The sequence below is a fragment of the Pseudobacteriovorax antillogorgiicola genome (genome assembly GCF_900177345.1).
Lineage (GTDB): Bacteria > Bdellovibrionota_B > Oligoflexia > Oligoflexales > Oligoflexaceae > Pseudobacteriovorax > Pseudobacteriovorax antillogorgiicola.
The window spans coordinates 1-83,199 of the sequence record NZ_FWZT01000031.1 but is presented as its reverse complement, the minus strand read 5'-3'; the positions used below and the strand labels follow the sequence as shown (position 1 = coordinate 83,199).

Below are 83,199 nucleotides of genomic sequence, written 5' to 3'. Positions count from 1 at the left end.
CACTCAAATACCATCGCTACTTCAAAGCTTGGTATGAGAGCCCAGAAGATGCTAGTGAATGCTTGCAAAAGTTTTTTGGTTGGTACAACACTGAGCATCGACACATAAATCTTGGCTTGATGACGCCTGAAACTGTTCATCAAGGTAAAGATAAGTCTGTAGCTAAGAAGAGAGCTGCGGTTCTCAAGCAAGCTTTTGAAGCCTATCCAGAAAGGTTTCCAAAGTCCGGACCTAGACTGCCAGTACCCGCTGATTCTGTGGGTATAAATGTACCGGTGGTAAGGAAGTCTATACCCGTTTTGGGGTGATTGTTATACTAAACTTTCACCCTAATTGTCTCAAACACCCTGACATATTCCGACCAAAGCTTTTTTCACAGGATTTTTTCTGAAATTTTATAGGGCCAATGCCTCTTGTGCACCTATGATAATAAGAATCTATAGTAGTACTTGCCCCAGCAGAAATATTATCCTTAAAGACATCTGGGTAGTAGTCATTTCGCCAATAATCTGCTGCTACTTGAATCAATCGACGTTTGTAGGTTTTTCTTTCGGATTCTGTACACAGATCTAAGGTATATAAATTTTTCTCAAGCATTAAATTATGATATTCGCGAGCTACGTTTCTAACATCTTCTTTAACGCTCAGATAATCTTCTTTAAGTTCTTCAACATCTTCTATCCACTGATCAATAGTTATTTCTGCAAAGGCAGATTGGCTCGATGTTAGACTAAATGCCGCAATCGCGGTGATTAAAGATCTTACTTTCATCTTTGCCTCCAGAGCTAGCTTGTAATTAGTTTTCTACAGTAACCTAATATTTTAGGCCCTAAAGTAGACCTATAGAATATTGCAATATTGCAGGTTAAACTCAAAATCTCATAAAAAATAAGGGTCGCCTTGTGTATCTATTTCAGGAAGTTGGCAATTCAATCACAGATTCACCAATTGGATTTCAAAAACCACCCCCTCCCCCAGCCTGATCTACAAATTCACATGAGCCTATAAAAAAGGTAGTTACCCGCCATAAATCCTATAGGCCAAGAGAGTTTCAATGGAACCATCGGTCTGCCTATTCCCAATACTGATGTGTGTATCAAAGATGCCGACAATAAACGGCTAGCTTTCGGGGAGCCGGGAGAGCTTTGTGTCAAGGGACCTCAGGTCATGGAAGGTTATTGGCCAAGAGACGAGGAAACGGCTAAGGTCATGGACAGCGATGGTTGGTTCCATACTGGTGATATTGCGACTATGGCCGAAAGTGGCTTTGTCACGATCGTAGACCGAAAAAAAGATATGATCATCGTTTCTGGCTTCAACGTATATCCCAACGAGATAGAGGAGCTTGTCGTTGGTTTGGACGGTGTGGTGGAGGCCGCAGCCATAGGCATTCCTGATTAAAAATCTGGTGAGGCTGTGAAATTATTTGTAGTTAAAAAGGATGATTCGGTCTCGGAAGAGATGATCATGGACTACTGTCAAGAAAACCTGGTTAATTACAAGAGGCCCAAGGTCATAGAGTTTGCGGATGAGCTACCGAAAACCCCAGTTGGCAAGATCCTCAGGAGGATGCTGAAGGTGGGTTAGCTCACAAGAGGGTAAGCCCCTACTAGATCGCCTCGCATGAGGCTCTTCTCCACCATTGTCACCGCTAGGTCTCGCGAACGTCTCAGCCCCAGAGCCCTTACGGCCATATTGACATAAATTATAACTATTTATAATCACCCTCTGTAGACCTGTTTAGCTATTGGGTCAGGCATCAGGCCCCGAAAACCAGAAAAACTCTAGAATTTCTACGAATTTCTTGCAATCTCCGCCCACAAAACTAGTCTCTTATTTGTTCTAGCTTGGACTAGGTCTATCCACACAATAAGCCAAATAGGGAGTGCCAGAAATGCCTTCAGCGATCAGGATCTGTTTGATTTCCTTCATTGTGACGATGACAGGATGCGGAGGTGGCGGTGGTAACAAGAGCGCTCCCCCCACCGATCAATCAGACGGGACTACCGGTATCGGCGCTCCTAATCCGGCAGACCCAAGTGACTCTAGTGGCGACGGCCAACCAGTCATCAACTATCAAGCTAGCGACTCCGATCGGGTTAATTCTGCCTTCACTCCCTCAATTGAAGTTAGTGGCTTCGAAACAGTCTTATGGGAGAAACTTTCAGGTCCAGGGGACGTCTCTTTTAGTAACAGCTCTATTGTATCACCTTCCATAAGTGCAAGCGCTGACGGTAACTATGATGTGGCAATTACAGCATGGAATAAGGCGGGACAGTCTAAAACGCAAACCATAAGCTTCCAGTGGGATACCCAGGTCGCGCTCGAATTTCTGGGGGAAAATCTCGATCAAGGTTTTTGGAATAACCGAGCCACTAACAGTGCAATCACACTAGAGTATACGACACAAGAGGAAGTCGCTTTCACCTGGAGTCAAGAGCGAGGTGACGAAACTGTTGAGCTTAATCAACAGGACCAAACGATTATCATCAGTGGGCCCGTCGATGGAGAGTATGCTGTAGCCCTCACTTTCACAGATGAGTTAGGTAACGAAACCAAGCGGACTCTTGAATTTGTCAGAGATACCATCATCCCAAACTTAAATTCCTTACCCGACTTGAAGGTAAATCAACCTTCTATGGTCGAGGCTACTTGCATCTCGGACTGCGATGGAGCCAAGATTGACTGGACCAGTGCTTCGCCATTCGTGACCATCGAAAAAGACGAGGGCAATCCTTTTTTGGCGCAAATTAGTGCCAGTGAGAATGGTAAGTTTGACATTGAAGTCACCATTAGCGACGATGCTGGTAACCTGAGTTCTAAGACATTTGTCTACGAATATTCGAAGACGGATCTATTGTTCACGATATCAGCGAACAATATCATCACTAATAAATCTATGAGGCTTGAGACGTCTCTTCAGGATTCCTGGCAGCTCGACTGGAAAAAGTTGACTGGCGAAGGCCAGATCACGTTACAACGACAAGAATCTGACTTGATAGTTAGCACCGATAAAGATGACACTTACACCGTGGATCTTTTGGTTCGTGACGAGTTTGGTAACCTTGCAAAGAAAACTCTAGAGTTCACCTGGGATACTGTGGCGCCCACGATCGATGACCTTGCGGACCAGAGAACTAATAAACCTTTTACCATAAAACCAGTTATATCCGGAGCGGTCAGATACCAGTGGCAAGCTTCCAGCTCCCACGTGACCTTTGATTCTCAGGACCAAAGAGAGACGCGAGCTACGGTTCAGCGAGATGGAACCTACGAGCTAAGCATCACGGCTACCGATCTAGCAGGAAACTCTGCCACAGAAACGTTTCAGCTTGTATACGATACTATCGCACCGAAGATTTCAGTGACTAGCCCCGAGATTCGTTATGAAGATGGTAAAATATACACTCGCAAGCCATTTCAGGTCAGCTTTGCGGCAGATGATCCTAGTAGTCCACTGGTTTGGAAGAGTCCTGATAACGTCACTTTAAAGATGCAGAGCAGCTCTCAGGCGATGATCGAAGCAAGTGCGGAAGGGGATTATGAGGTTGTTGTTTCATCCACCGATGGTTTAAATTCTAGCCAGGAAATCATTCGTTTTGTATGGGATCAAACCAAACCACGCGTTGAGAATCTTGCGGATCGTATCGATACAAATGCTGAGCTTCTGCTACCAGAGATTACGGTGAATGAGCCACTGTCCCTTGTTAACTGGAAATCGATAGACGATAACGAAAATCTTAAGATATCATACCCGAATACCAAGAATAGGCTCCAGCCTATGCTAAGTGCCACGACAGATGGCTCTTATAGGGTAGAGATTCAGCTCACTGATAGAGCCGGAAACCTTGGCGAGCAGACTCTTGAGTTTGTCTGGGATACCGTTGCCCCTGGTCTAGCGGACTTCAAGGATCTTATCACCAACAAGCCAGTCCTAGTCGAAGGCGAGCTTGGGGAAGACAATGAGGATTATAGCTACAACTGGGTTTCAGTTCCAACATTGAAGTTTTCCGCGCCCCAATCCCGGCAGACTATGATTTCCGCGCCCAGTGACCAGGATTATATTGTGGCCTTGACCGTCACTGATAGGGCTAGCAACAAGACGACCAAATTCTTCACCTTGACGTGGGATACGAAGCCCCCGACCCTCAACGTTGTCGATGGGAATACTGGTCTCAAGGTATCTCCGGGGGATCGGCTTTCTTCTAAGAAGGAAATTAGTTTAAATATCCAAAAAAACTACAGCTCATTAGAATTCGAATCAATTCCCGCTGATCAGCCCGGCTTGAATTTAGAATTTGATGAAGCCAGCAGTATCTTAACGGTCTCTGCCGATGAGGATGGTGAATTCCCCATTAAACTCACAATAACAAATGAAAGAGATAACACAAACGAACTATTATTCTTCTACGTTAGTGATACCAAGGCTCCTGAGATACCAGCCATCAGCTATAAATTTAGCAGCGAAATTTTGGATTATATGGATCAAGACATTTACACAAACGCAAGCAATATCACCTTTATGGTCTCCAATGATGAAGATCTCAGCTATGAGTGGAGCGCGGAATTCAACGGAACTGAGCGCGGATCTCCAATATCTGGCGAAGAATCTAGTTGGGCGCTTCAAAACGGGGTTACTGAAGTCTATTTAAAGGTATCTGATAAAGCCGGTAATGTGTCTCAAAAGACGATGACAGTGAGGCGAAAGTCGGTCTGGTTACACAGACTTTTGACCTGGGAGTATAAGAGTGGAGATAAATGGCGTACGGCTATAAGTTCGACACAGACTAGCAATGTTCACATTAACGAAGATGCCAGATTTCGAATTTTGGCCTTTGAAGACGACTTAAGTGATATTGATGTTAAATTCATATACAACGGCGTAGGCGTCGCGTCCCTTATCACAGATCCGAGTTCTCCTCATCCTGTAGTTCTTGTTCCAATGAATGGTAGCTCTGCCAACAACTCCTTAGTTTTAATCGCTCAAGATCGGTATGGTAACAGGTTAACCCGTAGGATTCTGATCCATTTTGATGGAGAAAAACCCATTGTCCCAAGTCCGGGCACGCTATCTCTTAAGCTGGTGGAAAAGGGTGATTTGTTTGAGTTTCAGGTATCAGGCAAAAGAGTCGAGGAGAGTAATGTTAGGTACACGCTTTATGTCTCTGACAAGCCACCCTCTTCCATGACCAGTCTCGATCAGATTCTAGAAAACGGCAGACAGGTGGCTGGAGTAGGTGGGAGCTGGCGGGATTTCAATCTAAGTCACCAAGTTTCAGATCCCTATCAACCACGAACCTACAATGTTGTGGTGACCGATAAGGCAGGTAACAGGGGAGTCTATCAACCAGTTCAGTCGACCTTCTTAAATATCAACTATCCCGTCGGGTCGTACACGGAAAGAGCGCAAATCGAACTCGCCGGACGCTGCTTCCAACCTGAAGAAAGGGTAAGTATCTTTATTGGAGGAGAGCTGCAGGATAGCACGAGCTGTGACGAGTACAATTGGAGTAAGCTACTGGAGATACCTTCGGCTGCAGGGCGAGAAATCGAGGTTAAAATCACACATCAAGGAATCGAGTACAAACGCACCTTTGTAAGGTCAAATCAGTTTAGATTTGTGAGAAAGAGCCTTGGAGAGTTCGAAGTTGAGACCTTGCTTAAGTATGATAACTTTGGCGATTCGATGGTATTGAGCCAAGATGAAAAAACACTATTCATAAGCGCTAGCGGCCACGGCAACCCTATCGATCGAAAAGACACTTATCTGGGTGGTTCGGGTTCGATTTTTATCTACCGAAAGTCATTTGATGGCTCTTGGAGTTTTGATCAGCTGCTTAAGGCACCCAAGCCAACGGAGAATGCAGGTTTTGGAGCCAGTCTGGCGACTGATGGCGATATCCTTGCGGTATCTGCAAGCAATGAAGACCGAGTCGATGCCTCAGGTAAAGAGATGCTCAGCGCTGGTTCCGTCTACATCTATAGGTTGACCCAAGGAAGCTGGCGGCTTGAACAGAGTCTATTCGAGCCACCTCAAGAAGAAGGTTCGCTTTTTAATCGTTTCGGTAAGAAACTAGCGATTCGAGGTGATACGCTGGTCGTTGCAAGCGATAGAGGCTTTACAGGGGATAATGCGAGCGGTGAAGGTCAGCTTTACGTCTACCAAAGAGATGGTGGGCCATTCACTTTAAGCCAAGTTATAAGCCCGTTAGAGTTCTTGCGACATCCCAGCCCCTCATATGTGCTTAGAGCCGCAGAAGACCGTAGTATTTCTGTAACTTATGGGGGGCCTTTGGATGAGTCTGAGTTTGCCGATATTTCAAGCTTTGTTTCCGGAGAAATCAAGATCGGTGACGGCTTTATGGCCTTTACAGGTTCATTTGGCATGACAGTTCTAGAGTATTCGTCGTCAAATAATAGCTGGCGCCCTTATGGAGTCATAAGGCAAGATTCTGAATCAATCGACTCCTATGTGGCAAGAGATATAGGATTGCGTCACGATGAACTGGTAGTGGCTTATCCTCGCTTCGATCAGGAAAGAGGTTTAGCGCTCAAGTTAGGCCTAGCAAGTGAAGGCCCCAAGATTATCTACCAAGCCGTCGGTTCCACCATCTACGATCGCTTGGGTTCATGCCTTGACTGGCGGGATAACCGTCTAGCCTTTTGTACCTCAAGGAAGAAGATAAGCCTATTTGAGGAAACGGACCAAGGCTTAACTCTTAAGCGGGTTGAGACTGTTTCAGATACCCGAAGCACGCTTGTATCAGTTGCCGTAGGTGAAGAGTCGATGATCGCCGGTGGCTTGCAGTTATCTAGTATTGAAGAATATGTCGCGGGAGAGGCCTTTGCCTTCTCGACCAATAATCCAGACGAAGCAGTCCAAAGGCTGCCAGGATTTTCAAATCTGACACCACCAGCGTTAGCCGAAATGGGTAAACGGCTAAAGATCTCTCCTGACGGGCTTACAATGGTAGCTCTCTCTAAGAATCGACCGGTGATTTATACGAGGGGAAGTCTGACTAGCAGTTGGCAGCAACAGCAGGTGATAGATGGGTTTGAGTCTAATAGCCTGTGTCGAGAGTTTACGCTCAACTTTGAATCTACTTTTCTAATCATTGGAACCCCCTCCCGTTGTGATATAGGTTCTGTGCGTCTGTATCGAAAGTCCATGGGAGAGTGGGTCCATCACCAAACACTTAAAGTCTCAGAGTTCTTACCAGAGGCGACGGAAGAGTCTGCAAAAGGACGCAACTTTGGTAGTGCTATTCAGTTGAGTCCTGATCATCGATATCTCTTTGTTGGTGCAAAATCTGACCCATACGATGTCGACGAGTTTGCCGAACTGAGTGGTTCCGGGGCCGTTTTTGTGTTTGAAACCAACCTGTTTGGAGAATTTATCTATAAGCAAAAGATAACAGCACCAGAGTCCTTGCGGAAGGAAGCGATGAATTTTGGTGCTGCCATCGTTGCAAATAGCGAGTCCCTTTTTGTTGGAAGTCCTCGTTATGAAGAGAAAGTCCCCGAATTCTTGTTTGAGCAAGACATCGGCATGGTGAGTCGGTTTACTAAAACAGAGAACGGCTGGGTTTTCGTTGATAGTGTTAAGGGTTTTGTCCAGAATCAGGATCTTTCAGGGAGAGATCCTGATATTGTGACTGAATTAGGAACTGCCCTAGCACTTAAAAATAATCTCCTTTACGTCGGAGCTCCCAGTTCTCGATGGGAAAACAAAAGGAAGGGCGGGGTTCTTGTCTACGAGATTCAAGACACGACGCTGGAACTGAAAAATATCTATAGACCAGATTTCAACGCGAAGGATCAAAATATTGGCGCTTCATACGGGTCTTCTCTGGCTATTTTGGATGAGTTTATGTTCGTAGGTGCAATAAGAGACGGTTACTCTGTGAAAGAAGGGCGAGAGGTCCCTCGGAACGGGGCAGTCTACAGTTATAGGATGGAAGGAGATCAACTAAATTACTTCCAAAAAATCACCCTTCCAGCCGGCTATACCAATGGTAAGAGTGATAGCTTTGGATTTAGTTTGGACGCCGCTAAAGACACTCTGATTATTGGAGCGCCTTGGCAGCACTCTCTTCTTAATGGTGATTTCGGCTCTTATAGAACAGGGGCCGTTTATACCCTTAGACTCAAGCCGTAAGAGATCGAGGGGCTCTTAAGGCCCCTTCCACGATAGTATGATTGAACTGAGCTTTGCCACGCTGCCTAAAAGATTTCATGCCTCATAGACTTTCCTGCTGAGGTCTTGCGATCCTTCTTTAAGGAAGACAAGATGGTTGCCAAATTTTTTGTCGATGAGGGTCTGCTCAAATTTGGCTATTAGTTCCAATAGTGAATACTTCACCTGCCGACCGACTAACACCATCGCTTAGCCGGATCTCTCTTGAGATGGTTATCTAGTTTCCCGCGACACGGTAGTTGCTATTGCCGTCCGGTAAACACACTAAGGCTCTAGCTAGAACCCAATTAGGCTTCATAGTTGCCCCGGTGCAAAGCCAGGGCTTCTTTACCAATTAGCTATCTTTCGGCCATAAATAATCAAATCTCATTTCTTTGCAAGAGAGGGCTTTGAAGCCGATCCTAGATTGGGTGGAACGAAATAGTTGTTTCAACAGTACTCTTAAAACATAACTTAATTGATTGGATCGAGTAGCTACGCACTAGTATCCACCCTTGGGACAAACACTGAAAGCATCTGGCTTAAAAGTGAGCAAAAAATCTTCAACAAGCTGCTATTCAAAAGTACCGATCAAGGTTAGCCACAGCCTTCGGAATAGATTTTTTCAAAGTGAAGAAGCCTTTCTTGGCTTTCGGAAAAAAGAAATCGTCCCAGGCTCGCCTCAGCTCCCTCGTGCGATGTCCATCGAACAGTGGCTGGAGCTGGTCTAGAAGGTCTCGACCTTCACCCACAAAGGGCTTCATCCAACTTATCTGTTGGGCCTCATTTACAGTAAGGTAGGATTGCAGGTCATTCCCGTTTTGAATGATGCTACAGTTCCAGCCGAGATTCTGAAAACGCCGCAGCGTTGCATAAAAGGCCGCCTCACGATAGTCTTTCACATGCTGCTGGCGTTTCGGGCTTTCCCAATGGGGATGGATCATGGCTACTGACTGTGGCTTGAAGTCTTTAAAATAGACATCAATGCTCCAATCATCGGGCCAAACGATCAAATGATCTCCAGACTCAGGCTGAGTGGGTAGAGGCAAAATTTCATAGCAAACGTTGTTTTCTGCACTATCATCAGGAACCCAACTGGTTCCAGATAAATCTTCCGGCGAAAACCGACCCTCTGTGTAGGTTTCAATATTCGATTGCCTAGCTTGGTAGGTCTTACCTTTGGTGTGAAGTCCAACGACCCAGCGCCAGCTCAGGGTGTTAGCCGCAGGATCGCCGTCGAGCAGATTTTCATAGAAGAATTGCGCGCCACGATACCAAGGCAGCTTTAATGTAAAACACCAGATACTGGCAAACCACATCCTGGCGTGGTTATGGAGATAACCAGTATTTACAAGTTCCTCTACCCAGGTGTCGAAGGCAATGATACCTGTTGTTCCCTGAAGGGCATTTTCAAGGTTTTTAAGCTCCTCGCCAGTGGGGTGATACTTTTGCTCCAAACCTGCGGTCGATGCTCCAACCATCCTTTCCAGTAAGTATGCCAACAAACTTCTTGGGAAACTTTTCGGATTCTTGGTAGCTGTGCTCGTGGAGAACTGCGCGCACCACTTCCGGCTCTGAGATAATTCGATGCCTAAGGAATGGCGAGATGTGGGAGACATAGATATTTTGATCGACACCCAGATCATAATTGCGCTTATCTCGATAGGTTTGGCCAGCCTTTGGCACAAATGCCTCGACGGCGTCCAAGGCAGTTTGCCGGGACATTAACTTATCAAGCCATTGTGCCATTGGTGAATCCCCATCAGTCAACGCCATCCTTGCCTCCAAATGACTTGTCGGTATTCAAGCTTCAGTTTCGACGACTCAATTGGGAAGCCTATGGAAAAATAAGAGAGTTTGTCTAGCACACGGTGAGTGGCGCCACGATCAGCATAACTGCGTCAAAGAAAAGATAAAGGTTTGGCACTTAACTTGCTCTAAGGAAAGCGAATCGAAGTCTGTGCAGGAATTATTGGGATTTTCCATGAAGCTTTTGATGAAATTTAGGAAAACTTCCCAAAAAATAGGATTCTCCTATGTAGTTTCGGACACAGGCGTTAAGAATGTTTCGCGGTCTGTCTCGCATCAATCACTAAGGAATAAAGCCATGTCTACCGTTCCAAGCAGTCATTCAGATCTTCAACCCTGTCCGTTTGCTGAGAGTCTTCGCAGCCCCTTCCAGGTTGACCGGGATATCCTGAAGGCTGTTGTTTCAGCTCAGAGTAACTTGATGCGCCGAACCATTGCCGAGCGCTTCTTTTTAAAACAAGAGTCCATTGCATTTATTGCAGAGGGTTTGAAGCTCAGCCCGCAGCAGGTGACGGATCACCTACGTCGGTTTCAATTGTTATTGTCAAAGGCCTTGCTACGTTTTCTCCAAGACAATAGAGCTTGAGAACTAGCTTTTCGAACTGCCTCTAAAACTGAAGGCCCATAGCAATTTCAGTTAGGCCATCGTCTTCTTTCTGGTAGTTAAGAAGCTTGAAGCCCATGGCCTTATAGAATCCAATGGCCGCAAGGTTTCTCTCAAGTACCCAGCACATGACGGCCTTGAAGCCAAGTGCCTTTAATTGGGCTGCTGCTGCATTCCATAGAACTCTACCAAAGCCATTGCCCTGGTAATTTTGAGGTAGATAAAGTGCGAGCAGCTCCCCATCCCAGCCGGGCTTTTCGAAGCGACTGGGGCCAATCGATGCAAAACCCATCAGGTGCTCCCCCGAAAATAGCCCAAGGTATCGCGATCGATCGCTGGCAGCTGCTAACAGTTTGAACCAAAATGACTCTTTGTCAGAGTAGCTCTGCTGCTCAAATACTTCTATTGGCATGATGCTCCAATAAGCGTCTCGCCAGCTATCAATGTGGACGTGAGCAGTCTGCCTAGCATGGACTTGGCTAAGAGGCCTTACAGTAATTGATTTGGGATCTTCAATTTCTGGATACTTGGTTAAGGCATAGATGACCTCACCGCGCCAACGGCCGCGGTGATCTTTGCTCGTCCCGTGAAGGCGACCTTCCTCCTTCATCCCGCATTTTTCAGCGACCCGTGCGCTGCCATGGTTTTCTGGATCGCAACGCCACTCCAGCCGTCGCCAAGGCCATTCGCGAAACCCCCACTCGATCATGGCTTGCAAAACCTCGGTTCCTAAGCCTTGACCCGCCTGATCGGCACTTATCCACATACCGATTTCTCCATGAAAGCTCCTTAGCGACCTGTTTCGTAGATGAAACCCAGTACCACCGAGAAATACAGAGCCGTCAGGGCTAAAAATACCTAGAGCAAAGTCTTCACAACGAAGGTAGCTTGCATAGTTCTGCCGGATTCTTTTTCGTTGGTTCCACGGGTCATTGCTTGGTTGGGCCCAAGGCATAAACTCTTTAAGGTGGTCGTATGATGCTGTGATCGCCTGTGCTACCAGTTCGGCATCGCCGTCTTTCAGTGGTCGCAGGGTAAAGCGGGTGTGAGTCAGTAATTCTGGAGCAACAATCTGCATGATATGCCCTTTTAGCATTTGTAAAACACCAAGAAAAGTGTACGGTGAAAAGAACTAAGTTTTAAGAAAATATTGCCTCTGACCCGTTAAAAACTGTTCTTGAGGGAAAAAATGGATCGAAGACGATTTTTACACCAGTCTCTAAATTTTAGCATGGGGCTTGGAGCTGTTGGGATTGGATTGCCGTATTACGATGTCTTTGCAGGAAAAGACAAGCTGCTTAGCAAGGCGATCCCTAAGTCTGGGGAAAGGCTACCTGTCATTGGGATGGGAACTTGGATAACCTTCAACGTCGGCGCGATTCAGAGCTTACGAGATCAAAGGACTCAAGTTCTAAAAAAGTTCCTTACTGCCGGCGGAACTGTGATCGATTCATCACCCATGTATGGTTCGGCTGAGGAGGTTCTGGGTTATGCCATTAATAAATTGGGAGTTCAGAACAAAATCTTTGCTGCAACCAAAGTTTGGACAAGTAGCGGCTCCGAAGGACGACAGCAGGTAGAAGACTCTTTTAAGCTTTGGGGGTTGAATAAGATGGAGCTTCAGCAGGTTCATAACCTTGTGAACTGGCGAGAGCATCTGGATTATCTGCTAGATCTTAAGAAAAAGAAGCAGATTCGCTATGTGGGAATCACAACATCTCACGGTCGCCGTCATCGTGATTTTGAATCTGTTATGAAATCCCACGATATCGACTTTGTGCAGTTGACATACAATATCGATAACCGTGTGGTCGAATCGCGACTCTTACCCCTTGCGAAAGAAAAAAAGATAGCTGTGATCGTCAACCGACCTTTTGGTGGTGGGACCGTGATCGATAGGGTCAAGGCTAAACCTCTCCCTCCGTGGAGTCGTGATATGGGTTGCAAAAACTGGGCGGATATCCTGCTCAAGTACATCGTTTCCCATCCGGCGGTTACGGTAGCTATACCTGCCACGTCTAAGGTGGAGCACATGACCGAGAACATGCAAGCTCTACAAGGCCGATTCCTAACGACAAAAGAACGAAAGCAAGTTGAGGCCTACGTAGCGGCGATGTGATTCGGAATTCGATAGATTCTTTGCTGCGGTATGCTGCCAGATGTATTTCCACACCCGAGGCGATATTTTGAATTGGGCGACGATCGCTGACTACCAACTTAAAGACTTCATGATGGTTTCAGTGGAAGTCTACGAAGCTTTGCATCAGGCCTATCTTAATGAGAACTGGCCTTTTCAGCTGATCTTTCTGATAGTCTTAGCTATACAGATGGCAATGATACCCCGTTATCGCATCCCGACCTTGATCGTCTTGAGTTTGGTCTGGATATTCTTAGCTTGGGTATACATGGCTCAGACTCTGGGGCAAGTTATTTGGCTTGGTGAGACTCTTGCCTGGCTCTGTACGGCTCAGGCTCTGTTGATTCTCGGTTCAAGTATCTTAACGAAGGTTGATGAAAGTGATGGAACCAGACCATCAATGCATCTAAAGGCACTTGTATTTTTGATAGTATCGGTTCCCTGGGAAGCTCTGATCAGTGGCCAATGGTCCTTGTCCCAAAGCTATGGTCTAGGTGTTTTGAGTAGCGTTTCCGCAAGCATTGCCATCACATGGCTAACGTTGAAAAGTGGCAAGACTCGGCTGATCTTACTCATAATCCCCTTCGCACTCCTTCTTTTTCAATGTTTTCTCCTCTATGGGTTGTACTTCAATTCTGTCTCTTGACATCAAAGGTGCCCTACCAGCCAGATATGATTGCTGGAATTTACCACATTTGATCTTACAGAAACGTAAAGACTTGTAAAATCATTGATACGATGCAGTTTACCGAATCTTTATTGAAACCACGCTTCGAAGAAAGGTAGCCCCTGATTTGACCCTGACTAATTCCATTTGGCTACTACTATGCTCGATGCTTGTTTTTGGCATGCAGATAGGTTTTCTTGCTATCGAATCAGGCCTTACACGACCCAAGAATAGCATCTCGGTTGCAGCCAAAAACATCATCGATGGAATGTTGTCCTTCCTACTTTTTTGGATTCTTGGCTGGGGAATTATGGAAGGCTCTGATTATGGTGGATTGATCGGGTTCTCAGAGTTTTGGGGGCCAGCAAATTTAGATAATGAAACCATCGCGAAGTTTGTGTTCTTCGCCCTGTTTTGCTGTACATCTACTACCATCGTTTCTGGCGCTATAGCGGAGCGAGTCAACATAAAATCTTACCTCTACATCACAATTCTCGTGTCGGGTCTGATCTTTCCTATCATTGCTCACTGGGTTTGGCATCCACAAGGCTTACTTAGCTCGTTGGGGTTTGTAGACTATGCAGGCTCCACAGTTGTTCATGGCACGGGGGGATTCATCGCTCTCGTTGCTGCCTACATGGTAGGGCCAAGGACGGGCCGCTTCTCAGCAGATGGCAAAGCATGGAAGGGAAGCCAACTTCCTATGTCAGCAGCGGGATGTCTACTTCTTTGTCTGGGCTTTCTCGGTTTTAATGGAGGGTCTGGTCTGGCGCTAAACCAGGATACATGGCGCGTGATCCTGATCACTTTATTGTGTATCAGTGGTGGTCTGCTTGGTGGGGTTATCCAGAGTGTTGCCAGACACGGTTTGGTAAGCTTCAATGCTTTGATCGTGGGCCCACTTTCTGGAGCAGTTGCAAGCTGCGCCTTTTGCCCATGGCTTGATCCCACCGGTGCTATTGCACTCGGGGGCATCGCAGGTGTACTGGCTGGGGAAACGGGGTTGATCTTAGAAAAACGAAAGATTGATGACGTTGTTGGAGCCGTTCCAGTTCATCTTGTAGGGGGCTTGGTAGGGAGTATCCTTGGAGCTTTGTTTGTAGACTCAGAATTATTCAGCCAGTCTCGATGGCAAACTTTAGGAATTCAAGCTATAGGAAGTGTGGTTCACGGCACTGCCGTTGTCGGCGTTGCGTGGCTTACATTAAAGTTCATAGATCGCTGGCAGCCTCTTCGGGTTCCTATTCAAGAAGAACTTGAAGGCTTGAATTATAGGGAGCATGGAAAGGCCACACGTTGGGGCGACCTAGTTCAATTTATCAACTGGCAGCGAGAGCACGATCTCACCTTAGAAGCTCGGGCGCGAGTCGACGAGTTTAGCGAAGAAGGTCAGGTGGCAGCTCAGCTTAACTTGCTCCTTGATGATATCAACAAGCGGGAACAGGCATTGGAACTAGCCAAGAATCTTGCGGAACAGGCCAACCGGGCCAAGTCGAAGTTCCTATCAACCACTAGCCATGAACTCCGTACCCCGCTGAATGCGATTATTGGCTATAGCGAGATGCTTGCTGAAGATCTTCAAAACTCCAGCTATCACGAGGATATCGATCGCATCAAGCAATCGGGTACTTATCTCCTTTCTTTAATCAATGACATGCTTGATATCTCACGATTGGACTCCGGTCGTTTCAAGATGCAAGCTAACTGGGTTATTCTTGAGGACTTTGCAGCTGAAATTGAATCATTAACGCTACCATTGACGAAGAAACAAATGAACTCACTTTCTGTAGAAGTTAAAGCTGATGCGAAACAGCTATACTTTGACCCTGTTCGGCTCAAGCAGGTTCTAATGAATCTGCTCGGCAATGCCTGCAAATTTACGGAAAAAGGGACTGTCAAGCTACTGCTTGAAGAATCCAGAGGCAGTCTTCGCTGCCAGGTTGAAGACTCCGGTCGTGGTCTAACTCCATCTGAAATTAAGCGTATCTTCAAGCCCTTCGAGCAGGCTCTTCGGATTGACTCTCTATCAGGCACTGGACTGGGCCTGACGATCTCTCAAGGCATCGTCAAGGAAATGGGAGGAACAATAGCGGTCGAGTCTAAAGTAGGGCACGGTAGTTGTTTCTCGTTCAAAATCGATGTTAAGAAAGAGTTGGAACTAGCGGATGATCGACTCATGGTCCTTCTAGTCGACGATGATCCTGGGACACGACTACTTGTTCGAGAGTACCTTAACGAGCTTGGCTTTCAAGTGGACCAAGCGGCCTCTGTTGTAGAAGCATGTGCAAAGTTAGAAACTGGTAGTTATCGGATGGTGATCACGGACTACATTTTTCCTGATGACAACGGTGGTGCTATCGTTCAGAGGGTTCGTGATCAAGGGCTTCTCTATCCAGTTCTTATTATTACTGGCTTCGCTGATAAGATTGTGTGCGGTGAGAATGTTTCAATTCTAGCTAAGCCATTCGATCTTGAGCAGCTTTGTAGAGCTTTGACCAATCTTAATGTTGAAGTCAACGAGAAGGCTTCTCGATCTGCCTGATCTTGCCGGATATCGCTAAAGTGTGCCAGCTTCAAAAGAAGCTAGCACAAAACCTCTAAAATACTAAGGTTTCCTCTTAGCCTTCACCACTACAACACCCAGAGGCTCTTCACTAAAGTGTCGCGCGATCTGCACAAGGTTCATGCCTTTGTGCTGCTGAGCAATCTGATACAGGCGATCAAAGTCGAACGCTAAGTTTTCAAAAGCTACGGAACACCGCGCCTCTGTCCATTTGCCAAAGCAAGTCAAAGTTCCAAACTTACTCTTCAGGATGCGCACCTTGCCCTTAGAGCTGTTTTTGGTGTCAATCAAGGAAAAATGAACCTTGTTCTTTTTGCCAAGTAGCATTTCAGGCAGCGTAAATGTGATATTCACATTCTCATCAGATTCAAGCCAAATGGTGTAATCTTCGACAGCATAGTGCATATTTCCCGAAATCTGCCGATTCACTGGCGTATACTCAGCACTCGTCTTGATCTTTTTTAAGGCTAACCCTGTTTGACTCAAGCCAAGTAGTAGGGCTGCGCAAGCGATGTTTTTCTTCATGTCGTGTCCTCTAGGTTCGAATGTAAGCTGTAGCACGACCGCGGCCCATGCGTTTGAGTTTGGCTTTATCCACCAAATCGCGCAGGTCTCGGGTTGCCGTAACCTTAGTCGTTTTTGTGAGTTCCATATAGTCCCGCACGGTGAGGTGCGTTGCTAACTTCAATGATTCCAGTGCCATAAGTTGCCGAATGTTTAGTGAGTTGTCTGCTTGGTCAAGCCATTCTCGTTTTGGTTCTTGATCGTGATGAAAATTAAGAGCATTGATCTGTAAGGTGACCTTCGGATCTAATTGGTAGCCATCTTCATCAGAGCGAATCCAGTGGGCCAATTGGCCGAGAAAGCGTCGAGCTTTGGCGACCAGATTATAGACAAGGTGATCGTGACGCATGGGGTCGTAGCGATAGCCCCAAATCGATTCGATAATCGTGCTCTTGTCAATTTTCTCATCCGCGCAGAGCTTGAAAAACGAAACCAATTTTTTGGATAATGGTTCCTTTGAGAAGATAATATCTCCCTGTGTGATAAATGTATGTTGGCCAGGAAGAATATTGAGGCAGAGATTGTCGCTGCCGTATCGAACCCCCAAGACTTGATAGAGGCTAAGAAATAGATTTCTGTCAATAATCTGCTGCATCACTCCTATCTGGGATGGATTCACGGATACTTGATCCAAAAGGTCCGCGATATGATCATCGCTGTGCTGCAACTTTAATTCAGAAGACTGTCGCTTCAAGATCCGATCACTGACTGCGACGCCAGTAATTTTTTGCAACTTGTATAGTTGAGCCTTGATGGCCTCAGTCTGTTTTAGAATTCCCTGAAAGTTTAAGACCTTTAGTTTAAGTCCTAGACGCTCTGATTCGAATACCGGGTCCTGAGATCCATCCTGATCAACTGCGGCACCTTCAATATACTTAATAGCCAGTTCGCCGTTACCTTGAATTAGGTAGTTGTGAGCCATGCGGAGTTTGATCTTGGCAGCCTGCTTGTGATTGTTGCGAGCAAAGACTTCCTGAGTCGCCTGACTCAAGACATTTAAAGATTTTGAAATGCGACCCTGTAGGGTAAGTTGTCTTGCAAGCTCGATGAGAAGCATTGTTTTGGAATAGCTATCGCCTTCAGCTAGATCGATCTTTTGGTAGATCTGCTTGACCACATTAGGACTTAATCCGAATTTAGCCTGGTAGAAAAAGAGCGATGACTCTACTGAGTTTTGCACTGCCTGGTTGCCCAACTTGCGGGCGAGATCTTGTGCAGCCTTAAGGTCACGTAAACCAGATGAGATACTACCAGTGAAAACTAGGGAGTGGCCTCTTAGATCTGAGGCGAAGATCCGGCCAAAGATAAAGTTCTCTAAGGTGGCAAATTTCAGAGCTTTGGTGGCATGGCCTGAAGCGCGGCTATAGCGCGATGTTTGGAACCTGAAGAAAGCTAAGCCTTGGTAGGCGAAGAACGCAATTCTAGGGTCCTTGTTGCGACGCATAGTACGAACATTTTCAATGAGCGAGGCGATAGCTTGCTGAGATTGACCAAATCTGGCTAGCGCAATTGCTGTAAAGAATCGGCACATGACCAGATCACCATCGGACAGGGAGCTTTCCCATCGGCTGAGCTGCCACTGGGCTTCTTCTAGTCGACCCAGCCAAGCGAGAGAGGCAATGACCCATGGAGCCTCGGACTCCGTGCAGACGAAGCCTAGGGAATCTATGGTTTCTTCCAAGATTTCACGGGCTAAGCCTTGGTAGAAGCGTTTTTCTAACATGTCCTGATTCACAGGATCTCCCCCTCGTAAAATAGAGTATGTCAATATCACTTAATACAAAGAATGTAAACGATTAAATGCGTCAAAATGATCTATAGACCGGCAATCGAGCTACCCAAGTGCTTCAGCGGGTTCACGGCTGCCATGCCCCTCTGGATTTCAAAGTGCAGGTGGGGCCCGGTGGAGCGACCGCTTGACCCCACAAGGGCTATGAGTTTACCGGTGGCAACACGCTGGCCGCGGCGCACGAGTAGACGATGGCAATGAGCATAGAGGGTGCGATAACCCTTGTGCTGAATGATGACTGTGCGACCATAACCCCTTAACCAGCCTGAGAAAACTACGGTGCCTTGGGCAGAAGCTCGGATATTTGTACCGGTGGGAGCTGCGATATCAATGCCCTGATGGATTCGTCCTCCGCGAGGGCCGTATACAGAAGTGAGGCGACCCCGTACTGGCCAGCTAAATAGATTACGATGATCGTGAGAACTCTGGAAATCATGGTGTTGGTATCCTTTTTTTGGTGTTTTTGGTGAACTATGATTTTCGTGACATTGTAAGGGACTTTTGATCCAGCTCGATAACAGGCTCTGGTTTCGTACTGGAACGATGATCTGCTGACCGGCTTGGATATGTCCGTCTCGCCCAAGATCGTTCACCTGGGCCAGCTCCCGCCAGCTGACATCGTAGTCTTCAGCGATTTCTGATAAGGTTTCTCCTGGCTTAACCTTGTGTACATCGCCCAACTCGTCTTTGTATTGGGTGGAGCCAGTATGGGAGCAAGCCACTGAAACGGTGGCGAGTAAGTATATAAGAATGAGTTTCATGTTGTTTCCTCTCGACAGTCTGTTTGTTTCCGACGAAGAGAGAAATAACCCAGGATAACGCGTCATTACACCATGATCATCTATCGAATTGTGATCCGATTAGATCCGCAAATAGCCGACTAGCGACGGATCGGGCTGCAATGCTTTGAAACTGCTGAGGTGCTGAGAGCCGATTATGGTGAGGGAAGGCTCTGGATCCAATCGGCAATGATTGCTAAACCTCGCTCGTCCACCTCGTAGCTGGATATGTAAGGCATACGATATCGATCGGTACGGCTCATCCGTAACCACAACAAGGATTGCTCAGGGATTCCTGGGGCTACAATTTTTGCATCGGCTATTCCGAGATCGTCATAGAAGAAAGAAGCGTCTTGAAGTGATTGAAGGTTTGCGCTCCAACTGAGGTTGAGGTTACGTTCGAATCCTTCTGGCTGATGACAGAAGCCGCAATTGACTTCCAAATAAGCTCTGGCCAAGGCTTCTGCGTTAGTATTAGCGTCTTGTCTGCTTGGGTAGGGCTTGGCTTCGTCATTGGACCAGTTTCCTTGTAGCCAGCCTTTGTCTTGCCATAGTTCCAGTTGATTGCCCTCACCGCTAGGGTTCGGGCGATTGAGCTGCCGTGGCCGAACCCCAAGAATAACACCTGCTTTTTCGTTGTGGCATGAAAAGCATTGACCTTCGCTGGGAACGGTCCAGTTGATTACTTTATCAGGACCAGTGCCTCTTTGGATTGACAACTCGATCGTTTCACCGCCCTTGGCAAGGGTTGCCTCGGTTTGAGCTTCATTCCAAATATAGCTGCTAGCGATCCACCCGCTGGCGCTCTTCACAAGGACTCTAGTTTCGACAGAGCGGATCTGACTGAGATCTACTTGGCTTGTAGGCATTTCAAAATGCTTGATGAAAGTGCTACCCACCGGAATTTGCCAGTTGGCATTCTCTTGGCGAATTCCTGGGGCACCGGTTAAGGCCCAACGCTTCTTGGTGCCAAAATCCGACCAAAATTCATGATTGATCTCGTAGGCGAGAAAACTACTATGAGGCTGAAGCGTTGCTAGGTCTAGGAAGATTCCAGCCTTGGATAGATATTCAGGGCGGTGGTCGGGGCTGATGGGCAAGGGCACGGCGGTTTGCTCATCAGCTGAGCTCGCTTCGCCTTTGTTCTCGGAATTTTTACAACTTATAACAGTTATCACGATTAAAAGAGCGGCGAAAGGCTTCATGGTGCGATCTCATTTGGTCCCCGGAACGCAGTCCCCATCGGCGTGAAATGGCCTATTGTTTAGATGGGAGCGAAAACCAATGATTACCTTTTGATCATGTTTTTTTGAAACGGGCTTGCCATTAAAAGGGAATTACGGTCAACTTGCGGACTTGTAACGCTACGTGAAAGGCTGTAACTATGACTGATCAATCCCGGATGTCTCCTCCTATTTTTGATGCTGACGAACTCGCTGAGCAAGGGCGAAAAATCATCTCCCTGTTAGAAAATTTGCAACGAAGAATTTCTCAAAATCCTGTGAAGCCTAATTGTCATCCGGGGGATTTAGCGAAATTATTTAGTTCAGAGCCGCCGGAACAAGGCATTGGCTGGCAGCGATTGATCCAAGACCTGGAGGGTAAAATCACCGAAGGAGCAACTCTGTGGCAGCATCCGCGATTTTTTGCCTACTATCCTGCCAACACATCGCTCCCAGCAGTTCTAGCAGAAACCATGATCGCTGGCCTGGCCTCTGTGGGATTGCAATGGAGTGCCAATCCTATTGCCACTGAGCTTGAATGTGTCGTGATGGATTGGATTTTGAAGATGCTCCATGCACCTCAAGACTCACCTTTCTACCATCACTCTTGTCGGGGCGGTGGGGTGATCCAAAACACTGCTGGCGATGCTCTGGTGAATATTATGGTTGCTGCTCGTGTTGCCTGTCACCAAAAAGCGGCTGGTATTCCTTGGGACAAGCCTCTTGATGAGGATCAGCGAGAATCACTATTTTATCAAGACTCATCTCGCCTTGTGGTTTATATGTCTGATCAGACCCACTTCTCAGGGCCCAAGGCGGTGCGTGTCGCAGGGATGCGAGTTAACATCATCAAGAGCAAGCTTTTATCGGATGGTAATTATGGGATTGATCGTGTGATGGTCGCTGAAGCCATGGCCTCAGATCGACGCCAAGGGCTAAGGCCGTGCGCGCTGCAACTCAATTATGGTTCTACCAACACCTGTGGCATGGATGATATGAAGTCATTTCTTGGGTTTGCACAGGCAGAGGGGGTTTGGCTTCACGTGGATGCTGCTTATGCCGGTGCCTCGCTGATATTGCCGGAATTTCAGGGTGCCTCTCGCGTGATTCAAGAGATCGCAGATTCGTTCAATTTTAACGGTTCGAAGTGGTTTTTGTGCGGCTTTGACTCGGCCTTTCTCTATGTCCGTGATCGACGATTGATGAAGCAGGTTTACGCAGCAGGTGGAGACTATCTGGCTACGGTAGATGAGGAAGGGGCTTACAACCCTGAGTTCAAGGATTGGGCAGTGCCTCTCGGCCGCAGGTTTCGATCGTTACGAATCTGGATGGTACTATCTTACTTCGGAGTCACCGGGATGCAGGCTTTTTTGCGAAAAGGTATCGAGCAAGCCAATCGTCTGCGCTCCTTGGTGGACCAGTCTTCAGACTTCGAAACGATCGTGGCTTGCCAATTGGGCCTCGTTTGCGTTGGTTTGAAAGATGGATTGCAGGAGCGTTGGGTTTTATTCTGGGAAGCTTTGGAAAGACGAAGCGAAAATGGACGCAATTTTCTTGTTTACCCATCAAAGATTGAGGGCCGCTTCTTTCTACGCATTGCCTTAGGGGGCGTGAATACTGAAGATCAAGACGTTGATTACTTGTGGAGTCAGCTAAACGGTGCTGTAAAAGAGATCAAAGTGCATATTGCCAAAATATAAACTCTCTCCAGTTTGTATGCGTTCCGGGTTTATTCTGTCCTTGCGCAAGGCTAAGGTGAGTGACCCGGTATTTTACTGTGTTGTGCTATAGCATGGTTGCAAGAGGATATCTGATCCAGTTGCGTAAAAGCATTGGCCAGTTACTGGAGTGGCGCTCATGCTGAAAAAGCCGTTCCGCTCTGTGAATCGGAACATCTGATTGCTATCTTCATGGCACGACCTAAATGTATTTACGGATAGGACTTCAAGGCCGTCATCAATGGGAATATCCATACACTCCTCCTCTCCAGCCTTCTGAATATTAAATGAGGTTCCATCGGCGGCTGTGGAAAACACGAACTGCTGAAAAGGGTTGCTAGCAACGCAAGGCTGAACCTGAACCTTTTGTCCCCCTGAAAAATTGATTTCGGTACTTGTAATACATCGTCCGTCAATTAGCACGATAGGACCCTCAGCACCATTCTCAGGCCACGATCGTACGAGCAATATGTTTGCTGCGAAACCTGATAGTACTTGGGTAGAAGGCAATCCTTCGATACTGCCAATATCGAGCTTTACAGCTAAAGTTCGGGCTGGCAGATTGAGGGTAGCTTCGATAAAAGCGGTTCTTGTATCTAGCTGAATTGACGTTAGAGTGAGCTTGTACGGTAGTGGTCCCAAGCGAATGATTGAAGGAATCGAAGCCTCTCGATTCCAGGTAAAGCTCACATCACCAAGGTCAGAAAGCGAACGTTGGTCTTGGTTGCGAATATCGCAGCCTACGGTGTGAATCCCTTGGCTCTCGCTGCCTTCGTATTGGCACATGAGAAAAGCCCCAGCGACACTTACTGGTTCGTTCGCAAGGCTGGTATCTTCGGTAATATCAGCTGTTTCTGCTTCTGATTTGGGCGCATCGGCATTACCGCTTTTTAGGTCGGTCTGAGAGCACGATACGATTAACGTCGTGCCAATGATAAGCTGAAGAGCTTCGCGTAGTTTCATGTATTCCTCAAAATGCATGGATATCTCTACAATTCGTTTCGGTTAGTTCTCCCAGCAGATCAAGAGTAAGAATTTTGATTCAATTATACTAATATTATCTTTGTATTAGAGGCTTTCTCTAGCAACTATTACGGGCCGAACGCCCAAGGTGTAGAGACAGTTCTCAATAAGATTTGATTTTGCATGGGGTGAGGAATGGAATCTAAAAGCTTGCCGAGATACAATGATTCTATAGCTTTCGAGAATTTTTGTTTTAGGTAGTCGAACAGATACTAATAGGAAGATATCGTATGATGCGTTTATACTTGTTTTTGCTAGCCTTTGCGTTTTCAAACATCGGTTTTGCCAAGACGATAACGGTTGCAGTAGGCATGTCCCTGGCTCCCTATGTGATTAAGGATACGAAGTCAGGCCTTGAGCTTGAAACTGCTATCGAAGCACTCAAATCCCAAGGGATAAAACTGGTTCCTGAATTCGTGTCGATGAAGCGCTTGAGAATGATGGTAAAGAAGAAAAAGGTTGATGGTGCACTTACGGTTTTGGAAAATATCGGCTTGCCTTTATATTTTACCGACACTTATGTGACTTATCAAAACTTTGCCATCACTACAAAAAAAGATATCAAGATCGATAGCGTCAGTGATCTTACCAAAGGTCGAATCCTGGCTTTCCAAGATGCAAAGGTCTACCTTGGAGCGAAGTATAAGGACTTTGTGAGTCAGAACACGAAATACAAAGAAACTCCAATACAGATTCGGCAAAACGAGTATTTATACAAAGACAAGATCGATATTGTAATCGCCGACAAACTAATATTTATGCACAATAACCAATCGATTCCCATGGAAGTTCGTAGGAGTAAGAATCTCCACTTTCACGAAATTTTTAAGCCGAATCACTACGTCGCTGGTTTCATCGATGAGGAGGTGCGAAACGCTTTTAATCGCGGCTTGAAGCAGATTAAGGCCAACGGCACCTACAATAAAATTAAGGCCAAGTATTCCTACGATATCTAGGTCAAGATAGGGTGATAGCATGTGGCCTGTGAATGAATTGGAGGTTCTGCTAACCACGGCCCAAGTTTTGCTGAAAGACTTGGAATCAGTTTTAAAAAAACAAGATCCAGCCTCACCTAAAAATTTAAGGACTGGTGCTTTACAAACAGGCTCTAGGCAGTAATCTTCAAGCCTTGTTCATAGCCAATATCAAACTCATCAATCAGATCACTGGTCCGCGCGCGGGTCAGTGATTTTATCTTAGTGTCCAATCGAATCACCCGGTCGAATTCTTTGCTATGATTGCGGAAGATATAGAGATCACCCAGCGTAAAGAGCCATCGCTCTTTCGGCTCTTCGGGTGATGCGAAAAATAGTCGTCGAAAACTACCGTCGATGGCTCCCTCAAAGTGAGGGGCATAGTGAGTGACAAATGGTACAAGAGACGACTTCATCACCTTTTCGTAGGCTTGGTGCTTGCAATAATTGTCTAGTATGTCGACAGATTCGAATTTAAAGCGAGGTAGAGTCGTATAGCCAACGTAGAATTTTCTGATACCGTAGCGATCAAAGTCCGCCCGCTCTACCAGATAGGGACGACTCATCTTCTTAACATATTCCCCTTGAACATCGTAGGGAGGCAGGTACCAAGACAACGAGCGTTTATAGAAGTGATTTCGGCTCAATGCAAACCACTTTAAAATCTTCTGCCGATTCATGCCGCTATAGGTCATATAACCTGCGTAAGCGCCAGCTGAAATTCCAGTGACGATATCGGGAATGATCTTGCGGTCTCGTAGGGCAATCAAAGTCCCCACTAAAGTAATGCCCTTTAAGCCCCCACCGGGTAATGAAAACTCTAGCACGATGCTTCCTTCCGAACAGATTCTTTTAGCTCTCAGGTGATCCGACAAGTGTTGGTAAAATTTCTATCGGATCCGGATTGTTGGAGTCAGTAGAATCTCATCGATTGGAATGGCTGTTTCCTTAATAGGCGATCATCGGTTTTGGCCTATCATCGTTGAAAGCAAATCATAAAAGTCCGACAATAGGTCTGTAATATTAAATGGATCCGACCACTGATGACGACTCTTTTTTTACTGTGAGAATAACAATAAGGGACAGGGTGGTGCAGGCAAAGAAGCCCCCAACTATGGGCAATACATTGCCTTCGTAGAAACTGCCAATGGCGGTCCCAATAACGACCGATATCAAAGTTTGAATGGAACTAATCACCGAGTTGGCAGTACCAGCAATATGTCCAAGAGGCTCCACAGCCATAGCATTTAAGTTGCCAAACAGCAGGCCTAGGCTAAAAAACGTCCCGAGAAAGTATACGGTTAAAAACTCAATTCTCGGCAAGCCACCCTTGAAGTATGCATAAGTAAAAAAAATTGCTGATATTACACTACCTAGCAGCAGTGCGGTGGCGCAAAGCTTCTCCATGCTCACTAGCATGACCAGTCGTGAATTGGCAAAGGAGGAGAAGCCAACGGCGAGAGCCATAGCTCCAAAATAGACTGAAAACATCTCATCAAGGCCGTAGGCGACTTGCAGGAGTTGCTGGGAGAGACTTAAATAGCCTACGAAGCCGCCAAACATGACTCCAGCAGTGATGGTGTAGGCGCGAGATTTAGGGTGGAGGATGGTTTCTCGAAAGCCAGACAGAATCACTTTGAGATTAAATGATTTCCGATTTTCTTCTTTCAAGGTTTCGGGTTGCCGCCATGCTAACCACGATACGGTGAGCAAGCTCATCACCAGAAAAAGTCCGAAAATCGTGCGCCAACTACCAACAAATAAGATTCCCTGGCCTACAGTTGGAGCAAGGACTGGAACCAAGATGAAAATCATCATGATCAATGACACCACGCGAGCCATGTCTCGACCAGAGTACCGATCTCGAATCATAGCCATGGTCATGATCCTACAGCTCGAACCGCCGAAGCCTTGTAGGAAGCGCCCACAAAGCATCACGGGCAGACTTTCGGAAAGCAAAGAAATCAGACTTCCTACCGCAAATATAGCAACTCCAAGATAGATCGATTTCTTACGACCAAAGGTATCCCCAAAAGGTCCGTAAAAGACGAGGCCAAATCCCATTCCCAAGAAGACCGTAGAAATAATGAATTGCGAATCCTTGGGGTCGGTGATTTGAAGGCTGCGACCGATATTATCCAGGGCCGGCAGCATGGTGTCGATGGACAAGGCGACTAAAGACATGAGACTAGCCATGAGAACTACAAACTCAGTGCTTGATGGAGCTGATTCAGGTGTTTTCATGTGAATCCATTGGTGATAGGAACGGCGACGTGAAACAAATACGCAAGTATGGTCACACCACATCGGGGTGATAGTCAATACCTAGATCAGAGGATCAATAGATCAATGTAAAGCTAGGGAGAAAAGGTCTGGCCAGGAGTTGACCCGAGAGAGCGGTGAGCGACACCACTCTCTCACAACAAACGGTGTATCTCAATCTCCCTACGGGAGGGAGTCAAGGACGTTTTGATGACACTGGGATACATCAAGTCGTGCATGAAATCAACTATAAATTGTTAATGGTTTTCGTTATTAATATAGAAAGTATTAACTGAAAATTTTAAGGGTTTAAAAAATATCAAGTCAAGCATGTTCTAAAGACGTAGTTTGTAGAGTGTAGGGGGAGGGCTGAAAGTGGACATGAAAGGGAATTGAAATTAGAATCCAAGGCGGTCCAGTCGACCTGCATGAGACCAGGTACGAAGATCTCCAAGGAAAAAGGCTGGGTTCGCCAGACCATGGGCACACGAAACGATACTTCATTGCATCCTCATTGAGAATTAGACAATCTGAACTGGCAGCTAGGTCTAGTGTGGTCGCGAAGATAAAGCGCAAGAACACGACTAAGGACCAAGCTGAAATACTTGACTTAAAAAACTAAGATTTTAGGGAATTCTTTTACGTTGCTGCTTGCGTGATACGTTTAAGCTGCAAATTGTGAAGTGATATTTTCCATGGCGAGCCCTCCTAGATAGGATGATGGGTATAAAGAAACCGTACCCGAAGAAAAACTCAATGTCAATTAAAGAGAGGCGATAAATGTCCGAGGAACTTGATTTTTTTACCCTCCCGAAGTCCAGTTGCTTCGCTGTAGTCCCAAAGCTCTGATTTTAGCAGGCACATAGTCCCATGAAATGCCCATATTGCAATCTCCCCTGAAAGATGACGCGTTGATTGACCGACGTTTAGGTTATAATTCACGGGGAAAAAGCCATAAACATCTATACTCCCAATTGTTTTGATGTGATTTGATGCGAAATGCACAAGATGAGAAGTCGAGGGCCATAGGGAAATGTACGGCCTTTTTGATAGGCTAAGTCCCTACGACTATTGGGTGAACTTTGAAACTTAATGGGTCTTGAGACAAGGAAATGTCCTAAATAAAAAGGCTAGTTGGAGACAAAGTTCTCATTGTCTTCTTAACGTGACAATACTAGTTTGTCCTGGATCAATAGTATGCCAAGGGCAAGTAGCTGATCACCTTGAGAGTCCCACCTTAAGTTCGAATTCATACTCTAGCGAGAGGGCCATACGATTGTTTAAGCTTAAGAAATCCCTGTTTTTGCTCTTGTTCCTTAGTTCAGGTACGAGTGCTCAACCCAAGCTTCAGCTTGAATCCTTTGTCTCTGACTACTTGGCGAACAGCAGTCAGCTAAAAAGCAAAAGTCTTGAGCGCCAGGTGGCAGAACTGAACCGAGATGCTGCTCAAGATCCTTACGAAACAGTTTTTGGAATAGGGCCTCAGGTATCGCGGCGCAACTATGAATTTCCTGCGGGGAGCGATGAGATCACTTCCGTAAATTTACAGGCATCTGCAAGCAGAAGCTTTACCAGTGGCTTTGCGGTTACTTCGACCTGGCTTGGAGGAGAGAGTGAAGCGTCGGATGGTAGTCGTTTCAAGCCTAGCTCTAAGTTTGAAATTGGTATTGAGCAGGACCTAAGTAAGAATTTTTTGGGGAGACTTGACGATAGCAAAGCCCGAGAGGCCCAATTGCTGCTCAGTAGTCAGGAACAAAGCCTTAATCAGGAACAGCTTGATCAGTGCACCACAGCAGCCGCACTTTTTATCGATACCTACTTCTTGCAACAGATCAGTTCTTTATATCGCTCGAACGTTCGCGACGCCGAGGAGCTATTTCAATATTTTTCGGACTTCTATGAAAAAAAGCATGTGAAGAAGATCGACTTTCTGCGATCAAAGCTTGATTTTCTGGCTGTGAAATCAGCCTTTGAAGAGCATGAGAATAGCTTTCGCCAATCCCTCATCCGCATGGAAACGGCAGTGTCTAAGGAGCTTCCCAAAAATCTCCATGAGCCCAAGACCGAACTCTTAGCGATGTCACTAGAAGGGACTAAGTTCGATCCAAAGAAGAGCCCTCTACTAGCCTCCCTCAAGCATAACGAACAGGCAGCGAAAGAAAAACTCAACGTCACCCGTTGGGAGAGTCAATCCGATTGGACTTTATCGATGACGGCGGGGCGGCAAAAGCAAGAGAAAATTGATTATAAGGCTGGGGTCACGTCGGAAGATGAAGATTATGTTACCTTAGGCCTTAGCTTGACTCTTCCTTTAAGCTCAAAAACGGCGAAGCTAGCTACAAGGCAGGCTGCCATCGATCACAGGCTTGCTGAAGAACAGATAAACGATGCTGAGCAAAAACTCCTGGAAAGCTGGCGTACAACCCTGGCTGGGGCCAAATTCTATCGAACCCAAGCAGATATTGCCGAACAGAAAGTTAAGGTTTCCGAACAGCAGCAAACGGAGTCTAGGAGATTGACGAAGGCCTTGCAGATGGAGTTGACCGATTACATTCGCGATCGGCAATCAGCTGTCCAGCAACGAATTGGACTTCTACAGCTACAACTCAACTATATGAAGAGCCTTTTAGAGTTAAGACGCCTATCATACAATAGCCCCAGCTTTTGTCAGACCATGAGGACGCCATCATGAAAAAGCTTGTTACCTACTTTATCGATCGCTCGTTTGCTGTAAACTTGATTTGCCTCGCGATCTGTGGAGCCGGCATCTTCATGATGATGAGCTTAACCCGGAACCTGGCTCCCAAGGTACCCATGCATAAGATTCGCATCGAAGTATCTATATTGGGGGCGTCTCCTCAAACCATGGAGCAAGAGGTCGCGTTTCCCATCGAGGAATCTCTGCTCGGCATGCCTGCTGTGGAAGAAATTTATTCTTATTCCAGCAAGGGCAGCGTTAGCTTTAATCTAGAACTCTATCGTGGTAAGCAAAGTCTCCAGGAAACTCTTGAAGCTGTTCGCAGCCGCTTGCAGTCGATGCAATCCCAGTTGCCGAGTAATATCGAGAGAATGGAAGCTTCTTTAGTGAAGCTTGAAACCATCGATGTGATGGGTTACGGATTCTTCAACTTCGATGTTAGCAATCCTGAGCACCATCGCTGGCTCGATTCATTCAAGGAAACAATGCGACAGGTGAAAGGGGTGGTGCGAGTCGACTCTCGGGAGCCTCAGCAGGATCTTTATATTGAAATTGATCCGGCAAAGCTCTCATACCACGGCATCTCCATATCCGATTTGCGTCGTAAGTTAGCATCGTTTCTTCAGCCCACGCCCCTTGGCGCTGTGCGTAAAGATGGTCGTGCGATCATCGTCGATATCCAGCGTCCACCTCTTACCTTGGAAACCCTAGAGAATGTCACCATATCGTCCAATCGATTTGGACAAGAGATTCTGATCAAGGACGTTGCGGAGATTAAGTTTAGGCCAGATCATTTGAGCCGGGTCTTCCCGTTTAATGGCAAGCCTGGAGTTTTTGTTCAGCCAGCTATGGATACCTCAGATGATGCGATTACTATTAGTACCGCAATCAGAGAGGCGGTTGCAGAGTTCGAGAAGGAATTACCGGAGCCTCTCTATATAGAAGAAGCTTTTAACAGTGGCGATTTTATTCAGCAGCAACTTGATGTACTAACCTCCAATGCCCTCATGGGGTTTGTGCTGGTTACGATTCTCTTAGCAATATTTGTAGGGATTCGCCCAGCAATCATGACAGCTATCGGCTTACCTGTTGCTTATCTAGGAACCATGATATGCATTGACCACTTTGGTGTGAATATCGACCTGATTTCAGTGATGGCGATGATTATTATCGTGGGTATACTCGTTGACGATGCGATCATTGTGGCAGAGAAGTATGTCCAGAACATTGAGGCAGGCTTAAAACCTCGCGACGCAGCAATCGATGCGGCTCTCTCATTGATGGCACCGATCACAGGAACGATACTGACAACAATGGTTGCTTTTAGCCCTATCCTACTTGTAGATGGCGATATCAGCGACTGGTTTTATTCTGTCCCTATCATTATCATGTCGGCATTGGCTCTAAGTTGGTTTGAGTGTTTCTTTATCCTACCCAATCACTTGAAGCACTTTGTCACGGATACCAAGGCTTGGGGAGATGGAGTCATTCAGTACTTCGCCCGGGTCTATCGCAACGTATTAAAAGTCACTCTCAAATTGCGATGGCTAATGCTCTTTGTTGGTCTCGGTATATTTGCTGGTTCAGGCGCTTTTCTGAAGGATCGCATGAAGTTAGACTTTGATCTTAATATCGGAGCAACACGGCTGCAAGTTGTAGGCACACTTAAAGAGAGTCAGTCTATCGATGACACACTCAGCCAGATCAAGGAGGTAGAAAGCTTTCTCGTATCTTTGCGCGATAATGCCAACCTGGACGTTGTAACCCGCCCAGGATCTGCATACATCGGTGGATCGAGAAAAACTGGGATGCGTTACTTCGAGTTTAGTATGTTTGTCTTCGACTTGAAGGAAGATCAGAAGACGCTCGTAGCAAGGGTGAAAGATGCCATTGAAAAAGGTCTCCCTGAACTGAAGGACGACCGCTTTGATTCATTGGAGCTAGTCAGCCGAACTGCGAGTTCGGAAGATATTAAGCAAGATACGGTTACGGTTTATGTGAGCGGTAAGGACCGAGTCGGCTTCGATAAGATCGAGGCAGCCCTAAAGCAAGATCTTGATGGAATCCCCGGAATGCTAGGGGCCTACTTTGATGACGAGCGCTTGCAAGAGTCGTGGTTTTTTGTTCCAGACTTCAAGAAGATGGAGTCGTATGGTCTTAGCAATCAGGAGCTCACCAACCAACTAGCCGGTGTTTTTTCACCTGTGCAGTTGGGTTACACTCGCTTTAATGGCAAGCAGGTGAAGATTTACAGCGAGATCAATCGCAAGGAAGATTTTGACTACGAAGACCTGCAAAAGTTAACCGTGCAAACTCCTCAGAAAACCGATATCCCTGTGTCTTATATTGGCTCATGGAAACGGGTAAAAGCTCAGACTTTTATTGCTCACCGTGATGGTAAGAGAATCTTTGAAGTTGATGTTCGCTATGATAAAGAGCAGACGGATCTTCTGAAGTTCAAAGAGGCTGTCGCTGCTGCCTTGAACAAGACGTCCGAACAGTTTCCAGACTACACTCTAAGCGTCGAGAGTGCTGATAAGAGCCAAGAAGAAGCCCAAGGCTGGATCATAAAGGTTATTGGGTTATCACTTACCGCTATTTTATTAATCCTTGCTCTGACCCTCGGCTCTATCAGTCAATCAGTTCTTGTGGTTTTGCCAATTCCACTTGGATTCCTCGGTGCGGTTTGGGCCTTTTACCTTCACCAACTTGATCTTACACTGATTGGTATGGTCGGGCTTCTGGGTGTTGCTGGTGTGGCAGTGAATGATTCTATCATTATGGTCTACTCAGTCAATCGGTTGATGGAAGGAGTGAAGGAGCGTGCTGCGCAGCGAGACAAAGTGATTGAAGGAGCAGTTAGTCGCTTACGGGCGATTATGCTGACGACGATCACAACGCTAGGTGGAGTCTTCCCTATGGCCTATGGCTGGGGAGGTGAGTCTGGATACACGAAGCCAATTGCCTTTTCTATGGGCTGGGGTCTACTTGCGTCGACCATAGCGACATTGTTTGTGATTCCGATCGTCATGGAGATGAGGCATGATATCCTTGCGGGTTTCCGGTGGCTCGGTGGATTATTCCAGAAACAATGGAAAGGCGAATCACAGCAAGAACATACTCAAGAAGTGAGTGCTTCTGAATCTCCAAGCCGTTCTTGAAAAACGGATTCAAATGCGCCAGATGTCCATCTGGCATGAATATTTACAACTATATTGATTTAGATAGCTGGAGCCACCGGCTGTGGCACATCAAGAAATCATGATGCAAATGGAATCCGTCTCCCTTATAACCGAGCTAAAGTTGTGTGCAATTAAATTTTGCAATCGACATCTCACCCATGATGAAGGAGACTAAAATGCGTTTACGTTTGATGGGATTAGGGCTCGGGCTCGCCTTGACATCAGGAACTGGATTGGCCCAAGAGGCTTATCAAGGATCTAGGTTTCAGGATGTTTGGGAGCAGGTGACATCTGATCCTTATGACGGATTACCTCAGTATCAGGTTACGTTCAAAAGCCTTTTCGATGGCTTCCGAAATCTTCTTCTGGAGAGCTCCGAGCGAACCATTGATAACCAGTCCGATGTTCTGCCTTATTTCAACAAGCTTCTTCATCCTAACGGAGTCTGCCTGAAAGGAACTTGGAATATCACCGCAGAAACTGATTACACTGGCTATTTCGCAAAGGGCAGCGAAGGTCTCATTATTGCCCGTGCTTCGACGGCACTTTCCAATACGAAGACGGGAACCAATCGAGCATTTGGCCTAGCGGGAAAGATTTATCCTACGACAGATGAAGGACATCTAGAGCGTCTTAAAACAGCGAACTTTTTTACTATCGAAGATCTTGGTGGTAAGCGCGGTCGGTACTTTTTAGATGCAGAAAATACCAACGACATTATTAAAATCTCCCCATCTCTCACCGCGTTCCTCAATGGTTTGGTTGGCGCGACTGCCGGGTTAGCCTTTGCCGAGGCTGACGATAGCAACATTCTTACAGCACTGATTCGTGAGCTTTATCCTATCGGTGAATTGGGTTTGGCTGAAGGCCAAGAGTCCAAGAGCCCCATTTGGATGAGAGTCGTTGGCAACGAGACGATGCCAAGAATCGATGCTGGTGACTTCCGAGACGAATTGAACATTGGCAACTATCCAGGTGGACTCATCATGGATATCGAAGTCGCTAGTGATGGTAAACGCCTTGGGAAGAAGAAGTGGCAGAAGATTGGCTATATCCGCTTTGACGACTCGGCAGTCAGCTCCAGTTGTGATCATCGCCTTCACTTTGCCCACCCCAAATCTCGCAAACAATATTAGATCAGGGAGATTGTCCGAGGCCGTTTGGCCTTGGGCTCTTCGAGGCAAAAGTCTTCTCTAGCCTCTGTAACCGTTCCATGGACACCAGTTCGCTCGCAAAAGCGCAAGTTGAATACATCAGTATACAGATTGATTGTCTAAGGCCTTGATAGAAACAGGTTTAGAGCCGAATACTAAGAGCAGCTTTTGAAGGTAAGTTCTAGATTTTCGGCATGAAGACAAATGGTTAGAAAAGTCCATCAGAGGAGACCAAATGATGAAATTCTATTCGAAGCCGCTTTTATGTGGGTTATCATTAGCCCTGGGGGTCGCCTGTACAGACGGTGGTAAAGACAGTTCTGAATCCGAACTTAGTAAGCAGCGTTTTGCGAGTAATTATGCCTTAGATGAAAGCTCCCTGGTGGCTCTCACCCAGTTCGACGGATGCAACTCCCTGGAAGGGCATTTAAAGGGTCAGTATCTTAGGTACTTAGAGGAGCGCTTTGCCCAGCAAAGGGTCAATCACGCCTATTGGCTTGCCCGCAGGAATCGAGAGCTTCCTCAGGCGGAAGAAGCCTCGTCAGACATGGCTACAGAAGCCAGCGAACCTCAAGATTTTTCGAAAACTAATACCCAAGTTGAAGGTGTCGATGAGCCAGACATTGTAAAAACCAACGGTACTCATATCTTTACAGCTACTGGCAATAAGGTCCAGATCGTCAAGTCTTGGCCAGCCGCTGACATGATTGCACTTCCCGCTTTGGAGTTTCCTGGTCGGGTCAATAACCTCTTCTTGACTGAAGATCAAAAACTTGTTGTGAGCTACTTTGAGCCATATGTGGGCTCTGTGTATGATGAGTTCTATCCATACTCCTTCAATCGAGATAAGGTCTTCATAAGCAGTTATGACGTGAGTAATCCAGAAAGTCCGGTGGCACTTGCATCCTGGGCATTCAATGGCAACTACCAGTCTATGAGACGAATCGGTAGTAGCATCCGCCTTATCCAAAACTCATGGGGCTTTAGAATCGACAACTTGCAGACTTATATCGATACTTGGGAGGGCAATGGTCCGATCAGTATGAGTGAGTTCGACAAACGAGTCGACCTTGCCAAAGCTGCTAATAGCAAAGCGGTGGCAGCCGCAGCCCTAAGCGATATCTTGAATACTGGTGGTGAGACCAATGATGTATTGGGCAAGACTCCTGAAAGCTGTCAGAAAGTTTTTTCTCCTGAGGGAATTCGCAACACTGGCCTGACCAAAGTCACAACCATCGAACTTGCAACATCTACCGTCGACCAATCTGCGGTTACTGTGCCTTCCAATCATGTCTATGCATCTGAAAAAAGTCTCTACATCACGCAATCCTACAGCTGGTTTTGGCGGGGGTTGTCGAATTGGGAAACCTTAAGCTTTGTGCATCGATTTGATATACAAAATCCAAGTTCAACCCAGTACCTGGGGTCAGGAAGCTACTCTGGATATATTAATAACCAATTCTCTATGGATGAGAAAGACGACGTTTTAAGGATCGCGGTAACGGAAAATATTCCATCTTCAGAAGACACCAATGAGGACGATGACATTTGGTGGTGGCGCCCGATGAATACCATCAATCGTGTGATTACCATGAATCTGGTAGAGAATAAGTTGCAAGTTCTGGGTAAGAGTGTTGGTCTGGCCGAAGGTGAGAAAATTTATAGTGCGCGATTCATGGGCGATAAGGGCTACGTGGTAACATTTCGTCAAGTCGACCCACTATATACCTTCGATCTAACTGATCCTGCAGCACCAAAAGTTGTTGGAGAATTAAAGATACCTGGCTTTTCCACTTACATGCATCCCTTAGACGAGGGCCACCTGCTCGCAGTTGGTAACGAAGCTACCAATGAGGGGCGGATTACTGGGCTGAAGGTTAGTATTTTCGATGTGAGTGACTTTGCAAATCCAAAAGAAAAGCACAAGTTCATCATCGATAATGGCAATGGCTGGAATTGGAGCGAAGCACTCTACGATCATCATGCTTTCACATATTTCGCTAGTCGAAAGCTTCTGGCTATTCCGTTAGGCGGCTATATCGATCGAAGTTGGACTTCCGAATTGAAAGTCTTCAACATTGATACCGAGGCGGGTATTTCGAATAGAGGTTCCATCTCTATGTCGGATCTAGCAGTGTACAATGAAAATTATGGCTGGTGGTATAGCAGTCAAGTTCGGCGATCTGTGTTTGCAGATGACTTTATCTATGGAATAAGCAATTCTGGAATCAGGGCTGTGCATAATAGCGATCTAGCGGCACCGATAAAAACAGTATCCTTTGTTGAGTAGGGGCATCTAAAAAGGCGCCTGCTTGTGCAAGCGCCTTTTTCTTAGGGTTTCTTCTGGAAGGTGAGTCCATCGATACGAATGGAATTCGGTGTCCCATCATCAGCGATCGACCAAGAGATTAAAAATGACCCCGAATCAACTGAGTTTACTCGAAATGATGGGTTTGTGATTGAGAAGTCATCCTCTTGCTGACACTGATAACTAGGCTGATCTGAAGTATTTTGCCAAGTGATGTCATAGAAACTTTCGGTATCTTCATTAATAGCAACAATCTCGCTTTGATTCTGCACCTTAATCAGTAATTTCCCATCCTCTAGCTTGCTTATGTTAAAGCTTTCGCTGTGGGATTCATAACTTCCTATTGCGCCCTGAGCTATCGGTGTTCCACAGCTGTTGGCAAGCTTCAAAATTAGAATTGAAGCTGCTTCCTGATCCATCGGCGATTCTGGGTTCAGGGATGAGTCGCCATCACTTGGGGCATTTGGATGTTGATTTTTTTCAGTTTCATCGTAGACGATCCCGTTGCCTATTTCAGTACCGCAGCCTAGGTAATATTGGCTGCAGGTAATGGTTGCCAAAAGCATTAATTTATTCTTACGTTTCATTGGTTTCACCTTTTGCTTTGTGGAAACATCTGGAAATTGAGTTGGACAACCTGCTCCTTATGTTCTTCTATATCTTGATGATGCAACGCCCATTCGTGAACCTCTTTTCGAAACGCTTTGAGTTTCTGCTTCAGTTCGCCAACTTTGTCATCAGAAAGGGATAAAATCAAAGCGCCGAACTCCCTTTCAGAGACTGATATATCATCGAGGGCTTCCTGTGCTTGACAAAGAATAGTGCGATGGTATTGACGAATCGCTAGACTACGGACCTCGTCGCTAGATAGTACAATGATATCTGGAGCCGTGAAGCAATGGTTGTTCTGCTTGACAATAAAGCCATTCTCTTTGAGAAACTGGAGCGCTTTGCCAATATTTTTAACCGATGTTCGACCCGTCAATCGACGGGCTATCCAATAGGGATCATCACGGAAGTCTTTTTGCCTCGCCATCTCGCGCAGGACGGGGTAGAGCCAGTGAGAGAGGTATTCGACGGATTCTGCATCAAGCTTGCGCTTCTGCGCGTAAGGCGTAAGCCTTTTTAGCTCGTCGAAGTAAATGGCCTTGATCTGATGCTTTGATTCTTGGTTGAGCTTCACTAGAACTCGAAAGTAATTACCTTCGTTGGGGGAAAGATTCAAAGACGTTACGATTTTTTCAATGGAGTCGATACTTAGGTTCCGCTTGCCTTCCATCACAAGCTTCAAAAAGTTTGGCGAGTTGAAATCACATTGTTTCGAAAATCGCCGATAGCTGAAGCCCTGACCTTCAGACTTTCTTTGATCGTAGTAATCTTTGAGGAACTTTCTGAAGTCTGTGTAACCGAAGATTTTGATCATAAGAAAACCCTGTTGTAATCGAAGCCCTCGCTGATCAAGTATTAGCTATGTTATTGAGTGCTTTCAAGCTCAATTCGGTGATTATTGTAGGATAAAGATAAATGCGAAGTTTTATGGGCGTTCGAATACGAGAGAATACGCCCGACACTGCATTTCGATTGTATCCATTCAACTTCAGCTTAGAATAACGATCTTTGGAGTTTTAATTGAGTGCCTAAGTGACATGTATGGGCCTAGCTATGCATTCTCTGGATGCTTCTATGACTTCGGTTGATATGCATCGAGTGAATAGTATCGAAACCAATCATATGTGGCATCGACACTCCGGCCGTGATCAAAAGCAGCCTCATTCCAACAGCCACCAAAGTCAGCCATGATTTCAGGGTTTGGTAACCAGAAGTTCATCATAATCTCGCTGCTTTGGCCACCAAAGGGCGAGTCATCTCCTGGAATCCAGCCGCGTGGATGGAGGGCGCCCCGTGTCAGTGTGCGCATAAGATGGCCATCAATGTACCATTTGATGAAGTCTGGAGTCCATTCAAAGGCATAGACGTGCCAGTCGCTGATCAAGCTACCGTGAGGCAGAGAGACTTCGTGTTCGTAAGAACCAAAATCACGGGTGTCAGCCCATTCCTTAGCATACTTGCCGACGATCATATTGCTTGCAGCACGGTCGGGGTGTCGCCCCTGGAGTTCCCAGTCGATTTCGTCCCAAACCGGCAATTTAGGATAGTGGAAGGTGAAGACTGACTGTACAAAACCAGAGAGTTCGTGAGGTGCTTTCATGCGGACCTCACAGCGACCATAGCGATATTTTTTACGGGTTCTTATTTCGCCCCCCGAGTAAAGGCGATCTCCGGGGTAGCCCAGCTCTGCCTGGGAATAGCTATCCGACATGAACTCCTTTTGAATACGAAGACGTAAATAGCCGTCTCCTTCGAAGACAACCCCACGATCGCAAAAACGCACGAAGTTTTCGTAGAAGCTACCATCGCCAGTGGTCCAAATGCTCTCATTGAATTCTTGGAAGCGGTCGTCGATCTCTAGTGTATAGCCTGGGTAGATGCCAGTGTAGCCTGGATAGGCGATGAATGTGTCATTACTTGGCTTGATGATTCACTCCTTCCTACAGTTCGGAAGTCATTTCATACTGCAGGATCGGTCTGCTTGCAATTTCTGCGAGCTATGGCGCTAGTACTTGCAGCCTAGCTGCAAAAACATGCGGTTCAGTGTCTAACGTCGCCCCTTTTGGTAAAGATTAATTTAGTTTACAATTCTGCGAATGCCATTAAAAATATTAAACATTGTCAATATTAAATATTATTTCATGTCGGGAGTGACATGAAACGGGGGAATGATGATAAGAAATGATATGTCTTTCATATTAAAACGTATAGTACGTCATGTGACATGTACTATTGCTCTCAGCAGTTTGTGCTTTCCAGCAATGGCGGCGGATAAGAAGCCTTCAGAACCTAGAATTGCAATCATTGGGGCTGGGGCATCAGGTCTCACGACAGCCTATCTCCTTAAAAAACAGGGCTATCGAAATGTAGTTGTTTTTGAAAAGGCTGATGCTGTGGGAGGGGTGGCGCAGACGGTGTGGGTGAAAGGGAAGGCCTACGATATGGCGACGATGTTTGTGCCTGGGGCTTCCATATCTGGTGATGGTATCCAGCCTCTATTGCAAGAAATGATCGATCGGTCTAAGGCAAAACTGGTTCCTGCTGTAGACTTTGAAACACTGAATCTTCCAGCTAACACTTTAAGTCCATTGAATACATTTCATCAATCCTTTGAACCTCATGAGTTAAAGCGCCAGCTGCTGAAGGGCTTGGATCTAATGTCGCAATGGGCCTATTGCATCGCCAATGGTATCGATAGTGTGACATGTGGAATCAGCGATGCTCATCAACCCGATGAAAGCATCTACGATTGGGGGCAAAGGCTCGGTATCCCCGCTTTTACTCACCTCATTACTTATACTGCTGATGCACTTGGTGCAGGGCCTAGCTCGCTTTCAAACGCTCCGCGAGGCCTCGCTGGTGGATTTTATTGGACCCCGGTTGAGGTTGTTCGGGTGCTGAAAAGCTTGGGTTTTGGCGTCAATGATCTACCTCCTAACACAGCCGATAACATCGTTTCCTTATTTGCTGCTAACAAAGGTAAAGGTAGTCAACGGTGGTGGTTCTTTCAGAAGGGCTATCAAACCTTTTGGAAGAAGCTTGTTGCAAGGGAAAGGATTCGCATCAAGCTGTCGGAACCTGTTACGGCCCTAAATTTAGTGGAAGCAGAGGGGGGCCGCTACTGGCAGGTTCAAACTCCAAAAGGAAGCTATGAGTTTGACAAGGTGGTGGCTGCAACAACTCCAAGAGCCGCCATGCACTTCTTACCAGACGGGCCTCGGAAAAAGATACTAGAAACCGCCATTAATCGGACTCCACCCAATGATGTGTATCTTGCAGAGATTAGCGGCTATGACAATGCTGGGCTGCCAGAGCAGGCTGCGTGGTGGCCAGAATCTCTTGGTCTTGGAAGCATCGACCTATTAAATCCGGAATTGGGTAGTGCTGTTAAACCATTCTTTTGGCAGAAGCGCCACCGCCGGGATGTGATCTTCGTTGGAACATACACACTGTCTCCGGAGGTAAATATCGACCAAGCCTATGCTTCTGTAGAGGATTATGCTCGCTCAACCCTAGGTTTTGAGTTGACTAAGAAGATAGCTCAGAGACGGTATCCTTTTCCAGCAATTCCCATTGATCCCGTTTCGTGGTCTGAAGCTTGGTCGTCATTACAAGGTAAGGATGGTCTGATCTTCATTGGCGAAGCGTTTACTGGTTCAGGAGTTCCCGCAATCACAGCTGGTTTGAGCCAGTTGGTACCGGAGTTCTTTCCAGTTATCACACAGTAAATCTTAAAAATGGAATGATGCTGTAGGTCAGTTCAATTGCAAGCTATGGCTTTACAGCATCATAGAAGTCCTGGTGCCAAATATGGGATGGATGCCCATTGCGTATGTTCTCACGAGCAAAACGCATCATATCATCGAAGGCATCAATCGGGGGCGAGCCGCCGTCATTGATAAAGGTTTTGACTCTTTCGTAAGCAACGTTGCTTGGAATTGTCCACAGAGTCCTGTCATGAGACATTTTTTTGAAAGACCAAGGAAACGCCCCAGCAAGTGATTCGCCAGCCCAGTTTGCAATGGCTCGTAGATTGCCGTTGTCACTTTCTCCGAACTCACCAATAATCAAAGGTATATTGAGTCGATTTGTGATTTCTTCCCGGCCGAAGGTTTCCTCAGCAGGGCCATAGTGGTGAATCTGATAGATCAGATTGTGGTCCCAAGCAGCTCTTACTCCTGTCTCCTGTTGAACCTGGGGATCGAGCCAGTCGAGTTTTGTTAAATCAGAAGCCCACCAGCTGCCCTCGGCGACGATGACATGATTAGGGTCGACTTCTCGAATCGCCTTCGTTATTGCTATCAGTGATGGTAGAAGCTCAAATTCTCGTCCAGCCTGGGGCACCGGTTCGTTGATCAAGTCATAGCCGAGGATATAAGGTTCATCTCGATAGTATCGAGCGATGTGCTGCCAGATCTTGCCAGTCAAGGCAACGTTGTCGTCATCCCAGAATTGAACAGATTCTCTGGGTTGTAATTCATTCGAAAGATGGTTATCGGCATGATCCCCCGGATTTTGATACCCGGGAGCACCATGAAGATCCAGGAGCACATAGATCTCATGAGTCTTACAGAACGTAAGAAGTTGATCGATGTATTGAAAGCCATCATTTGTCAGTTCAGTACCATCCCAGAAAAGCTTATAGTTAAATGGAACCCGGACACTATTAAATCCTAAGTCAGCAAGCTCACGAATCGCTCTCTCATCAACATAACTAAGACGCCATTGGTGTTCAAATTCAGCAGCGCGTTCTACACTCCCGAGCGCAGTCGCTAGAGAGTTAAAAAACTGGGTGTGGGTGCGATACTTAAAGTCGTCCATCATCAAATAACCTTCCCAAACGAGCCAGTTACCGAGATTGATACCGTTCAGAAAAACTTCTCGACCATTGTGATCGATAATCTTTGTTCCCCGAGTATGAGAAAAACTAATTTCATCCTCCTCAGGTGATTCGCTTGGTGGTACACCTCCTGAATCCATCTTTGGTATCGAGTCCTCTTGGTTAAGGTCTTCGGAGCTGGCAGGTGGTTCCACCGTTCTTTGATTGCTTTCACGGGTCTTAGTCGTGCAGGCAAAAATTCCTGCTAATAAGAAGCCGATACTAAACGAAACTAATAGCTGGATCAAGAGGTTGCCTCCATCGACAAGTTTTGAACACAAGAGCCACCGCAAGATATGTGCCCTTGCTAAAGTTCTGCTTTCTATAGATTGGGAGTGACCTGATCGAATTGTAATCGGAATATGTTTCTAGCTGTAGAGTTTAGGTGAGCATCTTAATAGATCAAGAATTCAAAAAAAATTGAGAGTGAAGCCGATCCTGACAAGTGTGTTGCAATTCTTGCCAGGATGGACTCACGAACTGGTTAGAAGACCACTCGGTTAGCGGCAAACACCTACGGATTGCTCTGAACAAATGCGGCCATCAGTCCAGGTTGCTCCTTCCAGCTGCGCCCCAGAGAAATTGAGCCCTGTAACATCGCTCCTGAGAAAGTTAGCACCTCTAAGATCTGCGTCGGCGAAATTTATGTTAAAACTTGTAGCTTTAGAACTAGGCTGCCAGGTAGCACCTTGGAAGTTTGCACCCTGAAGCCGAGCTGCAGAAAAGTCTATTCCTAGGCTAAAAGAAGCTCCCGCGAAAGTTGTGCCGCTGAGATCTGAACCACTAAAATTGATCTGACCTTTGAGTTGAGCTGCGGAAAAATTGGACTGATTCAAACATGACCCGCTAAAGTCCGCTTCCTCAACTTGGCTATCGCTGAAATTTGCTTGGCTTAGCAAACTAGAACTGAAGTTGCTTTTCGCAATACTTGCCCTAGAGAAGTTTGCACCCCTATAATCGGAACGGTAAAAGTTATTGTTAGCTAGCAAACCACCGCTTAATTGAATCCCTTGCCCACAAGACTCCTGAAGGTTCGAAAGACGCAAAATGCTCCTAGATAAGTTGGTTTGAGACAGCCATGTCCGCGAGAGGTTTAGATTTTCAAACACTAGCTGTGGGCCGAAAAACAACGGGCTTTGTTCACAAGCGGTGAACAGGTTTTTCTGAATATCATGACATAAGCTACCCAGCGGAAGTTCATCGTCTTCGTGGTCATCATCAGGTTTTTGGAAGGGGTGCGGCGGGTATGGCACGATTTCAGCCTCAACATCTGGCTCATCTAAGTGCATTGGAGGCTTACTGATTTTTACGGGGCTTTCTTCAATGATAATCGTCACCTTAGTTTCCTGAGGTTCGACCGTGTCACGTTCTTCTTGGGATAAGATAGGTGGCAACTGTCTTGGAATGGATTGGCCTTCCGAAGGCCGTTCCGTAGCATCTTGGGCCCGACTTGCCTTAAATTGAAACGCAGCCTTACCACAGCTGCTGATTACAAAGCTTAACAAAATCATTGATAAAGGCTGAGCGCTCAGCCTGAGCATGACTAAATCCATGGTATCCCCTCACGAATTAATTTTTCATTCGGGGTTTCGGCAGATTTTGCCGAGCTGTGAATCGAAAAGGTTCCCCATTTCGAGGAAGTACAAAGACGACCGGAAACCTTCTAGTCCAAAAGAACTGAAAAGACTTCACTAGGCTGCATTATTTTGAAGGTTACCAAGGCGTATTTTCGAGGTGTTGATTTTTCAGACAGACGCCATTTGAAGAAACGTTCTGGCTTTCGGATCAATTGGAACACGAAAACTTGAGGTGAAATAACCTAATAATAACATATCTTTATATAATAATCTAAAGGCTTTGTCAGGCGGTTCGCAAATTGCATCGTAGCCTGTGGTCGTCACCTTAAGTTCAATGAAGGATACATCATGTTTAAGTTTAATGGCTCTGCAGAGAAAACAGCTGTCAGCGCAGTAGTTAAGGCACCAAAATTGGGAGTGAACCAGAAGGGTGCTGGTGCCGGGGTTGTGGGGCTTTTAGGGTTTGTAGGGCTCTTACTTCTATCGATCGTCTTCTTCGTTACGGAGAACTACTTTGTATCGATGGCGATTATCTCCGTTGGCCTTATGGTCTATGTAGCGGGAACAGATGTGGTGAAGATCTTTCTTTCATCGTTTACGGTTTTCTTTTCAAGTCGTCATGTGATCGAAAAAGCCGCATGTCTAGTAGAAACCAACGATGCCCTCAATAAGGCCCTTTCCATTAAAAAGAATAAGCAAGGCCATATCAAAATTGGTCCCGTTGCTGAGGGTGAAGTTATTCGCCTTCCTGATAATCCCTTTACTAGAGACATCCAACGATTGGCAAAAGATGGTAAGGACTACGAATATGCAGAATTCGTTGCCCACTCATACTATACCGAGTGTCATGAGCTTTATGACTACTCTCATGCAAACCTTGAGTTTGTCGCTGACGCCATGCCACTTTTCGGTTTGATCGGTACTATCATAGGTTTGATCGCCATGTTTGATGGCTTAGGTGCCAACGTTTCTATTGAATCACTGACTCCCCAGCTTGCTCTAGCTCTTAAGACAACACTTTACGGTGCGGTCTTCTCGTCAGTCTATAAGATCGTGGGATCGCGCTTTGATCAAAGACTCAAAGCCCTTGACTATGATTATGAAACTGTTTGTCAAGCTATCAAAGTGATCATCGAAAACAAGAATGAAGTCGAGGTAGAGATTTGAGTCGAGTAAATCTGCGACGCAGAAAAGGTCGGAATCCATCTTGGCAGGTGATCTACATGGATTTGATGACCAATATCATGGTTTTCTTCGTTATCATCTGGTCTTTGAGTCCGGGTGCAGACGATGGCATCAGCGATACCATTGGCGATGTCACCACTCGATTGATCAATCTACCTGGTGATGTTCTCTTCTCTCCTGGTAAGGCAAGCCTTTCAGGTGAGGGTAAGGATGTCCTTGGAAAATTGTTTCGGGATCAAGATGGTAATGGTGTTCTGGGTTTCGATGACAATGGTGTTGTTAAACGAATGATTGTAATCCACGGGCATACTGATAACGATGGCCAAAAGTCAAAAAATATTGATCTAGGATACCGACGGGCGTTATCAGCCTATCAGGAAATTCAGCGTTATAATCCAGGTCTCAGTGAGCATGCTGTGATATGTACCCATGCAGACAACTCTCCGGTGGAAGAAGTTCCACTGTTTAAAGGAAAGATCTCTAAGGAACAACGGGAGATCTTGAGAGGTTTGAAATCTAAGAATCGTCGAATCACTATTGAAGATCGAACGGTGAATCGCTTTGATAATGAAGAGTAAATTGTGAAAATTGGACTTAGAACTATCACGATTCTCACCCTTCTCGCTGCCTTATTAGGCCTGGGTTGGGCTTTGGATCTGTTTAAACTATCATACATCGAACGATTGCAACCATTAACCCTGACTGTCATTGGTGGTTTGACCTTACTATTTACAGACATTTGTGGACGTCTTCTCGGGCAAAGACGAGCCAGTGATTTTGGCTTTTCAATTTTGAAACGAGGGCAAGAACTGCCAGGAAAAGTTGTTCTTTTGAATATCTTCCGTCTGGAGTTTTCCCTGTTTGAGAATCGTGGGCGACCCGCCTTAGAGCTTCCTCTGTGGTTGCAGAAAGCTTTGCTACTTCCAGCTTTCTTTCTGATCACAATGCTAGTTGTCAACAGCCGGACGCTGATCTTGATGGCTGATGCCCCACGCTATTTCGAAGAGTCCAACAATCAATACTGCCCTGATGAAGATGACGAGGCAGAGGCTGAAGAACAGGTGCCACCAGGTTGTGAGCTTGTCATTCGTGCTTACAAGCTTGGCTATAGCGATTCTTTGGGTGACTGTGAAACGAAGAAAGATCAGCAAGAGGGGGAAGATGGAATTTGCTACAAGAGGCAGAAGGATGAACCGTTCCTTCATTTTACCTACCGCCAGTTAGAAACAGTTTATCAAAATTTCGATCTTTGGCTGAACGAAAATTCTGTCAGTGATCAAGTCAAAGACTTCAAGGAGAAAACTGCTAATCTTGATAAGTTGGTCAAGGCCCAGCAACACTCCATGGAGGCTAGTCCCCATAGCGTTCATCATATTTTTACAAACTTGGCTAAGCCGCCCCAATCTTTAGAGCAAAGGTTCCGCGAGTTGACTGAATCGAACTACTGCTTACAAAAGTATTCTGACTTGCCTCATACGATTCGCCTTGAACACGGTTGGGACACCTACAACAGTCAGAACTTTGAATTCTCCTACGCCCATCTCCTGTTCAATGATCGGCATCAACCAGCAGCTGGATTCTGTCGTGAATTTGCGATTCATTGGGCTGCTGATACTGATAGTTGTGATAGACTGTCAGCCAATCCCGAGGAGTTTTTGAAAGATCATGGTATTTGGAGCGATGTCAACGATGTTCTTCAAAGACAGGATTCACTTGCATATCTTGGTGGCTATGACGAGCGGCCACGAGAGCATCTACTATCTCGCGTCGTGTCATTCCAATGTCTAAACTTTAATGAGCTAGCTCAAGAAGTTGAAAGTAGGACGTATACTATTTCCGGGCAGGATGTGGCTAGTGCTACGGTGACTCTGGTTCAAGAGGATCAAGTCAAACCTCATAAGCTGCCGCGAAAAGTAATGAAGGGTTTAGCTAAAACCCTAATTCCTCACTTTTCCTATTCCACCTATCTCAGCAATCAAGAGTTAGCTTCGAGCTCTGAAGAGGACTTTGCAGCTCGATTTGAAGAAGTGTCACCGATGCTTCTGACGCAGCTTGAGTATCTCCGCAAGGCAGACATTATGTTAGGGCACGATTGGCTACAAGAGCAGCCTGATCTTCTAGAAGTCTATCCTTGGCATCTACATTTGTACAATTTTGTTGATTCCTTTCGCAAGGAGTATCGAAACTCTCGGGGGAGGTTATAATGATGCGATCGATAGTCCTTCTGATTCTAGTCAGCTTACCCTTCGCTTCATTGTCAGCACAAGATGGCGATGGTTCTCCCTATGCAGCAGTAAATCGCGCGGAGCATATACGGCAGGCAATCGATCATTTTACCCTTTATAGCAAGGACGACATAAACAAGTTCCGTGAATACGTAGCTTTTATGAAGAAGACAAGTTGCCGGTCCTCGGATCTGGAATTAAAAGTACAGTGTTTGAGTCAAGGTGCGAAAGACTACTGCCAAGAGTTTGACGAGCGAGATCGCAATGGTTGTCACAAGGTTCTCGATATTCTTGTCGCTGGAGAGCTAGGTCTTCGTGACTTCATTAGCGCACGAGAGCAGGTAAAAATCCTGCAAAGTCCTGATAGCCACAAAAATTCACTACAAGAAGAGCTATGGAATCGCTATGCTGAGCTAGCCACAAGCTTTCGTATATCCCCAGAGATTACTTGCTTAACGCGGAAAGAGGATTGTTTTGCGATCTCAATAGATTCCTTCTGCCGGAAACAAGCAGACTATGGACATTCCACATGGCAGGCATGCTCATCAGCCTTGATCCAATTTATAACGGCTGATGCATCGATGACTCAGGGCCTCATTAAGGCTAAGGAAAAGCCCCAAGAATCTGAGGAGGAGGACAAGGACGAGCAGAAGATGCCTGGAGTTTTTGTTGTTAGCTTTGAATCGGACCTTTTTCAGCATGGCTGGATAGCAAGAGCGATGGAGCGCACAACCTTTCACGTCCTTTCAGGCTTTGAGCGTCTCGAAGGCCGTCCCGCACCAGCTGAGTTTCATGAAACATGTTATCCACTCAATTGCCAATTAGAGTGGCTTGGTCGAGAAGGTGTTCATATCTTCATAAAAGGTAAGATCGTTTACGATGATCTAATCCTTCAAATCTATGATATACAAAACGAAGAACTCATATCAGACAGCATTTACAAGATTAAAGCTGGAAGTGATTTGAATCATTTCAAGATAGAAATGTTCAAAAAGATCCGAGCGTTCAGTCGTCATGGAGGCATTCTAGATTCTATTGAGGCTCGTCAGGACCTTGAAGCACTAACCTCCGAAGACTTGGTTAGTAAAGAAAAATTTTTTGAAATCCTGGGAATCGACGATCCTTATAGTGTTCCCGCAGTTCTGCTAGAAATTGGCCTAAAGATCTATCCAATCGTTGGCGGTCTCCTTTGGGGTCTCATGCTGGTGTTTCTTAGCAAGGTTATTTTCCCTAGGATCTATGGTTTTGATAGTTTTGCAAACCGTGTTCAACCCTCGTTACTCAAATCATGGGCTCTGATTTCGAGCTGGCGCTTGGTGATTATGACAATTGTTTTAGCTCCAAGTATTGGGATTTTGTGGTGGCTAAAACAGTCATCACTGCTACCCGACTTACTCTATTGGACCTTGGCAGTCCCTGTGATTGGTTTGCTAAGTTTGTTTGTTCTCGCCTTGATTTCGGAGAGTCTGACTCTTATAAAGGATAGAAAACGAATCATCGGTAAGGCCCGCTCTGACAATGAGCATCATAAAGCCCTCCAGCGCTACTTTGAAGAATACCTAGCCCGTAATGACCTGACGATGGAGCCACGGCTGATCAAAAATACCCTATTTTTAGCACAAAAGGCGGAGGGTGTGATTAGCTACGGTGGTGCTCTAGGCAAGGCTCGAATTGTGATTGATCAGGAGTTAATTGATCTTGCCATAGGAAATCTAGAGGATCAGCCCGAAGATGATACTGCACCAATCGAGGAGATTCCGGTGACCTTCGAGCCCGATGAAGATAGCGAAGAACTAGATTCAGAGGACGAGGACGAGGACGAGGAATTAAAGATCAGACAAGATAAAAAGCTCAAATCCAAGTTTATGAAGTTCGAACAGTTTAAGAATCTTACATCGTTTAAAGACTTCGAAGTCGAAGCGTTGGGTGAGAAAGGCTTGTCCGTCGATGAGCCAGAGCCAGAGCTCCCAGAGCAAGCTGTGGATCAAGAAGAGGACGAAGATCCAGACTTTGTTCGCAAGGTGGAGACACGGACTGAACACTACCAGGACTTTATGTATGGTCTTCTCCTCAGTGAACTCGGTGCCGTTTATGCTAGGCACAGCTTGTTCAAAAGCTTCAGCAATTCTTTGTCTGAAGTACGTTGGAGGCTGCCTGGCGGATTTAGGTCCTTTGGAGAGTATCTGACGCGAACCTATAAGCGTAACTACAGCCGCTATCCTCATTTGATTAAGGATTCTTTGGTAGCAGCCTATCGTGGAATTCCTCATATGCTTCAATATTTATATTTACGTCAAAATGATGATAAATCAGTGTTAACCAACAATGCCGATGGTCAGCAGCTTTGGATTCGAAGTCATGAGATTCTCGACATCATTCTTGCTGAAGATAAAGAATCAGAAGAGGATAGCTACTTTAATAATGCAACGTTCAAAAATAGAATTGTTTGGCTCAATCATCATATCAGCTCGAAGCAGAGAGTGAAACGACGTACCAGTGTGATTGTACGCTTGGCTCGATTAGCTCTGATCTTAGCTCTCATAGGGGCAGCTGGCTACAAGGTCTACGAATCTGTCCACTATAATGATATCTATACCTTTAGAATCGATGAGCAGAAGCGAAAGATCGCTGAGGCCAAGGAGGAGCGAGAGAAAAATAAAATACCTCCCCTGCTGCCTTCAGACCCGAAAGAACCTTAATACAATATAATCTGATCCAGAAAGCTGCCGTTTGGCAGCTTTTTTTTTGCCACAGTGATACACTGGGATGAACCGCAGGGAGATGTCATGAGATACTATTTGCCATATCCAGATATATCGGGAGCTGTTCAGGGAAAGCGTTTGATACTTCAAGGACCCAGAGAGCAGATTTACATCAACCTAGATCATTCTGATCGCAATCGGGTTATCGAAGGTTTGTCCTTTTTTTCTCAAAAACCTGAGCATGACTCCTGCCAATGGTTGCTCCACAAGCTTGCTCATCTCCCAGTATGTTTTGTAAGCTCAAAGCTAACAGGTTCCAAAAAAAGACTGGAGATTGAATGGATAAAATTCGAGCATTGGGCGAACTCAGATGATTTTACCTGTCGGAGCCGCTGGTTTAGCATCTTTCTCGATCCTATTCCATTCTATACAAAGTTTCGCTATTTTATTAACTCTTTTAGATTCCCCGAAACTCCACTAGAAAATGCTTTTGCGAAAGATCCTAGCACATTTATGAAGATTGCTAAGCTAACCTTCGCTCAAAGCAAGTATCTTGCCACTCGGCTTGAGTCTTTCTACGATTCTGAAGCAAGCTTGCCGCGTCATATGGAAACGATGATTACCGATATGCAAGCGTACGTGCTAACTGTGGAAGGCTCTATGTCAGCCCTCGATCTGAATCAAGGCTGGGATGACTTAGTGCTAAAGGAAACGAAGAAAGTTTTCGAATCATTTGAGCAAGCTTATAAGCGGCGAAGCCTTCATGCCTACCTAGTGCTTGAAGTTATCGAGCGAGCTATCTACTTGGATGATCATCCTATAAAAACGCTGTTACAGAAGATGTTTACCTTCAAACTTTTTCAAAGAGACTATCTTACAGTAGATCTTGACCAGGGCAAGAGCGACGGAATATTTACCTTATTATCAGATACAGGACGGATTCCTATAGGCCATGGGCGAAGGATGATTGAAGAATCCCTTTCAGTTTTGGAGCTGTTCATGAGCCAGCAAGATCTCATTCATAACCAAGTGATCCCTCATGATGCACGACGCTTGGGTTAATGAATCTAGCGGGGCGTGCAGAGCTTGTTGAGCTGCGAGGCCTAGGGTATTAGGCCCAATCTGAAGACTACCCAACTTTTTGCAGGGCTTTCTTCGCAAATATTCCTTAAAGCAGAGCTGAAGTTTTGGGCGTGTTAGCCCTAGTAGATTAAAAATATTTGAGAAAATGCTGAGACAGCTCTATATTTGTTGGAATGTCCGCGGGAATTGCGGCCATCATAGGGAGCTTAACATGTCAGTACTATCAAGTTTGCAGGAGAGATTTGGCGCTCAGCTTAGCTCCTATAGTTACGATATCATCCTGGCGCTATCAGTGCTCGGTTTTGGAGCTGCTGCTGCATTTCTGGTCAAGAAGGTGAGTTTTTAGCTGATAAAAAAGCTTCAGTCAAACGACCATCGTATTCTTCGGGTGGTTGGCCCACTTCAGTTACATGGTATCGCTGTAGGTGTTTCGAGGGTTCTTTTCTGGACCACCTTTTTTATTTCTTTTGCGCTAACCATGCAGCTATTTGGTGTGGATATTTTCCAGGAGTGGATGAAAATTCTCGCGAACTTCATACCAAACCTCTTCGGCGCTGTATTGATTCTTATCAGTGGTTTTCTGTCGGCGAAGTTTCTCAGGGATTTCTTACGTAGAACGTCGGTGGCAGCAGGCTTAGAAATAGCAAATAGTTTGCCCACCATCGCCTACGTCAGTACCTGCGCGATCACGGTTCTGGTATCCATCAAGCAGGTTGGTATTGATGTCGAGTTCTTAACCTCAATAATCCTGATTGTTTTATTTTGTACGCTCCTTAGTGGGGCTATCTCGTTTGGTATGGGGTCAGCGGCCATCGTAACAACTATGAAGCGATGAAGCGGATGCAGCAAGCGAAACGGGGGCGATTGAGCCGAGAGGATTCTTCTGTTGCTGGTCAGGCCTTAGGGGAACTGTACACGATCGGTTTCTCGGCATTGGTTAGTAGCACAGCTTCTGTCGTGCCCCAGGTGGAGGAACGCTCATGAAAGATCTCGCCGCCCTTGGCCTGATTTCGGATTTCATTACCAAATTCCCTCGTAAGGCATCGGAAGCATTTGAATCGTTTCTGCCAGAACAGCAACTGGAAATCATTGAGCAGCTACCGGCCTCGTCGAGCGCGATCCTTATGAAACGCGTGAACCCTGATATAGCTGCTCAGTTGCTGCAACAAACCAAGTCTGTGATAAAGATTATCAAGGCTAGTGATCCAGCCCTTATGGTTAGGATTTTGCTTAGAATCGAAGAAAAGGCGAGAAAGTCTATTTTGGATCAGCTCCCGGCTAGCCTTGCTAAGGAGATCGAAGGCCTTTCCAGTTACCCCTTGGATTCTGCTGGCTCATGGAAGTACGATTCCATGTCTTCCATCCTAGCGATTGTGTGAACGACGTTATCGAAAGGCTGAGAAAGGCCCGTGGTCATAACATTAGTAGCGTCTTTCTCGTTGATTTTGATGGCGTGCTGCAGGGTAGAGTTTATCTTCAAGATTTGATCAGTGCTGAGGGCAATACCTTGCTAAAGGACATATCGAAAAAAACTCCATGGGTTCAAGAAATGGCTCCCAGGGATGAGATTGTCGAAGTGGTTGAGAAAAACCAGGTGCCATCGATCCCTGTTCTGAATAACGATCAAGTGATACTTGGGGTTATTCGTTACGAACAACTGGTGAGTATTGTCCATCAAGACGCACTGGATGACCTGCAAAAGATGGTGGGGGTAAGCAAGGATGAAAAAGCCTTATCGACGCCGTTCTTTTCAGTGCGAAAGCGCCTACCATGGCTCTCCGTGAACCACCTTACAACATTTCTAGCGGCGTTTGTTGTAGGTGTCTTTGAAGATACAATTGCTAAAATCACAGCGTTAGCAGTCCTACTCCCAGTGGTTGCTGGGCAATCAGGAAATACTGGTGCCCAATCCCAAGCGGTGACCATGAGGGGCCTGGCACTTCGAGGAATCAGACTTCGTCACAAGTGGCGAGTCATGGTTAAAGAGGGAACGGTGGGACTGATCAACGGTGCGGTGATCGGAGCCTTATGCTCGGTATCGGTTCTCTACTGGAGTCAGTCGGCTGCCTTAGCTGGGGTGATAGGAGTGGCGATGGTGATCGCTATGGTAGCTGCGAGTCTTTCAGGGGCTGCAATTCCCATGATTTTAACAGCTCTCGGCCAAGACCCAGCGACAAGCTCATCCATAGTACTCACCACCATAACCGATATCGTGGGATTCGTTAGCTTCCTGGGGCTAGCTACATTGTTTATTAGTCAGCTAGGCTAGAGGTGGTTAGAAGCGCTAGGATTAGCGGATTCATCCAGCTCTCTAAAGCCCTTAATAAGGTAAGGCCATGGGTTGGATCGTGTGCGTTCATTTGTTGCGGTAATATTTTCCCTGAAGCTGTCGATACTAGTAGTAGATAAAATGGCGGTTGTGTTGTGATCACTAAAGGGAGAGTATTATGAAGGTTTTAGAGAAGGTCTTGGGGTTTTTAGAAGGCAAGCCTAAGGTCGATCAGGTGATGCCTCGGCGTAACACCGACTGCGAGATGGTCTTCGACGTTGACTGCTTTATTGATCCTCATCGTGGAGATAGGGTAGAGTTGGTGCACCATGATTCAGGGGAGGTCATCGCCCTGGTGACACCTAAGAAACTTAGATAGATTGGACCTATGGATTCTGAAAATCTTCTGCCCCGCGATGGCGAAGCGTATTTGTTCCCTCAAGTTTTCAGCCCGGAAGAGTCGCAGCAACTCTTCCAGTCTCTTTATCAAAACGTGATCTGGCGCCAAGAGGAAATCATTCTATTTGGCCGAAAGGTGATGCAGCCTCGCTTGACAGCTTGGTGTGCTGACTCAGATAAGCATCTGCGGTATTCAGGTATCACCATGATTCCTGATCCTTGGTCGAAAGAACTGATTCTTATTAAGAGTCGGGTGGAATCTGTTGCGAGACAGAGCTTTAATGGTGTTTTGCTCAACCTCTACCGAGATGGCAGGGATTCTATGGGCTGGCATCAGGATAACGAAGTTGAATTGGGCCGTCGGCCTTGTATTGCGTCGGTGAGCTTCGGCGCTCATCGCAGCTTCCATTTCAAGCATCGTAGCACCCAGGACTTAAAGGTTAAACTCGAACTCGAAGATGGGAGCCTACTATTGATGCAGGGAGATTGCCAGGATCATTGGCTACATTGCCTACCGAAACGACTACGGATCGATCGGCCAAGAATCAATCTGACATTTCGAAAGCTGCTGTAAAGGAGGGGCATGAGTCATCAAAAGCGAATTGCCATTATTGGAACTGGGATCGCTGCTGCGGCGATCAACCATCGGTTGGCAAACAGATATCAACTTGCATTTTATGAGAAGGCTCGCGGCGTTGGGGGGCGTATGAGTCATCGTTTTGTGAATGGTGTTGGTGATTTTGATCACGGGGCTCAGTTCTTCACAGCCAGGGACCCTGAGTTCAAATCGGTCCTAGAGCCCTATCTCAAACTGGGGCTGATATTACCCTGGGAAGCGAAGCTTGCTTATCTCAAAGAATCAGGAGAGATCGAACCAGCTCGCAAGGAGGCTCGGTATGTGGCGAGCACAGCGAACAGCCTAGTTAAGGAGCTACTTCAAGGCGCGTCCATAAAAACTAGAACAAGGATCACATCCCTTAGGAAGGACGGCCCACAGTGGTATCTTGTGAGCGAAAATGACGAGGATTTGGGGCCTTTCGATTATGTCATCACCACAGCTCCTTCAGTTCAGAGTCAAGCCATCCTAGGAGATCATTGGCAGCTTTCTATTCTACCGCCTATGAAGCCCTGTTTTTGTGTGATGTTAGGCCTGTCTCCTGAGACCAATCTCGCTTGGCAAGGGGCGTTTGTGAAGGACCCTATTTTATCTTGGTTTGCCTCTAATAATAGCAAGGGGCGGAAGGCTGACGAGCTTTGTTTGACGCTCCACGGTGCTGAAGAGTGGTCATCTCACTACGAACCCAAGCAAGCCCATGACATGGAGGAAATCCTCGTGAAGCGGTTCTTGAAGCTTTTTCAGCTAGATAATGCGACTATCACCCATCGCTCTAGCCATTACTGGCGATACGCTCGCCCCGCTGCGGCTTATGAACAAGCCTATTTATGGAATCCAGATCTTAACTTAGCCATGGCTGGGGATATATTTAATGGCGGTCGGGTTGAGGGAGCTTTTTTAAGTGGCTTGCAACTGGCTCATGGGATTCTCGAATCAAAATAAGGCCACAAATATACAGTTGACAAGTACTGTAGTAAAAAAGAACTTTGGGCTCAGCAACAATGCTAGTATTTTGACCCAGGGTTAAAATTTTCATTCTTAGAAAGGACCATGACATGTTTCGAACGAGCCTCATTCTCGCTGCCGCACTTGCTACTGGCTGCGCGTCTACTGACTATAGCAAGATGCCAGTCACTAAAGAGTCTGTTGCGTCGGGAACTTCTGTCAAGCGACAGGGTCAATCGATCCCCTTATATAAGGGCAACTTGGAGGTAGGAGACAATATCAATCCGATGCTTCAAGAAATTGGTTACCCAGCAGTGAATACAGTTTCCGTCGTTAGCATTGTGCCGTCGATCGATACCAAGGTTTGCGAAGCACAGACCCATATTCTAGGCGAAAGCGATCTTCTGAATCCAGCGGTTCGAAAAATAACAGTGAGCCGCGATACGCCAATGGCCCAAAAGCGTTTTGCTGAGGCTGGCAAGCTCCAGAATATCGATTACATCTCTGATTTTAGTCATGGCAGATTCGGAAAAAAATCAGGGCTGCTAATGAAAGGGCCCGAATTATTAGCCCGGGCAGTGATGGTGACGGATGCCACTGGTAAAATTGTTCATCTTCAAATCAACGATGACATCACATTGATGCCTGATATGGAGAAAGCCTTTGCCGTAGCTAACAAGCTGGTTGCAAAGTAAGATCAAGCTCAGCAAGAGTTCGGAAGGTTCTCCACTTCACGGAGGTCGGCCGAACTCTTTGTAAAACAAACCCCCTCGTGACCCACCACATCTAAGGTCTTGCGATCACTCTAAAAATGGCCAAGAATAATGCACTCGTTTACGACTCATGGGAGATGCTATGAAAGTGATACAAGGAATTCTAGTGTTGTGGGCTTGTCTCTTTGGATCGCAGTGGGGCCTTGGACAGGATGCACGATCAGAGGCTATCGCTCTGAGTCAGAATGTGAAATGGCGATTGCTTGATCTTCAGGACCGCAGTGAAAAGCTTGCAAGTGAAACCAATACACCCTCAGTTTCTGACATTTTAGAGCAGGCCGCAGATATTGCACAGAACCTGAGATACGATGTAAACAGCAAGATCATAGAGCCTTTGGAGCAAGGTTTTGCATTACGACAAGCTCGCCGTGGCTTGATTGTTCTTAGCCGTGATCTGGAGTCACTGAAGGGGAAAATTGGTGAACTCAAGCGCGGTCCTGAAAAGGTTAGCCAGGATCTGGCTGCTGTGGTTGTTGCCTTCGAACAGCTTAGTGATTACCTAGATGAACAATGCGGTGGCGATAAGCCTAGCCCTGATCCAGGGGTGGAAAAGTGGGCTTGCGTCGTAGCTGACCCCTTTGGCAATCGCTATCGTGCTACTGGGGAGCGGGAAGGCCAAGCGGGGAATCGCGCCTTTGACCTTTGTCTTGAAGTGGCTCAAAGGTGTTCCTTGCTTTACTGCGAGGTTGTTTAGCAAAAATCAGGCATGATTACTATGAGCCTCCTTAAATCGTGCCGGGTATTAATAAGCGGTTCTATGCCAATCGAGAAGCTCAATCATTCCTAAAAAACATGTCATAATGTAGTCAGTTTAGAGCATGAAAGCAAAAGGCTCACACCAAGTTACGATTTACAGGACGGGGCGTGGGTATAGGAGCTGAACGTCGCTTTTTTAGAGGTTATTGGCGGGCATAAGACCATTCAGCTGCACAATCAGGACTCCGCGTCGTTGATTGACAAGTCATAGCTTTCATTGGAGAATTGTTCTTTACAATAAGATGGCTCAGTAATCAGGTAGGTTTTGTCTTTGGAAGCAGGGTCATCGAGGGCCAGTTAAGTCTGCTCCTTAAACCAGGTTGGGTACAGAGGTTTGGTGCACGAAAAATCCCATAATGCTTTCGTCTAAGTGTTGGATCGATTCTACTATAACTATCCGAAATTATACATTTAAATCTCGCTTAGATGGCCTCTATTGAAAATATATTCTAATAGTTTTTGCTAGGCTTCCTAATCTTTATACGCAAAAATTTTTTGAACTACACATCCTTGTTTAATTTCGTTAGAGTGCGGCTTCGTTTTTGAAGATGACTGCGGAGGGGCCGTGCCAAAATCCAGCTATCGTGAACTTACCGTTGCAGCCGTTGTGCTCGGGATTCTACAGGGGATCATACTCAATCTGGCCTTCGTCTACGCTGCGTTAAAGCTAGGGTTTTCGATTGGCGGTTCTACTGTCGCGGCGATCATGGGCTACGCCTTGCTCAAGGGTGTTCTTAAAAAAGGCACCAGCATCGAGAACAATGTCAACCAGACAATAGCATCGGGGATCAACACCGCAGGAACCGGAGTGGTCTTTACTCTGCCAGCGATTTTCATGCTCTACGGGCAATCGGGGCAAGAGGTTGATCTGTTACCATTTATCGTTGCGGCAGTGGCTGGGACCATGCTGGGTATTGTCTTTATCATACCTCTAAGAAAGCAGATGATCGATATCGATCGTTTGCGCTTTCCCTCAGGGGTTGCTGTAACTACGATCATTCGCTCCGGCTCTGGTGGTCTCGGGAAGGCCAAGCTGCTGGCTATCGGTTTTTTGATCAGCGCAATTTGGAAATTCTTATTAGGAGCGGGTTGGCTTGATGTGGAAGGGCTGATTGGACATGAGGAGCTAAATTTCGGTTTTGGGGTGATTCCCGACTACCTATATCCCGTGCTCTATCTTTCACTGATGAACTTGGCGGCGGGGCTACTTGCAGGCAAGGGGGGAATCCCATTCTTCATTGGAGGTGTTCTAGCCTGGTGGGTTGTGTCGCCAGCAGTGGTTCATCTCGGTTGGGTGCCGACGGAAGGGTCGCAAGGTTTGATTTATGGTTCAATGTTAAGACCCTTGGGGATCGGTGCATTGATTGGTGGAGCCTTGGTTGGTGTGATCCTTACCTTTCCTGCAATTAAGGCTGCAATCCAGTCTCTGATAAACGCAGGCAAGTCGGGCAGCCTTAAAGGAGATACAGGAGAATTGCCAGCGAAGGTTCTAGGCTTTGGCATCGTGGGCGCCGCCCTATTACTGGCACTGTCAGCGAATATGTCGTCTGACATTTCCATCGGGCAAACGGTGATGGTGTCCTTAGTCGGAGTTGTGTGGATTGCCCTTGCTGGCCTAATCGTAGCTCAAGCTACGGGTATGACGGATATTTCACCAATGTCAGGGATGGCCCTGATCACCGTGACTCTGGTGATGTTCATGCTTGATAAGAACATCAGCGCGGCGATGGCTGTGGCTGTTGCGGTGTGCGTGGCGATTGGTCAGGCTGCCGACATGATGCAAGACTTGAAAACTGGTTTTATGGTTGGTGGTCAACCAGCCAAACAGCAGATCGCCCAGTTCGCAACCACTTGGATTGGAGCGATTGTCTCGGTTTTCGCAATCTACGTGTTGTGGAAGAGTGGACCTGGTGGCTCCCAGGGTTTTGGCGAGGGAACTGCCTTGCCAGCCCCGCAGGCTGGGGTTCTAATGGGTATCATCGAAGGCCTTAGCACCGGTAATATTCCCCTTGATAAATATCTTTTAGGTGGTGGAATTGGTGTGCTTCTTGGCTTTGCTCCAGTGGCAGGCTTGGGAGTGTTGATTGGTCTTGCCATGTACTTACCTTTCTCCATAACATTGGGATATGGTCTTGGCTGTCTCATTCAAATGGGACTTGAAAAGGCCAAAGGCCCAGAATTTTGTGCGCAAAAGCTTGTGCCATTTGCAGCCGGACTCATTATTGGCGAAGCCATTATGGGAATAGGCATGGCTGGCTTTGACATCTTAAAATCCATGTGAGGGACGACATGAGGAATTTAGGTATTCTATTATTCTGGTTCGGAATCATCGTGGGAACAGTTGCAGCGGCAAAGAACCCAGCGCCAGAAGAGGACTTTTCTGATCAGGTTCCGCTTTTTATGGGAGCTTTGCTGGTAGGTTTTTCTGGGATGGTTCTGTGGCGTAAAGGAGCTGCGGCTTCGGACGCAGCCTCTAGTTCAGATGACCTAAGCCCGGACGATCTAGGAGCAAGTATCCATGAAGCTCACGAGATTGTTTGCACCTTAACCCAAAAGCCTCTGGACTATAAAACACTTCTGCCGACTATCGACCAGTGCCTAGCTCTGATCCACCGGGTTGTGGAAGCGAGGAAGGTTCTGTACCGACGAATGTCTATGACTCAAGTAACCATCGCCATGAGCGACTTGGCCCATGCAGAGCGGCTTCTCAACAGGGTTTGGTCCATGGTATCAGATGGTCATCGGGATGAGGAAGAGTTGATGGGACTGGTGCATCATGCTCACCAATACTTGCAAACCACCGAGAGAAACCTCAAGGTTGGTCACGCTTAAGCTCTAACCCTTAAGGGTGGCTCAAGCATTCCATAGGCCTCTTATTCTTCGCAACCTCGCAGTAGAACCTTGCTGCGAGACACACAGATCCTGGTAAACTGATATTTTTTCTCAGAGTGGACGACATCCATTTTGAAGTATTTGTTGACGTTTTTAAAGACCTGGCCATTGAATGGAAACTCTTTCTTTTTGATCTGCCGATAGGCTGCGCGGATATCCCCTGGAGCCCTGCGGCTAGGGGCGAATACCCGTTTGAAGATGGTGATGTTGCTCGGCTCTTCGGCGACAGGAACAGACACAATCATACCACTCGTCAACTTTAGCTTACCTCTGTTAGCCTTATAATTGGGAACCAATTCGATGAGATCGGCATTATCGTGATAAATTAGTTTTTCACCTAGCTTGCTATAAAGAACACCCTCTTCGTCGAATTGGATGGCATCCTTAACGAAGCTAGGAGTGTTTCGATGCTCCAAGAATACTTCCCAATCCCGATAGCTGCCTTTATAGGTGAAAACCAATTGGTTGAGCATGTTACGAAGTTCGTAAAAATAGGCTTGGCCAAGATGCTCGTATGGGGCTGACTGAAACAGGCAAAACTTTCCCGAAGGGATCGTGGTGCATGCGAGCACCGCTCGCCATTCCATTGCTTTCACATTCCAAAAGCTCATCTGCCAAAGCCGATCATGGTGATCTGTCATTTGCACTTTTCGATCGGATTCACCTAAGCTGATCAATCGATAGCGGCTGTTGAAGAGGGTTAAGCCGGAGCCGAGGGCATTAAAGTATTTTTCAACAATCCCTCGATCTTTCAGGCTCTGAGAATACACATAAAAAGGGGTCAAGCCATCAATAGATTGACTCCCGACGGCAAGAGATACACCATCGGCGGTCTGAACATCCCTATAGCCAAGATCTAAAAAGCCCCACTGTCGACCGTTTTGAGTGTGGAGCAAGCCACCCAAGCGATCAGGCTCAGCACCATCTCGAATCGAACGATAGATATGCCGGCTATTTGGATAGAGTGAAAAGCTAAAGTTTTTCTGATGGTGTTTGATCGCCTGTAGTCTTTTTCGGTCGAGGTCCTTTACAATCCGCTTCCAAAGTACTTGAATGGGTACGGGTGTGGCGTACTTTAACTCTATGGGGTGTTTGGTGGTTAAGCCTCGCTCCTCTATGATCTCATGCTTGAGATCGCGGATGATTGCACCTTTGGTATTATAAACTTCTTGAATGGGCGTGGCTTCATTCAAGTTTTCGTTTTTAGACTTGCGAACGATAATGCCAATGACCTGCCCTGTTTTAGTTAATAGGGGGCCTCCAGAATTACCCGGCGAGGCAGGAGTGGAAAACCTAATATTTTGCCAGCGGCCGTAAAGAGGCTCAGGAGTAAACAAAGCCAGCTGGCCTCCACAGCGATAGCTGATACCCTCGCCAATGGCATTACCTGGGGCACACAGATCGATACCTAAATCTCTCTGGCTGGTGTAGCGAATAGGTAGGGGGCGAACTTTTCGTGGGTAAGTTTTAAGGTCAAATACGACGAGGTCTTTTTCCTGATCGTAGGCATGGATATTAGCAATTTGATGAATTTGATCGAACTGGTCACGAATATAGTAAGTACCAAGTTCCCAAGAGCGGGAAAAAATATCGACAACGTGAGCCGCACTCACCAATCGGTTTGGGGCAATAAAGAACGCGGTGCCGATGGAACGATAAGGGGAAATACGTTGCACGTAGGGAATGTCGGAGGTATCGATCTTGCGATTTAAAAAGGGGTAGTCGTCATGCTTATGGACGACCACTTCAAATACAGAGTCCCTGATCATTGACACCCACTGGCTAGCGGCAAGTGAAGTTTCAGTGTTGATCATGGCAATTAATATGAGCCATATTTTCATGCGCGATCCCCCGATCCTAGAGCAAAAAATACATCAACAATTCGAAGATTTTGCTTATTTTATTCAAGGATTATGCCAATAACTCACTGAAATCGAGGGGGGAATCTTACCTAGAGTACGGTTCTGCTAAGCTACTGACAACGCCAAGCTCTTCAATTCCCAGCGAAGTGCTGCACTCCTAGCTCATCCAGCCAAATTTTGAGCCTATATCCTAAACAAGCTAGCCCAACGAGGCCTGGTAAGGCTTACCAGATTGAAAGATTCGGAAATCATTCGAAATTCTATCGATCGCCGGGCTGGTGTTTTGGAATTGCCGGCCATATCTATATTAAGTTAGTATTTACAGTATTTTAACGTAAGGGTCACAGGCATTTGAGCGTCAGAAATCTAGACGTTGATGTCTAGAAGGTGACGCTGCTTCATTGAATCCCGTGAAAGACTCACGTACTCTAAACCATTCTCATCGATTCAAAAAGTAGGAGGTCTTATGGGTGTATTGTCGAAATTGGTTTTGATAAGCATGTTAATCGGGCAGGTTGCTATGGCTGAACTTAAATGGCCGCAAGAAACCCCTGCAGCTGCTTGGGAAGCTAAGAAAACGATGTTTTTAGTGAGTAGCTCTCAGCCTGTTGGAATGAATAACGCTATTACAGTTCGTCTTGAGCAAAAGGGTGATGGTGAAGCAATCACAGTGCAGATTCCAGTGGATAAGTTTGATAGTGATGAACCCGATCGGGATAAGGATGTTGCCCAGATTTTAGGGGGAGGTAGCCTAAGATTTACGTCGCAAGCTTTCAATCAAGCGGCTTGGCAGGATCTTGAGAAAGGGACTACGAAGAAGATCTCTGGGACGCTGACGATCGGCAAAGAAAGCTTCCCTGTGGAGTTTGACATAAAAGTTACAAATGAATCTGGTAAGACTGTGCTTGTTGGTTCCACTGAAAGTACCCTGTCAGCCTTCAAAATTGAGCCACCTTCCGTAGCTGGTGGCTTGGTAGCGAGTGTTGATGACTACATTAAGTTACATGTGAGGCTTTTTTTAGACGAGTTGAAGCCAAACTAAGCTTAGGTGCTGCTCATCAAATTTCAGCGACATTGGTTTGCAAGACCGGCTCTGCCTTTAATCTACATTAGGAAGGACTCATGAGAGATTTTTTGGTGGATTTAGGGGTTGGCGTTGTGCTTTTTCTTGTGAACCATATCGCTGGATTTAAGGCAAGATTGATCAAGCAACTCCGCCTTCTCAGAATTGCCTTATCGGAAGAAAAAAAAGAAACCAAGTTGATGATTCAGGTCTATGGTCGTTTCGTCAGCGGCAAGAGTTCTCGCTATGAACTTCAGCTAGCGAATCGACAACTTCGAGAACTTATGAAAACCATGGGTCTTGGAGTTCTCATTGTTCTGCCGTTTTCTTTCTTAACACTCCCCATTCTAGTGCGCTTAGGCGATCGCTTGGGGCTTCCCATCCTTCCTAAGGCTTGGCGCCAGCAAGAGATGGAAAACCAAGGTGAAGCCACTCGCCAACCCTAAGTTATTTCAATCGAATTCTTGCGTAAACTGGAAAGTGATCAGATGGATAGCGCCCGCCATCGTTGTCATGGATAATAGCAGCGTCGAGGGTCTGGTAGCGCCCTCTTTCGGCGAAAACGAAATCAATCTTATCCCCGCCCCTAAATCCGCTAAAGTAATGATAGGTACCATCCTCTGAATAAGCTGGTTTGATATCTCTGAAAGTGTCTTGCATTCGAGAGCGGCCACCATACTTAAGGTAGTTGATGCTATCTTGAAACTCACTGACATTAAGATCGCCCGTAATAACAAAGGGGTGTTGCGGATTGCGGCGTTCAGCGATTTTACGGTCCAAGAGTTCCGAGCTAGGTTGCCAGGCCGAGCTGATGTAGGACCAATGATTGTTGTAATGATAGAATCGCTTGCCGTTTGGCATTTGAAATAGCACCCAGACGCAGCGTCGGAAATACTGTTGTCCCCATACAAGACGATAGTCTTCCACATCTGGAGTATCGGTGTAGTAAAACTCCCCTGCTTCAATCACAGTTAGTCTACTAGGATTGTATAGTATTCCAGTGTCTGGGCGGGAAGCAAGCACCAATGGAGTGTTAGCTACGATATCATTTACCGTGCGCCCCTCGCTTTCTTGAAGACCAACGAGATCAGGATTAAAGCGATTGATCACATTATAAACTTGCCACCGCCTGGTTTCCCAATCGTTAGGGTAAGGATCTACTGGCACTCGGATATTGAAGCTCATGATACCAAGATCCGATGCGGAACGAGTGTTGGTGGAAAGTGATGAGCGCTCGTCGTCGGTCTTGATTCGACTCCCACACGCACTTAAAGCAAGCCCTATAGTGGCTAGCATAATCAGACGAAGTCTAAATAATCTCATGTTGTCCTCTAAATAAAATAGAATTGAGTGAATTTGAAACAACGGTGAACTTGATTTATAAACGTTTCAAACGTGTCTAAATCAGGCTTATGTGCTTTCAAAAACGGAAGACTAGTCTTGATTTAAAAAATAGAATGAAAAGCGCTGTAAAGGAAAGATGAATCGACTTAAAAAATATTAAATGAGTCACAGAAATGGATATTTCTCTTTGGTCAATAGGATTTTGAAGGGAGTTGAGTTTTGATGAATGGTTCTCTAATCAAACTTATAGGGGACAAAACAAACCACTCAGTTGATCTTGGTAAATCTGTTGCACCTTCTATACGCTTCAGCTAGTAGATCGTGACAGCGAGTAAAATCGAAAAACGTTTTATAACGGCGATATATCCCACATAAATTCATGAGATCATGTTTTTTTGCTAAAGATAATCGAATTCTTACCGAATAGTACCAAGCAAACAACATCACAAAAAAACAAACTGCTTCTTGCAGGCCTTCGATAGGGACGAGGGCGCGAGACTGTTTTTCTTAGAGGTGCAAAACATTGAATCACTCCCATGATCCTGTGACGGATTCCCCGTAAAACTGCCCTTTCTTCGAAAAACGCTTTTGAGTGGAGGGGACTTATGAGGTTAACGATTGCCATATCGTTGATGATGGCGCTTGCTTGTGCCAAGCAAGAGAATCAAGTGTCATCGCAGAAACGCATTCTAAGGCCAGTTGACAAGCCAGTGCCGTTCGAACCAGTTGTCGAAGAGGAGTTTGGCTATGTTGAAGAAGTACAGGTTAGTGACTTGAGTGAAAGCCTAGCCCAAGCGTGTCAGCAACTTAAGTTGATTCCAGATTTAGCTGTTATCAACCGGGAGCGAAACACCCTTTGTCCAGCAGATGAAGACTTCAGTCGCTATCGTTTCCACCTAGAGTCACCCTATTCGGGAATCGGTGAGCCTTTTATTGAATTTCTATTTAGTCAGGAGTTACCGGATAACTATTCCGAGTATACGGCGATCACCAGCATGGCCATTCCTGTTGCGAGTGAAGACTACATCATGAATTATGTGAAGCAAGCGATGCAAATTGGAAGTGTAACCATCGGTGGTGATTTCCAGTACGAAGCTTATTTCTTTCCCGAGCAAGACATTCAAGTAACTAATCCAGAACTACTAGAGAAACAGGAATACCGGGCGGAGACCAAGTTTGTTTACGGCAGACATCACTTTAACGCCTTTCATGACGTCGGTCTCAATCTTTATAAGCTAGGTAGAGGTGTTTATGTAAGTTTGGAAGAGTGGGTAAGCGACCCTGATTTGGGAAAGCTAGAATTTAAGGCCAACCGCCGTCTGACGCTTTACGTTAGCCAGGAAGGGCAGACGTTTACCCTTTCTGCCTTTCGAACCATTGGCTACAACCAGGGGCATCATGATCAGGCTTTGAATCGTAGTAAGCAGTATCGAAGTCATAGAGTCAAGACGGAGTATGCCTATTTACTTGATCGGATCTGATTTTCATTGCCATTAAGAGGCGCTTGATATCGACTTCTGCTCACGAAGGCGGTAAAGGGTTATGGTTTCATTGATCCCCCTCAGGTGGTAGTCTCCTGCAACCTCGTATTGGGAAGGGGATAAGTGTTGAATCACCTGCGCGGAAACAAGGGTCTCACCGCCCTCAGCCCGAGATTCGATCCGTGAAGCCAAGTTCACTGTGCCGCCAATGGCGGTGTAGTCGGATCTCTTGGCTCCCCCAAAGCCCCCTACAATGGCCACTCCTTGATGAACGCCGATTCTCATATCGAACTGATGTTCTTCTTCCGACAGCCAGGTTTCATTGAGCTCAGCAAGCTTTTCCTGCATCTTGTTGGCACAGCGTGTGGCTTTCAATGCCTGCTTCTGAGCACTCATCTCTTCGGGAGCGCCGAAGATAACCAGAATTCCATCACCAATGAACTTATCGATGGTCCCTTCTTCGGAAAAGATAACTTCTGTCATCTCTATAAGGAATTTGTTTAAAATCCTCGCGATTGCGTCGGCCCCAAGCTGTTCGGTGCTTGATGTGAAGCGACAGAGATCTGCGAATAGTACAGTGATAACACGTTTGCTCGGTGTATCGTTAAAGACTGCCTGGCCATCAACTAGCTCCTTTACTAAGTTAGGAGGGAGGAAGCGCTGGAGCACGTTTTGATTGATGAAGCGATTGAGCTCTGAGATGCGTCGCTCTCTTTTTTTCAAGAGCAGGAGGTTCTCGATCACTGATAGGAGTTCCAGCCGGTCGAAGGGCTTTGAAAGATAGACACTGGCTCCCAGTTTAAGTCCCAGAGAACGTGATTCATTGCCTGCTTTAGCGGTAAGTAGAATGGTGGGTATGGATGAAAGATTTTCGTCATGATGGAGAGCTTCCAGGAACTGCTGACCATCCATTTCAGGCATCAGCCAATCTGTAATAATCACGTCTAGCTCCTGACCTAAGCGACGAGCTTTGTTATAACCCTGGCGACCATTGACAGCCTGTACCACATGATAGCCTTCTTGCTCTAGTGTTGACTTGATCACTGTTCGAAGGTCTTGAACATCATCAATCACCAAAATTGTAGCAGTACTGTTTTCAGGAATTTCAAGATCTTGGTTCGAAATATCTTCAACAATTCCTGTGTCGAAATTGTCAGCAGCAAGGGCATCGACAAAGGCAGAGTTTGGTTCTACCCGCGGCAGTTTGCCTTCAGATTCCCGATAGGGGCTTTTATCAGCATAGGATTCGATGACTTTCATTTCCATACCTAGATTGGCTGGCTTGTAGATGACGTAGTGAGCCTTTGCCTTTTCCAGAGCATTTTTGAGGACCTGACCGTTTTGCTCGGCGGTGTATAGGATTCTGAAGCTATCTGGCAGAATGCTTTCTGAGTAAGCTAAGAGATCAACGCCATGGATACCATCCCCTAAATTTTCGTCGGCGACAATGACTTTGATTCTATGATTACTGACGATTTCCTTGAAGTCATCTGGCGATGCGATGATCTTGAAGCGCTCTAGCAGTGTGTGAGTGGACAGGCTTCTGAGAAACTGGCTACGCATCTGAGAGTCGTCTTCAATGTAAAGGAGATCCAAGACAGGCTTAGAGGAGTCTTGCTGGTATCGTGCTAGTCGCGATTGGATAGCGTGGAGAAGGTCCAAATCAAAAGGCAGGATGAATGACGCCTCAAAGTGAAGTGTGCTCAAGCTTAGGAGGGAGTGTTTCTTCTTGGGGTCGCTGATCAATAGTCGGCTGCAATGGGGGTGCGTTTCATGAACGTCATCAAGAAACTTGCCGAGATCCTCTCCCCAGTTTGTAGAGCAAATCATAATACGAACGACGTGATCTTCAAGTAGGGTACGCGCTCGCTCCAGACTGGTGGTAGTGGAGCATCTTTGGTCAAGGCCATGGTCATACATAAACGTTCGAAACTGGTTGATCAACTCAGTGTCTGATTCAACATAGACGACTTCATAATGAGACGGCCCCTGGCTGATTAAAGGAAATTCCGCCCAAATCTTAGTACCCTGCCCCACAAGACTTTCCAAACCAACGCGACCTTGCATTTGCTTACTAAGTTCTTTGACGAGGGCTAAGCCTATACCAGTCCCTTGTTTGTTAAGAGGTTTGTGCTCTTCTACCTGCGAAAATACTTCAAAAATCTGATCTTGATCTTTTTCTGGTATGCCGGGCCCGCTATCCGATACTTGGATTCTAGCGAATGCCCCTTTTTGAACTAACTGTAAGGTGATTCGTCCTTTCGAGGGAGTAAATTTAAGTGCATTACTGAGGAAATTGAAGATGATCTTTTCGAGAGCATCGATCTGGCCAAGAATGACCCAGCCATCAGTATTTTGTGCCACCTTATTGAAGTCAAATTGAATCTCTCTAGCTTTGCACATTTCGTTCATACTTAGTACGATATTTTCGAATATGGAGTCGAGATGAACCTCTTCAAGCTGCATTCGCATCTGTGACATCGATATTTTCTGATAGTCGAGGAGTTGATTGACCAGGCGCAAGAGGCGTTTGGTATTTCTTTGGGCAATTTCTATGTGGCGATCGTTGGGATAAGTGTCTTCCGCAGTCGTTAGGGATGATAGGATGATGTTGAGCGGTGTTCTCAGCTCATGGGAGATATTGCGGAAGAAAGCAGTCTTTTGTTGGTCACCTTGCTTTAGAACCTCATGAGCCTTGGTGATCTCAACATGTTGAGCTTCCAGTTTTTCTTTCTGTACCCGGAGCTTTTGCGTCTGAATATCTACTTCAGCTTGCAAATCCTTACTAAGTCCCTCGGCTTTTCTGTAGGTAGCAGCAAAAAAACGTGCCATCATGTGACTTTGAATCAGAACAAATAGGCCCAAGCCATAAGGAGCTAGGAACGGAGTTCTGAAGTAGCCAGCAACCTTGAGTTGATCGTGGCTCCTAGCCAAGACATAGACAGAAAAACCTATCAATGTAAGTTTAGCGTCGTGTGACCCTTTCCAAGATTCTCGAATCAAGTGGGCAAGGGCGAGGAACTGAAAGATTGGGTCAAGATAGAAGTAATACTTGTGATAATGTGAATAGATCTCAAGCGGGTTGGTGAAGGGAATGAAGGCATAGATTCCGAATATGATCCAGCTACCCTGACAAACCTTGCGAAACAAGGGGGTGCTGGCGATGGAGTTGATAAACATCATCAACGTGGGCGTTGTTAGGTAGAGCGACATATATTCGGCAGTATTTAGCCATTCATGGAACTGAACCCCGGAGCCTCCAGTCCAGTATTGAACCAACCTGCTGTTAAGCATCAGCCAAGATCCCATAAAACTAAGTGTGATGCCAAACCAAAGACTACTTTGATCATCGGGTCTCTGAGATACCAAACCAAACAAATAAAATGCCATGGTGAATAAAAGGACTATCAGCGCAACCTTGGTCATGTGCCGGAAATTGAGTCGATGCTGCAAGTCGGATTCGAGGCCGATCGTTGGGGTCTTGCGAGCCCCGCCCCGAGAGTGATGAAAATTGGAAACCTGCCAGACGATTCGGATACTGTCGGTTCCCATAGGGATCGAGCGGATTTGATTGCCATAGTGTGGCACTTCCTGGCTCTTGTTACGGCCCACGACTCCCTGCTTAAATCGACTAACCACATTATCTTGGTGCCAAACTTCCATTTTTTGAGCACTGTAGACATCTGAAAGGTTGATGGCAATGGCTTCTTGCTCCTGTTTCGGTAGCTTAACATCAAGGATATAGCTTGCAAATCCCTGTGGCGCTCCAGGCAAAGCATTGTCGGAAAGGTTTTTCCAGATTTCTGGAACCATATAATAGGTATCGTGGTGATTGATTCTATCATTGTCTCCTACTGGATCAGGGACTGCCTTCCACCAGAACTTCCATTCACCTGCTAATGAAATTGGCCCGAGCTTGTCGAAGTCCCAATGGGACAGATCAAGCTGCCCGGCGACGGCCCTTGGTTTGGGGTTAACGTCCTTGGCCAAAAGAGGAGCGCTAGTTAGCTGTACCATGAACAAGAACGCTATAAAGTTTTTCAAAACCATGGGCCGCACCTTTTCTCCTATCCAACTTTCGGCAGGGTGATTAAAAACTCAGGGTGCTTGCTCTGAGCTGGACTATCTAAGTGGCCATGTGATTTATGAATTAAGCGACGACTGATACCTAGGCCTAGGCCAAAGCCTTGATGTCCCTTCCCAGAAAAGGACTCTTGGAAGAGCTTGGTTCGGATCTCTTCAGGGATGGGAGGGCCACCGTTGCTAACTTTGATATTGACATTGCCTTCAGTGATTCGTGCTTCGATCGCGATCCAGCGATCTTTAGGGGCGAGATCTTCCACAGCATCACAGGCATTGTTTACCAGGTTTAGTAGGACTTGCATCATGTGAAGCTTACCCACCCTTAAGGGAGTACTAAAGCCCTGATATTTTACCTGAACCCCCAAGCGTCCTAGTTTAGATGAAAGAATCTTTAGAATGGAGTCAACAACGTCATCAAGGAAGCACGTATGGCCCTGATCCGACAGCCGGCTATACTCCAATATGTCACGAATCAGGGCGATTCCATGTTCGTTCTGCCGCCTCATAGCAAGGAATTCGGAAATAATCTGAACGGCACTGGCGACCTCTTGCCTTTCTTTCCGACTCAGTTTGGTAAGCGCTCGCCAGATGTCGAGGCGGGTTTCGTCGTTCGCTTTCATTTGTGGAAGATATGATCTCATGACTCGTAAATTGGTATCTTTGCGATCTTCAGGAGAAGTGAAAGAAAACTGACTCAAGTCATCATTGTGAGTCCAGTGTTGTTGACTAGATAGGATGAAGTCGATCATCAATTGCCATGAGGCATGGGTCATCGGAACTTTTTCAAGGATCTGCCGGCACCCGAAAGCCACGGTCGATTCATCCAGTTGATGGGGGCTGAGGACATTCTTCAATTCATGGCTGAGATCGCGCAACATCTCACCCAATTGAACGAGCCGCTCCCGCTCTTCCCAGCTAGTGAGGCTTGCAACCAGTTCCTTTCGGTGAAGAATATTCTTGACCCTGAAAAGCAATTCCTCATGGTGAATTGGTTTGGCAATGTAATCATCCGCTCCCAGACTCAAGCCGAAGACGCGGTCATCGTCACTTGCCCGAGCCGTGATGAGGATTATAGGAATTGCCTTCAATTCTGAGTCATCGTGCAAAACCTTAATCACATCTTCACCCGACATGTTCGGCATCATCATATCAAGGAGAATCATGTCAGGATGAATTGTTCTCGCAACCCGAATGCCCTCCTCTCCACTGGTAACGGTATTGACTCGATAGTGGCTTTGTTCAAGAATTTCTTGAATCACTTCACAATTAGTCTGGTTGTCGTCGATCACTAGGATGTGGTAGTCGGAAGATTCAGATTTTGTCTTATCGTCATAGTTCTTTCGTGTGTTCCGGGGTATGGGCATTTGATTGTCTTCAAAGAGGCCTATGTTTTCCTCGCCCGCTGTGGCATGAACTTCTGATTGGCTTGGAATCGACACGCGGAATGTTGTCCCAGTTCCAGGCTCTGAGCTGACGGTTAAGTCGCCATCCATAAGTTTCACGAGATCTTTAACCATAGCTAGACCAAGGCCAGTGCCTTCATACATCCGTCGTGCGTCTCCTGAAACTTGTCTAAATTCGTTAAAAATATAGGGAAGCTGGTCTTCGGGAATACCAATGCCCGTATCAGAAACTTGAATCACGAGATGTTGGTTTTGAGATTCCATTTTCATCGTCACGTGATTTGCTCGCTGTACGTCAGAAAACTTAAAGGCGTTGCCAAGCAAATTACGAATTATAGTCATGAACTTTTCTCGATCTATGATGAGCTCAGGGTCGGCTATTTTTTGTTCAAGTTTAAAACTGAGATTATTCTTCTTCAGCATCAAGCCAGTTGCCAAGTCGTCGACCTCAGTTACGATGTCCTCTACTGAGACTAAGCTGTTGCTAAGTGAGAGATTACCTCGCTTCGATTTTGCGAGATCTAATATGGTATTAACTTGAAACTTAAGTGATTGGGCCAAGCGGATACATTTATTGATCTGGGAAACAGCTGGCTCTGGCAATTCTCCGTAGCGTCCTCGTGAGAGAAATTGAAGAAAGCCAATGATGCCATTGAGAGGCGTTCGTAGCTCATGTGATGTGTTATGAAAGAATAAGGTGCGAGCTTTCTCCTTCTCTGCCAATTCTAAGATCAATCGTTCATTGTCACGATAGGTTTGAGCAAATCGTTGAGCTAACAAATAGCTTTGAATCAGGACGAACACTCCTATTGCATAAGAGATCAGGTAGAAGCCCGAAATTACGCGAATCCCAACCAGGATATCATGAAGAATCGCCAGCCCATAAATCGAGAAACCCAGGGTAGATAGGACAGAGTGTTTAGCTCTACGTAGTATCGAGTAGAGAAGGTGAAGAAAGGTCGCAGAGATCAAGATACCTTGTGCATAGTTGAAGTAGATGCTGCCGCGAGTATAGATTTGCGGGCCCATGAATAATGCAGATGCGACAAAGCTCAAGCTTGTAACCCAGAGTGGTAGCATCATCTTTTGGATGAGTGGACCAGGCTGAAGATAGCGGATGAAGGTGATGAAAAATCCAAGTTGTAGGTAGAGAGCTATATAGCGCGAACGATTCAGTATGCTCTCTAGGTCTTTGTGAGGATCAGGGAAAAAGAACTGGGGCAGGTAAGCATTGGTTCCCTGAAAGATGCTATAACTGAACATCGCCAGGCAGAAAAAGATGCTAGTTCTATCTTCAGGTCTTTGAATGAACAGTCCCAAGTGATAGAGAGCCATGATTACAAGCATGGTCACTAGGAAGGTGTTTAAAATATATCGAGTACTTAAGTCTTGTTGAAGCAGATCAAGAGTTCCGACGACGGGAACTCGCTTTGGCCCTCCTCGGGAATGGTGAAAATTCGATACGTTCCAGAGAAGTTCGAGGGTTTGCCCCTGATAGCCGTTGAGGCTTAGGACTTGAGGCCGTGACTGAGGTGTTTCCAGATTCGCATTTTCGCCGACGATGCCTTGCTTGATAGTGCCGATCAACTGCCCACGGTGAAAGATCTGTAGCCTCTGGGCGCTGTAATTGGGTGAAAGATAGATACCAAGAGTCTTGCTTGGAGGAAGGGTGAGGCGAATTAAGTAGGTGGCAAGCCCCGATGAATCAGGGTGGTCGGCACCTCGCCAGGAGCTTGGGAGAGCCGTGAACGGTACGGTTTCATAGCTTTGGGGAGGCTGATCTAAAATTTGCTTGGGCCAAACGTGATAGTCACCACTTAGAGGGATTGTACTGTCAAAATCTTGGCGCTGAGACAGGTCTATGGAGCCCCCTGTTTCAAGGCCTTTGCTGAACCCAGGCGTGCTCAGCCAAAGGAGAAGTGTGAACCAGACTCCAATGGTTGAGAAGATCGGTCTGTAAAATCCTAGAATGAACAAATGGATCTCTAAAATTTACTGAATGCAGCTTAGAAAATAGATTCCTGCCACTATCAGCTTACACAGTTTTTCGAACTGAGATGACTGCGAAAATTGCCTGCTAGTGATGGGTCTCACTTCGATTCTAGAGATCATCTATTGGGTTGATAGAAACTAAGGCTCGGTACTTACTCCAGTTTGGAGGTCCCAAAGCCTCTTGTAGATTTGCCCACTTTCAACTAATTCATCATGTCGGCCAGATTCGGCTATGGTGCCCTCTTGCAAGACGATAATCTTGTCGGCATGACGGATAGTCGATAATCGATGAGCTATAACGATCATCGTGCGGTTGTGAGCTAGTCTCTGAAGAGACTTCTGAATCGCTTCCTCGGTTTCGTTATCTACTGCTGAGGTTGCTTCGTCAAACACCAGGATCGGCGGTTGGCCCAGGATACCACGAGCGATCGTCAAGCGCTGCCGTTGGCCACCTGATAGCCGTTGTCCTCGTTCACCAATAGCTGTACCGAGCTGCTCAGGCAGCTTGTTCACAAAATTTTCTGAGTCGGAAGCCTGCAAGGCTGCAGTGATTTCTTCGTGAGACGCGAACTCCTTGCCCAGCAATAAGTTGTCCTCGATACTGGCATCCATTAGAAATACATCTTGACCAACATAACCGATCGAATTGCGCAACTGAGCTAGGGAGAGCTTGTCAATGGGGACTCCATCGATCGTGATGTTGCCAGACTGAGGATCGTAGAAACGCAGGAGCAGTTTAATGAGCGTACTTTTCCCAGAACCAGTCGACCCTACGATCCCTATAAATTCGCCAGCCTGAATATCTAGATTGAAGCCATTTAGTACTGGTTTATAGCCAGGATAAGCGAACTCCACGTTCTTAAAGGTGATCCGGCCTTCAATTCGTTCCAAGGTCTTGGTTTGGTCGCTATCTGCAATATCAATAGGCGTTGCGATGAGGTCGAGAACCCGTTGTGCTGAGGCTAGGGAGCGTTCGTAGAGGTCGAGAAGATCGCCAAATCTTGTAAAAGGCCAAAGAAGTCTTTGAGTTAGAAATACTAGCACCGTGAATGCAGCAGGTGCCAAGCTTCCATCGAGAGTTTTTAACCCACCTAAAACTAGCGTAACCAAAAATCCAGCAAGGACAGCCATGCGAATGATGGGCACAAAGGCGGAACTCAGGCGAATGGCCTCCCGGTTGGCATCAATATACCCCTGGCTTGCCCGACTGATGTTTTCAACCATAGCATCCTCAGCAACAGATGCCCGAATGGTCACGACGCCGGTGATCACACCAGAAAGCTTTTCACCAAGCTGAGCCGCACGCTGGCGAACATCGCTATAGCGCCCAGCTAAAGGTCCTTTCAGCCTAAAGCCGCCGAGGATAATAATCGGAATAGGAAGAATTGCGAATAGAGCGACAATCGGGGACAGGTAGAGAAAGACAGCCCCTATCAGAAGGCTTGAGACCAGCATCTGGATCAAGTTGTGAAGGCCTTCGTTAAGGAAACGCTCCACTTGATTGACGTCGTCATTGAGGATTGCTAATAGTTGTCCGGAGTTCTGCTCTTCGTACCACGAAAGGCTAAGCTTTTGAATGTGGGACACCCCATCAAGCCTGAGTTTGTGTTGAATCTCTTGGGCGAGATTACGCCAGCGAACCACAGCCCCATACTCACTCAGCGACTCTGAAACCCAAATCAAAAGGGTGACAACGGCGAGCAAGGCCAGTTGGTGTCTCGGGTCAGCAATTCCGATCTTGGCAAGAAAACTCTGCTCTTGCTCGACCACCACATCGATGGCGACCCCAATCAGGATCTCAGGAAAGACATCAAAGATTTTGTTGACGATAGAAAAGATGCTAGCCTTAATCATATCTGGACGATGAGCGAGGCTATAGGTCAACAGGCGTTTCAGGCGGTGATTCGATTTCAAGGCGGCTCCTTTAGCTGAATTCAAGACTCGGGGCTGACCGGGATTCTACATGGGATTCAAGGGGCTGACTAGTAGCACTTGAGTATCTTTACGAAGCGCTTTTGTAAGGACTTGGCCTGGGTTCCGATTAAAGTAGTAATTTTTGTCTCTGGGGGGTTTTCCTTAGGGGAAGAGTCTGTTACAAGACACTCATGGCAGGGTATAAACTTGGTCAGCCAGGAGAGCTATATGGTGACCCTTCACACAGAACCAGGCGAAATTGTCGATATATTATCCGCTGCTGTGGCACCGGTATTTCTCATTACAGGTATTGTCGCGATCATTGCTGCTATGAATGCACGCTATAATCGAGTGATCGATCGCACGCGAACGCTTCTCCGAGATGGACCGAAGCTTTATGGGATGGCCTTAGGTGCTGACCATATGGAGCACGAATTCAAAACCCTTTACAAGCGAGCCCGCATGCTGCGGCTGATGATCATATCCGAGATTGTTGCCGCATCCATGGTTGTTTTAACTATTTGCTCTGTGTTTCTCTCGTTGAGCATGGAGATTCCGGTCGGTGTACTGCCAATCGTCTTCTTTCTACTAGGCTTATTCTGTATGCTGGCAGGATTGATCTCTTTTATAGGCGACTTCTTTATGTCCTTGAGGGTCCTTGAGCATGATATGAGGGTGCGGGCGAACATTGATGTGGATGCCCAGTAGTGGGCGCTTCGCATGGGTCTATATATTTTTATGCGACCCGCTTACGATTATCTTTGTTCGCAGAAGACTTTCGATTCTCAGGTGTTGCGTTCTCTTTAAGGGCGACAGACGATTTTTGTTCCTCGTGATCCAAGGCTGAGCCAACGATTTTTGCGAGTCGTTCGATAGATTCGCTCATTGAATCGGATTGCTGAGTGAGAGCAAGGCTTAAATCTGAAGCAGAGCGAGCTGTTTTAGCATTGCCGTGAGTAACTTGGTCGAGATTGCCGATCGCATCTCTGATCTGACCAACACCTTCGGATTGCTCACGATTCGCCTCTGAAATATCATTGCTAAGTTGATTGATAAGCTGGATGTTTTCTGCAATCTGATCGAAATTTTCTCCACAACGATTGGCGGTTTCCACACCAGAGGCGACTCGGTCCCGACTTTTGTCAAGAAGTGCCACAGTTTTGGTCATGGTCTCTTCTACAATTTGATGAACTTGGACCTTGCTCGTTTCAAGCAAGTCTTGAATCATTTTTGAAGCTTCACCACTCATGGCCGCGAGATTTCCAACCTCTTCTGCAACTACAGCGAAACCTTTACCTTGATCCCCAGCGCGAGCAGCTTCCACCGAAGCATTGAAAGAAAGAAGCTTGGTCTGGAACACGATGTCGTTGATCACCTTGGTTTTTTGGTCGATCTCCGTGATGACTTGGACGATATTAGATATTTTCTCATTATTTTCATGGATTTGGCTGGTAACTTGATCGTTGCTAACCTGGATTTCGCTAATGGAGTTGACTAGTTCGTCGATGGTATGTTTGCCCTTCGCGGCAATCTCATTGGTGAACGCCACCTGTTTAGCGGCGTCTGTAGCCTTGTCTGAAGTGGAGTTAATCGTTTGGGACATTTGAGTGATACTAGCCGAAGTTTCTTGTAAGCTCGATGCTTGGTCCTGAGCCGCCTGAGTGATAGCCCGGCTATAGCCCGCAAGAGAACGAGAGGATTTCTTGAGATCACGAGAGGCTCCCACAAGAAATTCGGACACATGGGATATATCGGTTGATACACTGTTTGTGACCCGCCATAGGAAGATTGATCCGATCAAGATGGAGCCAAAGCTACCAAATACCAGCAATATCTGGGAAATTGCAGCCAAAGACTCACTTCGTTCTGTTCTCTCTTCATTGAGCTGTACTTCCATGGCTATGGCTTCAGCAAGAACACGCCTAAACTCATCCATGGTTTTCTTACCTTGTGCCTGCTTCAGGGTGGATTCGAACTCTTCCTTGTTGATTTCCCCAGCATCGTATGCGGCCCGCAGTGCCATTTCTTTCTGGGCGGCATCATTCAGCCAAGATCTCTTAAGATCGTGCAATGTGCTAAGCCTTGCAACTTGAACTGGGTTATCGGAAACAGTGTTTTTAAGTTCGGTGATAAACGGCTCGAATTTATCTTTCGCCTCAAGGTAAGGCTCGAGAAAGTTTTTATCGCCACTCATTAGGTAGCCCCGCTGACCAGTTTCCATGTCGATCATCTTTAAAAGGAGCGCATTCATTTGGCCGATCACTTTATTAGTGTGCACGACCCAACCGTGAGCTTCTGTCAACGATCGGCTGTTGAAAAAGATAATTGTTGCAATCAGCGTCACCAAAGCCATTGCAAGTGAAGCAGCTCCAAAGATTCTCCGACGAGTCATCGTTTTCATCATGTTCCATTTCTCGATTTCATGTTTGCCACGGACTCCGGTTCGGAGTTTTGGCTTTAAGCTTAACCAAAAACTAACAATAGGAGTGAAACTGAAATGAATATCGAGCCTTAGAACGTAGAATTAGGTCAGAAGCAGCCCTACAAATGGCGCCTGGTATAATGGTTCACTCCAAGCATAAATGCGAACCACTATGGAACTGAGCACTTAGATGGATGCGGAATAAGAGACTGTATAACCACTATCGATGAAGGTTTGGGATTCTCGTCCCTGCCGTTCGGTATAGTTCAGTGTCAAAATACTGTATCGATACCCGAAACCAAATCCTGCGATGATATTACGAATCCCGATAAAGGCATATATATCGAGGCTGTCCTCTGGAAGAGATTGAATATTACTGGGGTCGTGAAGGCCTTGATTGGGAAGCTGGTTGATCACCGTCTCGCTACCGTCAAGATTATCATCTGCCGTGACAATATATTTTAGAGAACTCCAGAGGCCGAATCGCCAGAAAAACTTTGCCCTTGCGCGAGCAAGCAGATAGCTGGTGGCGCCATCGCTTGTTTTGCTGTGTTCCTCATTGGATTCGCTATAAGTTTCGACATTTGTGATTCCAGGCCCTATATCAAGCAAAGAGGTAAGAAAATCGAAGGTCATCTGTGCATGGAGCCAGTGGTCGATCTCTTCGAGCTGTGGTCTGCTAAAGCTTTCGCTGAAGACTGTTTGCATTGTGGTTGTTAGGTGGGCAGACATGTGTGGCAGAACCATCAGGCCAAAGTCATTGAAGAGAATCCTATTTTGCACCTGAGAAAAGCTATCGTCGTAACTGATACGGCCTTGGTGATAGCCGATCTGATGACGATAGAATCGATAGTAGCCGATCAGATCCAGTCCGTACCAGCGCCTGTTATAGGGTGAGTCTCCAGATTGCCTTAATTCATCAGACTCGATGTCGCGAGCAAAATGCCCCCAGGCGATTCCTGCGTGGGGAGCCAGTTGCACGGTAGGAACTTCAGGACGAACGGTAATATTGTATAAGCCTACATGAGCCCCAGCTTCCGTTGCCGAAGTTTCGGTCTTCACTCCTCCAACTTCTGTTGCCCTACTGCGAAAGCTGAAAATAGGCTGAAAACTCCAATCAAAAGGAGGAACTTGCCAATCTGGAAACCAGGGTTGCGGTTGATGCAGCTGCCGGCTTTCATGGGGTGAGTTTTTTTTATCTTCTTCTTGTGACTCATAAGCTATGGCTTTGATTGGGACTAAGAAGCTTAAGGTCGTAAGGAGGAGTCTGATGGGGGCCATAGGAAATCCAGTTTTATGAAAAATTCTCGGCCCTTGACAATAGCTGATCTTTCCAAGGCAGGCAAGATCCGTATGAATACCATAGGTGTCGAGTGCGAAGCATAAGATACTGGAAAGTCTTGATTTTATTCTGCAGAATATGTCATTTTGATATTGACATAAGTCAAAAATACATATAAATCTAGCGTCTAAGTATTGTCACGCACAGAGGTTTGTATGAAGCCCTTGGTCAACCCATTTCCCAATCACATTCCTGCCCTTGATGGAATTAGAGGAATGGCGATCTTTGCAGTCCTAATGATCCACTTTTTTGAGCTGCCACCGACCAACCAGGTGGAAGCCATCTTGTGGCGACTTAGTCGCTTTGGAATGTGGGGGATCGATCTTTTCTTTGTTCTTTCAGGCTTTTTGATTACAGGTATTTTGCTTCATTCAAAGGAAAGAGCTGACTACTTCAAGCGATTTTTCATGCGACGCTTTTTACGGATCTTCCCGGTCTATTACTTACTGCTGTTTGTTATTTTTATTTTGATCCCATTATTTCCAGTTTTCCATGGGCCTACTTTAGATCAAATTCTAGACTCAGAGCCTTGGGCATGGCTATATTCAATGAATCTCTATGTCTCCTGGAAAGGGGAATGGACCCCAGCTTATATCAATCATTTCTGGTCTTTGGCCGTGGAAGAGCACTTCTATCTGTTTTGGCCGTTTGTTGTGTACTTCACACCCAACCATCGACTGCCGGCCGTTTGTTTGGGAATGATGGGGCTCTCCTTTGGGTTTCGTTGCTGGAGTATTGCTGAAGGGCAGCCGGAAATTGTACGGTATGCATTTACAGTGGCTCGACTGGATGTGCTATGCTTGGGAGCCTACCTTGCTACAAAAGTTAGGCTCGTGGATAATGCAGATCAGGGCTTGGCTTGGCTGAAAACCTACGTCCATCGAGTGGGACCTCTTGGATTTTTAGGGGTTTTGACTCTGGCAGGAGCTGAAGGCTTCTTTCAAGATGGACGTTGGCTAGAACCATTCAAGTACTTGGCGTACGGCTTATTTATCAGTTCTTTTATCGGCTTTGGGCTATTGGCAAAACCCCAGTCTTTGGTAGACTCATTTTATCGCTGGCGATTTTTTACGTTTCTCGGCAAATATAGCTATGGCATCTATCTCTATCACAATATCATCTCCTATGACTTTCAATTGAACCATCGGATCGAACTATTTCAAACCTTGATTCCAAACCATACCGGGGCCTACCTACTACAGGTCACAGTGGGTTGCTTTCTGTCTGTTGGCTTGGCAATGATGAGTTATCATGGGTTTGAAGAAAAGTTTTTGAAGCTAAAAAAGTACTTCTAGGGTGGTGCTGGGTACCGTCACGAGCGAGTGACAATGTCAACAACGCCGAGGCTTCAAATCGACTAGGCACTAGGGTGTAAAAAATCTAAGATGCCTTTTTATTGTCGAAATAATTGTCGATCCACTTGACAATTTTTTCCACATCGATTGGTTTCATAAATACTTCTTTAGCGCCAGCCTCGATTAGCTCGTCACGATGATACTTCGAGTAGCCAGTTACGAAAATAAAGGGTGGAGGATGTTTCATCTCCGCTTGGATGGATTGCAGTAGCAACAGCCCATTGAGGCTAGGCATGCGAACATCTGAGATGATGAGGTCGAAGTTTCCCTCTAAAATCGATTTTTGGCCTTCCACCGAGCTAATGAAGCTTTCAGGCTTAAAACCATGATCGATTAACTCCCAGGTATACATATCGAGAAGGTCAGCCTCGTCATCGATGACAGCAATTCGCATGTTTGAAGTGTCGTTAGCCATAGCCAAGGGTTCCTCAAGATGTTCGCCTCGTCGGAGACAATCTTTCCGATGCTCTTCTATGATAGCACACTCGCGCCGAGCAAGAGCTGTAGACGCTCTTGCTCGGATTTAATGAATAAATATATGCGGTGTAAAGTACTTATCTTTCGTTCAGGACACAGGCTTCTGGAGTGAAAAGCATCTTGAGGTTCTGACTTCCTACCAGGGCTCCGTCTCGGAACGTCCAGACTTGAGATTGCAAGTCCCCTTGCACATCACGCCAATCGGCTCTTATCGTACCTGTCACTGGGAAGCAGCCTTGGCTTGGCTCAAGGACAAGGTCTTCAAAGGTTAGATCAACGGTACCGAGGTTTTGAAAGCGAAAGCTGACAGTTTGCTGATCAAGTCGGTAACGAGTCAGCAGGCCGCTAGCTTTATCGATTTCAAAGGAGAATGTTATCGGTGCGATATCCAAGTTGCTCTCGTAGGGGCCCGAGAAGTTCTCGCTAGCAACCTCAAAGTTGAGGCGTCGATCGATGCTTTCTTGAACAGTGCCTCGCCACGTGCTCAGATCTGAAGTATCTGAAAGGTTTGTGAACCTTAGTTGCCGTTGGCCTGATTTTTCGATGCTGCTGAACTGTTCGAGCCTTGGTTGGCTGGTGACAGAATCTAAAAGAACAGCCGTTAGCTGCCGGCTTTTGGTTTCAGAAACATCGGATCGAAGCTCTAGGGAGTCTCCTGTTTTGATCGTGCCAGGAGAAAGGCGTAAGCCACCTCCAGCTTGGCATTCAAGCTGACGAGTGCCTTGTAACCAGCGATCCTGATACTGTCTCTTTATTGATAAGTCGGCACGACTTTCTCGATTGTCTCTACTGATAGAGACGGAGTGTTCGGTGTTGGTACTTTTAAGAAGTGAGAGGGATGTATCCGGAGGATTACAGTTGTCCTCATTGATTACCCTAGATTCAGCAAAGCTAAAGAGGTAGTCGCCGCTATTGATAGCGTCGATAGTTTCAGTATAAGCGAGGCTCATCATGGTCGCTATAGAGCTATCAGCAAATTTTGTCTTGGAGCCACTGCTTGGTGGATTGCCTGTCTGCGTGCCGCAACCAGGGCCGGCAAGCATCACCATGGGTAAGATCATTCTTGGAATGCCACTTGATTGTCGAGAGGTGAACTTCATGTCAAGGCCTTCACTCTGTTGTATTAGGGAACAATTGCATGTTGAGCTGGACGATGCGATCAGAGGGACCGTAGTCTGTTTTCTGCTCAAGTTCAAGTAGCCTTTGCTGAAAGGCCTCGATCTCTTTCTTGATCAGATCGAATTGAGATTCGTTGATACACAGGGTAAGAGAACTGATATGCCTCTTCTCTTGCTCAACATCGACCAAGGACTGGAGTCCTTGAGGAATGGATAGCTGATGATACTGATTTACTGCTAGGTGAGCAACTTCCGGACCTGTGGTGATCGAAGGAGAACTTAGTTCCCATGCTTTTCGCGACTTATTGTAACGAATTAAATCCAGCTCCTTTAGTAATTCAAGAGCTTCTTCTGCTTCTTTCACCGACACCTTGGGCCATAGCTTCTGAGAAATCCATTTAGGGTCAGCTTGAAAATCCGGTAGTGCAACCATTTCTCGGATCACGATGTTCGACCAGCTTGAATAGAAAGCTAGCTGCCTCTGTTCGATCGTGTCGGTTATCAGGGACGCTCGGATGGCAAGGGCTTCTGCCAATGTCTGAGAGAAATCTTCAGCATTAAGGTTTCGTGTGAGATGACAGAGCTTAAGAAAATACTGCCGCTGTTCCTTGCGCAGCTGCAAGGCATCCACAATACGGCGCGCTCCTTGCTCACTGATCGGACGCTTTCCACTAGCGTAAAGGTGAACCACATTGGTTGTTGAAAAACCTAGGTCGTCTGCGAACTGGCGATAGGAATAGCCTCCATGATCGCTCTTCATTGTGCTGTGAAGAGCTTTCAAGAAAGCTTTCGCACTGAAATAAGCTGTGGGTTGCTGCTCAGCCACAACTTTTTTGAGTAGAGCTCGACCTGTGGGCATCTTTCTTTCCTAAATCAAAAGTTCGCATCGGCGTAGAATAGCCGCAGTATCTTATACCCACTCCGTTGGACTTTGTATACAGATTCTAGCCTATTTTCTAGGTGAGGCTAGCTTGAGTGAAACAATAAGTTGCTGATAGATGGGCAAATCGAGTTTTTTCTTGACCCATTTTCGTATGCAGCTTAAAACCTTCTATGTATGCAGGAAAGTAAGTCAATTATTTATTCTGTATCTATTATCATAATAAATACAGTTAATTAATAGATATTCTTGTATGCAATTATGCCCATGATAAGGAGAAATAAAAATGTTTGTCAAAACGAAGCTATTCAATGTGCTCATCGCTGGTGTACTAGCTGGAGGCCTCGTGGCTTGCAGCGACGATGATGATGACGATCCGGTTGTTGCCCCAGAAACCAATGACCAGTTGTCTCTGGCCGGAACCATCGGGCAAGAGAGTAACTATAGCGTTTTAGAGTCACTATTGGTGAAAGCAGAATTGGTCTCGGTCCTTGAGGACGGTGAGTACACGATCTTTGCACCGACTGACGCTGCGTTCAATGCTGTGCCTCAGGATGTTCTTGCGACACTGGATCAGGACAAAGACCTGCTCCGTAAGGTTCTACTCTATCATGTGGTTCCAGGTCGACTCGATGCAGCTCAGGTGCTCGCTAGCGAGAGCTTGAAGTCACAGCTAGGCGACGAGCTCATGGTTAAGAGCGAAAATGGCTCTAACTTCATCAATGATGCAAAGATTACTGCCACTAATAAGCTCGCTAGCAATGGAATCGTTCACCAAATCGATGCAGTATTGGTTCCTGCTAGTATCGACCTTGGGCCAAAGTCTATCGTTGACATCGCACTAGCTGACAGCCAATTTTCGACTCTTGTTGAACTTTTAACAAAGGCTGATCTTGTCGCAGCTTTGCAAGGTGATGCGAAACTCACTGTCTTTGCTCCTACTAATGCTGCATTCGCGGCGCTAACAGACGAGCAACGGGAAGCTGTGAATAGCAATCCGGATTTGCGTAAGGCTATCCTTACCTATCACGTTGTGGAAGGTACTTTCAGCGGAGCTGACGTAAGTTCAGAGAAAGAACTAGCGACTCTCAACGGTGCCTATCTTTTCGCAGAAGTGAAGGACGATGGACTTATGGTACAAGGTGCGAAAGTTACTGCTGGTGATGTAGCCGCAAGCAATGGAGTCATTCATGTTATCAATAAGGTCATGCTGCCACCCACTATGAACTTAGTCGAAGTTGCAGAAGAAGCAGGGTCGTTCACCCAGCTCATTGAAGCAGCGGTTACAGCAGGTCTTGCACCGACACTTACTGGAACAGAACCATATACGGTGTTCGCTCCAACCGATGCGGCCTTCGAAGAGATCAAGGCTACAGTAGCGACCCTAACCCCCAAACAACTAGAAAATATTCTACTCTATCATGTTGTTCCAGGTCGTGTTCTTGCTTCAGAAGTATTGGCAAGCGAATCTTTGACAGCAGCGCAAGGTGATTCCCTAGCGATTGACCAGGAGAAAACTAAGGTAAATGGTGCGGCTATCATCAACACTAACATTCAAGCGAGTAACGGTGTGATTCATGTGATCGACAAAGTCCTCCTTCCGCCCGCCGGGAACTAGGGCGACACGCATCCATTTTCTTTCCGAGAATTGCCTTTATACGGCTTGAGCTTATGGCTCAAGCCGTTTTTTAGTATTAGGTTCTGTCTGACGAATACCTAAAAATGGTGTATGATCCTCGAAACTTCTAGGAGACACACCTTGGCTGGTCGTTTTGAGCTCACGGATGAGCAATTTGGGTTGATCAAAGATCTTCTGCCCCCTACAGGAAAACGAGGTGGGCAGTGGAATGATCATCGTACGACCCTTAATGGTATCTGTTGGATACTTAATACTGGTGCCATGTGGAGAGACTTACCCGAGAA

General features: G+C 46.3%; 63 protein-coding genes and 1 pseudogene. 38 read left to right on the top strand and 26 right to left on the bottom strand.

The window, feature by feature from the left end:
• On the top strand, positions 1-308 hold a 308-nt coding region (locus B9N89_RS32515), incomplete at its 5' end, for an integrase core domain-containing protein (protein ID WP_143478128.1).
• Between the two features lie 16 nt (positions 309-324).
• Here B9N89_RS32515 and B9N89_RS28025 read toward each other — a convergent pair.
• Complete coding sequence (locus tag B9N89_RS28025) at positions 325-771, bottom strand: hypothetical protein (RefSeq protein WP_132325070.1); 447 nt, start codon at positions 769-771, stop codon at positions 325-327.
• Between the two features lie 255 nt (positions 772-1,026).
• Here B9N89_RS28025 and B9N89_RS28020 point away from each other — a divergent pair.
• Together B9N89_RS28020 and B9N89_RS28015 are read left to right on the top strand one after the other, a co-directional pair.
• Positions 1,027-1,587, top strand: a pseudogene (locus B9N89_RS28020) (AMP-binding enzyme); the annotation flags it as partial.
• Between the two features lie 307 nt (positions 1,588-1,894).
• Positions 1,895-8,158 (top strand): Ig-like domain repeat protein, encoded by a 6,264-nt coding sequence (locus B9N89_RS28015; protein WP_132325072.1) that lies wholly within the window; start codon positions 1,895-1,897, stop codon positions 8,156-8,158.
• A gap of 596 nt (positions 8,159-8,754) precedes the next feature.
• On the opposite strand, the gene B9N89_RS28010 is transcribed toward B9N89_RS28015, so the two are convergent.
• Positions 8,755-9,657, bottom strand: a complete 903-nt coding sequence (locus B9N89_RS28010) for an FAD-binding domain-containing protein (protein ID WP_159455699.1) — start codon at positions 9,655-9,657, stop codon at positions 8,755-8,757.
• Positions 9,596-9,952, bottom strand: a complete 357-nt coding sequence (locus B9N89_RS31600; protein ID WP_159455698.1) for a hypothetical protein — start codon at positions 9,950-9,952, stop codon at positions 9,596-9,598. The genes B9N89_RS28010 and B9N89_RS31600 overlap by 62 nt, the downstream gene beginning before the upstream one ends.
• Before the next feature lie 331 nt (positions 9,953-10,283).
• Between B9N89_RS31600 and B9N89_RS28005 the strand changes: the two genes are divergently transcribed.
• Positions 10,284-10,571, top strand: a complete 288-nt coding sequence (locus B9N89_RS28005; protein ID WP_132325078.1) for a hypothetical protein — start codon at positions 10,284-10,286, stop codon at positions 10,569-10,571.
• A gap of 22 nt (positions 10,572-10,593) precedes the next feature.
• On the opposite strand, the gene B9N89_RS28000 is transcribed toward B9N89_RS28005, so the two are convergent.
• Positions 10,594-11,667 (bottom strand): GNAT family N-acetyltransferase, encoded by a 1,074-nt coding sequence (locus B9N89_RS28000; protein WP_159455697.1) that lies wholly within the window; start codon positions 11,665-11,667, stop codon positions 10,594-10,596.
• A gap of 111 nt (positions 11,668-11,778) precedes the next feature.
• Here B9N89_RS28000 and B9N89_RS27995 point away from each other — a divergent pair, with 111 nt between their 5' ends.
• The 3 genes from B9N89_RS27995 (at position 11,779) to B9N89_RS27985 (ending at position 15,935) form a co-directional block, all read left to right on the top strand.
• Positions 11,779-12,708 (top strand): aldo/keto reductase, encoded by a 930-nt coding sequence (locus B9N89_RS27995; RefSeq protein WP_200820808.1) that lies wholly within the window; start codon positions 11,779-11,781, stop codon positions 12,706-12,708.
• A gap of 67 nt (positions 12,709-12,775) precedes the next feature.
• On the top strand, positions 12,776-13,372 hold the full coding sequence (locus B9N89_RS27990) for a hypothetical protein (protein ID WP_132325083.1): 597 nt from the start codon (positions 12,776-12,778) through the stop codon (positions 13,370-13,372).
• Between the two features lie 148 nt (positions 13,373-13,520).
• The gene (locus tag B9N89_RS27985; RefSeq protein ID WP_143478293.1) at positions 13,521-15,935 is read left to right on the top strand and encodes an ATP-binding protein; all 2,415 of its coding nucleotides are present in this window, start codon (positions 13,521-13,523) and stop codon (positions 15,933-15,935) included.
• A 63-nt stretch (positions 15,936-15,998) separates the two neighbouring features.
• On the opposite strand, the gene B9N89_RS27980 is transcribed toward B9N89_RS27985, so the two are convergent.
• The 4 genes from B9N89_RS27980 to B9N89_RS27965 all read right to left on the bottom strand — a co-directional run bounded on the left by B9N89_RS27980 (position 15,999) and on the right by B9N89_RS27965 (position 20,293).
• Entirely contained in the window at positions 15,999-16,481 is a 483-nt protein-coding gene (locus B9N89_RS27980; protein ID WP_132325088.1) for a hypothetical protein, read from the bottom strand.
• Between the two features lie 10 nt (positions 16,482-16,491).
• Positions 16,492-18,255, bottom strand: a complete 1,764-nt coding sequence (locus tag B9N89_RS27975; RefSeq protein WP_132325090.1) for a Fic family protein — start codon at positions 18,253-18,255, stop codon at positions 16,492-16,494.
• Between the two features lie 80 nt (positions 18,256-18,335).
• Positions 18,336-19,070, bottom strand: a complete 735-nt coding sequence (locus tag B9N89_RS27970) for a peptidoglycan DD-metalloendopeptidase family protein (RefSeq protein ID WP_159455695.1) — start codon at positions 19,068-19,070, stop codon at positions 18,336-18,338.
• A gap of 173 nt (positions 19,071-19,243) precedes the next feature.
• A complete protein-coding gene (locus B9N89_RS27965) occupies positions 19,244-20,293 on the bottom strand; it encodes a hypothetical protein (protein WP_132325095.1) in 1,050 nt (349 codons plus the stop codon).
• Positions 20,294-20,472: 179 nt separating this feature from the next.
• Between B9N89_RS27965 and B9N89_RS27960 the strand changes: the two genes are divergently transcribed.
• Positions 20,473-22,011, top strand: coding sequence for a pyridoxal-dependent decarboxylase (locus tag B9N89_RS27960; protein WP_132325098.1), 1,539 nt, complete (start codon positions 20,473-20,475; stop codon positions 22,009-22,011).
• Positions 22,012-22,083: 72 nt separating this feature from the next.
• Here the strand turns inward: B9N89_RS27960 and B9N89_RS27955 are convergent, their stop codons facing one another.
• A complete protein-coding gene (locus B9N89_RS27955) occupies positions 22,084-22,992 on the bottom strand; it encodes an RICIN domain-containing protein (RefSeq protein ID WP_159455694.1) in 909 nt (302 codons plus the stop codon).
• A gap of 290 nt (positions 22,993-23,282) precedes the next feature.
• Between B9N89_RS27955 and B9N89_RS27950 the strand changes: the two genes are divergently transcribed.
• Positions 23,283-24,008, top strand: coding sequence for a substrate-binding periplasmic protein (locus B9N89_RS27950; RefSeq protein WP_132325104.1), 726 nt, complete (start codon positions 23,283-23,285; stop codon positions 24,006-24,008).
• A 152-nt stretch (positions 24,009-24,160) separates the two neighbouring features.
• Here the strand turns inward: B9N89_RS27950 and B9N89_RS27945 are convergent, their stop codons facing one another.
• Positions 24,161-24,853, bottom strand: coding sequence for a patatin-like phospholipase family protein (locus B9N89_RS27945; RefSeq protein ID WP_159455693.1), 693 nt, complete (start codon positions 24,851-24,853; stop codon positions 24,161-24,163).
• Positions 24,854-25,049: 196 nt separating this feature from the next.
• The gene (locus B9N89_RS27940; RefSeq protein WP_132325109.1) at positions 25,050-26,270 is read right to left on the bottom strand and encodes a multidrug effflux MFS transporter; all 1,221 of its coding nucleotides are present in this window, start codon (positions 26,268-26,270) and stop codon (positions 25,050-25,052) included.
• A 1,294-nt stretch (positions 26,271-27,564) separates the two neighbouring features.
• On the opposite strand from B9N89_RS27940, the gene B9N89_RS27935 reads away from it, so the two are divergent.
• The 4 genes from B9N89_RS27935 (at position 27,565) to B9N89_RS27920 (ending at position 35,612) form a co-directional block, all read left to right on the top strand.
• Positions 27,565-28,980, top strand: coding sequence for a TolC family protein (locus B9N89_RS27935; RefSeq protein ID WP_159455692.1), 1,416 nt, complete (start codon positions 27,565-27,567; stop codon positions 28,978-28,980).
• Positions 28,977-32,147, top strand: a complete 3,171-nt coding sequence (locus B9N89_RS27930) for an efflux RND transporter permease subunit (protein ID WP_132325115.1) — start codon at positions 28,977-28,979, stop codon at positions 32,145-32,147. Before B9N89_RS27935 ends, B9N89_RS27930 begins: the two co-directional genes overlap by 4 nt.
• 197 nt (positions 32,148-32,344) lie before the next feature.
• Positions 32,345-33,304, top strand: coding sequence for a hypothetical protein (locus B9N89_RS27925; RefSeq protein WP_132325118.1), 960 nt, complete (start codon positions 32,345-32,347; stop codon positions 33,302-33,304).
• A 253-nt stretch (positions 33,305-33,557) separates the two neighbouring features.
• Positions 33,558-35,612, top strand: coding sequence for a beta-propeller domain-containing protein (locus B9N89_RS27920; protein WP_132325121.1), 2,055 nt, complete (start codon positions 33,558-33,560; stop codon positions 35,610-35,612).
• A gap of 41 nt (positions 35,613-35,653) precedes the next feature.
• Here the strand turns inward: B9N89_RS27920 and B9N89_RS27915 are convergent, their stop codons facing one another.
• The 3 genes from B9N89_RS27915 to B9N89_RS27905 all read right to left on the bottom strand — a co-directional run bounded on the left by B9N89_RS27915 (position 35,654) and on the right by B9N89_RS27905 (position 38,022).
• Complete coding sequence (locus tag B9N89_RS27915) at positions 35,654-36,217, bottom strand: hypothetical protein (RefSeq protein WP_132325124.1); 564 nt, start codon at positions 36,215-36,217, stop codon at positions 35,654-35,656.
• 5 nt (positions 36,218-36,222) lie between these two features.
• Positions 36,223-37,053, bottom strand: a complete 831-nt coding sequence (locus B9N89_RS27910; RefSeq protein WP_132325127.1) for a TIGR02147 family protein — start codon at positions 37,051-37,053, stop codon at positions 36,223-36,225.
• A 258-nt stretch (positions 37,054-37,311) separates the two neighbouring features.
• Positions 37,312-38,022: a glycoside hydrolase family 16 protein gene (locus tag B9N89_RS27905; protein ID WP_132325130.1), complete on the bottom strand. Its 711-nt coding sequence runs from the start codon at positions 38,020-38,022 to the stop codon at positions 37,312-37,314.
• A 403-nt stretch (positions 38,023-38,425) separates the two neighbouring features.
• Between B9N89_RS27905 and B9N89_RS27900 the strand changes: the two genes are divergently transcribed.
• A complete protein-coding gene (locus B9N89_RS27900; RefSeq protein ID WP_159455691.1) occupies positions 38,426-39,967 on the top strand; it encodes an FAD-dependent oxidoreductase in 1,542 nt (513 codons plus the stop codon).
• Between the two features lie 43 nt (positions 39,968-40,010).
• Here B9N89_RS27900 and B9N89_RS27895 read toward each other — a convergent pair whose 3' ends face one another.
• Positions 40,011-41,366 carry a glycoside hydrolase family 5 protein gene (locus B9N89_RS27895; protein ID WP_200820807.1) on the bottom strand — a complete coding sequence of 452 codons (1,356 nt, stop codon included), beginning with the start codon at positions 41,364-41,366 and terminating at the stop codon, positions 40,011-40,013.
• A 252-nt stretch (positions 41,367-41,618) separates the two neighbouring features.
• Positions 41,619-42,671, bottom strand: a complete 1,053-nt coding sequence (locus tag B9N89_RS27890) for a pentapeptide repeat-containing protein (RefSeq protein WP_132325135.1) — start codon at positions 42,669-42,671, stop codon at positions 41,619-41,621.
• A gap of 372 nt (positions 42,672-43,043) precedes the next feature.
• Between B9N89_RS27890 and B9N89_RS27885 the strand changes: the two genes are divergently transcribed.
• From B9N89_RS27885 to B9N89_RS27815, 17 genes are all read left to right on the top strand, one after another.
• Complete coding sequence (locus B9N89_RS27885) at positions 43,044-43,862, top strand: MotA/TolQ/ExbB proton channel family protein (protein ID WP_132325138.1); 819 nt, start codon at positions 43,044-43,046, stop codon at positions 43,860-43,862.
• Positions 43,859-44,458 (top strand): OmpA/MotB family protein, encoded by a 600-nt coding sequence (locus B9N89_RS27880; protein ID WP_132325141.1) that lies wholly within the window; start codon positions 43,859-43,861, stop codon positions 44,456-44,458. The genes B9N89_RS27885 and B9N89_RS27880 overlap by 4 nt, the downstream gene beginning before the upstream one ends.
• Positions 44,459-44,461: 3 nt before the next feature.
• A complete protein-coding gene (locus B9N89_RS27875; protein ID WP_132325144.1) occupies positions 44,462-46,084 on the top strand; it encodes a hypothetical protein in 1,623 nt (540 codons plus the stop codon).
• The gene (locus tag B9N89_RS27870) at positions 46,084-48,804 is read left to right on the top strand and encodes a hypothetical protein (RefSeq protein WP_132325147.1); all 2,721 of its coding nucleotides are present in this window, start codon (positions 46,084-46,086) and stop codon (positions 48,802-48,804) included. The genes B9N89_RS27875 and B9N89_RS27870 overlap by 1 nt, the downstream gene beginning before the upstream one ends.
• Before the next feature lie 87 nt (positions 48,805-48,891).
• Positions 48,892-49,869 carry a hypothetical protein gene (locus tag B9N89_RS27865; protein WP_132325149.1) on the top strand — a complete coding sequence of 326 codons (978 nt, stop codon included), beginning with the start codon at positions 48,892-48,894 and terminating at the stop codon, positions 49,867-49,869.
• 232 nt (positions 49,870-50,101) lie between these two features.
• The gene (locus B9N89_RS32205) at positions 50,102-50,236 is read left to right on the top strand and encodes a hypothetical protein (RefSeq protein WP_268808918.1); all 135 of its coding nucleotides are present in this window, start codon (positions 50,102-50,104) and stop codon (positions 50,234-50,236) included.
• A gap of 147 nt (positions 50,237-50,383) precedes the next feature.
• Complete coding sequence (locus B9N89_RS27860) at positions 50,384-50,725, top strand: mechanosensitive ion channel family protein (RefSeq protein WP_234996186.1); 342 nt, start codon at positions 50,384-50,386, stop codon at positions 50,723-50,725.
• A gap of 5 nt (positions 50,726-50,730) precedes the next feature.
• Positions 50,731-50,874: a hypothetical protein gene (locus tag B9N89_RS31595; RefSeq protein ID WP_159455690.1), complete on the top strand. Its 144-nt coding sequence runs from the start codon at positions 50,731-50,733 to the stop codon at positions 50,872-50,874.
• Entirely contained in the window at positions 50,871-51,269 is a 399-nt protein-coding gene (locus tag B9N89_RS27855; RefSeq protein WP_132325154.1) for a magnesium transporter MgtE N-terminal domain-containing protein, read from the top strand. Before B9N89_RS31595 ends, B9N89_RS27855 begins: the two co-directional genes overlap by 4 nt.
• Complete coding sequence (locus B9N89_RS27850) at positions 51,266-52,159, top strand: magnesium transporter (RefSeq protein ID WP_165931743.1); 894 nt, start codon at positions 51,266-51,268, stop codon at positions 52,157-52,159. The genes B9N89_RS27855 and B9N89_RS27850 overlap by 4 nt, the downstream gene beginning before the upstream one ends.
• A gap of 178 nt (positions 52,160-52,337) precedes the next feature.
• Complete coding sequence (locus B9N89_RS27845; RefSeq protein WP_132325160.1) at positions 52,338-52,538, top strand: hypothetical protein; 201 nt, start codon at positions 52,338-52,340, stop codon at positions 52,536-52,538.
• A 9-nt stretch (positions 52,539-52,547) separates the two neighbouring features.
• The gene (locus B9N89_RS27840; RefSeq protein ID WP_132325163.1) at positions 52,548-53,132 is read left to right on the top strand and encodes an alpha-ketoglutarate-dependent dioxygenase AlkB family protein; all 585 of its coding nucleotides are present in this window, start codon (positions 52,548-52,550) and stop codon (positions 53,130-53,132) included.
• Positions 53,133-53,141: 9 nt separating this feature from the next.
• Positions 53,142-54,116 carry an NAD(P)/FAD-dependent oxidoreductase gene (locus B9N89_RS27835; RefSeq protein ID WP_132325166.1) on the top strand — a complete coding sequence of 325 codons (975 nt, stop codon included), beginning with the start codon at positions 53,142-53,144 and terminating at the stop codon, positions 54,114-54,116.
• 113 nt (positions 54,117-54,229) lie between these two features.
• Positions 54,230-54,814 carry a redoxin family protein gene (locus tag B9N89_RS27830; protein WP_132325169.1) on the top strand — a complete coding sequence of 195 codons (585 nt, stop codon included), beginning with the start codon at positions 54,230-54,232 and terminating at the stop codon, positions 54,812-54,814.
• Between the two features lie 160 nt (positions 54,815-54,974).
• Positions 54,975-55,586, top strand: a complete 612-nt coding sequence (locus B9N89_RS27825) for a hypothetical protein (RefSeq protein ID WP_132325171.1) — start codon at positions 54,975-54,977, stop codon at positions 55,584-55,586.
• Between the two features lie 627 nt (positions 55,587-56,213).
• On the top strand, positions 56,214-57,929 hold the full coding sequence (locus B9N89_RS27820) for an OPT family oligopeptide transporter (protein ID WP_159455689.1): 1,716 nt from the start codon (positions 56,214-56,216) through the stop codon (positions 57,927-57,929).
• Between the two features lie 8 nt (positions 57,930-57,937).
• Positions 57,938-58,480: a hypothetical protein gene (locus B9N89_RS27815; protein ID WP_132325177.1), complete on the top strand. Its 543-nt coding sequence runs from the start codon at positions 57,938-57,940 to the stop codon at positions 58,478-58,480.
• Between the two features lie 41 nt (positions 58,481-58,521).
• Here the strand turns inward: B9N89_RS27815 and B9N89_RS27810 are convergent, their stop codons facing one another.
• Positions 58,522-60,381, bottom strand: coding sequence for a S1 family peptidase (locus B9N89_RS27810; protein ID WP_132325181.1), 1,860 nt, complete (start codon positions 60,379-60,381; stop codon positions 58,522-58,524).
• A 487-nt stretch (positions 60,382-60,868) separates the two neighbouring features.
• Between B9N89_RS27810 and B9N89_RS27805 the strand changes: the two genes are divergently transcribed.
• Together B9N89_RS27805 and B9N89_RS27800 are read left to right on the top strand one after the other, a co-directional pair.
• Positions 60,869-61,444 (top strand): YceI family protein, encoded by a 576-nt coding sequence (locus B9N89_RS27805; protein WP_132325184.1) that lies wholly within the window; start codon positions 60,869-60,871, stop codon positions 61,442-61,444.
• A gap of 80 nt (positions 61,445-61,524) precedes the next feature.
• Positions 61,525-61,911 carry a hypothetical protein gene (locus tag B9N89_RS27800; protein WP_132325187.1) on the top strand — a complete coding sequence of 129 codons (387 nt, stop codon included), beginning with the start codon at positions 61,525-61,527 and terminating at the stop codon, positions 61,909-61,911.
• 1 nt (position 61,912) lies between these two features.
• Here the strand turns inward: B9N89_RS27800 and B9N89_RS27795 are convergent, their stop codons facing one another.
• Positions 61,913-62,788, bottom strand: coding sequence for an endonuclease/exonuclease/phosphatase family protein (locus B9N89_RS27795; protein WP_132325190.1), 876 nt, complete (start codon positions 62,786-62,788; stop codon positions 61,913-61,915).
• 626 nt (positions 62,789-63,414) lie between these two features.
• On the opposite strand from B9N89_RS27795, the gene B9N89_RS27790 reads away from it, so the two are divergent.
• Positions 63,415-64,290, top strand: a complete 876-nt coding sequence (locus B9N89_RS27790; RefSeq protein ID WP_132325193.1) for a hypothetical protein — start codon at positions 63,415-63,417, stop codon at positions 64,288-64,290.
• Positions 64,291-64,302: 12 nt separating this feature from the next.
• Here the strand turns inward: B9N89_RS27790 and B9N89_RS27785 are convergent, their stop codons facing one another.
• The 3 genes from B9N89_RS27785 to B9N89_RS27775 all read right to left on the bottom strand — a co-directional run bounded on the left by B9N89_RS27785 (position 64,303) and on the right by B9N89_RS27775 (position 73,682).
• Positions 64,303-68,340 (bottom strand): response regulator, encoded by a 4,038-nt coding sequence (locus B9N89_RS27785; protein WP_234996188.1) that lies wholly within the window; start codon positions 68,338-68,340, stop codon positions 64,303-64,305.
• Between the two features lie 17 nt (positions 68,341-68,357).
• A complete protein-coding gene (locus B9N89_RS27780; protein WP_132325200.1) occupies positions 68,358-71,753 on the bottom strand; it encodes an ATP-binding protein in 3,396 nt (1,131 codons plus the stop codon).
• A gap of 153 nt (positions 71,754-71,906) precedes the next feature.
• Positions 71,907-73,682, bottom strand: a complete 1,776-nt coding sequence (locus B9N89_RS27775) for an ABC transporter ATP-binding protein (protein ID WP_200820806.1) — start codon at positions 73,680-73,682, stop codon at positions 71,907-71,909.
• 78 nt (positions 73,683-73,760) lie between these two features.
• Here B9N89_RS27775 and B9N89_RS27770 point away from each other — a divergent pair, with 78 nt between their 5' ends.
• On the top strand, positions 73,761-74,390 hold the full coding sequence (locus B9N89_RS27770) for a DUF2721 domain-containing protein (protein ID WP_159455688.1): 630 nt from the start codon (positions 73,761-73,763) through the stop codon (positions 74,388-74,390).
• Positions 74,391-74,418: 28 nt separating this feature from the next.
• Here the strand turns inward: B9N89_RS27770 and B9N89_RS27765 are convergent, their stop codons facing one another.
• Both B9N89_RS27765 and B9N89_RS27760 read right to left on the bottom strand, forming a co-directional pair.
• A complete protein-coding gene (locus B9N89_RS27765) occupies positions 74,419-76,086 on the bottom strand; it encodes a CHASE3 domain-containing protein (RefSeq protein ID WP_132325206.1) in 1,668 nt (555 codons plus the stop codon).
• 204 nt (positions 76,087-76,290) lie between these two features.
• Positions 76,291-77,385, bottom strand: a complete 1,095-nt coding sequence (locus B9N89_RS27760; RefSeq protein ID WP_132325209.1) for a hypothetical protein — start codon at positions 77,383-77,385, stop codon at positions 76,291-76,293.
• A gap of 216 nt (positions 77,386-77,601) precedes the next feature.
• On the opposite strand from B9N89_RS27760, the gene B9N89_RS27755 reads away from it, so the two are divergent.
• Positions 77,602-78,741: an acyltransferase family protein gene (locus B9N89_RS27755; RefSeq protein WP_132325212.1), complete on the top strand. Its 1,140-nt coding sequence runs from the start codon at positions 77,602-77,604 to the stop codon at positions 78,739-78,741.
• Between the two features lie 85 nt (positions 78,742-78,826).
• On the opposite strand, the gene B9N89_RS27750 is transcribed toward B9N89_RS27755, so the two are convergent.
• The 3 genes from B9N89_RS27750 to B9N89_RS27740 form a co-directional block, all read right to left on the bottom strand.
• The gene (locus B9N89_RS27750) at positions 78,827-79,216 is read right to left on the bottom strand and encodes a response regulator (protein WP_132325215.1); all 390 of its coding nucleotides are present in this window, start codon (positions 79,214-79,216) and stop codon (positions 78,827-78,829) included.
• A gap of 139 nt (positions 79,217-79,355) precedes the next feature.
• Positions 79,356-80,378, bottom strand: a complete 1,023-nt coding sequence (locus B9N89_RS27745; protein ID WP_132325218.1) for a hypothetical protein — start codon at positions 80,376-80,378, stop codon at positions 79,356-79,358.
• Between the two features lie 10 nt (positions 80,379-80,388).
• Positions 80,389-81,255, bottom strand: a complete 867-nt coding sequence (locus B9N89_RS27740; protein WP_132325220.1) for a TIGR02147 family protein — start codon at positions 81,253-81,255, stop codon at positions 80,389-80,391.
• Between the two features lie 307 nt (positions 81,256-81,562).
• Between B9N89_RS27740 and B9N89_RS27735 the strand changes: the two genes are divergently transcribed.
• Positions 81,563-82,894 (top strand): fasciclin domain-containing protein, encoded by a 1,332-nt coding sequence (locus B9N89_RS27735; protein WP_132325223.1) that lies wholly within the window; start codon positions 81,563-81,565, stop codon positions 82,892-82,894.
• 111 nt (positions 82,895-83,005) lie between these two features.
• Positions 83,006-83,199: transposase (locus B9N89_RS32510; protein WP_143478292.1), on the top strand; the 194-nt coding region annotated here is incomplete at its 3' end.

Excerpts from the sequence above, each read along its gene's own strand:
- B9N89_RS27795 (WP_132325190.1), bottom strand. The coding sequence starts at position 62,788 with ATGAGATTATTTAGACTTCGTCTGATTATGCTAGCCACTATAGGGCTT.
- B9N89_RS27900 (WP_159455691.1), top strand. The coding sequence starts at position 38,426 with ATGTCTTTCATATTAAAACGTATAGTACGTCATGTGACATGTACTATT.
- B9N89_RS27835 (WP_132325166.1), top strand. The coding sequence starts at position 53,142 with ATGAGTCATCAAAAGCGAATTGCCATTATTGGAACTGGGATCGCTGCT.
- B9N89_RS27755 (WP_132325212.1), top strand. The coding sequence starts at position 77,602 with ATGAAGCCCTTGGTCAACCCATTTCCCAATCACATTCCTGCCCTTGAT.
- B9N89_RS27955 (WP_159455694.1), bottom strand. The coding sequence starts at position 22,992 with ATGAAACTACGCGAAGCTCTTCAGCTTATCATTGGCACGACGTTAATC.
- B9N89_RS27785 (WP_234996188.1), bottom strand. The coding sequence starts at position 68,340 with ATGGTTTTGAAAAACTTTATAGCGTTCTTGTTCATGGTACAGCTAACT.
- B9N89_RS27890 (WP_132325135.1), bottom strand. The coding sequence starts at position 42,671 with ATGGATTTAGTCATGCTCAGGCTGAGCGCTCAGCCTTTATCAATGATT.
- B9N89_RS27915 (WP_132325124.1), bottom strand. The coding sequence starts at position 36,217 with ATGAAACGTAAGAATAAATTAATGCTTTTGGCAACCATTACCTGCAGC.
- B9N89_RS31600 (WP_159455698.1), bottom strand. The coding sequence starts at position 9,952 with ATGGCGTTGACTGATGGGGATTCACCAATGGCACAATGGCTTGATAAG.
- B9N89_RS27920 (WP_132325121.1), top strand. The coding sequence starts at position 33,558 with ATGATGAAATTCTATTCGAAGCCGCTTTTATGTGGGTTATCATTAGCC.
- B9N89_RS27870 (WP_132325147.1), top strand. The coding sequence starts at position 46,084 with ATGATGCGATCGATAGTCCTTCTGATTCTAGTCAGCTTACCCTTCGCT.
- B9N89_RS27910 (WP_132325127.1), bottom strand. The coding sequence starts at position 37,053 with ATGATCAAAATCTTCGGTTACACAGACTTCAGAAAGTTCCTCAAAGAT.
- B9N89_RS27925 (WP_132325118.1), top strand. The coding sequence starts at position 32,345 with ATGCGTTTACGTTTGATGGGATTAGGGCTCGGGCTCGCCTTGACATCA.
- B9N89_RS28005 (WP_132325078.1), top strand. The coding sequence starts at position 10,284 with ATGTCTACCGTTCCAAGCAGTCATTCAGATCTTCAACCCTGTCCGTTT.
- B9N89_RS27995 (WP_200820808.1), top strand. The coding sequence starts at position 11,779 with ATGGATCGAAGACGATTTTTACACCAGTCTCTAAATTTTAGCATGGGG.
- B9N89_RS31595 (WP_159455690.1), top strand. The coding sequence starts at position 50,731 with ATGCAGCAAGCGAAACGGGGGCGATTGAGCCGAGAGGATTCTTCTGTT.
- B9N89_RS28000 (WP_159455697.1), bottom strand. The coding sequence starts at position 11,667 with ATGCAGATTGTTGCTCCAGAATTACTGACTCACACCCGCTTTACCCTG.
- B9N89_RS27790 (WP_132325193.1), top strand. The coding sequence starts at position 63,415 with ATGAGGTTAACGATTGCCATATCGTTGATGATGGCGCTTGCTTGTGCC.
- B9N89_RS27885 (WP_132325138.1), top strand. The coding sequence starts at position 43,044 with ATGTTTAAGTTTAATGGCTCTGCAGAGAAAACAGCTGTCAGCGCAGTA.
- B9N89_RS27800 (WP_132325187.1), top strand. The coding sequence starts at position 61,525 with ATGAGAGATTTTTTGGTGGATTTAGGGGTTGGCGTTGTGCTTTTTCTT.
- B9N89_RS32205 (WP_268808918.1), top strand. The coding sequence starts at position 50,102 with ATGTCAGTACTATCAAGTTTGCAGGAGAGATTTGGCGCTCAGCTTAGC.
- B9N89_RS27805 (WP_132325184.1), top strand. The coding sequence starts at position 60,869 with ATGGGTGTATTGTCGAAATTGGTTTTGATAAGCATGTTAATCGGGCAG.
- B9N89_RS27760 (WP_132325209.1), bottom strand. The coding sequence starts at position 77,385 with ATGGCCCCCATCAGACTCCTCCTTACGACCTTAAGCTTCTTAGTCCCA.
- B9N89_RS28010 (WP_159455699.1), bottom strand. The coding sequence starts at position 9,657 with ATGGTTGGAGCATCGACCGCAGGTTTGGAGCAAAAGTATCACCCCACT.
- B9N89_RS27745 (WP_132325218.1), bottom strand. The coding sequence starts at position 80,378 with ATGAAGTTCACCTCTCGACAATCAAGTGGCATTCCAAGAATGATCTTA.
- B9N89_RS27830 (WP_132325169.1), top strand. The coding sequence starts at position 54,230 with ATGTTTCGAACGAGCCTCATTCTCGCTGCCGCACTTGCTACTGGCTGC.
- B9N89_RS27960 (WP_132325098.1), top strand. The coding sequence starts at position 20,473 with ATGACTGATCAATCCCGGATGTCTCCTCCTATTTTTGATGCTGACGAA.
- B9N89_RS27950 (WP_132325104.1), top strand. The coding sequence starts at position 23,283 with ATGATGCGTTTATACTTGTTTTTGCTAGCCTTTGCGTTTTCAAACATC.
- B9N89_RS27825 (WP_132325171.1), top strand. The coding sequence starts at position 54,975 with ATGAAAGTGATACAAGGAATTCTAGTGTTGTGGGCTTGTCTCTTTGGA.
- B9N89_RS27930 (WP_132325115.1), top strand. The coding sequence starts at position 28,977 with ATGAAAAAGCTTGTTACCTACTTTATCGATCGCTCGTTTGCTGTAAAC.
- B9N89_RS27840 (WP_132325163.1), top strand. The coding sequence starts at position 52,548 with ATGGATTCTGAAAATCTTCTGCCCCGCGATGGCGAAGCGTATTTGTTC.
- B9N89_RS27765 (WP_132325206.1), bottom strand. The coding sequence starts at position 76,086 with ATGATGAAAACGATGACTCGTCGGAGAATCTTTGGAGCTGCTTCACTT.
- B9N89_RS27750 (WP_132325215.1), bottom strand. The coding sequence starts at position 79,216 with ATGGCTAACGACACTTCAAACATGCGAATTGCTGTCATCGATGACGAG.
- B9N89_RS27815 (WP_132325177.1), top strand. The coding sequence starts at position 57,938 with ATGAGGAATTTAGGTATTCTATTATTCTGGTTCGGAATCATCGTGGGA.
- B9N89_RS27980 (WP_132325088.1), bottom strand. The coding sequence starts at position 16,481 with ATGAAGAAAAACATCGCTTGCGCAGCCCTACTACTTGGCTTGAGTCAA.
- B9N89_RS28025 (WP_132325070.1), bottom strand. The coding sequence starts at position 771 with ATGAAAGTAAGATCTTTAATCACCGCGATTGCGGCATTTAGTCTAACA.
- B9N89_RS27845 (WP_132325160.1), top strand. The coding sequence starts at position 52,338 with ATGAAGGTTTTAGAGAAGGTCTTGGGGTTTTTAGAAGGCAAGCCTAAG.
- B9N89_RS27735 (WP_132325223.1), top strand. The coding sequence starts at position 81,563 with ATGTTTGTCAAAACGAAGCTATTCAATGTGCTCATCGCTGGTGTACTA.
- B9N89_RS28015 (WP_132325072.1), top strand. The coding sequence starts at position 1,895 with ATGCCTTCAGCGATCAGGATCTGTTTGATTTCCTTCATTGTGACGATG.
- B9N89_RS27740 (WP_132325220.1), bottom strand. The coding sequence starts at position 81,255 with ATGCCCACAGGTCGAGCTCTACTCAAAAAAGTTGTGGCTGAGCAGCAA.
- B9N89_RS27965 (WP_132325095.1), bottom strand. The coding sequence starts at position 20,293 with ATGAAGCCTTTCGCCGCTCTTTTAATCGTGATAACTGTTATAAGTTGT.
- B9N89_RS27970 (WP_159455695.1), bottom strand. The coding sequence starts at position 19,070 with ATGAAACTCATTCTTATATACTTACTCGCCACCGTTTCAGTGGCTTGC.
- B9N89_RS27855 (WP_132325154.1), top strand. The coding sequence starts at position 50,871 with ATGAAAGATCTCGCCGCCCTTGGCCTGATTTCGGATTTCATTACCAAA.
- B9N89_RS27940 (WP_132325109.1), bottom strand. The coding sequence starts at position 26,270 with ATGAAAACACCTGAATCAGCTCCATCAAGCACTGAGTTTGTAGTTCTC.
- B9N89_RS27810 (WP_132325181.1), bottom strand. The coding sequence starts at position 60,381 with ATGAAAATATGGCTCATATTAATTGCCATGATCAACACTGAAACTTCA.
- B9N89_RS27865 (WP_132325149.1), top strand. The coding sequence starts at position 48,892 with ATGAGATACTATTTGCCATATCCAGATATATCGGGAGCTGTTCAGGGA.